The sequence below is a fragment of the Deinococcus sp. LM3 genome (genome assembly GCF_002017875.1).
Taxonomy (GTDB): Bacteria; Deinococcota; Deinococci; order Deinococcales; family Deinococcaceae; genus Deinococcus.
The window spans coordinates 2,879,145-2,993,035 of the sequence record NZ_MUFV01000001.1 but is presented as its reverse complement, the minus strand read 5'-3'; the positions used below and the strand labels follow the sequence as shown (position 1 = coordinate 2,993,035).

General features: G+C 69.9%; 103 protein-coding genes, 1 tRNA gene and 1 pseudogene (2 of these 105 cut by a window edge). 56 read left to right on the top strand and 49 right to left on the bottom strand.

The annotated features are described in order from the left end of the window. From BXU09_RS14090 to BXU09_RS14080, 3 genes are all read right to left on the bottom strand, one after another. Nucleotides 1-400, bottom strand: partial view of a hypothetical protein gene (locus BXU09_RS14090; protein ID WP_240501262.1) — the 5' portion only. Its footprint begins 146 nt before the window's first position; only the first 400 of its 546 coding nucleotides appear in the window; it begins with the start codon at nucleotides 398-400; the stop codon falls past the left edge of the window. A 34-nt stretch (nucleotides 401-434) separates the two neighbouring features. After that, nucleotides 435-1,379 (bottom strand): prohibitin family protein, encoded by a 945-nt coding sequence (locus BXU09_RS14085; RefSeq protein ID WP_078304387.1) that lies wholly within the window; start codon nucleotides 1,377-1,379, stop codon nucleotides 435-437. Between the two features lie 88 nt (nucleotides 1,380-1,467). Further along, nucleotides 1,468-1,869, bottom strand: a complete 402-nt coding sequence (locus tag BXU09_RS14080; protein WP_078304385.1) for a YchJ family metal-binding protein — start codon at nucleotides 1,867-1,869, stop codon at nucleotides 1,468-1,470. Between the two features lie 46 nt (nucleotides 1,870-1,915). Between BXU09_RS14080 and BXU09_RS14075 the strand changes: the two genes are divergently transcribed. The 7 genes from BXU09_RS14075 (at nucleotide 1,916) to BXU09_RS20330 (ending at nucleotide 6,994) form a co-directional block, all read left to right on the top strand. Beyond that, nucleotides 1,916-2,728, top strand: a complete 813-nt coding sequence (locus BXU09_RS14075; protein ID WP_078304383.1) for an RNA methyltransferase — start codon at nucleotides 1,916-1,918, stop codon at nucleotides 2,726-2,728. Further along, on the top strand, nucleotides 2,725-3,882 hold the full coding sequence (locus BXU09_RS14070) for a hypothetical protein (RefSeq protein WP_240501260.1): 1,158 nt from the start codon (nucleotides 2,725-2,727) through the stop codon (nucleotides 3,880-3,882). Before BXU09_RS14075 ends, BXU09_RS14070 begins: the two co-directional genes overlap by 4 nt. Nucleotides 3,883-4,109: 227 nt before the next feature. Beyond that, nucleotides 4,110-4,283, top strand: a complete 174-nt coding sequence (locus BXU09_RS20970) for a hypothetical protein (protein WP_168174598.1) — start codon at nucleotides 4,110-4,112, stop codon at nucleotides 4,281-4,283. After that, nucleotides 4,280-5,197, top strand: a complete 918-nt coding sequence (locus BXU09_RS14065; protein ID WP_078304379.1) for an MBL fold metallo-hydrolase — start codon at nucleotides 4,280-4,282, stop codon at nucleotides 5,195-5,197. Before BXU09_RS20970 ends, BXU09_RS14065 begins: the two co-directional genes overlap by 4 nt. After that, on the top strand, nucleotides 5,197-6,444 hold the full coding sequence (gene purD / locus BXU09_RS14060) for a phosphoribosylamine--glycine ligase (protein ID WP_078304377.1): 1,248 nt from the start codon (nucleotides 5,197-5,199) through the stop codon (nucleotides 6,442-6,444). Before BXU09_RS14065 ends, purD begins: the two co-directional genes overlap by 1 nt. A 46-nt stretch (nucleotides 6,445-6,490) precedes the next feature. Beyond that, nucleotides 6,491-6,572 (top strand) — tRNA-Leu (locus BXU09_RS14055). A gap of 233 nt (nucleotides 6,573-6,805) precedes the next feature. Further along, nucleotides 6,806-6,994: a hypothetical protein gene (locus tag BXU09_RS20330; protein ID WP_144012130.1), complete on the top strand. Its 189-nt coding sequence runs from the start codon at nucleotides 6,806-6,808 to the stop codon at nucleotides 6,992-6,994. Between the two features lie 233 nt (nucleotides 6,995-7,227). Here the strand turns inward: BXU09_RS20330 and BXU09_RS14050 are convergent, their stop codons facing one another. Continuing rightward, on the bottom strand, nucleotides 7,228-7,749 hold the full coding sequence (locus tag BXU09_RS14050) for a hypothetical protein (protein ID WP_144012129.1): 522 nt from the start codon (nucleotides 7,747-7,749) through the stop codon (nucleotides 7,228-7,230). 202 nt (nucleotides 7,750-7,951) lie between these two features. Next, nucleotides 7,952-8,353 (bottom strand): Hsp20/alpha crystallin family protein, encoded by a 402-nt coding sequence (locus tag BXU09_RS14045; RefSeq protein WP_055362605.1) that lies wholly within the window; start codon nucleotides 8,351-8,353, stop codon nucleotides 7,952-7,954. Between the two features lie 80 nt (nucleotides 8,354-8,433). Between BXU09_RS14045 and miaA the strand changes: the two genes are divergently transcribed. The 3 genes from miaA (at nucleotide 8,434) to BXU09_RS14030 (ending at nucleotide 12,892) form a co-directional block, all read left to right on the top strand. Continuing rightward, a complete protein-coding gene (miaA, locus tag BXU09_RS14040) occupies nucleotides 8,434-9,336 on the top strand; it encodes a tRNA (adenosine(37)-N6)-dimethylallyltransferase MiaA (protein WP_078304373.1) in 903 nt (300 codons plus the stop codon). Between the two features lie 184 nt (nucleotides 9,337-9,520). Further along, nucleotides 9,521-10,762 (top strand): glucose-1-phosphate adenylyltransferase, encoded by a 1,242-nt coding sequence (gene glgC, locus BXU09_RS14035; RefSeq protein ID WP_055362606.1) that lies wholly within the window; start codon nucleotides 9,521-9,523, stop codon nucleotides 10,760-10,762. A 330-nt stretch (nucleotides 10,763-11,092) separates the two neighbouring features. Further along, a complete protein-coding gene (locus BXU09_RS14030) occupies nucleotides 11,093-12,892 on the top strand; it encodes a hypothetical protein (protein ID WP_144012128.1) in 1,800 nt (599 codons plus the stop codon). 139 nt (nucleotides 12,893-13,031) lie between these two features. Here the strand turns inward: BXU09_RS14030 and BXU09_RS14025 are convergent, their stop codons facing one another. Further along, on the bottom strand, nucleotides 13,032-14,678 hold the full coding sequence (locus tag BXU09_RS14025) for a methylmalonyl-CoA mutase family protein (protein WP_078304368.1): 1,647 nt from the start codon (nucleotides 14,676-14,678) through the stop codon (nucleotides 13,032-13,034). Nucleotides 14,679-14,967: 289 nt separating this feature from the next. On the opposite strand from BXU09_RS14025, the gene BXU09_RS14020 reads away from it, so the two are divergent. Further along, nucleotides 14,968-15,921: a hypothetical protein gene (locus BXU09_RS14020; protein WP_205684147.1), complete on the top strand. Its 954-nt coding sequence runs from the start codon at nucleotides 14,968-14,970 to the stop codon at nucleotides 15,919-15,921. A gap of 215 nt (nucleotides 15,922-16,136) precedes the next feature. Further along, a complete protein-coding gene (typA, locus tag BXU09_RS14015; protein WP_078304364.1) occupies nucleotides 16,137-17,918 on the top strand; it encodes a translational GTPase TypA in 1,782 nt (593 codons plus the stop codon). Between the two features lie 77 nt (nucleotides 17,919-17,995). Here typA and BXU09_RS14010 read toward each other — a convergent pair whose 3' ends face one another. Further along, entirely contained in the window at nucleotides 17,996-18,754 is a 759-nt protein-coding gene (locus BXU09_RS14010) for a class I SAM-dependent methyltransferase (RefSeq protein ID WP_078304360.1), read from the bottom strand. Nucleotides 18,755-18,857: 103 nt separating this feature from the next. Here BXU09_RS14010 and BXU09_RS14005 point away from each other — a divergent pair, with 103 nt between their 5' ends. The 3 genes from BXU09_RS14005 (at nucleotide 18,858) to recQ (ending at nucleotide 22,633) form a co-directional block, all read left to right on the top strand. Beyond that, a complete protein-coding gene (locus BXU09_RS14005; protein WP_078304356.1) occupies nucleotides 18,858-19,403 on the top strand; it encodes a GNAT family N-acetyltransferase in 546 nt (181 codons plus the stop codon). A gap of 32 nt (nucleotides 19,404-19,435) precedes the next feature. Continuing rightward, nucleotides 19,436-20,329 carry a hypothetical protein gene (locus BXU09_RS14000; RefSeq protein WP_078304352.1) on the top strand — a complete coding sequence of 298 codons (894 nt, stop codon included), beginning with the start codon at nucleotides 19,436-19,438 and terminating at the stop codon, nucleotides 20,327-20,329. A gap of 63 nt (nucleotides 20,330-20,392) precedes the next feature. Beyond that, nucleotides 20,393-22,633, top strand: a complete 2,241-nt coding sequence (gene recQ / locus BXU09_RS13995) for a DNA helicase RecQ (RefSeq protein WP_078304346.1) — start codon at nucleotides 20,393-20,395, stop codon at nucleotides 22,631-22,633. Here recQ and BXU09_RS21535 read toward each other — a convergent pair. From BXU09_RS21535 to asnS, 4 genes and pseudogenes are all read right to left on the bottom strand, one after another. Continuing rightward, a pseudogene (locus BXU09_RS21535) lies at nucleotides 22,620-22,790 on the bottom strand (DUF1622 domain-containing protein); the annotation flags it as partial. The gene recQ and the pseudogene BXU09_RS21535 overlap by 14 nt on opposite strands. Nucleotides 22,791-22,928: 138 nt before the next feature. Further along, nucleotides 22,929-23,723, bottom strand: coding sequence for a Cof-type HAD-IIB family hydrolase (locus tag BXU09_RS13985; RefSeq protein WP_078304339.1), 795 nt, complete (start codon nucleotides 23,721-23,723; stop codon nucleotides 22,929-22,931). A 76-nt stretch (nucleotides 23,724-23,799) separates the two neighbouring features. Beyond that, a complete protein-coding gene (locus BXU09_RS13980) occupies nucleotides 23,800-24,702 on the bottom strand; it encodes a PhzF family phenazine biosynthesis isomerase (protein ID WP_078304336.1) in 903 nt (300 codons plus the stop codon). Between the two features lie 239 nt (nucleotides 24,703-24,941). Beyond that, a complete protein-coding gene (gene asnS / locus BXU09_RS13975; protein WP_078304334.1) occupies nucleotides 24,942-26,282 on the bottom strand; it encodes an asparagine--tRNA ligase in 1,341 nt (446 codons plus the stop codon). Between the two features lie 38 nt (nucleotides 26,283-26,320). On the opposite strand from asnS, the gene BXU09_RS13970 reads away from it, so the two are divergent. The 3 genes from BXU09_RS13970 (at nucleotide 26,321) to BXU09_RS13960 (ending at nucleotide 30,432) form a co-directional block, all read left to right on the top strand. Then, nucleotides 26,321-27,319: a LacI family DNA-binding transcriptional regulator gene (locus BXU09_RS13970; protein WP_168174597.1), complete on the top strand. Its 999-nt coding sequence runs from the start codon at nucleotides 26,321-26,323 to the stop codon at nucleotides 27,317-27,319. 245 nt (nucleotides 27,320-27,564) lie between these two features. Beyond that, complete coding sequence (locus BXU09_RS13965) at nucleotides 27,565-29,034, top strand: FGGY-family carbohydrate kinase (protein WP_078304329.1); 1,470 nt, start codon at nucleotides 27,565-27,567, stop codon at nucleotides 29,032-29,034. 15 nt (nucleotides 29,035-29,049) lie between these two features. Next, nucleotides 29,050-30,432 (top strand): GntP family permease, encoded by a 1,383-nt coding sequence (locus tag BXU09_RS13960; protein WP_078304325.1) that lies wholly within the window; start codon nucleotides 29,050-29,052, stop codon nucleotides 30,430-30,432. Between the two features lie 133 nt (nucleotides 30,433-30,565). Here BXU09_RS13960 and tpiA read toward each other — a convergent pair whose 3' ends face one another. From tpiA to BXU09_RS13940, 4 genes are all read right to left on the bottom strand, one after another. Beyond that, entirely contained in the window at nucleotides 30,566-31,297 is a 732-nt protein-coding gene (gene tpiA / locus BXU09_RS13955; protein WP_078304322.1) for a triose-phosphate isomerase, read from the bottom strand. Next, the gene (locus BXU09_RS13950; RefSeq protein ID WP_078304320.1) at nucleotides 31,294-32,466 is read right to left on the bottom strand and encodes a phosphoglycerate kinase; all 1,173 of its coding nucleotides are present in this window, start codon (nucleotides 32,464-32,466) and stop codon (nucleotides 31,294-31,296) included. The genes tpiA and BXU09_RS13950 overlap by 4 nt, the downstream gene beginning before the upstream one ends. Before the next feature lie 102 nt (nucleotides 32,467-32,568). Next, entirely contained in the window at nucleotides 32,569-33,561 is a 993-nt protein-coding gene (gene gap, locus BXU09_RS13945; RefSeq protein ID WP_078304317.1) for a type I glyceraldehyde-3-phosphate dehydrogenase, read from the bottom strand. A 199-nt stretch (nucleotides 33,562-33,760) separates the two neighbouring features. Next, nucleotides 33,761-34,315 carry a YceI family protein gene (locus BXU09_RS13940; protein ID WP_240501258.1) on the bottom strand — a complete coding sequence of 185 codons (555 nt, stop codon included), beginning with the start codon at nucleotides 34,313-34,315 and terminating at the stop codon, nucleotides 33,761-33,763. A gap of 123 nt (nucleotides 34,316-34,438) precedes the next feature. Here BXU09_RS13940 and BXU09_RS13935 point away from each other — a divergent pair, with 123 nt between their 5' ends. From BXU09_RS13935 to BXU09_RS13925, 3 genes are all read left to right on the top strand, one after another. Continuing rightward, nucleotides 34,439-35,845, top strand: coding sequence for an aspartate kinase (locus tag BXU09_RS13935; protein WP_078304303.1), 1,407 nt, complete (start codon nucleotides 34,439-34,441; stop codon nucleotides 35,843-35,845). Nucleotides 35,846-36,087: 242 nt separating this feature from the next. Continuing rightward, nucleotides 36,088-36,843 carry an alpha/beta fold hydrolase gene (locus tag BXU09_RS13930; RefSeq protein WP_078304299.1) on the top strand — a complete coding sequence of 252 codons (756 nt, stop codon included), beginning with the start codon at nucleotides 36,088-36,090 and terminating at the stop codon, nucleotides 36,841-36,843. Then, nucleotides 36,836-37,585, top strand: a complete 750-nt coding sequence (locus tag BXU09_RS13925) for an alpha/beta hydrolase (protein WP_078304293.1) — start codon at nucleotides 36,836-36,838, stop codon at nucleotides 37,583-37,585. The genes BXU09_RS13930 and BXU09_RS13925 overlap by 8 nt, the downstream gene beginning before the upstream one ends. 285 nt (nucleotides 37,586-37,870) lie before the next feature. On the opposite strand, the gene aspS is transcribed toward BXU09_RS13925, so the two are convergent. The 3 genes from aspS to BXU09_RS13910 all read right to left on the bottom strand — a co-directional run bounded on the left by aspS (nucleotide 37,871) and on the right by BXU09_RS13910 (nucleotide 41,386). Beyond that, complete coding sequence (gene aspS, locus BXU09_RS13920; RefSeq protein ID WP_078304289.1) at nucleotides 37,871-39,625, bottom strand: aspartate--tRNA ligase; 1,755 nt, start codon at nucleotides 39,623-39,625, stop codon at nucleotides 37,871-37,873. After that, nucleotides 39,622-40,944 (bottom strand): histidine--tRNA ligase, encoded by a 1,323-nt coding sequence (hisS, locus tag BXU09_RS13915; RefSeq protein ID WP_078304286.1) that lies wholly within the window; start codon nucleotides 40,942-40,944, stop codon nucleotides 39,622-39,624. Before hisS ends, aspS begins: the two co-directional genes overlap by 4 nt. A gap of 154 nt (nucleotides 40,945-41,098) precedes the next feature. Next, nucleotides 41,099-41,386, bottom strand: a complete 288-nt coding sequence (locus BXU09_RS13910) for an IPT/TIG domain-containing protein (protein ID WP_342446841.1) — start codon at nucleotides 41,384-41,386, stop codon at nucleotides 41,099-41,101. 120 nt (nucleotides 41,387-41,506) lie between these two features. Here BXU09_RS13910 and BXU09_RS13905 point away from each other — a divergent pair, with 120 nt between their 5' ends. Next, nucleotides 41,507-42,475 (top strand): diacylglycerol kinase family protein, encoded by a 969-nt coding sequence (locus tag BXU09_RS13905; protein ID WP_099750073.1) that lies wholly within the window; start codon nucleotides 41,507-41,509, stop codon nucleotides 42,473-42,475. 160 nt (nucleotides 42,476-42,635) lie between these two features. Here the strand turns inward: BXU09_RS13905 and BXU09_RS13900 are convergent, their stop codons facing one another. Together BXU09_RS13900 and lnt are read right to left on the bottom strand one after the other, a co-directional pair. Then, complete coding sequence (locus tag BXU09_RS13900) at nucleotides 42,636-43,613, bottom strand: tyrosine-type recombinase/integrase (RefSeq protein ID WP_078304275.1); 978 nt, start codon at nucleotides 43,611-43,613, stop codon at nucleotides 42,636-42,638. 81 nt (nucleotides 43,614-43,694) lie between these two features. Further along, complete coding sequence (gene lnt / locus BXU09_RS13895; protein ID WP_346417580.1) at nucleotides 43,695-45,212, bottom strand: apolipoprotein N-acyltransferase; 1,518 nt, start codon at nucleotides 45,210-45,212, stop codon at nucleotides 43,695-43,697. Nucleotides 45,213-45,286: 74 nt separating this feature from the next. Between lnt and BXU09_RS13890 the strand changes: the two genes are divergently transcribed. Next, the gene (locus BXU09_RS13890; protein WP_078304270.1) at nucleotides 45,287-45,991 is read left to right on the top strand and encodes a metallophosphoesterase family protein; all 705 of its coding nucleotides are present in this window, start codon (nucleotides 45,287-45,289) and stop codon (nucleotides 45,989-45,991) included. A gap of 81 nt (nucleotides 45,992-46,072) precedes the next feature. Here BXU09_RS13890 and BXU09_RS13885 read toward each other — a convergent pair whose 3' ends face one another. Continuing rightward, nucleotides 46,073-47,221, bottom strand: coding sequence for an alanine--glyoxylate aminotransferase family protein (locus tag BXU09_RS13885; RefSeq protein ID WP_078304268.1), 1,149 nt, complete (start codon nucleotides 47,219-47,221; stop codon nucleotides 46,073-46,075). A 238-nt stretch (nucleotides 47,222-47,459) separates the two neighbouring features. Between BXU09_RS13885 and BXU09_RS13880 the strand changes: the two genes are divergently transcribed. From BXU09_RS13880 to BXU09_RS13855, 6 genes are all read left to right on the top strand, one after another. Then, nucleotides 47,460-48,167, top strand: coding sequence for an HAD family phosphatase (locus tag BXU09_RS13880; protein ID WP_078304265.1), 708 nt, complete (start codon nucleotides 47,460-47,462; stop codon nucleotides 48,165-48,167). After that, nucleotides 48,164-49,174 carry a membrane dipeptidase gene (locus tag BXU09_RS13875; protein ID WP_078304261.1) on the top strand — a complete coding sequence of 337 codons (1,011 nt, stop codon included), beginning with the start codon at nucleotides 48,164-48,166 and terminating at the stop codon, nucleotides 49,172-49,174. The genes BXU09_RS13880 and BXU09_RS13875 overlap by 4 nt, the downstream gene beginning before the upstream one ends. A gap of 42 nt (nucleotides 49,175-49,216) precedes the next feature. Next, nucleotides 49,217-49,906, top strand: a complete 690-nt coding sequence (locus BXU09_RS13870; RefSeq protein ID WP_078304257.1) for a histidine phosphatase family protein — start codon at nucleotides 49,217-49,219, stop codon at nucleotides 49,904-49,906. Nucleotides 49,907-49,978: 72 nt separating this feature from the next. Continuing rightward, nucleotides 49,979-50,866 carry an SH3 domain-containing C40 family peptidase gene (locus BXU09_RS13865; RefSeq protein ID WP_346417579.1) on the top strand — a complete coding sequence of 296 codons (888 nt, stop codon included), beginning with the start codon at nucleotides 49,979-49,981 and terminating at the stop codon, nucleotides 50,864-50,866. After that, nucleotides 50,863-51,900: a dipeptide epimerase gene (locus tag BXU09_RS13860; RefSeq protein WP_078305044.1), complete on the top strand. Its 1,038-nt coding sequence runs from the start codon at nucleotides 50,863-50,865 to the stop codon at nucleotides 51,898-51,900. The genes BXU09_RS13865 and BXU09_RS13860 overlap by 4 nt, the downstream gene beginning before the upstream one ends. Beyond that, a complete protein-coding gene (locus BXU09_RS13855) occupies nucleotides 51,897-53,105 on the top strand; it encodes a Gfo/Idh/MocA family oxidoreductase (protein WP_078305045.1) in 1,209 nt (402 codons plus the stop codon). The genes BXU09_RS13860 and BXU09_RS13855 overlap by 4 nt, the downstream gene beginning before the upstream one ends. A gap of 121 nt (nucleotides 53,106-53,226) precedes the next feature. Here BXU09_RS13855 and BXU09_RS13850 read toward each other — a convergent pair whose 3' ends face one another. From BXU09_RS13850 to BXU09_RS13840, 3 genes are all read right to left on the bottom strand, one after another. Continuing rightward, the gene (locus BXU09_RS13850; RefSeq protein ID WP_078304254.1) at nucleotides 53,227-53,847 is read right to left on the bottom strand and encodes a histidine phosphatase family protein; all 621 of its coding nucleotides are present in this window, start codon (nucleotides 53,845-53,847) and stop codon (nucleotides 53,227-53,229) included. A gap of 43 nt (nucleotides 53,848-53,890) precedes the next feature. After that, nucleotides 53,891-54,763, bottom strand: coding sequence for an SDR family oxidoreductase (locus BXU09_RS13845; RefSeq protein WP_078304249.1), 873 nt, complete (start codon nucleotides 54,761-54,763; stop codon nucleotides 53,891-53,893). Between the two features lie 99 nt (nucleotides 54,764-54,862). Further along, nucleotides 54,863-55,276: an Rrf2 family transcriptional regulator gene (locus BXU09_RS13840; RefSeq protein WP_078304243.1), complete on the bottom strand. Its 414-nt coding sequence runs from the start codon at nucleotides 55,274-55,276 to the stop codon at nucleotides 54,863-54,865. Nucleotides 55,277-55,399: 123 nt separating this feature from the next. Here BXU09_RS13840 and uvrC point away from each other — a divergent pair, with 123 nt between their 5' ends. Beyond that, nucleotides 55,400-57,253 (top strand): excinuclease ABC subunit UvrC, encoded by a 1,854-nt coding sequence (gene uvrC / locus BXU09_RS13835; protein WP_078304238.1) that lies wholly within the window; start codon nucleotides 55,400-55,402, stop codon nucleotides 57,251-57,253. A gap of 209 nt (nucleotides 57,254-57,462) precedes the next feature. On the opposite strand, the gene BXU09_RS13830 is transcribed toward uvrC, so the two are convergent. Beyond that, nucleotides 57,463-57,648: a hypothetical protein gene (locus BXU09_RS13830; protein ID WP_078304235.1), complete on the bottom strand. Its 186-nt coding sequence runs from the start codon at nucleotides 57,646-57,648 to the stop codon at nucleotides 57,463-57,465. A gap of 233 nt (nucleotides 57,649-57,881) precedes the next feature. Here BXU09_RS13830 and BXU09_RS13825 point away from each other — a divergent pair, with 233 nt between their 5' ends. Continuing rightward, entirely contained in the window at nucleotides 57,882-58,577 is a 696-nt protein-coding gene (locus BXU09_RS13825) for a phosphatase PAP2 family protein (RefSeq protein WP_078304232.1), read from the top strand. A gap of 359 nt (nucleotides 58,578-58,936) precedes the next feature. Here the strand turns inward: BXU09_RS13825 and pdxT are convergent, their stop codons facing one another. The 5 genes from pdxT to rho all read right to left on the bottom strand — a co-directional run bounded on the left by pdxT (nucleotide 58,937) and on the right by rho (nucleotide 63,585). Further along, complete coding sequence (gene pdxT, locus BXU09_RS13820) at nucleotides 58,937-59,542, bottom strand: pyridoxal 5'-phosphate synthase glutaminase subunit PdxT (protein WP_078304229.1); 606 nt, start codon at nucleotides 59,540-59,542, stop codon at nucleotides 58,937-58,939. 3 nt (nucleotides 59,543-59,545) lie between these two features. Continuing rightward, entirely contained in the window at nucleotides 59,546-60,436 is an 891-nt protein-coding gene (gene pdxS / locus BXU09_RS13815; RefSeq protein WP_078304226.1) for a pyridoxal 5'-phosphate synthase lyase subunit PdxS, read from the bottom strand. A 95-nt stretch (nucleotides 60,437-60,531) separates the two neighbouring features. Then, nucleotides 60,532-60,933: a response regulator gene (locus tag BXU09_RS13810; protein ID WP_078304223.1), complete on the bottom strand. Its 402-nt coding sequence runs from the start codon at nucleotides 60,931-60,933 to the stop codon at nucleotides 60,532-60,534. Further along, nucleotides 60,930-62,276 (bottom strand): M23 family metallopeptidase, encoded by a 1,347-nt coding sequence (locus BXU09_RS13805; RefSeq protein ID WP_078304220.1) that lies wholly within the window; start codon nucleotides 62,274-62,276, stop codon nucleotides 60,930-60,932. Before BXU09_RS13805 ends, BXU09_RS13810 begins: the two co-directional genes overlap by 4 nt. Before the next feature lie 31 nt (nucleotides 62,277-62,307). Next, entirely contained in the window at nucleotides 62,308-63,585 is a 1,278-nt protein-coding gene (rho, locus tag BXU09_RS13800) for a transcription termination factor Rho (RefSeq protein WP_055363062.1), read from the bottom strand. A gap of 612 nt (nucleotides 63,586-64,197) precedes the next feature. Here rho and BXU09_RS13795 point away from each other — a divergent pair. Both BXU09_RS13795 and ileS read left to right on the top strand, forming a co-directional pair. Then, nucleotides 64,198-64,527, top strand: a complete 330-nt coding sequence (locus BXU09_RS13795; RefSeq protein WP_078304218.1) for a DHCW motif cupin fold protein — start codon at nucleotides 64,198-64,200, stop codon at nucleotides 64,525-64,527. 252 nt (nucleotides 64,528-64,779) lie between these two features. Continuing rightward, nucleotides 64,780-67,968, top strand: coding sequence for an isoleucine--tRNA ligase (gene ileS / locus BXU09_RS13790; RefSeq protein ID WP_078304215.1), 3,189 nt, complete (start codon nucleotides 64,780-64,782; stop codon nucleotides 67,966-67,968). 191 nt (nucleotides 67,969-68,159) lie between these two features. Here ileS and BXU09_RS13785 read toward each other — a convergent pair whose 3' ends face one another. Continuing rightward, nucleotides 68,160-69,005, bottom strand: coding sequence for a DegV family protein (locus BXU09_RS13785; protein ID WP_078304213.1), 846 nt, complete (start codon nucleotides 69,003-69,005; stop codon nucleotides 68,160-68,162). 214 nt (nucleotides 69,006-69,219) lie between these two features. Between BXU09_RS13785 and bshA the strand changes: the two genes are divergently transcribed. After that, complete coding sequence (gene bshA, locus BXU09_RS13780) at nucleotides 69,220-70,350, top strand: N-acetyl-alpha-D-glucosaminyl L-malate synthase BshA (RefSeq protein WP_078305043.1); 1,131 nt, start codon at nucleotides 69,220-69,222, stop codon at nucleotides 70,348-70,350. Nucleotides 70,351-70,645: 295 nt separating this feature from the next. On the opposite strand, the gene BXU09_RS13775 is transcribed toward bshA, so the two are convergent. The 3 genes from BXU09_RS13775 to sucC all read right to left on the bottom strand — a co-directional run bounded on the left by BXU09_RS13775 (nucleotide 70,646) and on the right by sucC (nucleotide 73,408). Next, a complete protein-coding gene (locus BXU09_RS13775) occupies nucleotides 70,646-71,218 on the bottom strand; it encodes a hypothetical protein (RefSeq protein ID WP_078304210.1) in 573 nt (190 codons plus the stop codon). Between the two features lie 124 nt (nucleotides 71,219-71,342). Next, nucleotides 71,343-72,248, bottom strand: coding sequence for a succinate--CoA ligase subunit alpha (gene sucD / locus BXU09_RS13770; RefSeq protein WP_078304207.1), 906 nt, complete (start codon nucleotides 72,246-72,248; stop codon nucleotides 71,343-71,345). Beyond that, entirely contained in the window at nucleotides 72,248-73,408 is a 1,161-nt protein-coding gene (gene sucC / locus BXU09_RS13765) for an ADP-forming succinate--CoA ligase subunit beta (RefSeq protein WP_078304203.1), read from the bottom strand. Before sucC ends, sucD begins: the two co-directional genes overlap by 1 nt. Nucleotides 73,409-73,658: 250 nt before the next feature. Between sucC and BXU09_RS13760 the strand changes: the two genes are divergently transcribed. From BXU09_RS13760 to ftsZ, 15 genes are all read left to right on the top strand, one after another. After that, on the top strand, nucleotides 73,659-74,708 hold the full coding sequence (locus BXU09_RS13760) for a Xaa-Pro peptidase family protein (protein WP_078304200.1): 1,050 nt from the start codon (nucleotides 73,659-73,661) through the stop codon (nucleotides 74,706-74,708). Nucleotides 74,709-74,743: 35 nt separating this feature from the next. Beyond that, complete coding sequence (locus BXU09_RS13755) at nucleotides 74,744-75,280, top strand: RlpA-like double-psi beta-barrel domain-containing protein (RefSeq protein WP_078304199.1); 537 nt, start codon at nucleotides 74,744-74,746, stop codon at nucleotides 75,278-75,280. A 96-nt stretch (nucleotides 75,281-75,376) separates the two neighbouring features. Beyond that, a complete protein-coding gene (locus BXU09_RS13750; RefSeq protein ID WP_055363090.1) occupies nucleotides 75,377-75,844 on the top strand; it encodes a YbjN domain-containing protein in 468 nt (155 codons plus the stop codon). A gap of 209 nt (nucleotides 75,845-76,053) precedes the next feature. After that, on the top strand, nucleotides 76,054-77,145 hold the full coding sequence (locus tag BXU09_RS13745; protein ID WP_078304196.1) for a HAMP domain-containing sensor histidine kinase: 1,092 nt from the start codon (nucleotides 76,054-76,056) through the stop codon (nucleotides 77,143-77,145). Beyond that, entirely contained in the window at nucleotides 77,142-77,726 is a 585-nt protein-coding gene (locus BXU09_RS13740) for a response regulator transcription factor (protein WP_078304194.1), read from the top strand. Before BXU09_RS13745 ends, BXU09_RS13740 begins: the two co-directional genes overlap by 4 nt. A gap of 98 nt (nucleotides 77,727-77,824) precedes the next feature. Beyond that, a complete protein-coding gene (locus tag BXU09_RS13735) occupies nucleotides 77,825-78,364 on the top strand; it encodes a hypothetical protein (protein ID WP_144012126.1) in 540 nt (179 codons plus the stop codon). A gap of 44 nt (nucleotides 78,365-78,408) precedes the next feature. Continuing rightward, complete coding sequence (locus BXU09_RS13730) at nucleotides 78,409-79,572, top strand: pyridoxal phosphate-dependent aminotransferase (RefSeq protein ID WP_078305042.1); 1,164 nt, start codon at nucleotides 78,409-78,411, stop codon at nucleotides 79,570-79,572. Between the two features lie 141 nt (nucleotides 79,573-79,713). Continuing rightward, on the top strand, nucleotides 79,714-81,948 hold the full coding sequence (locus tag BXU09_RS13725; protein ID WP_078304190.1) for an excinuclease ABC subunit UvrA: 2,235 nt from the start codon (nucleotides 79,714-79,716) through the stop codon (nucleotides 81,946-81,948). Nucleotides 81,949-82,088: 140 nt separating this feature from the next. Further along, complete coding sequence (locus tag BXU09_RS13720) at nucleotides 82,089-82,847, top strand: AIM24 family protein (protein ID WP_078304186.1); 759 nt, start codon at nucleotides 82,089-82,091, stop codon at nucleotides 82,845-82,847. A 132-nt stretch (nucleotides 82,848-82,979) separates the two neighbouring features. Continuing rightward, entirely contained in the window at nucleotides 82,980-84,122 is a 1,143-nt protein-coding gene (murG, locus tag BXU09_RS13715; protein ID WP_078304184.1) for an undecaprenyldiphospho-muramoylpentapeptide beta-N-acetylglucosaminyltransferase, read from the top strand. A 143-nt stretch (nucleotides 84,123-84,265) separates the two neighbouring features. Further along, nucleotides 84,266-85,615, top strand: coding sequence for a UDP-N-acetylmuramate--L-alanine ligase (gene murC, locus BXU09_RS13710; protein ID WP_240501354.1), 1,350 nt, complete (start codon nucleotides 84,266-84,268; stop codon nucleotides 85,613-85,615). Next, nucleotides 85,612-86,538, top strand: a complete 927-nt coding sequence (locus tag BXU09_RS13705) for a UDP-N-acetylmuramate dehydrogenase (RefSeq protein WP_078304179.1) — start codon at nucleotides 85,612-85,614, stop codon at nucleotides 86,536-86,538. Before murC ends, BXU09_RS13705 begins: the two co-directional genes overlap by 4 nt. Beyond that, a complete protein-coding gene (locus tag BXU09_RS13700; protein ID WP_240501256.1) occupies nucleotides 86,535-87,464 on the top strand; it encodes an FtsQ-type POTRA domain-containing protein in 930 nt (309 codons plus the stop codon). The genes BXU09_RS13705 and BXU09_RS13700 overlap by 4 nt, the downstream gene beginning before the upstream one ends. Beyond that, a complete protein-coding gene (ftsA, locus tag BXU09_RS13695; protein ID WP_078304176.1) occupies nucleotides 87,461-88,792 on the top strand; it encodes a cell division protein FtsA in 1,332 nt (443 codons plus the stop codon). Before BXU09_RS13700 ends, ftsA begins: the two co-directional genes overlap by 4 nt. Nucleotides 88,793-88,979: 187 nt before the next feature. After that, nucleotides 88,980-90,038 carry a cell division protein FtsZ gene (ftsZ, locus tag BXU09_RS13690; protein WP_055362691.1) on the top strand — a complete coding sequence of 353 codons (1,059 nt, stop codon included), beginning with the start codon at nucleotides 88,980-88,982 and terminating at the stop codon, nucleotides 90,036-90,038. Between the two features lie 294 nt (nucleotides 90,039-90,332). Here ftsZ and BXU09_RS13685 read toward each other — a convergent pair whose 3' ends face one another. Then, complete coding sequence (locus BXU09_RS13685; RefSeq protein WP_078304173.1) at nucleotides 90,333-90,749, bottom strand: hypothetical protein; 417 nt, start codon at nucleotides 90,747-90,749, stop codon at nucleotides 90,333-90,335. An 86-nt stretch (nucleotides 90,750-90,835) separates the two neighbouring features. Here BXU09_RS13685 and BXU09_RS13680 point away from each other — a divergent pair, with 86 nt between their 5' ends. Further along, nucleotides 90,836-92,050, top strand: coding sequence for a lipid-A-disaccharide synthase-related protein (locus BXU09_RS13680; RefSeq protein ID WP_240501254.1), 1,215 nt, complete (start codon nucleotides 90,836-90,838; stop codon nucleotides 92,048-92,050). 62 nt (nucleotides 92,051-92,112) lie between these two features. Here the strand turns inward: BXU09_RS13680 and BXU09_RS13675 are convergent, their stop codons facing one another. From BXU09_RS13675 to BXU09_RS13650, 6 genes are all read right to left on the bottom strand, one after another. Then, entirely contained in the window at nucleotides 92,113-92,355 is a 243-nt protein-coding gene (locus tag BXU09_RS13675) for an M-like protein (RefSeq protein WP_078304168.1), read from the bottom strand. Between the two features lie 93 nt (nucleotides 92,356-92,448). Then, nucleotides 92,449-93,582: a DUF58 domain-containing protein gene (locus tag BXU09_RS13670; RefSeq protein ID WP_240501252.1), complete on the bottom strand. Its 1,134-nt coding sequence runs from the start codon at nucleotides 93,580-93,582 to the stop codon at nucleotides 92,449-92,451. Continuing rightward, complete coding sequence (locus BXU09_RS13665) at nucleotides 93,579-94,571, bottom strand: MoxR family ATPase (RefSeq protein ID WP_078304167.1); 993 nt, start codon at nucleotides 94,569-94,571, stop codon at nucleotides 93,579-93,581. The genes BXU09_RS13670 and BXU09_RS13665 overlap by 4 nt, the downstream gene beginning before the upstream one ends. Then, nucleotides 94,568-96,040 (bottom strand): DUF4129 domain-containing protein, encoded by a 1,473-nt coding sequence (locus tag BXU09_RS13660; protein WP_078304163.1) that lies wholly within the window; start codon nucleotides 96,038-96,040, stop codon nucleotides 94,568-94,570. The genes BXU09_RS13665 and BXU09_RS13660 overlap by 4 nt, the downstream gene beginning before the upstream one ends. Before the next feature lie 199 nt (nucleotides 96,041-96,239). After that, nucleotides 96,240-97,976: an RNA polymerase sigma factor RpoD gene (rpoD, locus tag BXU09_RS13655; protein ID WP_078304160.1), complete on the bottom strand. Its 1,737-nt coding sequence runs from the start codon at nucleotides 97,974-97,976 to the stop codon at nucleotides 96,240-96,242. Nucleotides 97,977-98,251: 275 nt separating this feature from the next. Next, nucleotides 98,252-99,466: a class I SAM-dependent methyltransferase gene (locus tag BXU09_RS13650; protein WP_078304156.1), complete on the bottom strand. Its 1,215-nt coding sequence runs from the start codon at nucleotides 99,464-99,466 to the stop codon at nucleotides 98,252-98,254. Between the two features lie 126 nt (nucleotides 99,467-99,592). Between BXU09_RS13650 and BXU09_RS13645 the strand changes: the two genes are divergently transcribed. After that, complete coding sequence (locus tag BXU09_RS13645; RefSeq protein WP_078304152.1) at nucleotides 99,593-100,261, top strand: ribonuclease HII; 669 nt, start codon at nucleotides 99,593-99,595, stop codon at nucleotides 100,259-100,261. Nucleotides 100,262-100,267: 6 nt separating this feature from the next. Here the strand turns inward: BXU09_RS13645 and BXU09_RS13640 are convergent, their stop codons facing one another. The 3 genes from BXU09_RS13640 to BXU09_RS13630 form a co-directional block, all read right to left on the bottom strand. Further along, the gene (locus tag BXU09_RS13640; RefSeq protein ID WP_078304149.1) at nucleotides 100,268-101,071 is read right to left on the bottom strand and encodes a GNAT family N-acetyltransferase; all 804 of its coding nucleotides are present in this window, start codon (nucleotides 101,069-101,071) and stop codon (nucleotides 100,268-100,270) included. 287 nt (nucleotides 101,072-101,358) lie between these two features. Next, entirely contained in the window at nucleotides 101,359-102,030 is a 672-nt protein-coding gene (locus BXU09_RS13635) for a hypothetical protein (protein ID WP_078304145.1), read from the bottom strand. A gap of 55 nt (nucleotides 102,031-102,085) precedes the next feature. Then, nucleotides 102,086-103,435 (bottom strand): M28 family metallopeptidase, encoded by a 1,350-nt coding sequence (locus tag BXU09_RS13630; protein ID WP_168174596.1) that lies wholly within the window; start codon nucleotides 103,433-103,435, stop codon nucleotides 102,086-102,088. A gap of 141 nt (nucleotides 103,436-103,576) precedes the next feature. On the opposite strand from BXU09_RS13630, the gene lepA reads away from it, so the two are divergent. The 3 genes from lepA (at nucleotide 103,577) to BXU09_RS13615 (ending at nucleotide 107,594) form a co-directional block, all read left to right on the top strand. Next, complete coding sequence (gene lepA / locus BXU09_RS13625; RefSeq protein ID WP_078304139.1) at nucleotides 103,577-105,382, top strand: translation elongation factor 4; 1,806 nt, start codon at nucleotides 103,577-103,579, stop codon at nucleotides 105,380-105,382. Between the two features lie 188 nt (nucleotides 105,383-105,570). After that, nucleotides 105,571-107,265, top strand: a complete 1,695-nt coding sequence (locus tag BXU09_RS13620) for an alkaline phosphatase PhoX (protein ID WP_078304137.1) — start codon at nucleotides 105,571-105,573, stop codon at nucleotides 107,263-107,265. Beyond that, on the top strand, nucleotides 107,262-107,594 hold the full coding sequence (locus tag BXU09_RS13615; RefSeq protein ID WP_230272363.1) for a hypothetical protein: 333 nt from the start codon (nucleotides 107,262-107,264) through the stop codon (nucleotides 107,592-107,594). The genes BXU09_RS13620 and BXU09_RS13615 overlap by 4 nt, the downstream gene beginning before the upstream one ends. A gap of 72 nt (nucleotides 107,595-107,666) precedes the next feature. Here the strand turns inward: BXU09_RS13615 and BXU09_RS13610 are convergent, their stop codons facing one another. The 4 genes from BXU09_RS13610 to BXU09_RS13595 form a co-directional block, all read right to left on the bottom strand. Then, nucleotides 107,667-108,764: a spermidine/putrescine ABC transporter substrate-binding protein gene (locus BXU09_RS13610; RefSeq protein ID WP_078304134.1), complete on the bottom strand. Its 1,098-nt coding sequence runs from the start codon at nucleotides 108,762-108,764 to the stop codon at nucleotides 107,667-107,669. Further along, complete coding sequence (locus tag BXU09_RS13605) at nucleotides 108,761-109,570, bottom strand: ABC transporter permease (RefSeq protein ID WP_078304131.1); 810 nt, start codon at nucleotides 109,568-109,570, stop codon at nucleotides 108,761-108,763. The genes BXU09_RS13610 and BXU09_RS13605 overlap by 4 nt, the downstream gene beginning before the upstream one ends. Before the next feature lie 88 nt (nucleotides 109,571-109,658). Then, nucleotides 109,659-110,486: an ABC transporter permease gene (locus BXU09_RS13600; protein WP_144012125.1), complete on the bottom strand. Its 828-nt coding sequence runs from the start codon at nucleotides 110,484-110,486 to the stop codon at nucleotides 109,659-109,661. An 88-nt stretch (nucleotides 110,487-110,574) separates the two neighbouring features. Beyond that, nucleotides 110,575-111,648: an ABC transporter ATP-binding protein gene (locus BXU09_RS13595; RefSeq protein ID WP_240501250.1), complete on the bottom strand. Its 1,074-nt coding sequence runs from the start codon at nucleotides 111,646-111,648 to the stop codon at nucleotides 110,575-110,577. A gap of 253 nt (nucleotides 111,649-111,901) precedes the next feature. On the opposite strand from BXU09_RS13595, the gene BXU09_RS13590 reads away from it, so the two are divergent. Together BXU09_RS13590 and BXU09_RS13585 are read left to right on the top strand one after the other, a co-directional pair. Then, the gene (locus BXU09_RS13590) at nucleotides 111,902-112,465 is read left to right on the top strand and encodes a hypothetical protein (protein ID WP_205684146.1); all 564 of its coding nucleotides are present in this window, start codon (nucleotides 111,902-111,904) and stop codon (nucleotides 112,463-112,465) included. An 80-nt stretch (nucleotides 112,466-112,545) separates the two neighbouring features. After that, complete coding sequence (locus tag BXU09_RS13585) at nucleotides 112,546-113,439, top strand: alpha/beta hydrolase (RefSeq protein WP_078304126.1); 894 nt, start codon at nucleotides 112,546-112,548, stop codon at nucleotides 113,437-113,439. A 36-nt stretch (nucleotides 113,440-113,475) separates the two neighbouring features. On the opposite strand, the gene BXU09_RS13580 is transcribed toward BXU09_RS13585, so the two are convergent. Next, nucleotides 113,476-113,891 carry the 3' portion of a pentapeptide repeat-containing protein gene (locus tag BXU09_RS13580; protein WP_078304123.1) on the bottom strand. Its footprint extends 253 nt past the window's final position, so the window shows 416 of its 669 coding nt (coding positions 254-669); its start codon lies beyond the right edge, outside the window; it ends in the stop codon at nucleotides 113,476-113,478.

Sequence of the window (113,891 nt, the reverse complement as noted above, 5' to 3'; positions counted from 1 at the left end):
CCGGTGGTTGTCCCTGACGTTCGAGGGTCAGACGCGCGCCGGGCGTCAGGGTCGCGTAGGCGCGCAGGGTGTCCGGCAGGTAGGTGTCGCGCGTCTGGGACAGCAGGAACGCCGTGCGCGTGTCGCTGGGCCCGGCATTCAGGGCGTCCATCACGCGGCCCAGCAGCGCCCACGCCCGCGTGCGCGCCGGTTCCGGCAGCGACAGCAGCAGCGGCAGGCTCAGCTCCTGACTGGTCGGGGGGGCCGTCAGGGGCCGGCTGTCCGCCAGGGGGTCCGGCAGGGCGTCCGGACGCGCCGCGCCCTTCAGCGCCCGCCGCCCGGCGCGGGTGGTGTTGTCCACGTACACGATCGCCGTGACGCCCGCGAAGATCACCAGCAGAATCAGAATGGCCGCCATCATGCGTGCATGATCCCACGCCCGCCGTGCCGGGCGCTCACGGTTTCGGCGCGGCCTTCGCAGGCTGCGTGAGCGTGCCCACGTCCAGCAGGAAATTCCCCGTGCTGGGCAGCATGACCGTCTGAATGCCCGGCGAGAGCTTCTCGGCGACCGTCAGCTGGATCAGCTGCGGATTCTCCCGCAGCGCCCGTCCGCGCAGCGAGAGCGCCTCGGCCTCCCCGCGCGCCCGGGCGACCGCCGCTTTCGCGGCCCCCTCGGCCTCGACCACGGCGCGCTGCGCCCCGATGGTCGACTGTTGCAGGCGGTTGCGTTCCACCGCCACCTGCTGCTCGGCCGCCTGCTTCTGCTCGATGGCCTTGGCGATGCTGTCCGGAATGCGCAGCTCACGCAGCAGCACGCTGTCGAGCACCAGGTTGTTCCGCTCGAAGATGCGCCGCAGTTCCGTGGTGATGCTCGCCTCGACCTCCTGCCGCTTGGAGGAGATGATGTCCGCCGCCCCGAACTGACCGATGGAGTCCCGGACCTTGCTGCGCACCTGCGGGCGGATCACGGTCCGCACGTAGTCCCGCCCGAGTTCCTTGTGCAGCGTCGCGGCCTTGGCGCGGTCCACCCGGAACTGCACGGTCACGTCCGCCGTGATGTCCAGCCCCTCCTTGCTGCGCGCCCGGATCGCACCCTCGTCGCCGTCCTGCACGGTGTGGGCCAGCGTGACCTCCTGCAGGCGGGCGTCGTACAGGTTCACGCGGTCCACGAACGGCACCAGAAAATGAATGCCTTCCTGAAGCGGCTGCGCCTTGACCCCCGTGAACGAACTGAACACCACCCCCACGTACCCGGCCGGAATGACCTTCACGCTCTGGCTGACCAGCACGCCCGCAGCGAGCAGGGCGCCGATCAGCAGAGCGGCGCGCGGGCCCGGCGGGCGCAGGGTGGGGGCCGTGCGGTCGCGGGCAGCCGCTGCGTTCACTCTGGGTTCAGTCATGTCTCACGGTACGCGCTCCGCCGCCCGGACGTTCCCACCCGCAGAGGTTCGCCGCGCCGCAACAGACCAGTCTCCAGGCGTACCGGGGTCAGGCCGGTTCGGTGTCAGCGCCGGCCGGCGTGCGGCCATCCAGGTACAGCCAGCGACCGTCCCGCTGCACGAACTCGCTGTCCTCCCGCAGGGTGTACCGCTCGCCGTCCGGCAGGCGCAACTGCGCGGCGAACTCCACGCGACTGCCCGCCGCGCGCCGCACCCGCAACCCCAGGTAGCGCGTGCCGTCCCGCAGGTCCACCGAGGCGGGCCGCGTGTCCGGATGCCAGGTGTCCAGCACGTACGCCGCGTTGCCCAGCGCGTACGCCGCGTACCGCGACCGCATCAGCGCCTCGGGGGTGGAGGCGGGCGCGCCGGCATGCAGCGGCCCGCAGCAGTGCCCGTAACTGCGCCCGGAACCGCAGGGACAGGATTTGAACGGAGGGTACGCCAGCGCCATGCCCACAGCGTAGCGCGCCGGCCCGCGCGCGGCATAATGACCGGCGATGACCACGCCCGCCCCGATCACCTCCCTCCAGAACAGCCACGTGAAACGGCTCGTGAGACTCCGTACCCGCCGCGAACGCGAACAGGAAGGCGTCATCCTGATCGAGGGAGCCCGTGAACTGCACCGCGCCGCCGCGTCCGGCGTGAACCTGGACATCCTGTACACCTGCCCGGCCCTGTTCAGCCCCGAAGCGCAGGCGCTGGCCCCCGAACTGACCCACCCGCAACTGACCGTCCTGGAACTGTCCCGCGCCGCCTTCGAGAAGGTCAGCGGCCGCGAGAACCCCGACGGTCTGCTCGGCCTGGCCCCCACCCCCCGCGCCGCGCTGCCCGAACCCGGCCCGGACGCCGTGACCGTCGTGCTGCACGGCCTGGAGAAACCCGGCAACGTCGGCGCGATCCTGCGCACCGCCGACGCCGCTGGCGCGGACGCCGTGATCGTCCTCGGGCGCGGCGCCGACCCCTACGGCCCGAACGTGATCCGCGCCTCGCAGGGCAGCGTGTTCACCCTGCCGGTCGCCGTCATGGACGAACAGGACGCCCAGGACTGGCTGGCCGCCCGCGCCTTCACCACCGTCGCCTGCACCCCCGACGCGCCCCGCACCTACTGGGACGCCCCCCTGACCGGCCGGGTCGCGCTGCTGCTCGGCACCGAACACGAGGGCCTGCCCGCCCACTGGCGGGACACCGACCACTCGGTCAGCATTCCCATGAACGCCGCGCGCGGCGCCGACAGCCTGAATGTCGCCACCGCCGCCGCCCTGGTACTGTTCGAATGCGCCCGCCAGCGCCGCGCCGGGAGCCGCGCGTGACCCCGGTCTCCGCCGACCCCTACCGCGACTGGCTGCGCCAGCGCCTGAGCGCCGAACTGGGCGTGCGCGAGGCCGACCTGGCCGTGCAGGGCGCCGTACAGCGCCGCGGCTGGACCGCCGTGCGCGCCCTCGGCCCGCGCGACGTGATCGCCGTGCTGCAGGACGTGTACTCGCAGATGCGCGAGAACTTCGGGGACGCCCGCGCCGACAAGTGGCTCGAGGGCACCACCCTGGACCTCGCCAAGTTCGCCGAGTCCGTCCCGGTCCCCGCCCAGTCCACCGCGCCCGGCCCGATCGCCCCGGCCCCGTCGCCGGTCAAGTGGGGGCGCCGCGCGCACGACCTGCCGCTGCTGCTGGCCCGCTCGCACGCCGAGATCGCCAGCCGCAGCCTGGGCGCCATCCGCACCAACCCGGACCTGCTGAGCCTGGAACGCGCCGCCGAATGGGACGTGCAGGCCACGCAGGCCGAGGTCCGGCGCTGGGAGACCGAGGAGATGCTCAGCAAACTCCGCGCCGACCACGCCCGCATCGAGGTGGCCGATCAGGTCGCGGCGGCCGTCGCGCAGGGCGAGCTGCTGCGCCTGACCGTCCAGGAACTCGAGGATGCCAGCCGCAGCGGGCAGGTCGTCAGCCCCCAGCTGGCGCACTCCCGCCTGATGGTCACGCAGACCCGCGCGTTCCTGGAAGCGTTCACGCCCCTGATCGACCTCGAGGACGCCGACACGCCCCTGACCATGCTGGAACTCGACCTGAGCAACGTCCGCTTCTCGCTGGGCGTGCCCCTGCACCCCAACGTGCTGCGCGCCCGCCACGCCCTGAACTACGCGCAGTGGCAGGCCGGCGAGGCCGGAGAGGCCAGCCCGCAGGTCATGCAGGCCCACCACAACCTGCACCTCGCGCAGGCCGAGGCGCAGGCGCAACTCGACGCCACCCTGAACGCCGCGCGCACCCACCAGGCCACCCTGCGGCAACTCGCCGCGCAGGTCGAGACCCTGGAGCGCCGCGCCCTGCAACTCACGCAGGTGGGCGGCGACCCCCTGAGCCTCGCCCGCGTCCGCCTCGAATGGCGGCAGGTGCGCACCGCCGCCCGCGTGCAGGCCCACCGCCTGGAGGAAGCCGTGCGTCTCCTCGAAGCCCTGGTCAGCGAGAACTGAGCCGGACTGCCGTCTGTTTCGCTGACAACCCGGAACATCACATCGCCGGGTTGCCAGCTCCACGCCCGGCAGCCCGTTTCTCTCCTTCTCTGCGGGGCAGCTCTACGAGTCGCATCCGCTCGGACCCGGCGGCTTTGCAAGCCATTCAATCGGAGTCCGTCTGACCCGGACCCGCTGCCCAGCCCACGGCCGCCCGGCCCCCGGGGGCAGCGGGTATTCTGCGGCGCATGGCACTCTGGCTTCTGTTTGGCGTGATTCTGCTCAGCGCCACCGGCATTCTCGCCCTGACCTTCGGCCCCCTGCGCGCGGCCACGAACGTGCGGACCATCCGCATCATCGCGGGCGTCCAGTATCTCTGCGCGCTGCTGCTGCTCGGCGCGCGCCTCAGCGGGAAGGCATGACCGACCCGCGCGTTCACACCCTGGACCTGAACTTTCAGGACACGCCGGGCGTCATTGCCGCGTTCGTGTTCGACACCGGCGACGGCCTCGCGGTCGTGGATACCGGCCCGACCAGCACCCTCGGCGCGCTCCGTGACGGCCTGACCGGCCTCGGCGCGACCCTCTCGGACGTGCGGCACGTCCTGCTGACCCACATTCACTTCGATCACGCCGGGGCGGCCGGCACCGTCCTGAACCTCGTGCCGCAGGCCCGCGCGTACGTGCACGCACGCGGCGCCGCCCACCTGTCCCGCCCGGAACGGCTGGTGGCCAGCGCCACCCAGATCTACGGCGACCAGATGGAACGCCTGTGGGGCGAGATGCAACCCATCGACCCCGCACGCCTGACCGTACTGGAAGGCGGCGAGAGCCTGCGCCTGGGCAGCCTGGACGTGCAGGCCCTCGACACGCCCGGTCACGCCGTCCACCACCTGAGCTTCCACGCGGGTGAACACCTGTTCGTCGGGGACGTGGGCGGCATCCGCCTCGACGCCGCGCAGACACCCCGCGCGCCCACCCCGCCACCAGATATCAATCTCGAAGCGTGGCGGGACTCCGTGCACACCCTGCGCGCCCTGGACGCCCGCACCCTGCACCTCGCGCACTACGGCAGCCACCCGAACACCCCCGCCCACTGGGACGACCTGCTGCGCAACATGGACACCGACGCGCAGCGCGTCGCCGCCGGACTGCAGGCCGGGTACGACCTGGACACCATCACCCGCACCTTTACAGGGGACCTCATGAACGACCTGAGCCGCGAACACCCCGGCCTGCCCGCCCGCTACGACTTCGCCTGCCCCCCCTGGATGAGCGTGCAGGGCCTCGCCCGTTACTGGCAGCGCCGCGCCGCCCGCTCCGGAGGCGACCGCTGATGCGCGTGCTGGTCATCGGCGGCGGCGGCCGTGAACACGCCATCGCGCACGCCTGCGCCCGCCACGGCCACGAGGTCCTGTGCACCCCCGGCAACCCCGGCATCGCCGCGCACGCCCGCCTGATCGACAGCCCCCAGGACGCCCCCACCCTCGCCCAACTCGCGCAGCGTGAGGGCGCCGACCTCGTCATCGTCGGCCCCGAAGCGTACCTGGCCGCCGGCGTGGTCGACGAGTGCGCCGCCCTGGGCATCCCCGCCTTCGGCCCCACCCGCGCCGCCAGCCGCCTGGAAGGCGACAAGGCCTGGAGCAAGGCGTTCATGCAGCGCCACGGCATCCCCACCGCCGCGCACCACGCCTTCAGCGACCTCCAGACCGCGCTGGACCACGCCGCGACCCTCACGCCCCCCATCGTCGTGAAGGACGCCGGACTGAAAGCCGGGAAGGGCGTCACCATCGCCCACACCCCCGAGCAGGCCCAGGAAGCGCTGCGCGACATCTTCACCCAGCCCGGCGCGCAGGCCGTCACCGAGGACTTCATGACCGGCCAGGAAGTCACCATCCTCGCCCTGTGCAGCGGCACCCGGTACGCCCTGACCCCCCCCAGCCAGGACCACAAGACCATTTTCGAGGGCGACACCGGCCCCATGACCGGCGGCATGGGCGTCATCTGCCCCTTCCCGCTCGAACCCGGCCTGCTGGACGTGATCCGCCGCGACATCATCGAACCCACCCTGCGCGGCATGACCGCAGAAGGCCTGCCCTACACCGGCGTCCTGTACGCCGGGCTGATGCTCACCCCCACCGGCCCGAAAGTCGTGGAATTCAACGCCCGCTTCGGCGACCCCGAAGCCGAAACCGTCCTCCCACTCCTCACCAGCGACCTCGCCCAGCACGCCCTCGACGCCACGCGCGGCCAGCTCGACCCCGCGCACGTCACCTTCAGTGAGGACGCCAGCGCCACCATCATCCTCGCCGCGCCCGGCTACCCCGCCGAACCCCAGAAAGACATCCCCATCACCCTCCCCGACCCCGGCCCGCACGGCATCATCCACCACGCCGGCACCCGCACCCAGGGCGGCCAGCTCCTCAGCAGCGGCGGCCGCGTCCTGGCCATCACCGCCACCGCCCCCACCCTGAACGCCGCCCTGGGCCGCGCCTACGCCCTCGCCGACCAGACCAGCTTCCCCGGCGCGCAACTGAGGCGCGACATCGGCCGCCGCATCGGCGCGCACCCCGACCCCACCTGAACCCACGTTGACCACCGCACCCCCACGCGCTACCATTCCCCACGCCGCCGGTGTGGCGGAATGGTAGACGCACTCGACTCAAAATCGAGCGGGAAACCGTAGGGGTTCGAGTCCCCTCACCGGCACCAACCGCAGAAAACCCCGTGTGAAACGGGGTTTTTTCGTTTCGGTGCGGTACTGCAGTACGGTCGAAACAGGCCGCTACTGCAACCTATACCGCAACCAGTCGTTTCTGAGGGATGAACGAGAGGCCCGACAGTCATGGACGGAGTGGGGGACGGAGGGACTACCCCCACTAAGCTCGCCCGTCCTATGAGGTTTCCCACGGCAGGTGCAGGCAGCGTGACGGCAGGATGTGCGCGTGACACTCGATTTCTCTCCTGAGGCCGTGCAGGCGCTGCGGACGGACGCCTACCCGGCGGTGCGGGACGCGCTGATGTCGACGGCGGACCGGCATCTGCGCCTCGCGGTACATCAGCGCGCCCTGGCCCGCATACTCGAGGACGCCAGGAACGCCGCCCGTCACGGGCTGGTGGGACAGGCAGGCTGAGCAGATTGCCTGTAGGCAGCGGCGTCTACAGGTGATCGCGGGGCCGGAGCCTCTCATGCGGAACCCGCTTGACTCCCACTCTGCGGGGCAGCTCTACGAGTCGCATCCGCTCGGACCCAGCGGCTTTGCAAGCCATTCAATCGGAGTATGAAAAAGCAGCGGCCGGAACTGAAAACCGCTGTGACGGCATGAAAAAACCCCGCCGGGCGGCGGGGCAGGTGAAGCGGCGTTGGTTACTTGCAGTTCTTGACGCCGCGCCACGCGTCCTTGAATCCGCGTGTGGAGAAGGTGTAGTCCAGGGCGCTGGCACCCTTGCGCAGGATGCGGAAGGTGATCTTCTGCTGCGCGTTGGTCAGGGCGGTCACCAGAATCTGGGTGCGGGGCACGTCGAAACCCAGGGTAGTGTAGTCGGGTTCGCCGTCCTTGGTCGTCACGGTGGTGGGAATCGTCTTGGCCTGCTGGGCATCCACGCGGTACATGAGGTTCGGGGACCGTTCCATGTCGTAGTCCTCGACGCTCAGGAGGTCGTTCTTGGTGTTCAGGAAGATCTCGGGTTTGCCCTGGCGACACAGGATAGCCAGTGTCGTTTCAGCGGACGTATCGTTGACTTCCGCGATGACCACGTAACTCTCGTTCGCGTCGGTCATGGCGTCCGTCTCATACGAGTAGTAGACGTTCGTGCCGGGAACCCGTTGCAGTTCGGCAGCGGCAGTGGAGATCACAGCGGCGGTCAGCAGTGGAAGGAGTCGCTTCATGGGGTACACGCTACCCAGCGGAGGGCTGCGGCGTTGCCTCACTTGTGGCACCGCAGCCCTGTCTGGATTCCGTAGACGGACGGGGTCTGGGCGTGATGCGGACTCCGTCTGTCTCCCACTCGCTCTTCTGCGCAGCTCTGCGAGTCCGTACGACCGGCGGGAAACGCAAGGGGACCGGGTGTTCTCCCCGCATGGGGCCGCTTCAGTCCTGGTCGTCGGGGGCGTCGCTGGACTGCACGTTGATGGTGGGGTGTTTCTTCTCGAAGCGGACGCACAGGACCCCGCCTGCGAGGCTGGCCTGTCCGGTCTGCGGCAGGACGTCTTCGGGGAAGGTGAGGGTGCGGCGGAACGTGCCGGCGGGGCGTTCGCCGCGCAGCAGTCGGTGTGTTTCGTCGCGCTGACCGGCGACCGTGACGGTGTCGTCCTCCTCGAGCAGTTCGAGGGTGTCGGGGTTCACGCCGGGCACGTCGAGGTACAGGATCAGGTGCGTGTCGGCGTCTGCCCAGTCGGCGCTGGGAATCCAGGGTCCGGTTCCGGTCAGGGTTTCGACCTCCTCGCGGAGGGTCATGAGGTGTTGCAGTCGCGCCAGCACGGGCTCGTTCATGCTCTTACGCTACCACTGCCCGGCTGCTGCGGACAGCGGGGTCGCCGCAGGCCCGGCTGGAGTCCCGTATCATCCCTCGCGTGCAGAGTTCCATTCCGATCCTGACGGCGCCCACGGCGGCCGGTAAGTCTGCCCTGGCGTTGGAACTGGCCCGTGAGTACCCGCTGGAGATCGTGTCGGCCGATGCGTTCACGGTGTACCGGGGGCTGGATATCGGCACGGCCAAGCCCGGCGTGCAGGACCGGGAGGCCGCGCCGCACCACCTGCTGGACGTGGCGGACGTGACCGAGCCGTTCGACGTGGCGCGCTTCGTGGAGCTGGCCGGGGAGGCCATCGCCGGGATTCTCGCGCGGGGACGGGTGCCGCTGGTGGTGGGCGGAACCGGGTTTTACCTCGCGGCCCTGACGCGCGGCCTGCCGCTCACGCCGCCCAGTGACGCGGCGCTGCGGGCCGAGGTGGAAGCCGAACTGGCAGCGCGGGGCCTGGACGCCCTGCTGGCCGACATGCAGGCGCTGAATCCGGCCGAGGCGGCGCGGATGGAACGCAATCCGCGCCGGGTCGTGCGGGCCGTGGAGGTGTACCGGCAGACCGGGCGGTTTCCGGGCGAGTTCGGCCGCAGCGAACCGCGGTTCACGTTCGACGTGACGGCGTTCACGCGTGATCCGGCGGAGCTGGAGGGCCGGATGGCCGGGCGGGTGCAGGCCATGTTCCGTGCCGGGTGGGCGGACGAGGCGGCGTGGCTGGCGGCGCAGGTGTCACCGGACGCCGGGCCGCGTCCGACCGTCTGGCAGGCGCTCGGGTACCGGGAGGCGCTGGGCGTGGCGCGCGGTTCGCTGGGCGTGGCGGAGGCGGCGGCGCAGGTGACGCTCGCCACCCGGCAGTACGCGCGGCGGCAGCTCACGTTCACGCGGACGCAGCTGCGCGCGCCGGTATTAAGTCCTGGTGAAGCGCGGCGGCACTTGCGGGCGCGGCTGTCCCGCTAAGGTAGGCGCGGTCTGAACGTCCGGTGGTGGCGTCCGGCCCTGAGCAGAAGGGTCCGGCGGTCGGCGCACCATTTCGCGTTACAGTGTCGGCACAGCATCAAGGACTCACGGTTCACCGGTTCGATTCACGGTTCAGCGGTCACAATGGTCCATCTGACCACCGGTTCTTTGAAGGGGGTATCGCATGAAACCACGGGTTCTCGGCATGATTCTCGCGGGCGGACAGGGTTCCCGCCTCGCGCCACTGACTCAGAAGCGCAGCAAGCCCGCCGTTCCCTTCGGCAGCAAGTACCGCATCATCGATTTCGCCATCAACAACTTCATCAACTCGGGCGTGTTCTCGGTGTACGTGCTCACGCAGTACAAGGCGCAGAGCCTCACCGAGCACATCCAGCGCGGCTGGCGGTTCGGGACGTTCCTCAGCGATTACTTCATCACGCTGGTGCCCGCGCAGATGTACCGCATCGAGGAACTCGGCCCGGTGTGGTACCGCGGCACCGCCGACGCCGTGTACCAGAACATGCACCTGATCGACAACTACGAGGCGGACTACGTCGCGATCTTCAGCGGTGATCACATCTACAAGATGAACGTGGAACACATGCTGCAAAAGCACATCGAGACGCGCGCCGACGTGAGCATCGCCGCGTACCCCATGCCGCAGGAACAGGCGCACCAGTTCGGGATCATGCACATCGACGCGAACTGGCGCGTCACGGACTTCCTGGAGAAACCCAAGGATCCGCCCAGCATTCCCGGCCAGCCCGGCATCAGCCTGACCAGCATGGGCAACTACATCTTCTCGCGCCGCGCGCTGGAAGAACTGCTCGAGACGAACATGGGCGGCGGCGAGAGCGGCTTCGACTTCGGCGGTGACGTGATCCCCCGCGCCCTGAGCGACGGTTACAACGTCATGGCGTACGACTTCCACCGCAACCCCATCCCCGGTCAGGCCGGCCCAAACACCTACTGGCGCGACGTGGGTACGCTGGACGCCTACTACGAGGCGAACATGGACCTCGTGAGCATCAACCCGGAGTTCGACATCTACAACCCGGAATGGACCCTGCGCACCAGCAGCGAATTCTCCCCGCCCGCCAAGTTCGTGCATGAAAGCGACGGCCGCAAGGGGCAGGCGTTCAACACCATCATGGCCGGCGGGGCGATCATCAGCGGCGGCACCGTCCGCGACTCCATCCTGGCGCGCAACGTCCGCACGCACTCGTACTCGCTGGTGGAAAGCAGCGTGCTGTTCGAGGACGTCGAGGTGGGGCGGCACGCGCACCTGCGCCGCTGCATCGTGGACAAGAACGTCACCATTCCGCCCGGCACCAAGATCGGCCTGGATCTCGAAGAGGACCGCGCGCGCGGCTTCACGGTCACCGACAACGGCGTCGTGGTCGTCCCGAAAGGCTACACCTTCTGATCTCAGGGCCCTGCTGACAGCAGGGCGAGGCGCCACCTGATGCGGACTCCGATTGAATGGGCTTTGCAGCCCATTCATTCCGAGCGAAGCGAGTGGGAGCAACACGGGTTCCGGACGTGGAGCCGGCAATCCGGTGAAGTCCCGGATTGTCGGCGAAACAAACGGCAGTCCGTATGACGGGCCGCGTCCGGCGGGCCACCTGGATCTTCTCCCGGTGGCCCGTCTGCCGTCATGCCCGGCCGGCCCCCACACGGCCGCCCCACACGAGGCCGCCCCCCACACCGATGTGGGATGACCTGACGTTCAGGCCGCTGCTCTACACTGTCGGGCGTGACTTTCCGCCTGGGTACTCCGATCCGACCCGCCGCTCTCCTCCCGGCGTTGCTGCCGGCCCTGCTGGGCACCGCTGCCGGACTGGGAATCGGACCCGGCAGCGGCCTGAACCTGTCCGGCCCGTCCGGCGTGACCGAGGCCCGCCTCACCCCGGACGAGGGGATCGTCGCGTGCCTCGCAGAGCGGCTGCTGGTCCTCACCCCGTCCGGGTCACTTCTGCGCGCCGTTCCCACCGGAACTCCCTGCGCCGGCCTGAGCGTCAGCGCGGACGGCCGCTCGGCCCTCACGCGGGACGACGCTGCCGGAACCGTGACCGTGTGGCGACTCGCGGACGGGACGGCCACCGCGCGCCTGACCGCGCCGCAGGCCACCGGAGCGGGCTTTGCCGCCGACGGCGCGGTCCTGATCGGCAGTCCGCGCGGCCTGGAACGCGTGGACCCCGCCAGTGCCCAGCGCCGCACGCTCGACAGCGCCCCCGTCACAGCGCTCGTGACCTCCCCGGACGGCACGCACGCCGTCGTGGGACGCGCCAGCCGCGTGCAGCTCATCGCGACCGGAGACGCCGCCGTGCGTTCCGGACACGCCTGCGACGACTCCTGCCCGGTCGGCACGGTCGGGTTCAGCGCCGACAGCCGGAGCGCCGCCGTGCAGGCCGGCTCGCAACTCGTCGCGCTCCGCGCCGGGTTCCCCAGCACCGTCGTCGTCCGCGAGGGCCGCACCCTGGCTGGTCTGCCCCAGCGGGACGGGTCGGTCCTGACCCTCGAAGGTGACACCCGCACCGGCGAGGTCGTCCGGCGCGACCTGCTCACGGGCCGCCGCGAACGCACCCTGATCGTCCCCGGCGGCCCCCTGCGGCCCATTCAGAGCAGTGCGACCGGCGACATGCTCGGGATCGGCGCGGCTGGACTGGCGGTCGGGCCGGCCGGCTGGGCGACCGCACGCCGCCTGCCCCTCCCCACCCTGACCGCCGGGGGCGGCACCGATCCCGCCACCGGCCAGCCCGCCGCCCTGCTGCCCGGCGGCACCCTCACCCTGGCCGGAGCGCCCCTGACCACTCCCCCCGTCACGGCCCTGCAGACCATGAACCGCGCCACCTGGTTGCTCGTGACCGGCAGCGGCGGCCTGAACCTCGCGCAGCTGGACGCCGGCAAGGTCCGCACCGTCACCCCGGCCGGCAACGCCACGCACCTGAGCGTGAACCACTGGGGCAACGCCGCCGCCATCTGGAACGACGACCGCCTCAGCGTCGTCTCGCAGAAGACCGGGAAGGTCACGGCGACCCTCAGCGCCCCCGGCCAGCTCGGCGCGGCCCGCGTCACCCTGTCCCCCGACGCCACCCGCGCGTTCATCCTCCCGGCGCAGGGCGAGGGCTTCGTGGCGCTCCTCGCCAACGGCAAACGCTTCGGGCTGCCCACCGCGCCCGGCCGCCGCGCTGCCGACGTGCAGATCAGCGGCAAGGGCGTCCTGGCCTTCACCGCCCCCGACGGCACCACCGACCTGTACCAGCCCGGCAACCGCGTTCCCTACGCCACCGTCCGCGCCGCGCCGCCCATCCGGACGCTCAGCCCCGCGCGGTTCAGCCCGGACAGCACCCTGCTCGCCGTGCCCGCCCGCGACGAACGCGGCTGGCGCGTGGACCTCGTGAACACCGCCACCGGCCGCGTGGACGCCCGCACGCCCGCGCTGGCCGACCCGCCCAGCTTCATCACCTGGGCCGCCGACAGCCGCGCCCTGACCGTCGGCGCCAGCCGCCTCGAACGCCTGGACAGCGTCACCGTGTTCCCGCTGACCGACTGACCAACGGACTGCGGTGGCGTGGCCTGCAAAGCCGTTCCATCCGGGCGGCGTGGGCCGGAGCGAGCCGGAGTTGAGAGTGACGCCCACGGGAGATGACTCCTGTGGGCTTCACGAGCGGTGTGATTGTCCTGCGGCCGCGTTACACGACGGCGGGTTCGACGTACTCGCCGTACACGGTTTTCAGGATGTCCATCTGTTCGCCCAGCGTGACGTAGGCGTGCGCGCATTCCAGGAAGGCGGGCATGGAGTTCGCGCCGGTGACGGCGGTGTCGCGCAGGGCTTCGATGGCGGCTTTCACGCGCGCAGGGTCGCGTTCGCGGCGCACCTGCGCCAGCCGGGCTTCCTGTACCCGCTCGACCTGCGGGTCGATCAGCTGGATGGGCACCTCGACGGCATCCTGCACGAAGTCGTTAACGCCGACCACGATGCGGTTTTTCGTCTCGACCTCACGCTGGTAGCGGTACGCAGCCTCGGCCATTTCCAGCTGGAAGAACCCGCTGTCGATGCCGGCCTCCACGCCGCCCATCGCGCGGATCTGCTCGATGTACCCCATGGCGGCGGCCTCGATGTCGTTCGTGAGTTTCTCGACGTAGTAACTGCCGGCCAGGGGGTCCACGACGCCCGCCACGCCGGTCTCGTACGCGATGATCTGCTGGGTGCGCAGGGCGATGGTGGCGGCTTCCTCGGTCGGGAGGGCCAGCGCCTCGTCGAAGGCGTCGGTGTGGAGGCTCTGCGTGCCGCCCAGCACGGCGGCCAGCGCCTGAATGGCGACCCGCGCGATGTTGTTCAGGGGTTGCTGGGCGGGCAGGCTGACTCCGGCGGTCTGCGAGTGGGTGCGGAGCATCCAGCTTTTCGGGTTCTTCGCGCCGTAGTGGTGGCGCATCTGCCGCGCCCAGATGCGCCGCGCGGCGCGCAGCTTGGCGATCTCCTCGAAGAAGTCGTTGTGGATGTCCCAGAAGAAGCTGATGCGCGGCGCGAACTCGTCGATGTCCAGGCCACGTTCCAGGGCTTTTTCCACGTAGTGGAAGCCGTCGGCGAGGGTGAAGGCGAGTTCCTGCACGCCGGTCGCGCCCGCCTCGCGGATGTGGTACCCGGACACGCTGATGAAGTTCCATTTCGGGACGATCCGGGGGCCCCACTCGAAGGTATCGATGACCAGTTTCACGCTGGGGGCGGGTGGGTAGATGAATTCCTTCTGGGCGATGAATTCTTTCAGGATGTCGTTCTGGATGGTGCCGCCCACCTGCCCGAGGTCCTTGCCCTGTTTCTGCGCGTTGGCGATGTACATGGCCCAGACGGCGTTCGCGGGGCTGTTGATGGTCATGGACGTCGTGACCTGCGTGGGGTCGATGCCCTGGAACAGGATTTCCATGTCCGCGAGGCTGCTGACCGCCACGCCGCACTTGCCGACCTCGCCCTTGCTGAAGGGGTGGTCGCTGTCGTAGCCCATCAGGGTGGGCAGGTCGAAGGCGGTACTCAGGCCGGTCTGCCCGGCGCGCAGCAGCGCGTGGAAGCGTTCGTTGGTCTGTTCGGCGCTGCCGAAGCCCGCGAACATGCGCATGGTCCAGAGTTTGCCCCGGTACACGCTGGGCTGCACGCCGCGCGTGTACGGGTACTCACCGGGGTAGCCCAGGTCCCGTTCGGCGTCCCAGTCCTTCAGGTCGTCGGCCGTGTAGATGGGTTCGGGCTCCATGTCCGAGAGGTTCTTGAAGTTGTACTTGCGTTCCGGGAATTTCTGCGTGGCGGGGGCGTAGACGCTCTGCATCCACTCGTTCTTGCTTTTCATGTGGGGACCTCCGGGGGGCGGGGGAGAGGCTGGAACAAACGCTCGTTAGGTTGTCTTCAGGATAGCAGGCGTTCACCCGCCCGACCTGCACGCGGCCGCCCGACCCATACGGATTCCGTTTGTTTCGCCGACAATCCGGAAGTTCACCGGATTGCCAGCTCCACGTCCGGAGGGGCGTTTCTCTCCTGCTCGCATCCGCTCGGATTGAACGGGCTTTGCAGCCCATTCAATCGGAGTCCGTATCACATGAGGCAGCGCGGACATCCGCCCGGCGCTACCGTGTCCGGCAGTGACGAATCATTCCCCCCTGCCCAGCGCCGCCCAACTGCCCAGCGCCGCCGAACTGGCCGCCTTCACCCTCGCCGCGCAGCACCCGGTCACGCACGGCTGGACCGACCCGGCCACCCGCCTGCGCCACCTGACCGAAGACCACGAGTTCGACCTGCAACTCGCCACCGACCTGGACCTCGCCGCGCAGCGCGCCGAATTCCTGAACGCAGGGCCGCCCGCCCCCGCGTACCTGAACGTCTGGCAGGCGGTCGGGCCTGACCTGCACGCCCTGCTCAGCATCCGCTTCGAGGGTCTGGACGTCACGAAACCCTTCGTGGACGTCAGTGTCACCAGCCGCCCCGTCACCCGCGCCGACCTGCCGGCACTGGCCGGAGCGGCCCGTGTGTACGCCGCGTTCCACCCGCCGCGCCTGCGCTTCTGGAGTGCCGCCCCCATGACCGACTGGACGGACCTCGAACCGGACCGGCGCGTGCTGGCCGCGCCCATCAACACCCTGCGCGGCCACCCGGCTCCCGACGGGCTGACCCTGATCCCCACCACAACCACCGAACGCTACGCCGACGCGCAGGCCGCGTACGACGCCGTGGACGCCGACCACCCCCACCACCCCGAACAGGCCCGCCTGCTCAACGCCGAGGACCTGCAGGAGTGCATCGACGCTGGCACCATGTTCGACGTGCACTGGCGCGGCGCGTGGGCCGGATACGCCGGAACCCTCGCCCACCCGCAACTGGGCCTGGACACGCAGGTCGTGCAGGAACTCCTGCTGAACCCGCAGGCACGCGGACAGGGCCTGGGCGCGGCCCTGAGTACCCTGCTCGCCCGCCACCTGCCCGACCCGGCCCAGGTCCTGAGCGGCACCATTCACGGCTGCAACCGGGGCGCCCTAAGTGCCGCCACCCGCGCCGGACGGCAGGACGTGGGCGGCTGGTGGTGGGCGCCGCTGCGCTGAACGCGGCCCCGCCCGGCCCCGGTCCGGGCTGACATGAGAACAACACCCGCCAGTTATGGTAAAATCCTGTTTTGGGTGTCCCGCCCACGGCGACAGTGCGGCGGGCGTTTTAAGCACCACAGTTCATGCAGCAAGATGCAGGGACGCTGCCGCCCCTCGCGCCCAGGCCCGCACAGGCCGGACGGCGTGGCCGGGCGGAAAAAGGACGGACAGTTATGGAATACAGAAACATCGCGATCATTGCACACGTCGACCACGGTAAAACCACCCTCGTGGACGCCCTGCTGCGCCAGACCCTGAAGCTCGGCCACGGCGAAGAGATCACCGAACGCGCCATGGACAGCAACGACCTTGAAAAAGAGCGCGGCATCACCATCCTCGCGAAGAACACGGCCGTCGAGTACAACGGCATCAAGATCAACATCGTCGACACCCCCGGCCACGCCGACTTCGGCGGGGAAGTCGAACGCGTCCTCGGCATGGTCGACGGCGCCCTGGTCCTCGTGGACGCCGCCGAAGGCCCCATGCCCCAGACCCGCTTCGTGCTGCGCAAGGCCATCGAACTGGGCCTCAAGCCCATCGTGGTCGTCAACAAGATCGACCGCAACGACGCCCGCCCGGAAGAAGTCGTCAACCTGACCTTCGACCTGATGGCCGAACTCGGCGCGAACGACGACCAGCTGGACTTCCCGATCCTGTACGCCGTTGCCCGCGACGGCAAGGCCTACAAGGAACTCGACAAGCCCCAGGACGACATGCACGAACTGTTCGACATGGTTCTCGAGCACATCCCCGCCCCCAGCGTGGACATCGACGCGCCCTTCCAGATGCTCGTCACGAACCTCGACTACAACGAGTACCTGGGCCGCATCGTGCTGGGCCGCGTCAAGCGCGGAACCGTCAAGAAAGGCGAGTTCGTCCAGCTGATGCACAAAGACGGCACCATGACCAAGAGCCGCGTCGTGCAGCCCTTCACGCACATGGGTCTGCGCCGCATCGAAGTCGACTCCGTCAGCGCCGGTGACATCGTCGCCCTGGCCGGCATCGAGGACGCGCAGATCGGCGAGACCGTCGCCGACCTCGCCGACCCCGAAGCGCTGCCCATCATCACCGTCGACGAACCCACCGTCAGCATGATCTTCCAGCCGAACACCAGCCCCTTCGCGGGCCGCGACGGCAAGTACGTCACCAGCCGTCACCTGAACGACCGCCTGAAGAAAGAAGTCATGACCAACGTGTCCCTGAAAGTCGAGGAAATCCGCCCCGACGAATTCAAGGTCAGCGGCCGCGGCGAACTGCACCTGAGCATCCTGCTCGAAACCATGCGCCGCGAAGGCTACGAAGTGCAGGTCGGCGCGCCCCAGGTGATCATCCGCGAGATCGACGGCGAGAAGCACGAGCCCATCGAGCACCTCGTCCTCGACATGCCCGAGAGCCTCTCCAGCGCCGTCATCGGCGTGCTGGGCAGCCGCAAGGGCCAGATGGTCAACATGGAACCCATGGGCAGCCGCGTCCGCGTGGAATTCAAGATCCCCAGCCGCGCGCTGTTCGGCTTCCGTAACCAGTTCCTGAGCATGACCCAGGGCGAAGGCATCATGAGCCACATCTTCGACGGCTACGCCCCCTGGGCCGGCGAGATCAAGAGCCGCCAGAACGGCAGCCTCGTCTCCATGGAAGACGGCCCCGCCTTCGCGTACTCCATCTGGAAACTCCAGGACCGCGGCTCCTTCTTCATCGAGGCCGGCGCGGAAGTGTACATCGGCATGATCGTCGGCGAGAACGCCCGCGAGCAGGACATGAACGTGAACGTCTGCAAGAACAAGAAGCTCACGAACGTCCGCTCCAGCGGCGCCGACGACGCCCTGACCCTGACGCCCATCCGCCGCATGAGCCTCGAGGACGCCCTCGAGTACATCAGCGAGGACGAACTGGTGGAACTCACCCCCAACAACATCCGCCTGCGCAAGAAAGTCCTGAACCCCAGCCTCCGCAAGTAAGACTGGTAACCGGCAGACCGCGCCCCTTCCTTTCACGGAGGGGGCGCGGTTCGTGTTTTCATCCGGCACGCGCCGGTCTACTCCGGCACGAGGACCGCCTGAAACGTCATGCACGACGCCCAGTCCGCCTGCGGGTGCCACGTTCCGGTGCCGGTGTCGAACATCCCGCCCGGCTCGGCCCGCGCCAGACGCAGCCCCGTGCCTGCCAGCAGTCGGCGCAGGTCGTCGGGGGAGTAGCAGCGCAGCGACTGGCTGTGCCGCTGCCCGCCCGGCTCCAGGTACGTATCGGTCATACGGCCGGAGGCGCGGTCGAAGCCGTATACCTGCGTGTAGGTGTCGGTGTGGCGGGTGTACCCGGCGTGACTGGCCCAGTACCAGGGGGTGTAGATGTCCAGCAGCGCGTGCCCCTGGGGTGCCAGCCAGCCGGCCATGCGGGTCAGTAGCCGGTGCTGGTCGTCGTCGCTGCCGACACCGAACCCGTCCCAGTACACGATCAGATCGAAGGGACCGCCCGGATCGGCCGCATAGAAATCCCCCTGAACGGCACTCAGGGTCACGCCCTGCTCGCGTGCCAGCTGCAGCGTGTGCTCCACGCCCGCAGCCCGTAACTCCAGTGCCGTGACCGCGAACCCCTGGGCGGCGGCGCTGACGGCGAACTGACCGCCCCCGGCGCCGAGTTCCAGCAGCCGATTCGCCTGCGGGTATTGCCCGCGCAGGCGCCGGGCCGCCTCGACATGCGCCGGGTGCAGCGGCGCGGAGTAACAACCGATCAGACGGTCCTGAAGGTCATAGAAGGGAGCGACCCACCTGGCAGTGGGCGGCGGTGGAATGGACATGGCAGGCCTCCTGAAACGACCTGCATTCTGACCGGCGGTCGTCGGGCCGGTGATGCGCCGTCTGGCCTAGGCGGGCGGTCCGTGCGGGCGGTAGGGTCAGTGCATGCCCGACCTGCTCACCCCTGGCCTGCCCACTGTCCGCCCTGCCACCCGCGCAGACGTTCCGGCCATCCTGGAGATCTACAATCACGCGGTGCTGCACACGACGGCCAGTTACGACCTGGAGCCGGTCAGTCTGGAGTCGCGGCTGGCGTGGTTCGATCACAAGGTGCAGGGCGGCTGGCCGGTCCTGGTGACGGACCGTGACGGCGTGGTGACGGGCTGGGCGACGTTCGGGCCGTTCCGGGAGAAGCCGGGGTATCGGTTCACGGCCGAGCATTCCGTGTACGTGCGTCATGACTGCCGGGGCGCTGGTTTGGGCCGGGCGCTGCTGCTGGCGCTGATCGCGCAGGCGCGTGGGCGGGGGCTGCACTCGCTGATCGGCGGGGTGGACGCCGGGAACGCCGGGAGCCTCGCGTTTCATGAGGGGCTGGGGTTCCGGCAGGTGGCGCACTTCCGGCAGGTGGGGTTCAAGTTCGGGCGCTGGCTGGATCTGGTGTTCCTGCAACTGCCGCTGACCGGGTCTGGTGCGGGCGCGGGTGTACCCTGAGTCATGCTGGAAGTCATGGAGGCGAGCGTGTGATGGACCTGGGTGACCTGCTGGGGCCGCTGGGCTGGATGGTGCAGGTGGCGGCGGCGTTCGCCATCGCCTTCTTCGCGCAGACGGTGTTCTCGCGTCAGGGCGAGACGTTCGCGGGGGTGGCGCGCGCCTCGGCCGTGATTGCGCTGCTGGCGGTGCTGGGCGCGGCGTGGGTGGTTCACCCGGCGGCCGGGATGCTGCTGGGCTTCTTCGGCTCGCGGGCGTTCGGGAACTGGCGGGCGGCGCAGCCGGGGTTGCTGGCGGGTCTGCTGGCGGCGGCCGTGTTCATGGCGCTGGGGGCGGGCTGGTTGATCTACCCGCTGTTCTTCATGGGGATGGCGTGGCTGGCGTCCTCACCGTTCCGGGAGCCGGCGCCGGAGCGCGCGGTGCCTGTCGCGCCGGTGCCGTTGCCGCAGCAGGCAGGCGGCGTGATCCTGACCAAATCCCCCGCAGGAGCGCAGGACGCCGGGCTGGGCGGGTACGTGCGCGACGAGCGGCTCCCGGCGGACGCCCGCGCGCAGCTGGCGGCGCTGAACCTGCGTTCGCAGGAGGCGCTGGACCTGTTGCGGGCGCAGGGGCAGGCGGGCAGCGAGGCGGAGTACGTGGCGCGCGCCATCCGTGAGGAGTACGCTCCGAACGCCGTCGAGGCGTACCTGAAGCTGCCGCGCACCCTGGCGGACAGCGCGCCGTTGCAGGACGGCAAGACCGGCCGCGCCCTGCTGGTCGAGCAGCTGGAGTTGCTGCTGGACGGCGTGCAGGACGTCCTGAATTCGGCGTTGCAGTCGGGCGGGCAGGAGTTGCTGACGCACGGGCGGTTCCTGCGGGACCGGTTCGCGAAGCCCACGCTGGACCTAGGGGCGGACCTGCGGGTGCCGGTCGAGGTCAAGCCACGCTGAGCTGCCGCGCGGGTCGGCGGGGCGGGGTTACGCACAGGGCGTAACGCGCTATGCTGGGGGGGAATGTCTGCTCCTGCCGCGCCCACCACCCACGACACCGCCGCCCTGAACATCCTGAAAAAGGTGTGGGGGTACGACGCCTTCCGCGGCGTGCAGGCCGACATCGTGCGGACCGTCGCGGGCGGCGGCAACGCCCTGGTCCTGATGCCCACCGGCGGCGGCAAGAGTCTGTGCTATCAGGTGCCCAGCCTGCTACGCCCCGGCGTGGGCGTGATCGTCTCGCCGCTGATCGCGCTGATGAAGGATCAGGTGGACACCCTGCGGGCGCTCGGCGTGCGGGCCGCGTTCCTGAACTCCACCCTGTCCCTGGACGGCATGCGCGAGGTTGAATCGGCCCTGCTGTCCGGCGAGCTGGACCTGCTGTACGTCGCGCCGGAACGCCTGCTGCTGCCGCGCACGCTGGACCTGCTCGACCGCGCGCCCGTCGCGCTGTTCGCGGTGGACGAGGCGCACTGCGTCTCGCAGTGGGGTCACGATTTCCGGCCCGAGTACCAGGGCCTGAATGTGCTGCCCGACCGCTACCCGCACATTCCGCGCCTCGCGCTGACCGCCACCGCCGACGACCGCACCCGCGCCGACATCCTGAATGTCCTGCAACTGGGCGGCGCGCCGCAGTTCATCAGTTCCTTCGACCGCCCGAACATCCAGTACCGCGTGGCGAACAAGGAAGGCCCCAAGACGCAACTGCTGGACTTCATCAACGCCGAGCACCGGGGCGACGCCGGCATCGTGTACTGCCTGTCGCGCAAGAGCGTCGAGGAGACCGCCCGCTGGCTCCAGACGCAGGGCGTGGACGCCGTCGCGTACCACGCGGGCCTGCCGCCACGCGAACGCAACAGCGCCCAGGAACGCTTCCTGAACGAGGAAGGGCTGGTCGTGGTCGCCACCGTCGCCTTCGGCATGGGCATCGACAAACCCAACGTGCGGTTCGTGGCCCACCTGGACCTGCCCAAGAGCATGGAAGGCTACTACCAGGAAACCGGCCGCGCCGGACGCGACGGCCTGCCCAGCACCGCCTGGATGGTGTACGGCCTCGCGGACGTGGTGAACGTGCGCCGCATGCTGGCCTCCAGCGACGCGCCCGAGGAGGTCAAGCGCGTGGAGTCCGCGAAACTCGACGCGCTGCTCACGTACTGCGAGGCCGCCAGCTGCCGTCGACAGGTGCTGCTGTCGTACTTCGGCGAGGAACTGCCCGCCCCATGTGGGAACTGCGACACCTGCCTGAACCCCCCGCGCGTGCGCGACGCCACCCGCGAGGCGCAGATGGCGCTGTCCGCCGTGATCCGCACCGGCAACCGCTTCGGCGCCGCGCACCTGACGGACGTGCTGATGGGCCACGCCACTGAACGCGTCGTGAGCCTCGGGCACCACCAGCTGCCCACCTTCGCGGTCGGCGCCGCGCACGACGAGAAGTACTGGCGCGGCCTGCTGCGGCAACTCGTGAGCCTCGGCTACCTCGCCGCCGGGGAACACCACGGCCTGAGCGCCACCGGCAAGGCCCGCGCCATCCTGAAAGGCGAGCAGACCCTCGCCCTGCGCGAGGACACCCTGGCCCCCCGCCCCAGCAAACGCGACCGGGACCGTGCCAAAAGCGGGCCGGGCCGCGCACCCGTCGCCCCCGCCGACCAGCCGCTGTTCGAGGCCCTGCGCGCCTGGAGGCTGGAACGCGCCCGCGCGCAGGGCGTCCCCCCGTACGTGGTGTTCACGGACGCCACCCTGAAAGCCGTGTGCGACCTGAAACCCACCAGCCACGCCCTGCTGGGCACCGTCAGCGGCGTCGGGCAGCGCAAACTCGCGGATTACGGCGATGAGGTCGTGCAGATCGTCCGCGATCACCTGACCGGCACGCCCACGCCTGTCCCCACCCCACAGGAGCGCGGCGTGCGCGAGAACAGCGCTGTGCTGGGCGTCCTGCGCGGCGCTGTCCCCAGTACTCCGCGCCCCAGTGGCCCGGTCCCCGGCGCCCCGGCCCTGCTGGATGCCCCGCCCACCGGGTCCGCCACAGCCCGCCCGGACCTCACGGACCGCGTGGCCGACGCCCTGCGCGACCTGCGCCGCGACCTGACCCGCGAGACCGGCCTGAGCGCCTACGTGGTCTTCACGAACGCCACGCTGGACGCCCTGGCCGCCCGCCAGCCGCAGTCGCCAGCAGAACTGACCGATATTCCCGGCCTGGGCCCCAAACGCCTCGAGAATTACGGTGAGCGCATCGTGCAGGCCATCCGCAGCGTCACGGGCGACTGACGCTCTGGTCCGCCGCGCCTGCGTGCCGGGCGCGGTGGCCGTCGATCTCGCGTTGCAGGAAGTAGTTCAGCAGCGTGCGCAGCGTGGCAATCGCGGTCAGCTTCCCGATGTCGTCCCAGCTTGGGGCGATCGCGGTCCGCAGGATGTCGGCGGCCAGCCAGCGCGCCAGCTCCAGCTGCAGGTTCTCCTTCTGCGCGAACATCAGCCACGCCCGCACTGCGTGAGGGGAACAGTGAACAGTTGACGGAATAGCCACCCGTTCTCCATCAACCATCCACTGTCAACCATCAACCCTTTACAGCGTCAGGGCCAGTTCGACCGCTTCACGCAGGCCGCCGTCGTCCACGTGCGCCACACGGTAGCGGCTGGCGGCCACGGCGGGCGGGTCGGCGTTCCCCATGGCGACCGGGTGCCCCACCACACGCATGGCGGTCACGTCGTTCTCGCCGTCCCCGACCATCATCACGCGGTCCATGGGAACGCCGTAGTGCGCGGCGATGCGTTCGATGGCGCTGCCCTTGCTGACGCCCGCGCGGGTCACGCTGATGAACGACACGTCCGGCATGACCGGACTGCCCGCCGGATGCAGGTCCAGGCCCTCATGCGGCTCGTTCACAACCGCGTGCTCCTCGGTGCGCGGCACGACCCACTGCACGCGCACGACCGTCCCCTCCAGCGCCTCGGGCGGGCGGGCGTCGTACGGAACGCCCAGCAGCGCCGCGTGCCGCTCGGCGTACTCGCCGGGGTGTGTGATCGCGAACTCCAGGTCCGTGTACACCTCCAACAGCCGTCCCGTCCCGTGCGCCCGCCCGATCAATCCTGGCAGGGCCTGCGCCGGGAACGGCTCGCTGAGGCTCTCGCCGCTGCTGACCTTCACGATGCTCGCGCCGTTCTGGAACACGTGCCAGCCGTCCGGGTCCAGCCGCTCCGCGTACGCGCGGGCGTTCCCGATGGCGGGCCGTCCCGAGCACAGCGCGATGTGCACGCCCTTCTCGCGCGCGTCGGCCAGCGCGGCCCACACGTCGTCCCGAATCACGTTCCCGGTGCCGACCAGGGTGCCGTCTACATCCACACAGATCAATCCAAGCATCCGGGCACTATAGGCCCGGACCGTCAGCGGAAGGCCCGGTGGGGTGGACAGGTGGGCGGTCCGGCCGGAGGGAAGCTCAGCTGCGCACGCTGGGCTGACGGGGCGCCCACTGCCCCTCGCGTTCCAGCGTGGCCTGCCCGCCCACGTGCACGGCCGTGACCCGCTCGCCCGTGAGTTCCAGTTCGACCTCGATCTCGCCGGGCGTGCCGAGCGCGTGCCCCTGGTAGATCATGCCGCACGCCCGCTCCTGCCGCACCGGCAGGCGGCCCTGGCTGGCCAGCAGCGCCATGAGTGCGCCGCCGCTGCTGCCGGTCACGGGGTCTTCCGGGATGCCCAGCGCGGGCGCGAAATCCCGCGCGGCGAAGCGGTTGACGCCCATGGGCGCGTAGGCGTAGATGCTGCCTACGCCCAGCGCCTCGGTCAGCGCGTGGATGCGTGGGAAGTCCGGTTCCAGGCCGTCCAGGATCAGGGCGTCCAGCAGCGGCACGAACACGCTCCACAGGCCGGTACTGGCGGCCGCCAGGGGCAGGCCCCGGTGGATCATGCGGGCGTCGATGCCCAGCGAGTCGGCCAGTTCGCCGCGCAGTGTGGCGGGTACCGGGCGGTACTGCGGCGTGGGTTGCTGCATCCACACGCGCCAGGGCACGCCTGCGCGGCATTCCAGCCGCAGCGGGATGCGCCCGGCCAGTGTGTCCAGCGCCAGCGCCTCGCCGCGCCACAGGCCTGCCTGCGCCAGCGTGAGGCCCAGCGCGACGGTCGCGTGCCCGCAGAAGTCGACTTCCTGTGTGGGCGTGAAGTAGCGCACGCGGGCCAGTCCGTCGGCGTGCCCCAGCACGAACACGGTTTCCGGGGCGTCCAGCATGGCGGCCAGTGCCTGCATGTCCTGCCGGGTCAGGTGGCCAGCGTCCAGCACCACGCCCGCACGGTTGCCGTGTCCGGGTGTGTCGGTGAAGGCACTCACCTCGCAATACGCGATCATGGGGGCAGTCTACCGCATCCCCCCGCGCCGTCCGGATGCTCGCCCGGGGCCGGAGTGGCGGGGCTGGCTTCCGGGTGAACCTAGAGAAGATGGATCATAAAGTCAACAATTATTTCACGATCCGGATCTATCGTGAATAGATTCACTTACTCTACTCCTGTTCTCCGCCACCACACACCATCAGCAGAGAGGGGCGAGGTGAGCCGGAGACGGCCTGCCTCGCCCCTCTCGACCGGTCTTCAGGGACGCATACGGGTCAGCATGCGCGGGAACGGAATCGCCTCCCGGATGTGGTCGATGCCGGTGATCCACGCGATCACGCGCTCTAGGCCCATCCCGTACCCGGCGTGCGGCATGCTGCCCGTGCGGCGCAGGTCCAGGTACCACTCGAAGGCTTCCAGGGGCAGGCCCTCGTGCTCGATGCGGGACTTGAGCAGGTCGTAGTCGTGAATGCGTTCGCTGCCGCCGATGATCTCGCCGTAGCCGTCCGGGGCGATCATGTCGTCGCACAGTGCCACGCGGGGGTCCTCGGGGTCCGGCTGCATGTAGAACGCCTTGATGGCCGCCGGGTACCGCTCGATGATCACGGGCCGGTCGAAGTGATGCCCCAGGATCGTCTCGTGCGGCGCGCCCAGGTCGTCACCCCACTCGACAGGCTGCACGTCCTCCTGCACGTTCGGGGGCAGGTCGCGGTCCTCGATGTGCTTGCGCACGATCTCCAGCGCCTCGGTGTACGTGATGCGCGGATAGTTGCCTTCCGCCGCGCCCGCCAGTTTGCTCACGTCGCGGCCCAGCAGGTCCAGTTCCGCGCGGCACTCGTCCAGCACGCGCCGCACGATGAAGCTCACCATGCGTTCCTGCAGGTTCATGTTCTCGGCGTGGTTGCTGGGCACCACCTCGGGTTCGATCATCCAGAATTCCAGCAGGTGGCGCCGGGTCTTGCTCTTCTCGGCGCGGAAGGTCGGGCCGAAGGTGTACACCTTCCCGAATGCGAACGCGCCCGCCTCAGCGTGCAGCTGCCCAGTCTGGCTCAGGTACGCCTTGTCCTCGCCGAACAGGTCAATCTCGAACAGTTCCGTGGTGCCCTCGGCGGCGTTCGGCGTGAAGAACGGCGCGTCGAAACGGATGAAACCCTCACCGTGGAAGAAATCCACGATGGCGCGCTGCACGCTGTCCCGGACCCGCATGATCGCCCACGGGCGGCGGTGACGCAGCCACACGTGCCGGTGATCCATCAGGAACTCGATGCCGTGCTCCTTGGGCGTGATGGGGTACTCGCCGTGGTTCTCGCTGATGGGGGAGAGGTCCCGCACGCTGAGTTCCACGCCGCCCGGCGCGCGGTCGTCCGCGCGGACCTCGCCGGTCACGGTGACCGCCTGCTCCTGCGTGAGGCGCTTGGCGAGTTCGAACACGTCCTCGGGCACGTCGGTCTTGAACACGGTCGCCTGCACGAAGCCGCTGCCGTCCCGGAGTTTCAGGAACTGGATCTTGCCCTTGCCGCTCTTGTCCGTCAGCCACGCGTGCAGCGTGACCGGCTCGCCCACGTGGGCTTTCAGGTTCTGGATACTGGTTGAAGCCATGAGCGGAATTATACGGGCCGCGCGCTATGCTCCGGCGCATGAAGGGAACCGGGAAAGGCGTGACGCTGGCCGACGTGGCCCGCGAGGCCGGCGTGAGCAGCATGACCGTCAGCCGCGCCCTGAACCGCCCGGACATCGTGACCGCGCCCATCCGGGAGCGCGTGCAGGCCGCCGTGGAGGCCCTGGGGTACATTCCCAACCGCATGGCCGGCACCCTGGCCGGCGGCGGCCCGGTGCGCCTGCTGCCGATGGTCCTGCCGACCCTGCACCACAGCGTGTACGTGCCGTTCCTGGAAGGCGTGCAGCGCGGCCTGACCCAGCCCGGCTGGCAACTGGCGATCGATCTGACCGAGTACGACCCGCAGCGCGAGTGGCGCGCCGCGCAGCAGTTCCTCTCCCTGCGCCCCGACGTGATGGTCCTGGCCGGCACGGACCACGACCCGCGCGTGCTGCCCGCCCTGCGGCGCTTCGGCGTGCGCATCATTGAGGTCATGGACGCCCACCCGGACCCGGCGGACCTGCTGATCGGGTACGACCACGCGCAGGCCGGGACGATGGCGGCCCGGCACCTGATCGAACGCGGGTACCGGCACCTCGCGTACGCCAGTTGCCTGGGCATCGGGGACGCCCGCAACGCCCGGCGCATGCAGGCCTTCCGCGCCGAGGCCGAACGCTGCGGCGTGCCCTGCGCCGCCGAGAACGTCGAGGAACCCTCCTCGATCGAGGTGGGCGTGACCCTGCTGCGCCGCCTGCTGACCCGCGAGCCCGGCGTGGACGCCATCTACTTCTCGAACGACGACGTGGCCGCCGGGGCGCTGTTCGAGTGCCTGCGCCAGGGCCTGAGCGTGCCGGGCCGCGTGGCGATCCTGGGGCACAACGACATGAGCATCTCCGCGCACGTTCACCCGGCCCTGAGCACCGTCTTCACGCCCCGCGAGGAGATCGGCGCGGAGGTCGCCCGCCGCCTGAACGCCCCCACCCTGAAGGCCGGACTGGTCACCTTCCCCTGCGAACTCCGCCCACGCCAGACGACCTGAGCTGAACTCCGTCCGGCTGGCAGAGGTCTGTGCCGATTCCAGGGATGTCCGGCACAGAGGTGCCGTCCTCCTGGCTGCTGGCAGGCGTGTTCCCATCAGGTGAACATGTCGTCCTGGACGTGGTTCATGCCCAACGCCTGTCCGGGACTGAAGTCTGCGTGCTTGACTTCCGGGGCGGCGAGGCCTAACGTTCGTTATCTAAATTGCACCACCCTGTTAGCGCTAACAGAGCGCGTCGGAGATCCATGCCAAAACTCACCCACCCCCCATCGGCCCCGCCGCTGGTGGTCGCCTTCGATCTCGGCACGACCGCCCTGAAAGCCGTGCTGTTCCACGGCCGCACCGAACGCCACCGCCTGCAATTCCCGTACCCACTGCACGCCGAACAGCCCGGACAGGCCACCCAGCGCCTCCCGGACCTGATGCAGGCCTTCACGCTCGCCCTTGGCGGCATGGAAGAGTACCTGACCCGCCACGACCTGACCCCGCAGGCCGCCGGATTCAGCAACGCCATGCACACCCTGACTCTGATTCGCAGCGGCGGTCCGTCCGACGTGTTCACCTTCGCGGACCTGCGCGCGGGCACCGGCGGCCACCCGGTCACGCACCTGCACGCGCAGACCGGCGTGCCCTGGCACCCCATGACGCCCGCCGTGAAACTCGCCGCGCTGAACGCCACCGGTCAACTGCATGACGTGGAGCGCGTCAGCGGCGTGAAGGAAGAACTGCTGCGCCGCTTCTTCGGCGTGTACTGGACCGACCAGAGCACCGCCTCCGCCACCGGCCTCCTGGGACGCGGCGGCACCTACGACCCGCAGGCCCTCGCGCAGGCCGGCGTCACGGCCGCGCAACTGCCCAGCATTCACCCCATCGAGACGCCCCTGCCGCCCCTGCAACCCACCTACCGCGCCCGCTACCCGCGCCTCGCCGCCGCCCACTGGGCCATCGGCGCCAGCGACGGCGTGACCGCCACCGAGGGCCTCGGCATCACCCGACCCGACCAGGCGGCCCTGTCCGTCGGGACCAGCAGCGCCATCCGCACCTTCACGCCCCGCCCCGCCGCCGACCCGCACGCGCACCTGTTCAGTTACCGCGCCGACCACGGCGGCCAGGAACGCTACCTGGTGGGCGGCCCCAGCAACAACGCAGGCATCGTCCTGAACTGGCTGCGCGACCACCTGAACATCCCACAGGACCTCGACGACCTGCTGCACGCCACCACGCCCGGCGCACGCGAGCTGCTGTTCCTGCCTGCCCTGAGCGGCGAACGCGCCCCGCTGTGGGACCCGCACGTCAGCGGCAGCCTGCTGGGCCTGGGCCTGCACCACGGCCCGCACGACATCGCCCGCGCCGGCATGGAAGGCGTCGCCCTGCACCTCGCGTGGCTGTCCGACCTGCTCGCCAGCGGCACGCAACCCCTTCGCGAGTACCGCGTGACCGGCGGCCTGACCCGCTCCCGCGCGTGGCTGCGCGTCCTCGCGAACGCCCTGAACGCCCCCGTCCTCGTCCCCGACGGCGCCGACCTGTTCGAGGGCAGTGCCTTCGGCGCGGCCCTGATCGCCGCCCGCAGCGCCGGACTGGACCTCCCCCACACCCTGACCTTCGACGCGGTCGAACCCGACGCCGACGCCCCCCTGTACGCCACCCTCGGCCGGAAGTACCGGCACGCCGCCCTCGCCCTCCAGACCCTCACGCACGACCTGCGCGCCCTGTAACGCGCCCGGAGCCTCATGGAAACCTTCGTCCAGACCCTGTCCGCCCCCACGCTGCTCGGCATTGCCGCCGCCGCCGTGGCCGCCCTGCTGTTCCTGATCATGGCGCTGCGCCTGCACGCCTTCGTTGCCCTGATCCTGATCAGCCTGATCACCGCCTTCGCCACCGGCCTGCCCACCGGCGAGATCGTGAAAGTCCTGACCGACGGCTTCGGCAGTACCCTCGGCAGCGTCGCCCTGCTCGTCGGTCTGGGCGCCATGCTGGGCCGCCTCGTGGAAACCAGCGGCGGCGCGAAAGTCCTGGCGGACACGCTGGTCACCCGCTTCGGCGAGCACCGCGCCCCGCTTGCGCTGGGTGTGGCCTCACTGCTGTTCGGCTTCCCGATCTTCTTCGACGCCGGCCTGATCGTCATGCTGCCCGTCGTGTTCGCCGTCGCCCGCCGCCTGAACCAGCCGGTCCTGCGCTTCGGCCTGCCCGCTGCCGGGGCGTTCTCGGTCATGCACGTCTTCGTCCCGCCACACCCCGGCGCGGTCGCCGCCGCCGACCTGCTGAAGGCCGACATGGGCACCCTGATCGGCGTGGGCCTGATCGTCGCGCTGCCCACCTGGTACCTCGCCGCGTACCTGTTCGGCCTGTGGGCCGGAAAACGCTACCCGAACCCCGTCCCGGAACTCCTCAGCGGCGGTCCCCTCAGCGTCGAGGCTCCCAGCAACCCGCCCCGTGCCGGGACTGTCATCGCCATGCTGCTGCTGCCGCTGATCCTGATCTTCGGGAACACCGGCCTGAACGCCCTCGCCACCGCCGGCAGCATCGACGCCGCCAACCCGGCCGTCGTTCTGATCCGCCTGTTCGGGAACACGCCCGTCGCCCTGCTGATCTCCGTCCTGGTCGCCGCCGTCGTCCTCGGCGCCCGCCGGGGCCGTGACCCCGTCACCATCGAGAAACTCCTCGACTCCTCGCTGGGGCCCATCGCGTCCGTCGTGCTGATCACCGGGGCGGGCGGCATGTTCGGCGCGGTCCTGCGCGCCAGCGGCATCGGGGACGCCGTGTCCGGCAGTCTCGCCGACCTGGGCGTGCCCGTCATCGCCGCCGCGTTCCTGATCGCCGCCATCCTCCGCATCGCGCAGGGCAGCGCCACCGTCGCCCTGCTGACCGCCGCCGGACTCATCCAGCCTGCCGTGGCCGCCGCCGGGTACGCGGGCACCGACGTGGCTGCCGTCGTCGTGGCTGCCGCTGCCGGTTCCGTCGTCGTGTCGCACGTCAACGACTCCGGCTTCTGGCTGGTGGGCCGCCTCCTGAACCTCGACATCCCCACCACCTTCAAGACCTGGACTGTGATGGAAACCCTGATCGGCGTGATCGGTTTCGCCTTCGCCGTCCTGATCTTCACCGTGCTGTAAGCGGGCCGTAGGCCGGGGTTGACGCGGGCGCAGATGCCGCGTACACGCTGTTGACCATCCGCCATCCGCCATCCGCCATCAACAGGAGCAGCGGCCAGTTTCCCGGCCGCTGCTCCTGTCTGCCTTGCCCCCCTTACTTCAGGGCGTCGTTCATGCCGATCACGTCGGCGACCTTGAGGCTCGCGCCGCCGACCAGCGCGCCGTTCACGTTGGGTTTGGCGCAGATGCTGGCGATGTTGTCGGGTTTGACGCTGCCGCCGTACAGCACCTGGATGCGGTCGGCGTCGCTGCCGTAGCGGACGGTGAGGGCCTCGCGGATGGCGAGGGCGAGTTCCTCGGCGTCGTCGGCGGTGGCGGTCTTGCCGGTGCCGATGGCCCACACGGGTTCGTATGCGATGACCACGTCCGGGCCGACGCCTTCGAGGCTGCCTTCCAGTTGCGCCAGGGTGTAGGGCACGTGCTCGCCCTTCTCGCGCACGTCCAGGCCCTCGCCGACGCACACGATGGGCGTCAGGCCGTTCGCCTGCGCCTGCCGGGCCTTCGCGGCGACGGTGGCGTCCGTCTCGCCGTGGTACTCGCGGCGTTCGCTGTGGCCCACGACGGCGTAGCGGGCGCCCACGTCGGCCAGCATCGCGGCGCTGATCTCGCCGGTGTACGCGCCGGATTCGTGCGCGGACACGTCCTGCCCGCCGAAGGCCACGCCGGCCGGGAGGTTCGCGGCCAGGGCGGGCAGCATGATGGCGGGGGCCATGACGGCCAGTTGCGCCTCGCCGGGGGTCAGGCCCGCCGCGAGTTCCTTGGCCCAGGCCTGCGCTTCGCTGGGCGTCTTGTTCATCTTCCAGTTGAGTGCCAGCAGGTTCTTCATTTCATGGCCTCCACGCCGGGCAGCGCCTTGCCTTCGAGCAGTTCCAGGCTGGCGCCGCCGCCCGTGCTGATGTGCGACACGCGGTCCGCCTGTCCGCTCTTGTTGATGGCGCTGACGCTGTCGCCGCCGCCGATCACGCTGTACGTGCCTTCACCGAGGTCCGCGACGGCCTGGGCGATGGCGTTCGTGCCGCCCGCGAACTTCTCGAACTCGAACACGCCCATCGGGCCGTTCCAGAACACGGTCTTCGCGCCCGCCAGCGCCTGGGTGAACGCCTCGCGGCTGTCCGGGCCGATGTCCAGGCCTTCCCAGTCGTCAGGAATCTCGGCGGTGGGGACCACGCGGGTGTTAGCCTCGGCGCTGAAGGCGTCGGCGACCAGGGTGTCGGTGGGCAGCACGATCTTCTCGCCGTACTTCGCGAGCAGTTCGCGGGCCTTGTCCAGGAAGTCGTCCTCGTGGATGCTCTTGCCGATCTTCCCGCCCTGCGCCTTGACGAAGGTGTAGGCCATGCCGCCGCCGATCAGCATGCGGTCCACGGTGGGCAGCAGGTTCTCGATGACCAGCAGCTTGTCGCTGACTTTCGCGCCGCCGATGATCACCACGTACGGGTGTTCGGGGTTGTTCAGCAGTTTCCCGAGGGCCGTCACCTCGGCTTCCAGCAGCAGGCCGCCGGCGTGCGGCAGCAGGCCCGCCACGCCGCTCACTGACGAGTGCGCGCGGTGCGCGCTGCCGAAGGCGTCCAGCACGAACGCGTCACCCAGGCGCGCGAGGCGGCCGTTCAGGTCCGCGTCGTTCTTCTCCTCGCCGGCGCTGAACCGCACGTTCTCCAGCAGCGCCACGGCGCCCTCCGGCAGGGCCTGCACGGCGGCCAGGGTCTCATCGCTGTCGGCGGTGCCCGCGATGAACGTCACGGGCTGCCCCAGCACGCCTTCCAGCACGGGCGCGACGGGTTTCAGCGAGTACTTCTCTTCGGGGCCGTTTTTCGGGCGGCCGAAGTGGCTCATCAGGATCACGTTGCGGGCGCCGGCTTCCAGCAGCGCGCGGATGGTCGGCAGGCTGGCCGTGACGCGCGTGTCGTCCTGCACCACGCCGCCGCTGATCGGCACGTTGTAATCCACGCGCACCAGCACGCGCTGTCCACTCACATTCAATGATTTCAGGTTCTGCATGATTCCTCCGGGGCAAAGGCAGGTGAAAAAGACAGGCAAAAGGTGATGGTTGATGGTCGACAGTCGGGAAACCATCAACCATCAACCATCACCGGGCGGTGTTCAGCCCTTGTCTTGCACGAGCTGGGTCAGGTCCGCGATGCGGTTGCTGTAGCCCCACTCGTTGTCGTACCAGCTGAAGAACTTCACGAGGCTGCCCATGGCCATGGTCAGGCCGCCGTCGATGATCGCGCTGTGCGGGTCGCCGACGATGTCCTGCAGCACGATGGGATCTTCGGTGTAGCTGATGATGCCCTTGTGGCTGCCTTCAGCGGCCTTGCGGAACACGTCGTTGACTTCCTCGACCGTGACTTCGCGGCCCAGGATGACGACCACGTCGCTGATGCTGCCGACCGGGGTGGGCACGCGCAGGCTGGTGCCGTCGAACTTGCCTTTCAGGGCGGGGTACACCTGCGAGACGGCCTTGGCGGCGCCGGTGCTGGTGGGGATGATGTTCACGGCGGCGGCGCGGGCGCGGCGCAGGTCGCTGTGCGGCAGGTCCAGAACGCGCTGGTCGTTCGTGTAGCTGTGCACGGTGGTCATGATGGCCTTCTCGATGCCGAAGGCCTCGTCGAGCAGTTTCATGGGCGCGCCGAGGCTGTTGGTGGTGCAGCTGGCGTTGCTGATGATGTGGTGCTTGGCGGGATCGTAGTCCTGCTCGTTGACGCCCAGGACGATGCTGATGTCCTCGTTCTTGGCGGGGGCGGTGATGATGACCTTCTTCGCGCCGCCTTCGATGTGCTTGCCGGCGCCTTCACGGGTGGTGAAGATGCCGGTGGATTCGATGACGATGTCGACGCCCATTTCGCCCCACTTGATGGCGGCGGGGTCGCGTTCGGCGAGTGCGTGGATCTTCTTGCCGTTCACGGTGAGGCTGTTGTCGTCGAATTCGACGGTGCCGTTGAAGCGTCCGGCGGTGCTGTCGTACTTCAGGAGGGTGGCGAGCGTCTTGTTGTCGGTGAGGTCGTTGATGGCGACCACTTCAACGCCGCGAGCTTCCAGAACACGGAACACCAGACGACCGATGCGGCCGAAGCCGTTAATCCCTACTTTCATGCTGTGCCTCCAGTCTTGAGGGCCGTCCCCCACAGTGGGGGGGGGCACCTCGCATGTCGCAGTGTAACCCGTCCTGTCAACACCTGACTTCGTGTCCTCTGCACACCAACGGCTCGGTGGACCGGGTTCAAAAAAACAGGGGCGGGAGCAGGGCCGTCCCAGCGCCCGTTTCCCGCCCGTCTGTTCTGCTGGCCGCCGGTCAGTTGGCGGCCAGGACGAAGGTCACGTCGACGGTGACACTGTCCGCGCCGCCCTGGTAGCGCACGTTGAAGTCGTACGGGTTGAACTTGAACTGCGTGCTCACGTTCACCTTGCCGCCACTCAGGGTCGCCTTGATGGGCGCGGTGATGGTCTTCGTGGTGCCCTTGACGGTCAGTTTGCCGGTGGCGGTGGTCGCCACGGTCTGCCCCTCGGTCAGCTTCCCGCCGGTCAGGGAGGTCAGTTCGAAGGTGGCGTTCGGGAACTGCGCCGTGCCCAGCGCCCCGGCCCCCTTGGCGTGGTTGTCGCGCAGCGTGATCCCGGTCTTCAGCGTCGAGACCGGCACGGTGACGGTGCCCTTCGTCGCGGCGAGGTCCTGCGGGTCCAGCGTGACGTTCGCCGTGACGCCCGTCATGGTGCCGGTCACGGGGACCACCGTGACCCGGTAGTTGAAGGTGGCCGTGCCGTCTGCCGCGCGGTACGTGGCAGCCTGCGCCGCTCCGGACAGGGTGGTGGCGAGCACGAGTGCTGGGAGCGGAAGCAGGTACTTGTTCACACAAGTAGTGTGTCCCACCGCTGTGAAGAACTGGTGAATGCCACCCCCGGCGTCCTCCGAACGTTCACGCCCTGCTCAGACGCCTGCGGGCGGCCTGCGCGGCGGCGCGGCATACTTGCAGGCATGAACGAGTCGCTTCTGGTCATGAAATACGGCGGGACGAACATGCAGGACGCCCGCGCCGTCCGCCACAGCGCGTCCCTGGCCGCCCGCAGCATCCGCGAGGGCGTGAAGGTCGTGGTGGTCGTGTCGGCCATGGCGGGCGTCACCAACCAGCTCCTGAAACTCGCGGACGCCGCGCAGTCCGGCGACATCGCCAGCGCCAACGACGAGATCGCCGCCATGCGCACCCGGCACTTCACGGCCGCGCAGGAACTCGGCGCGGCCCCCGATAGCGACACCGTCCGCGAGATCCGCGAGATGCACGAGACGCTCCGGCAGGCGGTGTACGGCGTGTACCTGCTGCGCGAACTGACGCCCCGCAGCCGCGACCTGATCGTCGCGTTCGGCGAGCGCCTCTCCGCGCCCCTGATGAAACTGGCCCTCGAACAGGACGGCCTGCGCGCCCATCACCTGTCCGGCGGCGAGGCGGGCATCGTGACCGACACGCACTTCGGGAACGCGCGCCCGCTGCCCGGCACGTACGAGCGCATCAAGGACCGCCTCAGCGGCCTGCTGAGCGCCGGGGTCACGCCGGTCGTGGCCGGCTTCATGGGCGAGACCGAGAAGGGAGCCATCACGACCCTCGGGCGCGGCGGCACGGACTTCAGCGCCACCATCATCGGCAAGGCCCTGAGCGCCACGGAAGTCTGGGGCTGGAAGGACGTGGACGGCGTCATGAGCGCCGACCCGCGCGTCGTCGCGGACGCCCGCAACGTGGACGTCCTGAGCTACGGCGAGGTCATGGAACTCGCATACTTCGGCGCGAAGGTCCTGCACCCCCTGGCCGTCACGCCCCTCCAGGACAGCGGCATTCCGCTGCGCCTGAAGAACTCCGCCGACCCGGACTTCGCCGGGACGCTGGTGCAGGCCGAGCCGCGCGACGAGGCCGGGCACCCCGTCAAGGCCGTGACCGCCATCCGCAACGTCAGCATCATCAACGTGAGCGGCGCGGGCGTGCTGGGCATCCCGGAAGTGATCGCCAGCGTGTTCGACGCCATCGCCCGCGAGAACGTCACGCTGCTGATGGTCTCGCAGAGTTCCAGCATGAGCAACGTGTCGCTGGCCGTGCAGACCACCGACGCGGAACGCACCCTGAACGCCCTGCGCGCCGGCGTGAGTCTGGAACTGAAAGTCGAGCAGCAGGACCACGTGGCGGTGCTGGCGATCGTGGGCAGCGGCATGCGCGGGCAGAAGGGCGTGTCGGCCCGCCTGTTCACGGCCCTGGCCGCCGCCGACGTAAACATCCTGATGATCTCGCAGGGCAGCAGCGAACTGAACGTCAGCGTGGCCGTGGAGGCCGAGCATGTGGACGAGGCGACCCGCGCCGTGCACGCCGCCTTCAACCTGGGCAAGACCGTGACCGCCTGAGCGACGGCACCGGACGGGCCGGAACGTCACGCGACTGACGTTCCGGCCCGTTTCTGTCGGTCGCGCCGGAGCCGACAAAGGCCGACGGGAAGAACACCAGAGAAGAGTTCAATCAGACAAATCATTCACGACTCGGAAGAATCGTGAATGATTTCACTTACACCCAGCCTTTACACCTCCCTACTGACGAACCGTAAGGTCATCGCAACACCCGGCCAGCCTGACTCGCCTATGCTGCCCTCGTGAGTTCAAGCACCTTCAAGCAGGACGGCCGTTCCCTGCATGTCACGGCGAGCGGGAAGGGACCGCCCACCGTCCTGATCCACGGTCTGAGCGGCTCGCGCGGCTGGTGGCGCTACAACCTCCCCGCGCTGCGGGCGCAGTCGCGGGTGTACTCGCTGGAACTCAGCGGGTACGGGCACGCCCGACGCCAGCGGTCCCTGAGTGTGCGGGACATGGCGGCGCTGGTGGCTGCCTGGATGGACGCCGAGGACCTGCGGAACGTCACGCTGGTCGGGCATTCCATGGGCGGGCACATCAGCATGCATGTGGCGGCCCTCGCTCCGGACCGCGTGCGGAATCTGGTGCTGGTGTGCGCCAGCGGCCTGCTGCGTTCGCAGGCGTACCGGACGGCGCTGCACCTGCCCCGCGCGGCCCTGATCGGCCGCAAGCGGTTCCTGACGCGGGTGCTGACGGACGCCGTGCGCGCCGGCCCCCTCAACCTGTGGCGCAACGCCGTGGACCTGCTGAACGACTCGGTGCAGGACAGCCTCCCGCTGATCCGGGCGCGCACGCTGATCATCTGGGGAGAACGGGACGTGCTGGTGCCGCTGACGGTCGGGGAACTGCTGCACGGCGCGATCGCGGGTTCCCGCCTGGAGGTGGTCGAGCGGGCGGGACACATCGTGATGGTGGACGCCCCGCAGCGCTTCAATGGCCTGCTGCTGGACTTCATGAACGAGCGGCCGGACGCGCAGGCCGGGTCCCGACATGAGTAACGGACAAGCGCTGATCGTGCCGGTGAACGGCCTGAACACCCACGCCTGGGTGCGCGGGCAGGGAAGACCGCTGGTGATCGTGCCGGGCCTGGGCTGCGCGTCCTGGATGTACGTGCGGCTGGCACGGGAACTGGCGCGGGAACGCCGGGTGTTCGTGTACGACCCGCCGGGGCACGGGGCCAGCGAGGGCCGCCCGGATTACCCGGTGTGCATCTCGCACCTGACCGATCACCTCGCGGCGTGGCTGGAGGTCATGGACCTGGGAGCCGTGCCGTTACTGGGGCATTCGCTGGGGGGAGAGGTGGTCATCGACGTGGCGGCGCGGTACCCGGCGCTGGTGTCGGGCCTGATCGCGTGTGCGCCCACCGGCATTCCGGAGAACCCCAGCGTGCGGATGCAACTGCTGCGGCTGATGCGGGACCTGCCGCGCGAACGGCCGGGCCTGCTGGGGCCGGGCCTGCGTGCCTACACGCGCAGCGGAGCGCGGCGAATGCTGAGACTGGCCCGTGATCAGGAGGTCCACATGACCGGCCCGCTGCTGGGGCGGGTGCGGGTGCCGACACTGCTGCTGGACGGTCGTTCAGACCCGGTAATCCGGTCGTGGACGGTGCGCCGGATTCAGCAGGACCTGCCGGACGCGGTGGTCTGCCAGATTCCGGGCGCGCCGCACGCGCTGACGGACACGCACCCCAGGGCCGTGGCGGGCTTTACGCTGGAGTTCCTGCGGGAACAGGGGCTGTGAGTCCACTCACAGGCAGGGGGCTATCGTTTTCACGAATTAAATTAATCGTGAATAGTTTCACTTGCTGACCGATCCCTCCGTGTTTCCCCTTATCCAGGGGGAGGTGGTGCGTACAGTGTCACGCCCCGCCTCCCCCTGATACGGGTTCCGTTTGTTTCGCTGACAATCCGGAACTTCACCGGATTGCCAGCTCCACGTCCGGAACCCGCCCTACTCCCACGCGCATCCGCTCGGATTGAAGGGTCTTTGCAGCCCCGTCAATCGGAGTCCGTATGACCTGAGCGCTTACCCGGCGGCCGGAGCTTCAACGGAGGGCAGCGCGACTTCCAGGCCCACCTCGGCCAGTTGCGCCGCGTCGATGGGGGAGGGGGCCTGGGCCATCAGGTCCACGCCGCGGTTGTTTTTCGGGAAGGCGATGACCTCGCGGATGCTGCTCGCGCCGCTCATGACCATGATCAGACGGTCGAAGCCCCACGCGATGCCGCCGTGCGGGGGCGTGCCGTACTCGAGGGCGTCGAGGAAGAAGCCGAACTTGTCGCGGGCCTGCTCCTCGGTGAAGCCGATCGCGGCGAACATCTTGGCCTGCACGGCCGGATCGTGGATACGGACGCTGCCGCCGCCGATCTCGAAGCCGTTCAGGACGAGGTCGTAGGCCTGCGCGCGGATCTCGCCCTGACGGTCCGTGCCGAAGAGGGCCAGGTCGTCCGGGTGGGGCGCGGTGAAGGGGTGGTGCATGTACGTCCAGGTGCCGCTGTCCTCGTCGAATTCCAGTTGCGGGAAGTCCGTGACCCACGAGATGTGGAACTGCGGGCCGCCGGCGGCCAGGTCGAACAGGTCGCGCAGGGCGAGGCGCACAGCACCCAGGGCCGTTACGGCTTTCTTCCAGTCGCCGGCCGCGAACAGCAGCGTGCCGCCCTGGCCGACGCCGGTGCGGGACAGCAGTTCGGGCGCCTGCGCGGTCACGAACTTGCTGACGCCGCCCGTGAAGCCGTCACCGTCGCGTTTGAGCCACGCGAGGCCGCGCGCGCCGTTCTGCTTCGCGATCCGTTCGAGTTCGTCGATCTGCTTGCGGGTCAGTTCCGGCGCGGCGATGACCTTGACCGTCTGGGCGTCTGCGAAGGCCTTGAACTCGCCGCCCTGGAACAGGTCGGTGACATCCACGAACCTATGGTCGAAGCGCAGGTCGGGTTTGTCGCTGCCGTAGTCGTTCATGGCGTCGAAGTACGGCAGGCGCGGGAACGGCACGGGCAGTTCGACGCCCAGCGTCTCGCGGAACACGTGGGCCATCAGGCCCTCCTGAATGGCGAGGACGTCGTCCTGCTCGACGAAGCTCATTTCCATGTCGAGCTGCGTGAAGTCCGGCTGGCGGTCGGCGCGCAGGTCCTCGTCGCGGAAGCAGCGGGCCAGCTGGTAGTAACGGTCGTACCCGGCGATCATCAGCATCTGCTTGAACAGCTGCGGGCTCTGCGGCAGCGCGTAGAACTCGCCGGGATTCTGGCGGCTGGGCACCAGGAAGTCGCGCGCGCCCTCCGGGGTGGACTTGGTGAGCATGGGCGTCTCGACCTGCACGAACCCCTCGCGGTCCAGGTACGCGGTGACGGCCGCGACGGCGCGGCTGCGGAGCATCAGGTTGCGCTGCATCTCGGGGCGGCGCAGGTCCAGGTAGCGGTAACGCATCCGGATGTCCTCGGCGACGCTGTCCCCCTTGTCCAGTTCGAAGGGCGGGGTCTTGGCGGTGTTCAGCACGCGCACGCGGGTGGCGATGACCTCGAAGTCGGCCGCGCCACCCTTGCGCTGCCCTTCCGGGCGGGGCTGGTAGGTGCCCTCGATCTCCGCGACGTACTCGGCGCGCAGACGGTCGGCTTCCGCGAAGGCGGGGGAGTCAGGTTCGACCTGCACCTGCACGAGTCCGCTGCGGTCCCGCAGTTCCAGGAAGATCAGGCCGCCCAGGTCGCGGCGGCGGTTCACCCAGCCCTGCAGCGTGACGGTCTGGTGGGCGTGCGTGTCGTTCAGGTGGCCGATCAGGGCGGTGCGTTTCATGCGTTCTCCAGAGGGGTCAGGTGCGCCCGCTCCTGCTCGTGCAGGAAGGCGGGCAGGTCGGACAGCAGGACCGTGAACTGCTCGGCGCTGCGGAGGTTCTTCAGTTGCACGGACCGGGCGGCGGCCTCGTCGGACCCGATCAGACCCGCGAACAGCGCGCCGCGCCGCTCGGCGTCCCGGAAGGCGTTCCCGGGTTTCAGGGCGCGGTACGCGAACTCGGCCCGCACCGTTTCCCGCGCGGCCAGAGCGGCGGCCGCCGCCGCGGGCACCAGGCTGTCCTCGAGCGCCGCGATGTACACGACCGGTCCCGCCTGTGCGGGCAGGGCGCGTCCCTCGGCTTCCAGTGCGATCAGCAGCCGCTCCACGCCGAACGCCCAGCCGATGCCCGGCACGGCCTGAGCGCCGATCTGCTCGGCCAGTCCGTCGTAGCGGCCCCCGCCGCCCAGCGCGGATTTCGCGCCGACGCCCTCGTGGTGCAACTCCCAGGCGGTGCGGCGGTAGTAGTCCAGGCCGCGCACGATGCTGGGGTCCACGTCGAACTCCACGCCCCAGTCCCGCAGGTAGCCCTGCACCGCGTCGAAGTTCGCGCGGGCGTCCTCGCCCAGGAAGTCCAGCATGGGTTTCACGTTCAGCTCGGCAATCAGGGTCTGGTCGTCCTCGCTCTTGCTGTCCAGGATCCGCATGGGGTTGCGGGTCAGGCGGTCGCGGGAATCGTCGCTCAGGCGCTCCAGGTGCGGTGTGAAGAGGTCGCGCAGGTACGTGTTGTACGCCTCGCGGTCCTCGGGGTCACCGATGCTGCCCAGTTTCACACGCACACCCGTCAGGCCCAGTTCGCGGACCACGCCCACCATCAGCGCGATCGCCTCGGCGTCCACCAGGGCGTCCGAGCCGCCCAGCACCTCGTAATCCACCTGATGGAACTGCCGCAGCCGCCCGCGCTGCTGCCGCTCGGCGCGGAACATCGGGCCGTGCGTCCACAGTTTCAGCGGGGACGGCAGCTGCTTGAGGCCGTTCTGCAGGAACGCCCGCACGATGCTGGCGGTGCCCTCGGGCCGCAGAATGTACCCGCCATGATCCCCGAAGTAATACACCGTGAACATCTCCTTGCGCACGATGTCGGTACTGCCGCCCACGCCCCGCTTGACGAGGTCCGCCTCCTCGAACAGCGGCGTGTCGATCCGCTGCGCGCCCGCGCGTTCCAGCACGCGCCGCGCGGTCTCCACCACCCAGCCGTGCGCCTGCGCCGAAACGTCCAGCGTGAGTTTCGGACTGCCGGCCGGCAGGTGGTCTTCTGTGCCCTTGGGGCGCTTAATCGCCATAACCAAAGGAGTTTACAGCATTCCCCCCGACCGCCCCCGCCGCGCCCCACGGCGAAAATCGCCCGTCAGGACAGTACACCCCAGCTGGCCGGAGCGGGAACAGGGGAGAGGGCGGCCCGCCGGAACGGACCGCCCCCACCAACCGGACCCGCCGTTACTGACGGACGCTGTACTGCAGGCCGGTGGACTGACGTCCCGCGACCTCCACGAACAGCCAGCTACCCCCAACCGGCGCGTCGGCCGGGATGGTCAGCACGATCTCGCTGTCCGTCCAGGACTTCACGGCCGACGCCGGGAACAGGAAGCCGCCCTGACCGCGTTCATCGGCGCCCAGACGGACCCGGCCCGTCGACGGTCCACCCAGGTAACGGCCCTGAATGGTGACGGTCCCGCCGCGCGCGGCCGACTCCGACACCTTGATCAACACGGGGGTGACCGTCACCATCCGCTCGGAACCCTGCTGGGCAGGCGCGCAGGACGCCAGGACCCCTGAAAACAGTAAAGAAGCAACCAAGAAACGACGCATAGCCAAAGCCTCCGTGAGGGCAGTCTAATGCATTTGATGACCGCCGACCCACGCACCCCCACCGCCGACCCGCAAGTTCCCTCCAGCCTGCGCGGCAAACGCATTCTGGTGATCTTCAACCCCAAGAGCGGCAGCGGCGACAGCGAACTGCCCGAGTTCATCCAGCTGCTGCGCGGCGCGGGGGCCGAGGTGACGGAACGCGAACTGCAGAAAGACACCCCCATGGCCGATTACGTCGGTGACATCGAGTCCTTCACATACCTCGTCGGGGCCGGCGGTGACGGCACTGTCAGCAGCCTCGCCTACGCCACCCGCTACCGCAACGTGCCCATGCTGGCCTTCCCGGCGGGCACCGCCAACCTGATCGCGCAGAACCTAGACCTGCCCACCGACGCCGCCGGACTGCTGCAGATCATGGAAGGAGCCCACAGCCTGCGCCTGGACATGGGCGAGGTCGAGGTGAAAGGCGAAACCAGCGGCTTCTGCATGCTGGCCGGCGCCGGCGCGGACGCCACCATGATCAAGGACAGCGAGGAACTCAAGGGCCGCTTCGGCGCGATGGCGTACGTCATGAGCGCCATGAAACAGATCAACCCGAAGAAAACCACCTTCCACCTGACCATCGACGGCGAGAAACGCGAATTCGAGGGCATCGGCGTGATGATCGCCAACTTCGGCATGGCCAACTACCGCCTGCCCATCACCAGCGACATCAGCCCCAGCGACGGCCGGTTCACGGTGATCCTGATGAAAGCCGGGAACCTGGTGCGCTTCCTCCCGAACCTGATCGACTCGGTCCGCGCCAAGTTGAACCTGGGCGACCCGATGTTCAGCGGCAACCTCGAGACGCTGGAAGCGCGGCGCGTCACCGTCGACGCCGTCGATCCGTTCCCACTCCAGTACGACGGCGAACTGCACGTCGAGACGACGCCCTTCGAGGCGCGCATCCTGCCGGGAGCCGTGCGTTTCCTGACCGCCGCGAAAAAAGACGACGTCGAAACCTGAACCCACCGCCCCTCCGCGACCGCCAGCGCACCTGCCCTGGCGGTCATTTATTGCAGTCAGAAAAACAGCGTCCAGCACGCACAAAATCACACAGGCTCACAGGAAGGCCAGGAAGGGGCCAGCAACGCGCGCCGAGGGTAAACCCCTGCCCTGGAATGCCCTAGCGGAATCCCTCAACCACATCATCCAGATCATCCTCCGGCAACTCCACGTACCGCCGGGTCGTGTCCACCTGCTCATGCCCCAGGAACCCCGCCACCCGCGTGAAATCCTTGACCGCCGCGTACAGCTGCGTCCCCGCGTACTTGCGACCCGCATGGAACCCCCGGAACTCCTGCACCATCCCGCAACGCTGCGCCAGCCGCTGCAACCGCTCGTACGCCGTCGAGTACGCCCGGAACGACAGCACCCGGCCCCCCGACCCCGGCGCGGCCACCCGCCCGGCCTGCAACGCCCCCAATGCCTCGCGCAGCCGCGCGCTGAGCGGCACAATCCGCGCCTTGTCGCCCTTGCCGTGCGCCACCAGCAGCCGCCGCCGCCCCAGGTCCACGTGCTCCCACTCGACCGCCAGCGCCTCCGCGATCCGCAGCCCCGCGTGTGTCAGCAGCAGCAGCAGCACCTGCTCCTGCACGTCCGCCTCCGCCAGCATCGCCTGCACGAAATCCGCCCGGTACGGCGGGTTCTTCACCACGCCCTTCGTCCGGTCCTTCGGGCGCTTCACGTCCGCGAACGGATCGGCGTCCGTCGCGCCCGCCCAGCGCAACGCCCGGTACAGCGCGCCCGCCGCCGCCACCCGCGCCTGCACCGTCGCCGGCTTCAGGCCCGACGCGGTCAGGGACGCCACGAACAGAGACGGTTCGCGCCGCCCCGGATGCAGCAGATTCCAGGCGTTCGCGTCCGCGTGCTCGACCAGAACCTCCACGCCCTTGCGGTAGGCGCGCAGGGTGTGCGGACTGAGCTTCACACCGGCGCTGGTATCGCTGCTGAGGTACGCGAGCGTGAGCGCCCACAGGTCCTCGAAGGCCTTGTCACGCGCGGCGGTAATGGCCCGGACGCGCAGGGCCTCGTCGGTGAGGCCGGCGAGGGCGCGGGCCTGCGCGAGGCGGTCGCCGGTGTACGCCTGGATGCTCTGGGTCATGTGCGCCGATGATAACATGCATTATCAACGGATGCTGGCCTGAGGGTCGAAGTCGCAGTTGCGGCCACTCCGACCGGTTTTTCAACTCGGGCGGCTGCTCCGGCGGCGGTCCTGCCGGACGCCGTAGGCGACCATCAGCAGCGCCAGCATCAGCGCGGGCCAGTCGCCGAGGCGCATGTAGGTGGTCGTGCCGTTCAGGAGTTTCGGGCGAACGTCGAGTGCCTGGATTTCCTGGCCGCTGGCCACGGTCTGCACGGGTTGCCCGAGGTCGTTCACGGTTCCGGCAACGCCATTGTTGACGCTGCGGACGACCCAGCGGCGCGTTTCGATGGCCCGGACGCGGCCCATATTGAAGTGTTGCTGGACGCCCCAGCCCTGGTACCAGCCGTCGTTGCTGGGGTTCACCAGCACCTGCGCGCCCCCGTTGGCGAGGACACGGGCGACCCAGGGGAACACGCTGTCGTAGCAGATGTACGCGCCGTACAGCACGCCGTTCAGCGTGAGTGGTGTGGGGTTGGGGTTGGGGGTCATGCTGGCCAGCGTGAAGCCCAGCGAGGTTTCGATGACGCGGTAAACGGGACCGAGGATGGGCCGGAACGGGAATTCCTCGCCGAACGGGACGAGGCGGGCCTTAGCACTCAGGCTCTGGATGGTGCCGCCCGCGTCGAGGCTGGCGACCGTGTTGAATTGCCGGTACGTGGCAGGTTGCCGGATGGGGTCAGGGCCGGGCGGGGTGAGGGGCTCGTCTCCGCCGATGCCGCTGATGCCAGGGCCGGGGAACGCGGGGATGGTCTGACCGGGTGCGGGTCGCGTGCCGGGTGAGCTGATGGCGCCTTCGCTCCAGACGATGACGCTGCCGGGTGGGCGGTTCAGGCTGGCGGCGGTCTGGACGCTGAACTGTTCCTGCGCGGTCAGGCCTCCGCTGGCGCGGCCGAACGCGTCGAAGGTGGTGCGCAGGACGCGCATGGGTTGTTCGGGACCGTCGCCGGGCGTGCGGGTGGCGCCGTAGCCGAGCGCGGCGGCCCAGGCGAGGGCGGCCAGGACGGTGGGGATGAGGGGGCGTCTCCCCTGCTGCTGGCGTCCGGTCCAGGCGTGAGCGAGACTGGCGGCGGTGAACGCGACCAGCACGCTGCCGAGCAACACCCCGCCCAGGTCGGCGATCTGGATGGCGGGCGTGGGCAGCAGCGTGTACCCCAGGGTGGGCCACGGGAACGCGAGCGGCCCCAGGAAACGCAACCATTCCAGGATGACCCACCCGCCCGCGAGTGCCCAGACGCGGCCGGTGGGCGTGCGGGTCAGCGTCACGGCGACGGCGGCCATGACGGCCAGGAACGCGGCTTCCAGCGCGAACAGCACGACCACCAGCGGCGCCGCTCCGAGGAGCTGGTGCAGGAAGGCACCCAGCCACCACAGGTGCAGCGCGAAGTACCCGAACCCCGCCCAGAACAGGCGGGTTGTGACGCCCCGGCGGGTGGGTGCGGCGGCGGCGTACCCGAGCAGGGCGGCCAGGGGCAGGGCGGTCAGGAAACTCCACGGGAGCGGCAGGCCGCACGCGGCGAGCGTCAGTCCGAGCAGGGCGGCGAGGGCAGGTGCGGGCATCCGGCCCATGATAGGGGGGTTGGGGGCAAGGATGTCGGGCAGGGCGCGGCGTTTTGCTCTAGGATGGAAGGACCTTGCGACTGGCCTTCATCAGCGATCTTCATGGGAACATTCACGCCTTGACTGCGGTCAAGCGTTTTCTGTCGGAACATATCGTCAATCAGGTGATTGTGGTGGGCGACCTCGTCGGGTACGGCGCGAGTCCGGGTCCGGTCATCGACTTCGTGAAACGCGAGGGGTGGGTGACGGGCCTGGGGTCCAGTGACATGCGCGTGGCGATGGAACTGGGGGACCGCGCGGACCGCAAGGGCGTGGCGGATCAGGTGCTGGGCTGGACGAAGAAGATGCTGGCGCCCGAGCAGGTGGATTTCCTGCGTCGCCTGCCGCCGGGCGGGCGGATCACCACGCCGATCGGGCGGGTCCGGTACTTTCACGGCAGTCCGCACGATCCGGAGGCGCGTCTGGACCTGATGGCGCAGGAGCGGGAGCTGGAGGCGCTGGCCGAGACGCTGGGCGCTCGGGTGGTCGTGGTGGGCGGGTCGCACGTGCCGTTCGTGCGGGTGATCGGCGAGACGACGTTCGTGGATCCCGGCAGTGTGGGCCTGACCCTGAATCACGAGCCGGGTGCGGACGTGGCGATCGTGGATTGCGTGGGCCGTAAGCCGAAGGTGTCGCTGCACAAGGTCACGTACGATTTCGCGTCGAGTGCGTTCGACATCATGGCGTGGAACCTGCCGCCCGTGATCGCGGACGTGATCCGCACCGGCCGCATGGGCTGAAGCGGGCGTCCGGATGGACGGAAGGCGGGGAACCTCGTATGGGGTTCCCCGCCTTCTCGGTGGTCGGTGTGGTGCGTGCGCTCAGGCGGGAACGGGTTCCAGCGCCTCGTTGAAGCGTTCGGTGAGGCCCTGCACGCCCAGCAGGTCTTCCAGGGCGTCCATCAGGGCGCGGTACGGGGCGGGGCGGGCCGTTTCGCCCATCAGGCCCAGTCGCCAGATCAGGCCGGCGGTGGCGCCCAGGCCGCCCGTGACGCTGATCTGCCGTTCCCGCAGGGCGCGGCGGACGCCCGCGTCGTCGAAACCGTCCGGGAGGCGCAGCGCGAGGACGGTGGGCAGACGGTCTTCGGGGCGCTGCACGTAGGGCGTGAAGCCCAGCGGGGCCAGCGCCGTCTGGATGGCCTGCCCGACGTGCTGCACGCGGGCCTTGCGGTTCAGCATGCCCTCGTCGAGCGCGGCGCGCAGGGCGGCGTGCAGGGCGTAGTGCAGGTTGACGGGGACGGTGTGGTGGTAGGTGTGGCGTTCCCAGTAGTCGCGCAGGCCCTCGAAATCGCAGTACCACAGCGGGGTGGGCGTGCGGCGGGCGTGGTAGCGGGCCATGGCGCGGTCGCTGATGGCGACGGGTGCCAGTCCGGGGGGGGCGCTGAGGCACTTCTGCGCGCCGGTGTAGGCGTAGTCCACGCCCCACTCGGCCATGTGGAAGGGTTCCATGCCGGCGGTCGTGACGGCGTCCACGGTCAGGAGGGCGCCGTGCTGCCGGGCGATCTGCGCGATCTGCGGGACGGGGTTCAGGACGCCGGTGCTGGTCTCGCCGTGCACGACGGCGACCATCTGCACGCCGTTCATCTGCGCGGCCACGTCGTCGGGGTTGATGGCCTCGCCGAGGGGGGCGGTGACGAGGCGGACGTTCGCGCCGTAGCGGGCGGCCATGTCGGCCATGCGCCGTCCGAACGAGCCGTTGGCGCAGACCAGGACCTCGTCGCCGCTCTCGACGAGGTTGGCGAAGCCGGCCTCCATGCCGAGGCTGCCGGTCCCGGCGAGCAGGGCGGTGAAGGTGGTGTCGGTCGTGCCGTACATGGCGCGCAGGTCCGCCTGGATTTCGGTGTTCAGCGCGAAGATTTCGGGGTCCATGTGGCCGAGCATGGGTCGCATGAGGGCCTGCTGGGCGCGGGGGTGGATGGGGGTGGGGCCGGGCGTCAGCAGGACGTGCTCGGTGTAGGGGTCCTCGAACATGTGGCCAGCCTAGCGCGGCGGCGTCCATTTAGCAATCCTGTTGCGCCCATCTTCCCTCAGGAATGTTATACAGGTGAATTATTGCTGAAAATCTGGATATTCGCAGCGATATTGCGTGGAATCTCCCCGAGCATTGATTTCTGTTCAGCTTCTGCCGGCCCGGCAGCAAGGCCGCGCCCGCGCGCCCGCGCCGCAGGCCGTCACGTTCTGCCAGCGGGCAGCGACTAGCATGTCCGGCATGACCAGTCAGCCCCCCCTGCGCGCCGTGCTGTTCGACCGCGACGACACCATCGCCTACACCGACCCCGGCGTGTACCGCGAGGCCGCCCTGTGGGCCGCGCAGACCTTCGGCCTCGACCCGCGCGAGGTCGGGGCGGGCATGCAGGCGCAGTGGCAGGAGCGCGCGTTCTCATGGTGGCACCTGCGCACCCAGGCGCAGGAAGACGCCTTCTGGGACGAGTACAGCCTTGAACTGGCCGGGCGGCTGAACCTCACGCCCACGCAGGCGGCGCAACTCTCGGCGCGTTACCCGTACGAGGCGTTCATGAAGCCCGTCCCGGACGCCCGCACCGTCCTGGAAGGCCTGCGCGCCCGTGGCCTGCGCCTGGGCGTCCTGAGCAACACGCTGCCCAGCATCGATCGCACCCTGGCCTTCCTGGGACTGGGCGACCTGATCGACGTGGCCGTCGCCACCTGCGCGGTCGGCATTCACAAACCCGACCCCGGCGCGTACCGGCACGCCCTGCACGCCCTGGGCCTGGACGCCCCCGAGGTGCTGTTCATCGACGACAAGGCGGAGAATGTGGACGCCGCCCGCGCCCTGGGCCTGCACGCCGCCCTGATCGACCTGAAAGGCGAAACGCCGGACGCCCTGCACAGCCTCGGCGAGGTGGCCGGGCTGGTGGACCGCATCGGCGTCGCCTCCCCCACCGCCGCCGCCCGATGACCGACACGCACCTGCCCGGCACCCACCTGATCGACGGGCACCTGGATCTCGCCATGAACCTGCTGGACGGCCGGGACCTGACCCTCCCGCTGGACGCCCTGCGCGCCGCTGACCCCGTGCCGGGGCAGACAGCGACCGTGACCCTCCCGGAACTGAGGGACGCGCAGGTCCGCGTGTGCTTCGGCACGCTGTTCGCCCTGCCACGCAGCGCCGACACGCCCGGCGGCTACACCGACCACGCCGGAGCACGCGCGCAGGCCCTGGCGCAACTGGACGCCTACCACCGCCTGCAGGACGCCGGGCACCTGACCCTCCTCACCTCGGCCACCGCGGTGACAGCACACCTGAATACGCTGGACGCCCCGCTCGGCGTGGTCCTGCTGATGGAAGGCGCCGACCCCATCCGGGACGCCGCCGACCTGCCCTTCTGGGTCGAGCGGGGCGTGCGCGTCATCGGGCCTGCCTGGGGCCGCACCCGTCACGCCGGCGGCACCGACGCCCCCGGACCGCTCACGCCCGCCGGGATGGACCTCGTGACTGCCATGCGGGACCTGAACGTCACGCTGGACGCCTCGCACCTCGACGATCACGCCTTCTGGGACGCCGCGCAGATCGGGCCACGCCTGATCGCCACGCACGCCAACAGCCGCGCCCTGGTGCCCGGCAACCGCCACCTGACCGACGACATGGCCCGCGCCATCGCCGCAGCGGACGGCGTGATCGGACTGGTCCTCCTGAACCGCTTCATCCGCCCGCTCCCGGAAGGCAGCCTGGACCGCGTGCCCCTGGCCGCGCTGGCCGACCACGCCCGCCACTACGCCGACCTGATCGGCTGGGACCGCGTGGCCCTCGGGACCGACCTGGACGGAGGCTTCGGCGCCGAGAAGACCCCCGCCGGTATCGACCGCTACGCTCACGTGCCCCGCCTGCTGGACGAACTGCCCGCGCACGCCCGCGCTGGGGTGGCCGCCGGGAACTGGGCACGCTGGCTCACCACCCACCTGTAATACGGACTCCGATACGGACGCCCCTGCTCTACACTCGGCCGCGTGCATCTCGTGCTGATCCGTCACGCCCAGTCCCTCAACAACCGGCTGTACGCACAGACGGGCGGTAAGGAGGGGCGGCATCCGGACCCGCCCCTGAGCGACCTGGGCTTCGAGCAGGCGCGGTTGCTCGGCGAGGCCGCCAACCGCATTCCGCACCTCGGGTCGCTGACGCACCTGTACAGCAGCCTCACCACGCGCGCCGTCCAGACGGTGGCCCCGCTGGCGACGGCCCTCTCGTTGCCTGTTCAGGGAGCGGACACGCTGCACGAGATCGGCGGGTTGTACCTGGGTCAGATGACCGGCCCGCGCACGCCCACCGCCGGGCAGACCCGGCAGACGCTGCAACGGATCTGCCCTGAGCTGCGCTGGCCCGCCCATCTGGACGGCCGGGCTGCCTGGGACGGCGGCTTCGAGGAGAACGACGCGCAGGTCTACGCAGACCGCGCCCGGACGGTCCTGAACGACCTGCGGGCCCGCCACGCCGTGACGGATCGCGTGGGCCTAGTCACGCACCAGAACTTCGCGCAGTTCCTGCTGGCCGCGCTACTGGGCAGTCCTCTGAGCCGACTGCCTGCCAAACTGGTGCTGGATAACACCGCCACCTGCGAGCTGGAACTCGGGCCGCGCAGCACCCGGCTGCTGTTCCTGAACCGGCATGATCACCTGCCCGGGCACCTCGTGACGAACTGAACGACGTTCAGGGGGCACTGGCCTGCACCACCTGCGCCCCGTTGCGCCTGTTGGGGCCGTAGGCTGTGGGGCGTGAGTCCCACTGATGTCGTTCTGGATGCGCGTGTGCACGCGTTCGATCCGGCCATGCGCATGGCCGAGGAGGCCCTGCGGGGCCAGCTGGAGGGGGCCGGGTGGCGGTTCGTGCAGCCGATGGCGGCCGTGACGGGCCGCTCGCGCCTGAGCCTGCGCGCGGCCCCAGACGCCGATTCGGCGCAGGTCAGCGAGGCCCTGCCGGGTGAGCCGCTGGAGTTGCTGTGGGAGGACGGGACCGGCTGGGCGCGCGTGCGGACCGTGCATGACGGCTACCTGGGCTGGGCGCGGGCGGACGGGTTGCTGCCGCGCGGGCCGTCCGGGAACGGCGAGGTGACGGTCACGGCGCTGCGGGCACATGCCTTCGCGGGGCCGCGCATCAGCCGCCCGGTCCTGACGGAACTGGCGCTGGGTGCGCGTCTAACACGGGCGTTCGGGGAGGTCGTCGAGGAGCAGCACCGCCGCTGGGTGCCGGTCATCCTGCCGGACGGTGCGGACGCCTGGGTGCAGGAGGTGGCCCTGACCGCCCGGCTGGACGTGGACATGGCGGAACTGGCGCTGCGGTTCGTGGAGACGCCGTACCTGTGGGGTGGTCGCAGCGCGTGGGGGCTGGACTGCTCGGGCCTGACGCAGCTCGTGTACGGCGCGTTTGGGCGGGCGTTGCCGCGTGACGCGGACCAGCAGCAGGCGGCCCTGATGCCCGTGCAGACGGCGCGGCGCGGTGATCTGGTGTTCTTCCCCGGTCACGTGGGTGTCATGCTGGACGACCGTACCCTGGTCCACGCGAACGCCACGCACATGCGCGTGAGTGTCGAGACGCTCGGCGAGGGCGAGTACGGCGCGCGGCTCCAGGCGGACCTGAGCGGGTTCGGGCGGTGGACGCAGTGACCGCCGCGACCTCCCCCGCACTGAGCTGGGAGACGCTGGACCTGCACACGGCGCAACCGTTCGGGATTGCCCGCTGGACGCACAGCACGTACCCGCGCACCTTCGTCACCCTGACGCACGCGGGCCTGACCGGGCAGGGCGAGGCCGCCCCGAACGCCTTCTACGGCGAGACACGCGGCACCGTCGAGGCGGTCCTGCCGCTCCTGGCGGACGCCCTGAGCGACCCCTGGGACTGGGACGGCCTGCACGCCCGCCTTTCGGCCCGGATGCCTCACGACCATCCCAGCGTGAAGTGCGCGCTGGAGATGGCGGCCGTCGAGTGGTGCGCGCAGGCGGCGGGCGTCCCGGTCTGGCGGTTGCTGGGCCTGAGCCCCGCGCCGCTGCCCGAGAGCAGTTACACGGTCAGCATCGCGGATACCGCCGCCATGCGCACCCAGGCGCGGGACGCGGTCGCGCGTGGGCACGGTGTCCTGAAGGTCAAGCTCGGCACGGACCGCGACGAGGCGATCCTCGAGGCGCTGCGCGAGGAAGCGCCGCACGCCGCGCTGCGCGTGGACGCGAACGCCGCCTGGACGCGCACGCAGGCCCGCCGGATGCTGGGCGTGCTGGACGCCGCCCGCGTGGAATTCGTCGAGCAACCCCTGGCGGCCGGCGACCTTGACGGGCACGCGGCGCTGCGGGCCGTGTCCACCGTGCCCATCGTCGCGGACGAGAGCCTGCACCACGTCTCGGACGTGATCGCGCTGGCCTGCGCCTTCGACGGCGTGAACCTGAAACTCGCGAAGCTGGGCGGTCCCCTCCAGGCCCTCGCGGCCATGAGGCTGGCGCGCGCGCACGGCCTGCAGGTCATGATGGGCTGCATGATCGAGAGCAGCCTCGGCATCGCCGCCGCCGCGCACCTCGCCGGAGCGTGCGACTGGGCCGACCTGGACGGCGCGCTCCTGCTGGCCGACGATCCGTTCACCGGACTGGAATGGCAGGCCGGGCACCTGACCCGCCCGACCGGCACCGGCTGGGGCGTACGCCGCGCATGAAGCCCGTGCGCGTGGCGATCATCGGCTGCGGCAACCGGGGCGCGGACGTGTACGCCCGGCACCTGTCCGCGCAGGGGGCGGTGATCACGCATGTCGTCGAGCCGCGCCCCGCCCGCCTCGCGGAGGTCGCCGCGCGCCACGACATCCCCCCGCAGGCGCAGTTCACGTACTGGGACGCCTTCCTCGCACAGGGCCGCGTGGCCGACGCCGTCGTGATCGCCACGCCCGACCATGACCACGTGCGCCCCTGCCTGCAGGCCCTCGCCCTCGGGTACGACGTGCTGCTGGAAAAACCCATCTGCCTGCACCCCCACGAACTTGACCTGCTCCTGACCGCCGAGACCGCCTCGACCGGTACCGTCACCGTCTGCCACGTCCTGCGCACCACCGCCTTCTTCACCGCCGTGCAGCAGGTCGCCGCGTCTGGCCGCCTCGGCACCCTGATCGGCATTGTGCACGCCGAGAACGTCGCCCACTGGCACTACGCGCACTCGTACGTGCGCGGCAACTGGCGCTCCAGCCCGCCCGCCGCGCCGTTCCTGCTCGCCAAGGCCTGCCACGACCTCGACCTGCTCCGCGCGCTGGCCGGCAGCGCCCCCCGGCGCGTCAGCAGCGAGGGCGGCCTGCACCACTTCCGGCCCGAACACGCCCCGCCCGGCGCGACCGACCGCTGCGTCACCTGCCCCGTCCAGGACTGCCCGTCCGACGCGCGACGCATCTACCGCACCCGCGACCCGCACGCATGGCCCGTCACCGTCCTCACCGCCGGAGGACAGACCCTAGAAGAAGCACTGCAAGACGGCCCGTACGGCGAGTGCGTCTACCTGGGCCGCAACGACGTTGCCGATCATCAGGCCGTCACCGTTCACTTCCGGAACACCGTGACCGCGCAACTCACGGTCAGCGCCTTCACTCACAACAACACCCGCACCCTGAAACTCCTCGGCACGCACGGCGAACTGCGCGCCCACATGGAACGCGGCGAACTCGAACTCCACGACTTCCGCACCGGCCACAGCGAACGCTGGACGGTCGACACCACCGGTAACCACGGCGGCGGCGACCAGGGCCTCGTCCGGGCTTGGCTGGCGTTCCTGCGCGGACAGGCTCCCCCACCCACCCCGCTCGCCGAGTCGCTGGATTCTCACCTGATGGCCTTCGCGGCCGAGGAATCTCGATTGACGGGCCAGACCGTGGCTTTCTGAGTGGGCGGATTGGATAGATCCCTAAGTGAATAGTTTCACGATTTAAGCTACTCGTGAAAGGATTGTTCTCTCTGCTAGAAAGAAAAGTCCCCGGTACCTGCTGGCACGTGGATTCTTCCGCTCAGTCCTCGACCGTCACGGCGAGCCGCTCGGCCTGCCAGCCTTCAGCGGTCCGTTCCAGCACGGTGTAATCGGTGTTTCCGTGCACCAGCTGCCCGTTTGCCCAGACATCCTCGATATTCAGGCCCAGCAGCGCCGCCAGTCCAATCCGGATGATGCCCCCGTGCGAGACCAGCGCGGCGTCCGTGCCGTCCGGCAGGGCGTTCACGTCCGAGACGAAACGGGCGGCGATCTCGTCGAAAGTCTCCCCTCCGGCAAATCCGAGGCGGCCACCGGGCAGACGCAATTTTTCCGGGTGGGTGTTCAGGGCCGAGTACGGCTGCCCGGCCCAGTCGCCGCAGTCCACCTCGTGCACGCCGTTCAGGATCTGCACCGGCACGCCCAGCGCCTCGGCCAGGGGGGCGGCCGTCTGCTGTGCGCGCCGGTAACGGCTGGCGTACACCGACTGCGGGCGCTGCGGCTGGCGCAGCAGATGCGTGGCCAGCGCGCGGGCCTGGGCGTGCCCGGTGTCGTTCAGTTCATCGTTCGCGCTGACCGGGCCGCGCAGCAGTCCCGCCTCGTTCCCGGCGGTCTGGCCATGCCGGATGATCCATACTCTCGCGCCGCGCTTCGTGCCTGTCATGCCCGGCAGTGTAGCGACCCCGATCACGGTCCTCCGCCTGAATTCAGCTGTTCAGGGCCTCGGCGACCGAGGTGCGCACGGGCGTGGTTGGCCGGGCGATCAGGCTGGTCAGGTCGCGGCTGGCGCTGGACAGTTCGCCGCGCGCGATGCCGGCGTCCACGTCGGCCAGGGTGTGCGCGAAGCCTTCGGGAACGCCGAAGCTCTGGAGGGTCGCGGTGTACTCTGCCCGCGGCAGGTCGCGGTACTCGACGGGCTGGCCGCTCTGGCGGGCGTACTCGGCGGCCAGGTCACGCATGGTGAGGCTCTCGTCTCCGGCGAGTTCGTAGGCGCGGCCGCTCTGCCCGGCCGGGATGTGCCCGTCGGTGGCGAGGACGGCGGCGGCCGCCTCGGCGTAGTCGCGGCGCGTGGCGAGGTTCAGTTTCCCCGTTCCGGCCGCCCCGAGGAGCGCGCCATTCTGCACGGCCTGCGCGGCGCTGCCGGTGTAGTTCTCGGTGTACCAGCCGTTCCGCAGGAAGATGAACGGCAGGCCGGAGTCCCGCAGGATCTGTTCGGTGGCCTGATGGTCGGCGGCCAGTCCGAAGGTGGCGGTGTCGGCGTTCAGGATGCTCGTGTACGCGACCAGTTGCACGCCGGCCTCGCGGGCGGCGTTGATCACGTTGCGGTGCTGGCCGACCCGGTCGTCGAAGTCGCTACTGGAGATCAGCAGGAGCTTCTCGACGCCCTGGAGCGCGGCCCTCAGGGTGTCGGGCTGGTGGTAGTCGGCGTGGCGGACCTGCACGCCCTGAACGGCGAGTGCGGCGGCCTTCTCGGGGGTGCGGACGAGCGCGACGAGCTGCGTGGCGGGCACGCCCCGGTCGAGAAGGGCCTGGACGACGAGCTGGCCGAGCTGGCCGGTGGCGGCGGTGATTCCGATCATGGTGGGTCTCCTTTGGGGAATGAGGGTGTGGGCAGGCCTACCCTGGGCAGGCTCACCTGTCGCTGTTTCGCTGACATGTTGGGCAAAAAAAACAGGCCGCTACCCGGCCCGGCACGCGAGGTCCGCCGTCACGTCCGCGAGGGTCGAGCGGGCCAGTTCAGCCTCCAGCGCCGCCTGCGCGCGCCCGAACCGGTCTTCCAGGGTCGCCTGGATGTTCGCGCCGACCGGACAGCTGGGGTGCGGCCGCTCGTGCAGGCGGAACACGCTGTCCTCGCCGTTCACGGCGCGGTACACGTCCAGCAGGGTGATCTGGCGGGCGGGACGGGTCAGGACAGCGCCGGCCACGCCCTGGCGGGTGCTGATCAGTCCGGCGCGGCGCAGCTGCCCAGCCACGGTACGGATCACGACCGGGTTGGTGCCCACGCTGAGGGCCATGTCGGCCGAGCTGCTGTGCTCCGGGAAGCGGTCGATCAGGGACAGGATATGGACGGCCACGGCGTACTGGCTGTTCACGTGTCCTCCCCGCTGCTCAACATGTCATCAATGTAGTGACAGGCTGGTCGGCTGTCAAGTTCCGTGACCACGACCGCGCCCAGGGTCACGGAAACGGGCGGGCCTCTCCCCTATTCTGGGCGGGTGCATCCAGACGACCTGCCCGTGCTGCCCACCACGCCCGGCGTGTACATCTTCCGCAAGGGGGGCACGCCCATCTACATCGGGAAGGCCAAGAACCTGCGCTCGCGGGTCGGGCAGCACTTCAAGGCCGGCGGCAAGAGCGGCAAGTTCACGGCGCTGGCCGACACGCTGGAATTCATCACGGCCCGCAACGAGGTCGAGGCGCTGGTTCTCGAAGCGAACCTGATCAAACAGCACCGCCCGCACTACAACGTCACCCTGAAAGACGACAAGCACTACCCGTTCCTGAAACTCACGAACGAGGCGTACCCCATGCTGGTCGTCACGCGGCGCGTCATCAAGGACGGCGGGCGCTACTACGGGCCGTACCCGGACTCGTCAGCCGTGCGGCGCGTGAAGAACCTGATCGACACCATGTTCCCCCTGCGTAAGAACAGCGGCCTGCCCATGCAGAAGAAAGCGCGGCCCTGCCTGAACTTCCACATGGGCCGCTGCCTGGGCCCCTGCGTGGACCGCGCCGACCCCGGCGAGTACGCCCGCACGGTCGAGGACGTGACCAGTCTGCTGGAGGGCCGCGCCGCGCCCGTCATCGCCCGGCTGAAGGGAGACATGAAAGTCGCCGCGCAGGGCCAGGACTTCGAGCAGGCGGCCCGCGTGCGCGACCGCGTCCAGGCCGTCGAGAAGCTGTTCGGCACCGAACAGCACGCCTTCGTCAGCGACGAGACCGACCTGGACTTCCTGGGCGCCGCGCAGGCCGGCGAGTACGCCATGGTGCAACTGTTCCGCCTGCGCGGCGGGCGCGTCGTGGGCCGCGACAAGCGCTTCCTGACCGGCACCGAGGACGCCCCACTCGGCGAGATCGTCGCCGCGTTCGTGCAGGACTACTACACGCAGGCCACGCACGTCCCGCCGCTGATCCTGCTGCCCGCCGACTTCGAGGACGCTCCCATATGGAGTGAGTTCCTGTCGGAGAAGGCCGCGCGGCGCATCGAGATGCGCACCCCCAAACGCGGCGACAAGGTCGACCTGATCGACATGGCGCAGCGCAACGCGCAGAACGGCCTGGACTCCGAGATGGCGCTGCTGGAACGGCGCGGCGACCACCCGGGCCTGGACGCCCTGCGGGAAGTGCTGGCCCTCGGTGACCGCCCGTGGCGCATCGAGGGCTACGACAACAGCAACCTGTTCGGCACGAACATCGTGTCCGGCATGGTCGTGTTCGAGGGTGGCCGCGCCCGCCGGGGCGAGCACCGCCGCTTCAAGGTCAAGGGCCTGGATCACCCGGACGACTACACCAGCATGAAACAGACCATCGTGCGGCGCTTCACCGGCAGCCTCTCGGACAAGTTGCCGCTGCCGGACCTGCTGCTGATCGACGGGGGGCGCGGGCAGGTGAACGCCGCCCTGGACGCCCTGAAGGAGGCGGACGTGCGCGTGCCGGTCGTGGGCCTCGCCAAGCGTGAGGAACGCCTGATCCTGCCCGGCCGGTACGGCGCGCAGTGGTGGCTGGACACCGGCACCGAGGTCGGCGTGGACCGCGAACTGCTGCTGCCGCACACCCACCCGGCCCTGCGGATGCTGATCGGCGTGCGCGACGAGGTGCACAACTACGCCGTCACGTACCACCGCAAACTGCGCGGCCAGGACATGCTGCGCAGCGTGTTCGACGACCTGCCGGGGATCGGGCAGAAACGCCGGGACGCGCTGCTGGAACACTTCACCAGCCTCGAGGACCTGGGCAGCGCCCCCATCGAGCAGATCGCCGCCGTGCCCGGCATGACCACCCGCGCCGCTCAGAGCGTCAAGGACTTCCTCGCGCAGCGCGAGGCGAACAGCCAGCCCATCACCGGTTGATACGGGCTCCGATTGAATGGCTTGCAAAGCCGTTCAATCCGAGCGGATGCGAGTGGGAGAGAAACGGGTTCCGGACGTGGAGCTGGCAATCCGGTGAAGTTCCGGATTGCCAGCGAAACAAACGGAATCCAGCTGAGGCCACCCAACGCAAACGCCGCTCCCGGTTCAGGGGGCGGCGCTGTGCGGTGCGGCGGGCGGGAAGCCAGGGCTCACGCGAGGTGCAGGCGGCGGCGCAGGGCAACCAGGAAGAAGGTCAGGCGGTGGGAGCGCGTGGGTTGCCGGTCAGCCTGGGCGCGTGCGGCCGCCTGGGCGAGCCGGGCCTGGCGGGCCTGCTGCGCCTCGTTCAGGAGGGCCTGGGCGCGGGCTGCGCCGGGATGGGTGAGAACGTGTTGCATGCGTGTCTCCGGGCAGGTGCGCCGCCGCCCCGCTGGCAGCCCGTACTGGCGCGTTCCCTGACGCCCTCATGGTGCGCCGCACACCCCCCGGCGCACATGCGGCGACTGGCGCAGCGCCGGGTGCGCCATTGCGCCTAGCCGGCCCCTCACCGCGCCTGATCCGGGCCGAGCGTTAAGCAAGCGGCAAGTGCCCCGCCTGACGCGGGGGCGGCACCTCAGGCTGTAATGTCGGGATGTTCCCTCATTCCCGGCGTGAATTCCTGCCGTTCCTGCGCAGCCACTGGCGATCCCTGCTGCTGGTGCTGCTGGGCGTGCTGATTCCCTTCGGGCTGTTCGCGCACCTGACGTCCGAAGTGTTCCGTGAAGGGGGGTTCTCGTGGGATCAGGGAGTGCTCGACTGGTACGCGCAGCGGCGCACCCCGGCCCTGACCTGGGCGGCCGAGACGCTCGCGACGCTGGGCGGCGTGACGGTCCTGCCGTTCGTGACCTTGCTGCTGGCATGGCTGCTGGCCGGCCGGGGTGGCCGGGCGCACGGCTGGTTCCTGGTGTCGGGCGTGGTGGGCGCGACCCTGCTGAATGTCACGGCCAAGGTGGTGTTCCAGCGCCCCCGCCCGGACGAACTGCTGGCCCTCCTGAACGAACCGGGCTTCAGTTTCCCCAGCGGGCACGCCATGTCGAATGCGGCGTTCGGGTTCGCCCTGACACTGGTGTTCTGGCGGTCGCGGGCCGGGTGGCCGGTCGCGGTGCTGGGGCTGCTGTGGGCGCTGGCCGTCGGAGCCAGTCGCAATTACCTCGGCGTGCATTACCCGTCGGACGTACTGGCGGGCTTCACGGCCAGTGTCGCGTGGGTGGCGGGGCTGTACACGGTGATGGCGCGGCGCTGGCCGCAGCTGCGGGGTTCACCGGCCGGGCCGCGCGATACCCGCTGAACGGGTGGGGCTGGCCGGGTGTCGTGCATAGAAGATAGATGGTAATAAGTGAAATCATTCACGATTTTACCGGATCGTGAAATTATTGCCTGCCAGGAAAATCCGTCCGGAAAGACACGAGTGGCGCACTGCGCAGGCAGAGGGAGGCGATGCCCCGCAGGACTCGAGCTCCCTCTGCTGTGCCGTTCACCGTCGCCCGGCTTATACGGACTCCGATTGAAGGGGCTGCAAAGTCCCTTCAATCCGAGCGGATGCGACTCGTAGAGCTGCTTCGCAGAGGAGGAGAAAAGCGGGTTCCGGGCGTGGAGCTGGCAACCCGGCGATGTTCCGGGTTGTCAGCGAAACAGACGGAATCCGTATCAGGTCAGGGCGACCGGCGCGGCACATTCCCGGACGAACAGCTCGTGCAGACGCCCGTCCGGGGTCAGTTCCGGGTGGAAGGCGCTGGCAGTCACACGGTCCGCGCCGACCATCACAGCCTGCCCGCCATACGAGGCCAGCACGTCCACGCCGTCACCGACGCGGGTGAAGGCCGGCGCACGGATGAACACGGCCGCGAACTCTCCGTCCAGACCCCGCACCGGCAGGTCGGTGGTGAACGAGTCGATCTGACGACCGAAGGCGTTGCGCTGCACGGTCACGTCCAGCAGGTTCAGGCTGTCCTGCCGCCCGAACTGCGGGGGCGCGCCCAGCACGTCGCGGGACAGCAGGATCGCGCCCGCACAGGTGCCCCACAGGTGACCGCCCGCCGCGTGGAAGGCCCGCACGGGCTCCCACAGGGCGTACTCGGTCATCAGGCGGGCCATGGTGGTGCTCTCCCCTCCCGGCAGGATCAGACCGGACAGGCCGCGCAGGTCGCTGCCCAGGCGGACTTCCGTGACCGCCACGCCCAGACCTTCCAGGCGCTGGCGGTGCTCACGGAACGCGCCCTGCAGGGCCAGAACACCGATGCGGGGCGCCGTCACGGCTTACCAGCCCCGGCTGGCGAGACGCTCGGCCGGAATCAGGTCGTCGATGTTGATGCCGGTCATGGGCGCGCCCAGGTCCTCGCTGATCTCGGCCAGCACGTCCGGGTTCTGGTAGTGCGTGACGGCCTTCACGATGGCCTGCGCGCGGCGCTCCGGGTTGTCGCTCTTGAAGATGCCGCTGCCGACGAACACGCCGTCCAGGCCCAGGTGCATCATCAGGGCGGCGTCGGCGGGCGTGGCGACCCCACCGGCAGCGAAGTTCACGACCGGCAGCTTGCCGTGCTCGTGCACGTACCGCACCAGTTCGTAGGGAGCCTGGAGGTCGCGGGCGACGGTCATGAGTTCCTCGGTGGGGCGAACCTGGATGGCGCGGATCTCGCCCAGCACGGTGCGGGCGTGACGGACAGCCTCGATGACGTTGCCGGTGCCGGCCTCGCCCTTGGTGCGGATCATGCTCGCACCCTCGCCCACGCGGCGCAGGGCCTCGCCCAGGTTCTTGGCGCCGCACACGAAGGGAACCTTGAAGTCGGTTTTCAGGATGTGGTACTGGTCGTCGGCGGGGGTCAGGACCTCGGACTCGTCGATGAAGTCCACGCCGAGCGCCTGGAGGATCTGCGCTTCCACGATGTGCCCGATACGGACCTTGGCCATGACGGGAATGCTGACCGCGCCGATGATCTCCTTGATCATCTTGGGGTCGCTCATGCGGGCCACGCCGCCGTCCTTGCGGATGTCGGCCGGGACGCGCTCGAGGGCCATGACGGCCGTGGCGCCGGCCGCCTCGGCGATGCGGGCCTGCTCGGCGGTGACGACGTCCATGATGACGCCGCCCTTGAACATCTCGGCGAAGCCCTGTTTCAGGGCGGGGGTTCCGGTCGTGACTTCACTCATGGCCGCACCATAGAAGAAATCTGACCCCAGAAAAAGGGTCAGATTCAGAGACTGCGTGGGGTCAGATTCGGGCCCGATCCGTCCAGTCGATCTGCTCAGGTGACCCGCTGCTGCCAGCGCAGGTGGGCCCGCTCGATCACCTCGACCAGCTGCGACGGACGGAACGGCTTGACCACGTACTCGGTGATCACCCCGTCCCCCAGTTCCGGCATGACGGCCGGTCGCGCCAGACCGGACAGGAATACCACGGGCGGCAGCGCCCCCCCCTGCAGGTCGAACATGCGGCGGACCGTGTCGAAGCCGTCCCAGGGGGTCATCAGCACGTCCATGACGATCACGTCCACCGACTGCCGGGCCAGTTGATCCAGCGCGGCCGGGCCGTTCGCGGCCGGGTACACCTGGAATCCCTGCATGGTCAGGGTCAGGTCGAGCAACTCGAGAATCTGCTCCTCGTCGTCCACGACAAGCAGATTCAGGCGCGTTCCCGGGTACGTCAAGGGAGCAGTCCCAGTGGATTGATGGTTTCCCCGCCGATCCGGACCTCAAAGTGCAGGTGCGGGCCGGTGCAGACGCCGGTGCAGCCCACGTACCCCAGCAGTTGCCCCTGCTCGACCCGCTGACCAGCCGACACGGCCGCGCGGCTCATGTGGCCGTAGATCAGCGTGGAGTCCCCGCCGGTCGTCCAGACGTTCAGGCCGAACGCGCCGTAGCCGCTCTGCGTGACCGTCCCGGCCGCCGCCGCGTAGATCGGCGTGCCGTACGGGGCGGCCAGGTCGATGCCGCCGTGGAAGAACTGCCGGTGGAAGGCGATATCCCGTTCCCCGTAGCGGCTGGTCAGTCGGTAGGACCGCATGGGCCAGGCCAGCCCGGAACGGACGCTGCCGGAACTGGCGGCCGAGACGGCCGTGCGCTGCGGCGTCTGGGCCACCTGACGCTCTCTGGCGGCGGCCTGCGCCGCCTCGTACTGCGCCTGGCGTTCGTAGGCTTCCATCTGCGCGCGGCGTTCCGGGCTGTTCTTCCAGGCGAGGTACTTCTCGTAGCGGGCCTGCGCGGCGTATTTCTCTTCCAGGCGGTCGCGTTCCTTCTGCTTCTTCCAGGCGAGGTAACGCTCGTACTTCAGCTGCCGCTCCCGCGCCATCTGGGCCTGACGCTCGGCCTCGCGTTTCTCCGCGAGGGTCTGCGCGAAGCTCTCGGCGCGGATGCCCGGCAGCAGCAGTTCGTCCCCCACCTCCAGTTCGGTGGGCAGCACGTCGTTCACGCGGGCGGTCGCCACGAGATCCGCGCCGTACCCGGCAATCAGGGACAGCGCCGACTGACCGGGCTTGATCTTGACCAGCAGGCCTGGCTGACCGGTCGGGATGTTCAGGGCCGAACCGACCGGCAGGTCGTCCAGGCTGGTGCGGTCGAGGTTGGCGCTCAGCAGGTCCACCAGGGTCAGGCCGAAGCGGCTGGCGACGCGGCCCATGGTGTCCCCGGCCCGCACGACGTACGTGCGGACGGACGACGGACGCTGCGGCTGCCGGGCGATCTCACGCGGCGGCAACTGCACCCGGAACAGGCGCAGGCCGTCACGGCGGTCCAGGAGGCGGACCGCGCCGGGCGTGACGCCGTAGCGGCGCGCGAGGCTCCCGGCGGCGGTGCGGCCGTCCGTGACGACCTCCAGGTTCCGGTCTGGCACGCGGTCCAGCACGAGGTCCGCCGGGGCCTGCAGGTTCGGTTGCAGCGGCGCGGTGAGCTGTTCGAGGGGCGTGGCCTGCTGCGCGCCGGCCTGGGGGGCCAGCAGCAGCGCGGCGGTCACGGCGGCCCGGAAGGTCAGGTCGCGGGAAAAGGGAAAAGGCAAGTAGGGACTCCAGAATCGAGAATAGACAACGTCACCCGCCGGCGAGGCCCTGCAGGAATTCGACGTTGTTCCGGGTTTTACCCATGCGGGACAGCAGCATTTCCATGGCGTCCGCCGGGTCCATGTCGCTGATGACCTTACGCAGCAGCCACATTTTCTTCAGCACTTCGGGTTGCAGCAGCAGTTCCTCGCGGCGCGTGCCGGACTTCAGGATGTCCAGCGCCGGGAAGATACGGCGTTCCTCCAGGCGGCGCGACAGCACGAGTTCCGCGTTGCCGGTGCCCTTGAATTCCTCGAAGATCACGTCGTCCATGCGGCTGCCGGTCTCGACGAGCGCGGTGGCCAGGATGGTCAGGCTGCCGCCCTCGCGGATGTTGCGGGCCGCGCCCAGAAAGCGTTTGGGCCAGTGCAGGGCGTTGCTGTCCAGACCGCCGGACAGGGTGCGTCCGGTGGGTGGGGTCACGAGGTTGTTCGCGCGGGCCAGTCGCGTGATCGAGTCCAGCAGGATCACCACGTGACCGCCTTCCTCGACGATGCGGCGGGCGCGTTCGTGCACGAACTCCGCGACGCGCACGTGATGCTGCGGCGGCTCGTCGAAGGTGCTGGCGATGACCTGCGCGCCCTGCACGCTCTCGCGGAAGTCCGTGACTTCTTCCGGGCGCTCGTCGACCAGCAGGACCATGACGGTCACGTCCGGGTAGTTCTTGACGATGGAGTTCGCGATCTTCTTCAGCAGGCTGGTCTTACCGGCCTTGGGCGGCGCGACGATCAGCGCGCGCTGCCCCCGCCCGATGGGCACGAGCAGGTCCACGACGCGCAGGCTCAGGCCGTCGTCCATGGTGGGGTCTTCCAGCACCAGTTGCGCGTCCGGGAAGGTGGGGGTCAGGTCGTCGAAGCGCGGGCGGCGGCGGGCCGTTTCGGGATCCAGGCCGTTCACGGCTTCCACCTGCACGAGCGAGCCGAAGCGTTCGTTCTCACGGGGTTTGCGCGCCCGGCCGATGATCTCGTCGCCGGTCCGCAGGTAGAACTGCTTGATCAGCCCGGCCGTGATCAGCACCGTGCGGCTGTTCGGGTCGAGCAGGTCGGCCTGCAGGAAGCCGTAGCCGTCGGCGCTGATTTCCAGGAAGCCGCGCGCCAGCAGTTGCCCCTCGGCGTCGGCCTGGTGCTCCATGATGGCCAGCGCCAGGGCATCTTTTTTCAGTTTGCGGTAGTTCTCGATGCCGTAGCCGGCCGCGATCAGGTGCAGTTCGGGCAGGATCTTCTGCTGCAGTTCATGGTACGGCAGGCTGTTCAGGGTGGGGTCCGTCACAGCTGGACCTCGCGCCCGGCAGCCGGAAACGGCGCGCGTGGCCGGTGATTAAGGTTGTGGATACAGAGTTTCATTAAGGTTCTCCCTGGCAGTCATTGTAAACACCTGCAGGCTCGCGGGGGGACGTGCGGGCCGCTTCGAGAGGGGGGCATGGCGGGTGCGGAGCGGACCTCAGCATACTCCGGGCAGGTGAGCGCGGTCCGCACACGTTGACCGACGTAGCCTGCCGTCCTACCATGAGCGCAGCCCCCAAGCGGGGTGAGACAACCACGAAGCGAACGTGAGGACAGTAGGCCACGCAGGGCAGCTGGAGCGAGTCAGGGACGGTGAGAGCCTGACGCCAGCCGCGAGTGCCGAACATCACCTCCCGCGCTGACGGAAGAAAAGCCCCCAGGCGGGGGCCGAGTAGAACCGTCCGGACACCCCCCGGCAGAGGGACTGGCAACGAAGGCCGCCCCCTCCACGCGGGCGGTGAAGTTGGGTGGTACCACGCTCTCCCCCCCGGAATTCCGGGCGGCGCGTCCCAGCACACGAGGCAGCGTTCTGCCCCGTTTCCGCTGAGTGAACCGCCGCCCCCCCTTGCTGTTCCCTGCCCTTCCGGAGGCCCGAGCCATGCACCTGACCGACATTCCCTTCGGCGTCACCACCTGGGCCGACGTGCCTGCCACCCGGCATCCGGGCGAGCGGGGCGAGGCCGTGTGGAGAGAGCGGCAATTCGGAGCGGTGCGCGTGCGGATGGTCGAGTACTCCCCCGGCTACCTCGCGGATCACTGGTGCGAGAAGGGGCATATCCTGCTGGTCCTGGCCGGGCAACTGGACACGGAACTGGCCGACGGACGCACCTTCACGCTGCGGCCCGGCGAGTCGTATCAGGTGGCCGATCACGCCGAACCGCACCGTTCGGGGACGCAGCAGGGAGCCACGCTGTTCATCGTGGACTAGTGCCACAGTCGACCGGTTCCACGGTTGACTGGCCACACGGCCAACTGGCTCCACGGCCGACTGGCCCCGCCTCTGATCAGACCCGCACCCCCCGGAGGTGACCATGCCGCGACCGTTCCGCCCCGTCCCCTGCCCCGTCCCGCCCGGACGGCCGATTCGGACGCGGGTGACCCCCGCCCCCGACATCAATCCCGACATCAATCCTTCCACGCCCGCTCTGTCCAAGCCCCCTGTGTCCCATCTGGAGATCCCATGACCACCGAACAGAAACCCCTCTTCAAGCCCGTGCAGGGCAACCCGAATTTCCCCGCGCTGGAGCAGGACATCCTGACCTTCTGGAAACAGGCGCGCGTGTTCGAGCGTTCGCTCGAGCAGACGAAGGAGGGGCCGACCTTCACGTTCTTCGAGGGGCCGCCCACCGCGAACGGGCAGCCCGGCGTGCACCACGTGCAGGCCCGCTCCTTCAAGGACCTGTTCCCGCGTTTCCGGACCATGCAGGGCTTCCACGTGCCGCGCAAGGCCGGCTGGGACACGCACGGCCTGCCGGTCGAGCTGGGCGTCGAGAAGAAGCTCGGCCTGAACAGCAAACGCGAGGTCGAGGCGTACGGCATCGATAAATTCAACGCGGAGTGCCGCGCCAGCGTGTTCGAGTACGAGGCCGAGTGGCGCCGGTTCACCGAGCGCATGGGCTACTGGGTGGACCTGGACGACGCGTACATGACGCTGCACCGGGACTACATCGAGAGCATCTGGTGGAGCGTCAAGAACCTGAACGAGAAGGGGCTGCTGTACAAGGGCTTCCGCGTGGCGCCGTACTGCCCCAAAGACGGCACGACCCTGAGCAACGCCGAGGTCAGCGAGGGCTACAAGGACATCCAGGACCCCAGCGTGTACGTGCCGTTCCGCCTGACCGACCCGGCCAGCCTGGGCCTGGAGGACGGCGCGGCGTTCCTGGTGTGGACGACCACCCCCTGGACGCTGCCGTACAACGTGGGCGTCGCCATCCACCCGGACTTCGAGTACGTGGCCGCGCGGGACAAGGACGGCGCGGTGCTGATCCTGGCCGCCAGCCTGCGAGGCGAGGTGCTGGGCGAGGACGCCGAGGTCATGAAGACCTTCAGGGGCAGCGAACTGGAGCGCGTGGCGTACCAGCCGCTGTTCACGGAGGCCTACGACGCCGAGGGCGAGGGCAAGACCGTGTGGATGTCGGGCCTGGACACCTACGTGTCCGACAGCGACGGCACCGGCATCGTGCACACCGCGCCCGCCTTCGGTGAGGACGACATGCGTCTGGCCCGCAATTACGGCTTCCCGGTGATCGTGGGCGTGGACGGCGAGGGCAAGCACCGCTTCGGCCCGTGGAAGGGGGTGTTCTTCCGCGACGCGAACACCGAGATCGTCCGCGACCTGCGCGCGCGCGGCCTGATGTGGAAAGAAAAGAACTTCCTGCACGCGTACCCGCACTGCTGGCGCTGCGGCACGCCGCTGATGTACTACGCGACCGAGAGCTGGTACCTGAACAACACCCGCCTGAAAGAACGCCTGATCGAACTGAACCAGACCATCGACTGGCACCCGCCGCACATCCGCAACGGCCGGTACGGCGGGTGGCTGGAGAACCTGATCGACTGGAACCTGTCGCGCAGCCGCTACTGGGGCACCCCGCTGCCCGTGTGGGAGGCCGAGGATGGCGAGTACCGCGTGATCGGCAGCTACGCCGAGCTGGCCGAACTGAGTGGCCGCCCCGAACTGACGGGACCCGACTTCGACCCGCACCGGCCGTTCGTGGACGACATCACCTTCGAGGCAGATGGCAAGACCTTCCGGCGCGTGCCGTACGTGATGGACGTCTGGTACGACAGCGGCTCCATGCCGTTCGCGCAGCACCACTACCCCTTCGAGAACACGGAGAAATTCGAGAACGGGGGCTTCCCGGCCGACTTCATCGCGGAGGCCATCGACCAGACGCGCGGGTGGTTCAACTCGCTGCACCAGATCGGCACGATGGTGTTCGACTCCGTGGCGTACAAGAGCGTCATCTGCTCCGGGCACATCCTGGACGAGAAGGGCGCGAAGATGAGCAAGAGCAAGGGGAACGTCGTGAACCCCTGGGAGGTCTTCGACCAGTACGGCGCCGACGCCGCCCGCTGGTACATGTACGTCAGCGCGCCGCCCGAACTGAGCCGACGCTTCGGCATGAACCTCGTGGGCGAGGCGTTCCGCTCGTACTTCCTGACGCTGTGGAACACGTACTCGTTCTTCGTGCTGTACGCGAACCTCGACCAGCCGGACCTGACGGCCGCCGCGCCCGCCGATCAGCGCCCCGAGGTGGACCGCTGGCTGCTCGCCAAGGTGCAGGCCCTGACCGCCACCGTCACGGCCGCGCTGGAGAACTACGACCCGACCGGGGCCAGCCGCGCCCTGCAGGACTTCGTGACCGAGGACCTGAGCAACTGGTACGTCCGGCGCAACCGCCGCCGCTTCTGGGCGGGCGACGACGGCGCCGACCACAACGCCTACGCCACGCTGCACACCGCGCTCGTCACGGTCACGAAACTGACCGCGCCGTTCACGCCGTTCCTGGCCGAGACGCTGTACCAGAACCTCGTGCGGCCCCTGGACCCGCAGGCCCCCGACAGCGTTCACCTGACCTCCTGGCCGACCGTGGACGAGGCCAGCGCCGCGCCCGTCCTGGTCGCCGAGATGGACGCCGTGCTGCGCGTCGTCAGCCTGGGCCGCGCCGTGCGAGGGCAGACCGGGATGCGCCAGCGTCAGCCGCTCCCGAAGGTCATGGTGCGCGCCCGCACCGCCGAGCAGACCCAGGCACTGGGCCGCTTCGCCGAGCAGATCAAGGAGGAACTGAACGTCAAGGAGGTCGAACTGATCGACCAGTTCACGGAACTCGTCAGTTACGTGCTGCGCCCCAACCTCCCGGTCCTGGGCAAGAAGTTCGGGAAGGCCGTCCCGCAGGTCCGCGCCGCTCTGGCCGCCGCCGACGCCAGCGAGATCGCCCGCGCTGTGCGCGACGGCAAGCAGTTCGAGGTCGTGGCACCCACTGGTGAACGCTTCGAACTCGGGCCGGACGAGGTCCTCGTGGACGCCCAGTCCCCCGAAGGCTTCGCCGCGCAGGAGGAAGCCGGGTACCTCGTCGCGTTCGACACCACCCTGACCCGCGAACTGGAACTCGAGGGACTGGCCCGCGACCTCGTGCGCGGCGTGCAGGACGCCCGCAAGAAGGCCGGGTTCGAGGTGCAGGACCGCATCGCCCTGCACCTGGACCTGAGCGGCGACGCCCGCGAGGCCGCCGAAGCGTGGCAGGAGTACCTGAGCAGCGAGACGCTGGCCGAGACGCTGGTGTTCGGTGCGGGCGGCGGCTTCGAGGCGGACGTGGAAGGCGGGAAGGCCTACCTGGAACGCCTGGAGACCGTCAGTCACAACTGATCCGGACCCGGATTGAGGGCAGAGCCGCGTCCAGTTGCGACGCGGCTCTGCCTTCTGCCTTCTGCCTTCTGCCTTCTGCCTTCTGCCTTCTGCCTTCTGCCTTCTGCCTTCTGCCTTCTGCCTTCTGCCTTCTGCCTTCTGCCTTCTGCCTTCTGCCTTCTGCCTTCTGCCTTCTGCCTTCTGCCTGGGGTTCAGCCGTCGAGGGGCAGGGCGCTGAAGCCGTAGGTGCCGGGGCCGACGTGCGCGCCGATGACCGGGCCCATGAGCTGCACGCGGCCTTTCTGGACGTTCAGGCCGCTGGCGGTCATGGCTTCGCGCAGGGCGTTGATGCGGGTCGTGTCGCGGCCGGCGTGCATGATGGTGACGCTCAGGGGCCGGGTGCCGAAGCGTTCGCGCAGGTTGCCGAGCATGTCGCCGGCCGCCTGATCGACGCGGGCGCGGCGCACGGCTTTCAGCTGCCCGGCCTCGAAGTTCAGGATGGGGCGCACGCCGAGGACACTGCCCAGGAACGCCTGGGCGCGGCCAATGCGGCCGCTGCGGCGAAGGTAGTCGAGGGTGGCGACACTGAGTTCCGAGTGGATGCGGTTGCGGGTCGCGTGGACGGCCTGCGCGGCGGCCTGAAGGTCCGCGCCGGCCTGGACGGCGTCGCGGGCGGCCATGACCACCTCGGCCAGCGGGCCGCAGGCCAGTTCGCTGTCCACCACGTGAATGCGGCTGCTCTCGCCGGTGCTCTCGGCGGCCTGCCGGGCGTGACGGACGGTCTCGGAGAGCTTGCCGGACAGGTGAATGCTGATCACCTGATCATGCGTGGCGAGCAGTTCGCGGTAGCGGGCGGCGAAGGTGTCGGCCGGGACGGGCGAGGTCGTGACGGTGCCGCCGGCACGCAGATGGTCGTACACGGCGTCCGGGTCCACTTCCTGCCAGTCCAGGAGGGTGCGGTCGCGCATGTGCACCTGCAGGGGAACGACGTGAATGCCGAGTTGCCGGGCACTGTCGGGGTGCAGGTCGCAGGTCGAGTCGGTGACAACGGCAATCATATGAGTGTGTTCTAAGCGTTTCTCGAAGCGCTCACTGTGATTTTTTCGGCTTGACGGGGGAAGCCCACCTTCATACATGGAATTGTCAGGGTTACGCAAGGTTGCCGGGCAGGGTGCCGAATGGCACCGGGAGCGACTTTTTCCCTGACGCCGGGCCTCTATACTCCGCAGTCATGAACCAGGATGACAGCAGTGGGATTCGCGGGTGGCGGGCATGAAGGTCGCGGTGCTGTGTCACGCCAGCGCGGGCGGATCGGGTGTGGTGGCGACCGAACTGGGCCTGCAGGTGGCCCGCGCCGGTCATGAGGTTCACTTTGTGGGGTCGGCGCAGCCGTTCCGTCTGGGCGGGCACGGCGGGATGCGCGGGCCGTACTTTCATCAGGTGAGCGCCTACGCGTACGCGCTGTTCGATCAGCCGTACCCGGAACTGGCGGCGGCGAACACCCTGACCGAGGTGATCCTCGAGCATGGGGTGGAACTGTCTCACGCGCACTACGCCATTCCGCACGCCACGGCCGCCATTCACGCGCGGGCCATCACCGGCCGCTCGCGGGTGATGACCACCCTGCACGGCACGGACGTCACGCTGGTCGGGCTGGAACCCGCGTTCCGGCACACGACCCGGCACGCCATCGAGAAGAGTGACCACGTGACGGCCGTGTCCAGTTACCTCGCGCAGCACACGCAGGAGGTGTTCGGAGTGGAGCGGGAGATCGAGGTGATTCACAACTTCGTGGACAGCGAACGCTTCGTGCGCGTAACGGACCCGGCGGTGCGGGCGCGGTTCGCGCATCCGGACGAGGCGCTGCTGGTGCACGTCAGCAACTTCCGGCCCGTGAAACGCCCGGAGGACGTGGTGCAGGTGTTCGCGCGCGTGGCCAGCGAGATTCCGGCGCGGCTGCTGATGATCGGGGACGGCCCGGAGCGCCCGCGCGTGTTCGAGCTGGCGCAGCAGCTCGGCGTGATCGGGCGCACGCACTTCCTGGGGTCGTTCCCGGACGTGGAGACGGTGCTGGGCATCAGCGACCTGTTCCTGCTGCCCAGCCGGCAGGAGAGTTTCGGTCTGGCGGCCCTGGAAGCCATGAGTTGCGAGGTGCCGGTCGTCTCGTCGAACGCGGGCGGCATTCCGGAGGTCGTGGAGCAGGGCGTGACGGGCTTCATGGCGGACGTGGGCGACGTGGACACCATGGCGGACGCTGCGCTACGCATCCTGCGCAACCGGGAGCTGTACCTGCAGATGGGCGCGGCGGGCCGGGCGGCGGCCGTGGGACGCTTTCATCCCAGCCTGATCGTGCCGCAGTACATCCGCGCCTACGAACGCACGGCCCTCGGCGTGACGTCCTGAGCGGGTGCGGGGAGAACGGCGGCTATGACCGTTCTCCCCGCTTGGATGTGGAGAGGTGCGAAGCACGGCGCGGACGCTCTGCGGGCCCTGTGCGCCTCTGACCCCTCTTCTGCAAGGGGGGTAGGGATCGGGTATCTACATAAGTGAATAGTTTCACGATAAGTCCAGACCGTGAATGATTTGTTTGATCCCTATCCAGGCCTCCATCCGGCTGACGGCATCGGGGCACCGAGACAGGCCGCGCCCCTACCCAGAGTCAGGCAGAGGCGCAGCGACGGTGCCAATGGTGGTGATCTCAGCGGGCCAGTCGCACCGTGACCACCGTGGAGTCTGCGAACGGCTGCACCCGCACGGCGCGGCCCACGTCCACGATCAGGGCGTTCCAGCCGCGTTTCAGGGTGGCCTCGTAGCCCCGGCTGGCCTTGACGGTCACGTCGGTGTTCACCCACGCCACGAACAGCGTGGCCCGCTCCACGTTCGGCATCACGTCGCGCAGCGCCTCGGCGTCGTCGCGGCGGCCGTTGCGGTTCAGGTCGCGGTACACGAAGAACTTCATCTCGGCCACCCGCGCCTGCGTGGAGACCGACACCGGATCGATCACGCCGGGCCAGGTGACGTTCTGCGGCGTCAGGTCCACCTGCGCCCGCGCGGTCGGGGCGGTCATGGGCAGTTCCAGCACGAAGCGGCCCCCTTCGACCGGAACGCTGCTGATCTCCTCGGTCACCTGCCCGAACGGCGACACGGCGAAGCCCGCCACGCGCAGGTCATCCCCTCCGCCGCCCTCCACGGTGCCGCGGATGGTCAGACCGTACGCCGGCCCGGCGCACAGCAGGGCAGTGGTGGTGGTCAGGATGCGTCGCAGCTTCATGCCCTCAGTCTACGCGCGAGGCTGACGCAGGTGTGACCACAGGTCAGCGCGGCGTTCATGTGACCCACATCGCACGAAACGGCCCGGCCCACCGCTGGGGTGAGCCGGGCCGCAGGAGAAGAATTTACTTGTTGAGGGCGGCCTTGACCATGTCGATGATCTCGGGCATGGTGTCGGCGACCGGGACGTTCGCAGCGGCGAACGCAGCCAGTTTGCTTTCCGGGGTGCCCACGTCGCCCATGATGATCGCGCCGGCGTGACCCATGCGCTTGCCCTTGGGCGCGCTGCGGCCACTGATGAAGGCCACGACGGGCTTCTTCATGTGCTGGGCGATGTACTCGGCGGCCGCTTCCTCGTCCGCGCCGCCGATCTCGCCGATCACGACGATGGCGTCGGTGTCAGGGTCGGCCTCGAACAGGGGCAGCACGTCCGCGAAGGTCGTGCCGATCACGGGGTCGCCGCCGATACCGACGGTGGTGCTGGTGCCCATGCCCGCGTCGTTCAGCAGCTTGGCGGCCTCGTAGGTCAGCGTGCCGGAGCGGCTGATCAGGCCGATGCGGCCGGGGTTGGTGTAGATCTTGTTGGGCATGATGCCGACCTTCGCCTGGCCGTTGGTGACCAGACCGGGGCAGTTGCCGCCGATCAGGCGGATGCCCTGGCCACCTTCGGCGCGGCTCTGCGCGTCGAGCGCCTTGACTTCCTGCACGGCCTTCATCATGTCGACGGTGGGCACGCCCTCGGTGATCAGGACGATCAGGGGCATGCCGGCGTGCGCGGCTTCCAGCACGGCGTCAGCGGCGCCGGCCGGGGGCACGAAGATGATGCTGACGTTGGCGTCGTGCGCGGCTTTCGCCTCGGCGACGCTGTTGTACACGGGCCAGCCTTCGAAGTCGGTGCCGCCCTTGCCGGGCGTGACGCCCGCGACGACCTGCGTGCCGAAGTCCTTCATGGCGCGGCTGTGGCTCGCGCCCTCGCGGCCGGTCATGCCCTGCACGATCACGCGGCTGTTGTTGTCAACGAGAATGCCCATTACTTGCCCTCCGCGGCGTTGGCGTCCTTGGCGGCCTCGTCGGCGGCCTCGAACATGGTGGCGTACATCTGGATCAGGGGGCTGCCCACCTCGGCGAGCAGCGCCTTGGCTTCGTCCTCGGCCGTGCCGGCGATGCGCATGCGCACGGGCTTGGTCAGGATGCCGTCGTTCAGGGCCTGGATGACGCCCTTGGCGACCTCGTCGGCGCGGGTGATGCCGCCGAAGATGTTGATGAAGATGGCCTTGACGTCGGTGTCCTTGCTGACCAGTTTGACCGCGTTGTACACGATCTCGGCCTTGGCGCCGCCGCCGATGTCGAGGAAGTTGGCGGGTTTGGCGCCGGCGCGGTTGACCACGTCGAGGGAGGTCATCACGATGCCCGCGCCGTTGCCCAGCACGCCGACGTTGCCGTCGTCGAGTTTCACGTAGGCGAAGCCGTACTTGCTGGCCTCGATTTCGAGGGGGTGCTCGGCTTCCAGTTCGCGCCAGTCGGCGAGGTCCTGGTGGCGGTACATGGCGTTGTCGTCGATCTCGAACTTGGTGTCGAGGGCGAGCGGGATGCCGTCGGGGCCGACGAACAGCGGGTTGATCTCGACGAGCACGGCGTCACGCTTCAGCGCGGCCTCGCTCATCTTGACCATCATGTCGGCGATCTTGTTCAGGTTGCCCTTGAAGCCGGCCTTGATGGCCACTTCGCGCGCCTCGTAGGGGCGCAGGCCCGTGACGGGATCGACGCGGTGCTTGATGATCTTCTCGGGGGTGGCGGCGGCCACTTCCTCGATTTCCATGCCACCCTCGGCGCTGGCCATCAGGGTGAAGCTCTGCACGTTGCGGTCGACGATCATGCCGACGTAGTACTCGACGCCCGCGTCGATGTCGACGGCCTTGGTGACCAGGACCTTGTTGACGGTCAGGCCCTTGATGTCCATGCCGAGGATCTTCTCGCCGTTCTCGAAGGCCTTGTCTTCGGTGGGGCTGAATTTCACGCCGCCGGCCTTGCCGCGTCCGCCCACGTGCACCTGGGCCTTGACGACGACGGGCTGTCCGTACTCACGGGCGATCTGACGCACCTCGTCGGGGGTGCGGGCGACCTTGCCGTCCTGAACGTTGACGCCGAACTGGCGCAGAATTTCCTTACCCTGATACTCGTGAAGTTTCACGGTGATCCCTCCTTGGGGGTGTTACCAGACCTGAAAAAGGCCGTGTCGATTGTCCCGATAAACGAGTATAAGCGCATGACAGGTAATCCCGTTCACACTGTCTCCGGTGCGGGGACAGGCGAGGCGGGTCTGCAGGCGGGATTGCGCGTACTGTACAGCATTCCGGCGGCCCGACCTGCCCGGCGCGGGCACCGGGGGCAGCCGCCGGGCGGGCAGACGGGCCGGGGGGACGCGTGTTACTTTGCCGTTCATGAGTCAACTGGAGCAGTTGCGCGCCGCCATGGGCCGCGCCGGAGTGGACGCCCTGTGGATCAGCGACGCGGCGAACGTGCGGTACCTGAGCGGGTTCACGAGCGGCAAGGACGGCAAGGTGCTGGTCACGCCGCAGGGCGAGACGCTGTACACCGACGCGCGGTACACGGTGCAGGCGGCGCAGGAGTCACGCCTGCCGCAGTTCATAGCGAGGCCGCCCGCCACGCTGGAGCACGCCGCGCCGGGCCTCGCGGACCTGCGCGTGGGCTTCGAGGCCGAGAGCCTGACCGTGGCCGAACTGGAGCAGTTGCGGGCGTACTGGCCGCAGGCGACGCTGGTGGGTACCGCCGGGCTGCTCTCAGACCTGCGGATGGTCAAGTCGCCGGACGAGGTGCAGGCCGTGCGGGACGCGCAGGCACTGGCCGACCGGGTGTTCGCGCAGGTGCGCCCCATGATCCGTGCGGGCGTACGCGAGCTGGACGTGGCGCTGGAGATCGAGTCGCTGCTGCGCCGCGCCGGGGCCGAGAGTGCCTTCGAGATCATCGTGGCGAGCGGGCCGCGCGGGGCGATGCCGCACGGCGTGGCGTCGGACCGCGTGATCGAAGACGGTGAGCTGGTCACGGTGGACATGGGCGCGCGCCTGAACGGGTACAACAGCGACATGACCCGCACGGTCGCGGTGGGCACGCCCAGCCCCGAGATGGCCCGCGTGTACCGCGCGGTGCTGGAAGCCGAGGAGGCGGCGGTGCAGGCGGTGCAGCCCGGCGTAAGCGGCGCGGACCTGGACGCCCTGGCGCGCGGCATCCTGACCGGGCACGGGCTGGGCGAGGCGTTCGCGCACTCGCTGGGGCACGGGGTGGGCCTGATGGTCCACGAGGGCCCCAGCCTGCGCGGCAGCAGCGAGGACGTGCTGCGACCCGGCATGATCGTGACCGTCGAGCCCGGCGCGTACCTGCCGGACGTGGGCGGCGTGCGGATCGAGGATCTGGTGCTGGTCACCGAGGACGGCCACGAGGTCCTGAGCCGCAGCGAGAAGGAAGTCCTGTGATACGGCTTCCCTCCATCTCCAGAACATTCAGGGCCGTGCTGGCGACCACCGCGCTGGCGGCGGCGCTGGGGTCGGCGCAGGCCGGCTCTTACCGCGTGCAGGCCGGCGATACCCTGTGGGAGATCGCGCGGGCGCACAGCGTGAGCGTGCAGGCGCTGCTGGACCTGAACCGTGGGCAGGGCGCGGCGATCCGGCCGGGTGACGTGCTGAACGTGCCGGACGGCCGCGCGGCCCAGGTGCCGGCGCCGCGGACGGGGCAGGTGGCGACCGTGCGGGCCACCGGGGTGGGCGCGGCCGACGCGGTGTTCCAGCAGGGGCAGGCGGTGTACTACGGGGGCCGCCGGGACGCACGGACCGTCATGACGGCCGCGCACCTGACGCTGCCGTTCGGGACGTGGGTGCGGGTGACGCACGCGCGGACGGGCCGCAGCGTGGACGTGCTGATCAACGACCGGGGGCCGTTCGGGGTGGCGTCGCGGGTGATCGACGTGTCCCGTGAGGCGGCGGCGGCGCTGGGCATCCTGAGCGAGGGGGTCGCGCCCGTGACCCTGAGTGTCCTGAGCCGACCCTGAAGCGCGCGGCTGTCGCCGGGGGTGTTAGAATCGGCCGGGTTTCAACCACAGACAGATTTCACTGATGTGCTTCACCCACCGAGGAGGATGGTTTCAATGACGATGGAAACGGCTCTGCTGACCCTGGATACCCTTGCGAAGTATCTCAAGGAAAAAGAAGTTCAGCTGGACATGGAAGAGAACAACGGTCAGCGGTTCATCCGCATGGGCTGGCGCTTCGAGATGGGCGACGCGGCCGTGCTGGTCAGCGTGAACGACGGCCCGAACAACACCAGCCGTCTGGAAGTGACCTGCGTGACCCAGAAGCAGTACAACGACCGCCGCAACGAGGTCGTGAACATGCTGAACGACCGCAATCGCGAGCGGGCCTTCGCGCGTTCCATCGACGCCGACGGCAACGTGTGGCTGGAGTACGTGGGCTTCTACCCCACCCTGGCCGAGATGCCCCAGGAGACCTTCGACACGCTGTTCGGCGGCGTGCTGATGCACTTCCAGGATGACTACGCGACCCTGGAAGGCTACGTGGCCCAGAACGGCCCGCAGCTGCAGCAGCCTCAGGCCTGAACGGACGGGGGGTGGGGTGACTCACCCCCTTTCTTGTTGCATATATAGTGAAAGTATTCACGATTTTTCTGGATCGTGAAAGATTCCTTCTCTCTTTGCCGTCTGTCTTCCTGGCGGGGGAAGCTGACGGGGGTGGGGGGTTGACAGACCCGCGCGCCCACCGGCGGGCGTGAGTTTTCTGTCAGAAGACAATCCGTACCCTGAGATCCATGAGCCGCGCCTCAACTGCCCCGACCGCCCCCGCCACCCGGCGCGGGGCGCTGGGCCGCAGCACCCTGCGCGCACAGTTCACGCTGGTGATCTTCATGCTGGCGTTCCTGCCGAACGTGGTCCTGACCGTCACCGCCCGCCCCAGCGTCCCGACCAGCACCCTGCTCGCCTGGATGCTGGTCGTGGGCAGCCTGTGCGCGCTGGTCGGCTACGTCCTGAGCGGCACGCTGCTGCGCTCGGTCAGCCGCCTACAGAACGAGGTCGAACGCGGCGACTTCACGCAGCCGCACCCAGACGACCCCAGCGAGATCCTCGCGCTGCGCGGCGCGTTCAGCGGCCTGCTGGACCGCCTCGGCACCGAACAGGGCCGCCGCAACGCCTTCATGGCCACGCTGGTCCACGACCTGAAGACGCCGCTGATCGCCACCGGCCACCTCACCCGCGCCCTGACCACCCTGCCGCTGCCCGAGGAAGAACGCCGCGCCGTCGGCGACCAGATCCAGGCAGAGACGACGCGGCTGCTGGCGCTGGTGCAGCAGATGGCCGACGCGCACCGCTTCGAGCAGGAAGACGTGACCGTGCAGCTCGTGCCCACCGACCTGCGCGCCGTTCTGGACGACGTGGCGGCCCGGCTGGCCCCGCAGACGACCGGCCGGACCCTGACCGTCAGCGGGCACGGCTACGCCGGCGCGGACCCCACCGTCCTCGACCGGGCCGTCACGAACCTCGCCGTGAACGCCCTGCGCTACGCCCACACGCACGTCGAACTGAAGGTCACGCCGCGCGGCATCGAGGTCACCGACGACGGCCCCGGCCTGCCCGCCCCGCTCGACACGCTCGCGCAGCCGTTCAACGCCCAGCCCACAACCATCGCCGGGCAGCAGTACACCGCCGGGACCGCCGGACTGGGACTGTTCATCGTGCGCCGCATCGCCGAGGCGCACGGAGGGGCCCTCCACTACGACCGCGCTCCACCGGGCGTCCCTCCCGACCCCGAACCACGTAGCCCCGACCAGAACAGCCCTGACCTGCCCGCTCCGCCCGCCGCCCTGACCCGCTTCACCCTCGAACTTCCGGAGGTAACACCATGAGACTCGTGATCGCCGACGACCACCCCCTGTTCCGCATGGGCCTGAAATACGCACTCATTCACCAGGGATTCGACGTGGTGGCCGAGGCGAGCGACGGACTGGCCGCCCTGGAAGCCTGCCGCGCCCTGCAACCCGACGCCGCGCTGCTGGACGTCAAGATGCCCGGCATGACTGGCATCGAGGTCTGCGAACGCCTGCGCCAGAGCAACCCCCGGCTGGTCAGCGTCCTGATCACCACCTTCGCCGAGCCGGCCATCGTGCAGGCCGCCCGAGCCGCCGGAGCGCGCGGGTACGTCAGCAAGGAAACCGACCCGGAAAGTCTGGCGCGGCAACTGCGGGACATCGTGGCGAACCCCGACGTGGACCGCCTGCCGCACGTGGACGTGCCCCGCCTGACACCCCGCGAATCCGAGGTGCTGCCCCTGCTGGCCCAGGGCTACAGCAACAAGGAAATCGCCAAGAACCTGGGCGTCAGCCCCGACACCGTCAAGGACCACCTGGCGCGCCTGTACGCCAAGCTGGACGCCGGGGACCGCACCGAGGCCGTCAGCCGCGCCCGCTCCATCGGCCTGCTGCACTGAACGCCCCTCCGGGCGCGGCGGGAGTCACGGCAGCGTGGCTCCCGCCGTCTCATGTGCGGCAGTGCCTGTAGTCGCGCGCTGTTACGATAACCAGCAGCATGAGAACCCTGAAGATGTCTTTACTGAAAACCACCCTGGCGACCCTGCTGCCCCTGACCGGCAGCCTCGCGGCGGCGCAGACCATGGCCGCCGACACCCGTGAGCGACCCACCGTCTGGGCGGGGCTGGGCCTGGAAACCATCGTGCCATTCGGCAGTTTGGCCGTGTCTGCCCCGGTGGGCCGTGTCGGGGCGCTCACAGTTGCGCCGCGCCTGGGCGTGGACGGTCTGGTGCTGCTGGGTCCGGTCGTGTCGGCCGACCTGCTGCTCAGCCGCGCCGACACGGGCTGGTACGGCGGGCCGTCCGCCGGACTGATCCTGGCGGGCAAGGGTGGCTGGCGCGCCGGCGTGGTCGGCGGGTACCGGAGCCGCACGCGCCCCGATCTGGGCTTCTTCGTGGAGGGTGGGATGCGGTACACGGTGTTCCGGGAGGCCGTCACCAACTACAGGGCACCCGCACCGGGTCAGCCGCCCGAGCCGCCACGTGACCTGACGCTGACCTCCCCCAGTCTGCGTCTGGGCCTGACGTACCGCTTCTAAACCTCTCGCGCCTGTCCGTGCAGGCCACCTGTACCCTGCGGGGCATGAGTGGCCCCTTCCAGCTGTCTGACCGTGCCCTGAGCCTCAAGCCGTCCTCGACGGTCGCCGTGACCAGCCGCGCGCTGGAACTGCGGCGTCAGGGCGTGGACGTGATCAGCATGAGCGTGGGCGAACCGGATTTCGACACGCCCGCGCATGTGAAGGCGGCGGCCATTGCAGCCATTGAATCTGGCAAGACGAAGTACACGGCCGTGAACGGCATTCCGGAGCTGCGCGAGGCGATCAGCGCGAAGTTTTCCCGAGAGAACGGTCTGAGCTACGCGCCGGACTGCGTGACGGTCACGAGTGGCGGGAAGCAGGCGCTGTTCAACGCATTCATGGCGCTGCTGAATCCGGGTGACGAGGTGCTGATTCCCGCGCCGTACTGGGTGAGTTACCCGGAGATGGTGGCCCTGACGGGCGCGGTGCCGGTGGCCGTGCCGACCACGCCGGAGTCGGGGTTCCTGCTCGATCCCGACGAGCTGGAGGCGCGCGTGACGCCCCGGACGCGGATGATCGTGCTGAACAGCCCCGGCAACCCCACGGGCGCGGTGTTCACGCCGGAGGTGCTGGAGGCGGTGGCGGGCGTGGCGCAGCGGCATGGCCTGATCATCGTGACCGACGAGATGTACGAGCATCTGGTGTACGACGCCCGGCAGGTCAGCATTGGCCTGTACGCGCCGGAGCACACGCTGACCATCAACGGGGCCAGCAAGGCGTACGCCATGACCGGCTGGCGTATCGGGTACGCGGGCGGACCGAAGGGCGTGATCGCCGCCATGAACGCCCTGCAATCCCAGAGCACCAGCAACGCCAGCAGCGTCTCGCAGTACGCGGCGCTGGCCGCCCTGGAGGGGCACGAGGCGACGGCGCGCTTTATCGACATGGCGCGCGGGGCGTACCGCGAGCGGCGCGACGTGATCGTCGACGGCCTGAACGCCCTGGGACTGCCCACCCCCACCCCGCAGGGCGCGTTCTACGTGATGGCGAACACGGACCGCATCCACACCGACGAACTGGAAGTCGCGCGCCGCATCCTGGACGACGCGCGCGTGGCGGTCGTGCCGGGCACGGATTTCGGCGCGCCGGGACAGGTGCGCCTGAGTTACGCGACCGACCTGAATACCATCCAGGAGGTGCTGCGCCGCATCGGCACCCTGTTGACATGATGGGCCTAACCTGACAGGGCTGGATTGACCGGCTGAACGCCCTCCCGAACAGCCCCTTCGGTGAAGCTTCCATGAAGCTCTCCCGTGGGGGATTTTCACATGATGCTCAGAGACGCTGGAGAGGCACAGGGAGGCACAGACATGACAGACCGGGCATTCATAGAGGTGCGGGGCGCACGGGAACACAACCTGAAGAACGTCTCGCTGGACATTCCCAAGCGGCAACTGACGGTCTTTACCGGCGTGTCGGGTTCCGGCAAGTCGTCTCTGGTGTTCGACACGCTGGCCGCCGAGGCGCAGCGGCAGCTGAACGAGACCTTCACGGCGTTCGTGCAGGGCTTCCTGCCGCACTACGGACAGCCGGATGTGGACAGCGTGAGCCACCTGAACGCTCCGGTGGTCATCAACCAGAAGCGGGTGGGGGGCGGGGCGCGCTCGACGGTGGGCACGTACACGGACATCGCCGCGCCGCTGCGGGTGCTGTTCTCCCGCGTGGGGCAGCCGTCGGCGGGTCCGGCGTTCGCGTACTCGTTCAACACGCCGCAGGGCATGTGCCCGGAGTGCGAGGGCATCGGGCGCACCACGCAGCTTGACCTTGATCGCCTGCTGGACCGGAGCCTGTCCCTGAACGGCGGGGCGATCCAGCACCCGGATTTCAGGCCCGGTAAGTGGCTGTGGAAGACCTACGCGCTGAGTGGCCTGTTCGACCTGGACCGGCCCGTGCAGGACTACTCCGAGCACGACCTGCACCTGCTGCTGCACGGCCGGGACCTGAAGGTGTCGCTGGGCGAGATCAACATGACGTACGAGGGACTGGTGGACCGTTTCGGGCGGATGTACCTGAAGAAGGACGCGGCGGCCATGTCCGACCGGAGCCGCGCGGTGTTCGAGCAGTTCGTGACGGGCGGCACCTGCCCGGTCTGCGGTGGGGCGCGCCTGAACGCAGCGGCGCTGGAGTCGCGGATCGAGGGGCGGAACATCGCGGAACTCTCGGATCTGGAGGCCACCGAACTGCTGGCGTTCCTGCGGGGTCTGAGCGACCCGGCGGCGGCGCGCGTGGCGGGGCACCTCGCTCAGCGGCTGTCTCACCTCGTGGAGATCGGGCTGGGGTATCTGAGCCTGAGCCGCGAGACGGCCAGCCTGTCCGGCGGCGAGGGCCAGCGCCTGAAACTCGTGCGGCACCTGGGCAACAGCCTGACCGACATGCTGTACATCCTGGACGAGCCCAGCGTGGGCCTGCACGCGCGGGACGTGTCGCGCCTGACCGGGCTGCTGGGCGCGCTGCGCGACAAGGGCAACACGGTGCTGGTCGTGGAGCACGATCCGGACGTGATCCTGGCCGCCGATCACGTGGTGGACATCGGACCCGGGCCGGGCGTGCGTGGGGGCGAGGTGACGTTCCAGGGACCGGTCGCGGCGCTGCTGCAGGCCCCCACCCTGACCGGACGGCACCTGGGTCGCCCGCTGCCGCTGAAGGAGCAGGTGCGCGCCCCGACCGGGTGGCTGCGCGTGCAGGGCGCGCGGCGGCACAACCTGCGGGACGTGAGCGTGGACATTCCCACGGGCGTGCTGACGGTCGTGACGGGCGTGGCCGGATCAGGCAAGAGCACCCTGATTCACGACGTGTTCCTGCCGCTGCACCCGGACGCGGTCGTGGTGGACCAGTCACGCGTGACCACCAACAGCCGCTCGGCGCCCGCCACGTACACCGGCATCATGGACCCCATCCGCCGGGCGTTCGCGAAGGCCAGCGGCCAGAGCCCCGCGCTGTTCAGCTTCAACTCGGAAGGCAGCTGCCCGAACTGCGCCGGGCTGGGGGTCGTGTACACGGACCTCGCGTTCATGGAGGGCCTCTCGACGACCTGCGAGGTCTGCGAGGGCCAGCGCTTCCGCCCGGACGTGCTGCGCTGGCAGCTGCGGGGGCAGTCCATCAGCGACGTGCTAAACATGACCGCCGAGACGGCGCTGGCGTTCTTCACCGAGAAACCCGTCCGGGCGGTCCTGCAGGCCATGAACGACGTGGGGCTGGGGTACCTGACGCTGGGGCAACCGCTGAGCACCGTGTCGGGCGGCGAGGCGCAACGCCTGAAACTCGCCACCGAACTGCACAAGCGCGGCAGCGTGTACGTCATGGACGAACCCACCACGGGCCTGCACCTGAGCGATATCGGGCTGCTGCTGGGCATCATCGACCGGCTGGTGGACGGCGGCAACAGCGTCATCCTGATCGAGCATCAGCTGGACGTGATCCGGCAGGCCGACTGGCTGATCGACCTCGGCCCGGAAGGCGGACGCGCGGGCGGCGAGGTGCTGTACAGCGGTCCCCCGGCCGGACTGCGCGGCGTGGAGCGGTCCGTCACGGCGCGTTACCTCTGATGGATTCCGTCTGTTCCTACTCTGTGGGGCAGCTCTACGAGTCGCATCCGCCGGGCTTGAACGGCTCTGCAAGCCATCCAATCGGAGTCCGTATGAGCACCCGGAACCCAGGCACGCGCCGCGTCGTACTGTGAACAGGTATGACAGACATGAACCCCGGCAGTGACGGCACGTACAGCCTCCGCGACTTCCTGGCGCAGACCGCCGAGCGGGACAATCCCGGCGACGTGTTCGAGCTGGAAAGCAGCAAGATGCTGGAAGTGAAGGTGAACGGGCGCATCTGGAGCAAGCTGGGCGCCATGGTCGCCTACAAGGGCAACCTGACCTTCAAGCGCGAGGGCACCCTGGAAGGCGGCCTGATGAAGGCCCTAAAGCGGGCCGTGTCGCAGGAGATGAGTCCGCTGGCGAAGATCGAGGGGCGCGGCGTGGCGTACCTGGCGGACCAGGGCAAGGAAGTGCAGATCCTGCGGCTGGCGGGCGACAGCCTGAACGTGAACGGCAACGACCTGCTGGCCTTCGAGGACAGCGTGCAGTATGACATCACCATGCAGCGCCGCATTGCGGGCATGGCGGCCGGGGGGCTGTTCAGCGTGAAGGTGCAGGGGCAGGGACTGGTCGCCATCCTGAGCCACGGCAAGCCGCTGACGCTGCGGGTCACGCCGAACGAACCGATCTTCACGGACCCGAACGCCACCATTGCCTGGAGCGGGAACCTGCAACCGCAGCTGCGGATGGATTCCAGCCTGCGTTCCATGATCGGCCGGGGCGGCGGCGAGACGTACCAGATGGTCTTCCAGGGAGACGGCTTCGTGGTCGTGCAGCCGTACGAGGAGTTCGAGCACGGCATGGGCGGCGACAGCAGCAGCGGCGGCAAGAGCCTGGGCGACCTGTTCGACTGAGCGGGCGGGTGGCCGGGAGCGGGTTGCAGGAACGGATTCAGGGCGGGGGCGGCGGCTCCCGCCCCATGCTGTTGCCCTTCACGCTGCCCGCCGCCTGCATCCCCTATCCCTCACGGGCTACACTCGCCCGCAATGAGTCTGGTTGTGATGGCGACAGGTGGCACGGGTGGGCACATCTACCCGGCGGTGGCGACGGCGCGTGAGTTGATGGCGCGCGGGCACGAGACGCTGCTGCTGGGGCAGCGGGGCGGCATGGAGGAGCGCGTGGCGGCCGAGCAGGGCCTCGCGTTTCACGGGGTGGACGCCGGGAAACTGGCGCGCAGCGGGCAGGGCCGCCCGGACCCGCGTGAGCTGCTGCGGGCCGGGCAGGGCGTGGCGCAGGCGCGGTCGTTCCTGGCGCGCACGCGGCCCGGCGCGGTCGTCGGGTACGGGGGCTTCGCGAGCCTGCCGGGCGTGCTGGCCGCGCAGAGCCTGGGCCTGCCGACGGTGCTGCACGAGCAGAACGCGCGACTGGGCCTGACGCAGCGGCTGGCGGTGCGGGGCGCGCGGGCCGTCGGCACAGCGTACGAGCGGGTGATCGGACTGGACCCGAAGCGGGCGTCCCTGGTGGGCATGCCCGTCCGCGAGACGCGGATGCCGCGTGCCGAGGCGCTGGAACGCCTGGGATTGCAGGACGGCCCGCTGACGATCTTCGTGATGGGCGGGTCGCAGGGGTCGCTGTTCCTGAACAACGCCGTGCCGGACACGCTGCGGCACCTGCTGGGCGGCGAGGGGCTGCTGTCCGCGCCGGCCAGTGCCGGTGGCCTGAGCGTGGACCTGGATTTCACGGGATCGCGGGCGGGCGGGGGCGTGCAGGTGCTGCACTCGACCGGGCCGCGCTGGCTGGCGGACGTGGCGCGCGGCGTGAAGGACCTCGAGTGGTACGAGGCCGTGGGCTTCGTGGACGCGGTCGCGGCGTGGTCGGTGGCGGACCTGGCGATCACGCGGGCCGGGACGAGCACCCTGGCGGAGGCGGCGTTCCACGGGGTGCCGCTGATCATGGTGCCGCTGCCCGAATCGGCCGAGAACCACCAGTTCCACAATGCCGTGGCGGTGCAGCAGGCCGGGGCGGGGCGCGTGGTGGAGCAGAAGGACGTTCCCGGAACGCTGGGGCAGGCGGTGTTAGAGTGTGCGGCAGCGGGTCCGCGCGCCTCGATGCGTGAGGCGGCCCTCGGGCGCTCCCAGGTGGGCGCGGCGGGGCGGTTCGCGGATCTGATCGAACGGCACCTGCGTTAGTGGGCCACCCCTGACCTCCCATGACTGATCTATCCCCCCAGCTGACACCGCCCGGCGAGTCCGTGGCGTCCCAATCCGTTTCTTCCTCCGCGCCGGGTCGCGCGGGGGCCACCCAGCCGTCCGCTCCGCTGCACTACCACCTGATGGGCGTGGGCGGCATCGGCATGAGCGCCTTCGCGCGGCTGCTGTCGGCGGCCGGGCACCGCGTGAGCGGCTGCGACGAGTCCGTGACCGAGCTGACGGCGCAGCTTCAGGCCGAGGGGATTCCCGTGGCGACCGGGCACGCGGCGGCGCACGTGCTGGACGCGCCGTTCGGGCCGGTGGACGTGCTGGTGGCGTCGGAAGCGGTTCCGAAAGATCATCCGGAACTCGTGGCGGCGCACGCCTCGGGCACGCTGGTGCGGCCGCGCATGGCGCTGCTGGGCGACCTGCTGCGCGCCGGCCCCAGCGTGGGCGTGATCGGCACGCACGGCAAGACGACCACGACCAGCATGATCGCCGTGGCGATGCAGGGCGCGGGGCTGGACCCGTCCGCGTTCGTGGGCGGGATCGTCCCGGAGTTCGGTAGTAACGCCCGCGTGGGTGCCGGGCCGTTCGTGGCCGAGGTGGACGAGTCCGACCGGGCCTTCGCGGAACTGGGCTGCGGGACGGCCGTGTTCACGAACGCCGAGGACGATCACGTGGGCGGCAATCAGGCCACGTACTGGGAGACGGTCGAGGAGCAGCACGCGGGCTTCGCGCGGTTCGTGGCGCAGTCCGGACGGGTGCTGCTGTGTGCCGACTGGCCGGGGCTGGATGAACTGGTGACAGGCGCGCCCGAACGCCTCAGTTACGGGCAGGCCGGGGGCGCCGACTACCGAGCCGTGAACCTGCGCCCGGACGAGGACGGCACGTCATTCACGGTGTCGTTCCGGGGCGAGGTGCTGGGCGAGGCGCGCGTGGGACTGCCCGGCACGCACAACGTGCTGAATGCCCTGGCGGCGCTGGCGGTCACGCACCTGCACGGCGGGGATTTTGCGCGGGCGGCCCTGGCGCTGGGGGCGTTCCGGGGGCCGGGGCGGCGCTGGCAGCGGATCGGGGAACTGAACGGCGCGCTGATCGTGGACGATTACGCGCACAACGCCACGAAGGTCGCGGCGGCCGTGCAGGCGGCCCGGCAGACCGGGCGGCGCGTGCGGATCGTGTTCCAGCCGCACCGTTTCCTGCGGACGCAGCAGTCCTGGCCCCGGCTGGCCGACGCGCTGATGGACGCCGACGAGGTGCTGCTGATGGACATCGCGGCGGCCAGTGAGGCGCCCATCGAGGGCATCCACGCGACCCTGATCTCGGGGCGCATGCTGGACAACGGCCACGCGGGCGTCACGTACCTGCCGGACCGCCACGAGATTCTGCGGGTACTGCGGGCCTCGGCCGCGCCGGGGGACATCATCGTGACCATGGGTGCCGGGGACGTGTGGAAACTGTCGCGTGAACTGGCCGGGGGGACGGCGTGAGCGCCGCGCCGGTCAGCCGCACGGGCGCGCGCGTGGAGCGGTTGCCGCTGGCGCGCTTCACGACGCTGGGCGTGGGCGGCGAATCCGAGGTGTGGTTCGTGTCCGACCACGCACAACTGGCCGAGGCGATGGAACAGCCGTACCGCATCCTGGGCGGCGGCAGCAACCTCGTGATCGCCGATGAGGGCGTACCGGAGCGCGTGATCCGCCTGAGTGGCCCGCTGGCCGAACGGGACCTGGAGCCGGACCCGCACCTGAGCAGCGCCGAGGAGATCGTGACCGGCTGGGTGGGCGGCGGCGTGCCCCTGCCTGGCCTGATCCGGCAGCTTCAGAAGCTGGGCCTGAGTGGCCTGGAAGGCACGGTCGGGATTCCCGCGCAGGTGGGCGGAGCGGTGTGGATGAACGCCGGCACCCGCTACGGCGAGATGTTCGACGGCCTGCACACCATCGAGATCGTGACGCCGCAGGGCACGCGGCAGGTCACGCCGGACGACCTGAACTGGGGTTACCGGGACAGCGGCATTCCGCGTAACCACGTGGTGTCGCGCGTGCGGCTGCGGCTGCGGCGCAGTACCCCGGAAGCGGTGCTGGAGAAGATGGACTTCGCGGACAACGCCCGCAAGGGCCAGCCGAAGATGAAGACGCCGGGCTGCGCGTTCAAGAATCCGGGCGGCGTGAGTGCCGGGCGGCTGATCGACGAGGCCGGTCTGAAGGGCACGCGGGTCGGGAACGCCCTGATCGCGCCGGAGCACGCGAACTTCATCGTGAACCTGGGCGGCGCGACGGCGGCCGACGTGCACGCGCTGCTCAGCGTGATCCGCGAGCGGGTGCCGGTGCCGATGGAACTCGAGTACGAACTCTGGCCCGAGCAGCTGCCCGAGCCGAACCGGTCCGCCGCGCCCCAGGACGGCACGGCGCTGTGACGGACGGTTCAGGAGGCGCGGGTCGCCGCAACCGGCGGGTCACCCCGGACGCCGCCCCGACCGGCGCGCCGCAGGCCCCTCCGGTCAACCTGACCTTCGATCCGCCCGGCCAGGACGCGCCGCCGACCGAGGCCGCGCCGCGCGCCCGCCGGGGACTGCAGCTGCCCCGGCGCCGCGCCGCCCCGACCGTCGCGGACGCACCGGACGGCACGGTTCCGCCCGCCCCGCTGACCGTTCAGCCTCCCGCTGCGGTTGTCCCGGACCCGGGCGGCGAGGTCACGCCGGAGGGTCCGGCGCGGCGTGGGCGACTCCGGGCGTGGCGGGGATGGCGTCCGCTGCTGGCGGCCGCGCTGGTCGCCGGGGCCGGGGTGGGCGCGTGGTTCGCGTTGCCGGTCCGGACGGTGCAGGTCGGGGGCAACGCGCGGCTGTCGGAGGCGCGGGTGCAGGAACTCGCGGGGCTTCGGGAGGGGTTCGGGTGGCTGTACTACGGGGCGTGGCGGGCGCGTGGGCTGCTGGACAGTCCGTGGGTGGCGTCGGCCCGCGTGGTGCGGGTGTTCCCGGACACGGTGCGGGTCGAGGTGACCGAGCGGATGCCGCGCGTGCGTCTGGCACGGCCCGACGGGTCGGTGGTGGTCGCGGCGGCGGACGGGACGGTGCTGCCCGGCGCGGCCCTCTCCGGGTCGCTGCCGCTGGTCAGCGGGTGGGGGCCGGACCGCCTGCCGGATGTGCTGCGCGTGCTGGGCGCGCTGTCCGGCTACAATGTGCAGTCGGTCGTGTTCACGCCGACCGGCCTGAGCGTGAAATTGCCTTCCGGGTCGGTCTGGAGTGGCGACTTGCAGGCCCTACTGAAGTATGCTGGGAGCATCAGCATGTATCCGAATAGCGACATTTCCATCTACCCCTGGGGGGTGAGCGTCCAGGAATGAAAGACAACACCATTATTGTGGGCCTGGACATCGGCACCACGAAAATCACGACCGTCATCGGCGAGGTCGCCGAGGGCGGCACCGTCGACATCATCGGCGAGGGCACGGTCCACAGCGAGGGCATGAAACGCGGCAGCGTCGTGAACCTCGAACGGGCCACCCAGGCCATCCGTCAGTCCATCCAGACCGCCGAACGCGTCAGCGGCGTGAAGGTCGAGAGCGTGTTCGTCAGCGTCGCCGGCAACCACGCCAAGGCCATCACCAGCCACGGTCTGGCCGCCATCCGCCGCAACCAGGAGATCGTGCAGAGCGACGTGAACCGCGCCATCGAGAACGCGCGCGCCGTGCCGCTCGACCCGAACCTGGAAATCATCCACACCCTCCCGCAGGAATACGTCGTGGACGGCCAGGAAGGCATCAAGAACCCGGTCGGCATGCACGGCGTCCGCCTGGAAGTCGACGTGCACATCGTCGCCGGGACCGCCGGACCGCTGCTGAACCTGCGCCGCTGCGTGCAGGAGGCCGGACTGCACGTCGAGGGCTTCGCGCTGCACGCCCTGGCCAGCGGCCTCGCCACCCTGGAAGCCGCCGAGCAGGGCCAGACGGTCGTCGTGGTCGACATGGGCGGCGGCACCACCGACGTGGCCGTGTTCAAACGCGGCAACCTCGCGCACTCCGCCTGCATTCCCATCGGCGGCGAGCACGTCACGGCCGACCTCGCGCAGATCCTCAAGATTCCCATGGAGGAAGCCGAGAACGTCAAGCGGCGCTACGGCGCGGCCCTGCCGGAACTCGCGGATCAGGACCTGACGCTGGAGATCACCACGTCGTCCGGCAGCACGCACGCCATCACGGCCTTCGAACTGTCGCGCATCATCAAGCCGCGCATGTCCGAGATCTTCGGCATGATCCGCGACGAGATCGACCAGACGCTCGGCCCGGTCGAACTGGTCGCGCAGGGCGTGATCCTGACCGGCGGCGCGGCCCTGCTGCGCGGCACGCCGGAACTCGCCCGCGACCGCTTCCGCCTGCCGGTGCGGGTGGGCCGCCCGCGCGGCATCGGCGGCCTGACCGACATCGTCGCCGCGCCCGGCTTCGCCGCCGGGGTGGGGCTGGTGCTGTACGGCATCGGCGAGGACGGCCGCGTTCCGGCGTCCATCTACACCTCGCACGACGAGCCGCGCCCGGCCCAGCCCGTCGCGGAGACGCCCGCAGCGGCCGACCTGCCGGCGCCCGCGCCCGCCGTGCCGACCGCCGCGAAACCCGAAACGAAACCCGCGCAGGGACTGGGCGACCGGATTCGCGGGTGGTTCAAAGACTGGATGTAACGACCGACCCCCCTGCGGGCGGGAGCCACGGCGCAATCAAGCCCGTCTCCCGCCCGCAGGGCCGAGGACGTACGCGGAAGCCCGCACGGGCCTGCGCGCGTCCTCTGATATCGTGCGCTAAACTGCACCGCAGTAGAACGGTCGGCCCCGCCCGCGGGGCGCCGGACCGTGTCGTAAGGAGAGCATGATGCAAGCGGCCAGAATTCGCGTGATTGGCTTGGGCGGGGCGGGCAACAACGCCGTCAACCGCATGATTGAATCCGGACTCGAAGGTGTCGAGTTCATCGCCGGAAATACGGACGCCCAGGTGCTGGCCAAGAGCCACGCCGAGATCCGCATTCAACTCGGAGACCGCCTCACCCGCGGTCTGGGTGCCGGGGCAGACCCCGAGGTCGGCGAGAAGGCCGCCCTCGAGGACCGCGAACGCATCAAGGAGTACCTCGAAGGCACCGACATGCTGTTCATCACGGCCGGCATGGGCGGCGGCACCGGCACCGGCAGCGCGCCGGTCGTCGCCGAGATCGCCCGCGAGATGGGCATCCTGACGGTCGCCATCGTCACGCGGCCCTTCAAGTTCGAGGGCCCCAAACGCCTGCGCGTGGCCGAGGAAGGCATCAGCAAACTCGCGGCCCGCGTGGACGGCATGATCGTCGTGAACAACGAGAAACTGCTGACCGCCGTGGACAAGAAAGTCTCGTTCCGCGAGGCGTTCCTGATCGCCGACCGCGTGCTGTACTACGGCGTCAAGGGCATCAGCGACGTCATCAACGTCGAGGGCATGATCAACCTCGACTTCGCGGACGTCCGCAACCTGCTGGCCGGCAGCGGCACCGTCCTGATGGGCATCGGCGCGGGCCGCGGCGAGAAGGTCGCCGAGGAAGCCGCCATGAGCGCCATCCACTCGCCGCTGCTGGAGCGCGGTATCGAGGGCGCGCGGCGCATCCTCGTGAACGTCACCGGCAGCTACGACCTGTCCATGACCGACGCGAACGAGATCGTCGAGAAGATCCGCGAGGCCACCGGCTTCGACGAACCCGACATCCTGTTCGGCATCACCCCCGACGAGGCCGCCGGCGACGAGGTGCGCGTCACCGTGATCGCCACCGGCTTCAACGAGGTGCCGGGCGCCGTGGCCGGCAGCCTGCGCGCCAGCGTGATCGACACCATGGTCAAACCCGTGCGCGGCAGCAACTACGACCCCAAGGACTACGACATTCCCGCCTTCCTGCGGAACGTCGACCTGTAAACCCCCGCTGTCAGCACCGTCCCCTGGCGGCCCCGCCCACCCCGACCTGCCGGGGTCCGGCGGGGCCGCGACCATGGCGGGCGCTGCTGCCCGGCCGCCGGCAGGAGCGGTTTCATCCTGCTCCCCCTCGCTCTGCTGCGCCGGTCTGCCGGAGTGTGTGTCCTACGGATTCCGTTTGTTTCGCTGACAGATCGGAACACCACCGATCTGTCAGCTCCACGTCCGGAACCCGTTTTTCTCCTACTCGCTCCGCTCGGACTGAAGGGTCTTTGCAGCCCCTTCAATCGGAGTGTGTCAGTTCAGGTGTGGGGCGGTGGTCGTCACGCCGCCGTACACGCCGGTCACGTGCCGCAGCAGGGTGCGGGCCAGGGCCAGCAGGTCGTCCTCGGTGGTGCTGTCCAGGCGGAAGGTGCCGCCGGAGCCGTACTCGCCGACGAACGCGCCGTCGCTGCGGCGTACGCGGACCAGGACCTCGCACAGGCCCAGGCGCAGCCACGCGGCGTGGGCACTGCCGGTCGGGGCGGGCCGCAGGCGCAGGTCCGGGTCGGGCCTGAATTCCAGCGTGACGTTGTTCAGCGGCAACCCCGGCCCGCTCGCGGTGCGCAGGGCGTGGTACAGGGCGTTCAGGAACGCCTCGCAGGCGCGCTGCTCGGCCTGCCGGGCGTCGGCGTGCCGGCGGATGACGGCCTGAAGTTCGTCGAACTCGCTCATGTGGGCGGCCGGGCGGGAGGGGCGGCTGGGTGGACGGTCATTCCCTCATTCGTACCATGAGTCGCCGCGCGGCTATTCTGGCCTGCGTGACGATTGCGCAGAACGACCGCTCTTCTCCCCCGCCCGGCGTGCTGTTCATCTCGAACGGCACGGCCGAGGACCTGATCGGGGCGGCGCTGGCGGCCCGGCTGCGGGGCCGGGTCGGCGTGGGGTACGCGCCGCTGGTGGGTGAGGGGCAGGCGTACGCGCGGGCCGGGGCGGTCAAGGTGGGGCGCACGCTGCGGCTGCCCAGCGGGGGGTTCCCGTTCGGGAGCGCCGCGAACCTGCGCGCGGACCTGCGGGCCGGACTGATCAGCGAGTCGCTGGGGCAGTGGGCGGACGCCTGCCGGGGAGCGCGGGCGGCGCGGGTGGTTGTGGTGGTCGGGGACGCCTACGCGCTGATGGTCGGGACGCTGGCGGCGCGGCGGGCGGGCGCGCGGCTGGTGCATGTGCAGCCGCTGCTGAGCGCGCAGTACCTGGAGGGGCTGGGCGTGCGGGGCGCGCTGGCGGAACTGAACGCGCTGGGCGCGAACCGCCCGATGGAGTACGAGCTGGTCCTGGCCCGCCGCGCGGACGCCGTGTTCGTCCGGGACGCCGCAACGGCGCGGTACTACGCGGCGCGGGGTGTGCGGGCCACCTTCGCCGGAAGTTTCGCCATGGACGTGCTGAGCGCCCCGGAACGCCCGCTACCGCTGGATGGGCGGCCCGTGCTGGCGCTGCTGCCAGGATCGCGGGAGGATCACCGCGAGAGCCTGCCGCTGATGCTGCGCGCCGCCGCGCGGTTGCCCGGCTGGCAGGCGCTGGTGGCGTGGCCGCACGACTGGGACGCCCTGACCCTCCCGGACGGGTGGACGCTGGCGGTCCAGGGACCCGAGCAGGCAGAAGTCACGGACGGGCAGACGCGCGTGACGGTCCTGCGGCGGGTCTTCGGAGCGGTGGCGCACGCGGCGACTGTGGCCGTAGGAACGTCCGGTACGGCGAACGAGCAACTGGCGGGACTGGGCGTGCCGGTCGTGGCGTTCCCGACGGACGGGCCGCAGTTCACGGCCGGATTCGCGCGGCGGCAGGCACGGCTGCTGGGACGCGCCCTGATGATCGTGGCGCCGGACCCTGAGGCCGTGGCGCAGGCGGTCACGCGGGCCGCGCAGCCGCCCGTGCAGGCCCGCGCCGCGCTGGACGGCCTGACCCGCATCGGCCCAGCGGGGGCGCTGCCGCGCGTGGCAGCCCGCATCCTGGAACTGAGCGGAGTGGATCAGTCCTGAACGCAGCGGCCCCCGCTTCCTGGGAGGGACAGCGGGGGCCGGGTGGTGCGGTGAGACTGGGTTCAGTCTTCGTCGCCCATGTTGGTGCTGGGGGGGTCGCTGGCGTCCATGCTCTGGGCAGAGGCGACGTCCTGCTTGTCCATGCCGCGTTCCTGGTATTCGCCGGGGGCGCGGCTTTCGGCTTCCACGGCCGCTTCGAGTTCTTTCTGCTCGTCGGGTTTGCCCATGAACTGCAGGTCGACGTTACGGATCTCGCCGCTGTCGGGCTGGGCGTCGGTGGCGTCGGGGCGTCTGTCGTCGGTCATGGCTTACGCTACCGCGCGCGGCGGGGGGCCGCCTGAAAGCGTTCTTCATGTCGGCTGCATGCTGGCTCCCGCAGCTTGGCTGGCCCTCGCAGGTTAGCCGAGGGTCAGGACGCTCTGGTTGCCGCGCAGTACCACGACCTGAATGCCGGCCCCGGCCAGCGCGGCGGCGCGCCGTTCGAGGTCGCGCACCGTGTCGGGCAGGCCAGTCCACTGGCGGCGGGGTGTCTCGCCGGGTTCCAGGTAGAAGCCTTCGGGCAGCGCGACGATGGTGACGCGGGCGGCCGTGGCGCGGGCGTGCAGGGCCTGGGTGAGCAGGTCCGGGCCGGGGCTGGCGGTCAGGAGGATCAGGTTCCCGCCGCTGCGGGTGGGGGGCAGGCGGGGCGGGGCGGCGTCCGGGGCGAGGCGGGCCAGGAGGCGCAGGGCGGCCTGCATGGACAGCGGGTCGCGGCCGCTGGGGCTCAGGGTGTCGCGGGTGGCGGCGGCGACGGGCAGGCCCAGGCTGGCGGCCTCACGGACGAGGCTGGCGGCGAGGCGGGCGGCGCTGTCCACGAAGACCTCGCCCCCGCTACTGGTGTCCACGAACACGGTCAGGCTGCTCGCGGCGGTGCGTTCGGGTTCGCGGACGGTCAGGGTGCCGGTGCGGGCGCTGAGGCGCCAGTGAACGCGGCCGGGCGGGTCTCCGGACACGTAGTCGCGCACGCCGCGCAGGCTCAGCGGGTCGTCCAGGCCCACGCGGCGGGTCAGGGTGCCTTCCGAGAGCAGGGGGCGCAGCAGGTCCGGCAGGATCAATCCGTGCGTGCCGGGAAACACGTCCAGGGTGGTGGGCGGGGCGGGCAGCGGCGCGGAGTGCCAGAACAACCCGAGCGGGTCGGCCCAGCGCAGCGTGCCGCCGGGCCAGGTGTGCGCGCCGCGCCGGTTGAGGGTCAGGGTGGTGGTCAGGTCGTGTTCCGCGTGGCCCAGCAGGCGCACGCTGAGTTCGGGCGTCACGGCCGGAACGACGCCGCGCGGCGTGGGGTCGTCCAGCAGGACGCGCAGGGGGCGGCGGCTGCGCAGCGTGACGCGCACGGTCAGCGGGACGCGGGTGCCCTCGAACCCCGTGGCGGACACGGCGCGTTCCACGCTGACGCCGGGCGGTCGGCGCGAGCCCCACCACAGGGCGGCCAGGACCGCGCCGATCAGCAGCAACCAGGGCAGGGCGGTGGTCAGGACAACGGACAGGGTGTTCACCGGGCGGGCGGCGCGCCGAGTTCGGCGGGCACGGGTTCGGCCTTCAGCAGCTCGGTGACGATGGCGTGGTCGGGCACGCCCTGGAGGCGCGCCTCGATGCGCAGGCTCAGGCGGTGGGCGAGGACGCCGGGCGCGGCCGCCTGCACGTCGTCCGGGGTGACGAAGGACCGCCCGGCCAGCCACGCGAGGGCCTGCGCGACCCCCTGGAGGGCGAGGCTGGCGCGCGGCCCGGCGCCCAGGGTGACGCTGGGGTGCGTGCGGGTGCGGGCGCTCAGGCGCGCGAGGTACGCCTGCACCTCGGGCGCGACGAACACGGCGCGGACCTGCGCCTGCGCGTCCAGCAGCGCGGCGGGCGTGGTGACGGCCCCCAGCGTGGCGATCGGGTGCTGCGTCTGGAGGCGGGCGAGCATCCGCACTTCCTCCTCGTGGGTGGGGTACCCGACCGACAGGCGCAGCAGGAACCGGTCCAGCTGCGCTTCCGGCAGGCGGTAGGTGCCCTCGTTCTCGATGGGGTTCTGCGTGGCGATCACCACGAACGGCGCCGGGAGGGGGCGGGTCACGCCGGATTCCGTGACCTGCCCCTCCCCCATCGCCTCAAGGAGCGCGGACTGCGTGCGGGGCGTGGCGCGGTTGATCTCGTCGGCCAGCAGCACCCCGGTGAAGACCGGGCCGGGCACGAACTCGAAGGTGCCGCTCTGCGGGCGGAACACGCTGACGCCGGTCACGTCGCCCGGCAGCAGGTCCGGCGTGAACTGCACCCGCTGGAAATCCAGGCCCAGGCTGACGGCCAGGGCGCGGGCCAGCATGGTCTTGCCGGTGCCCGGCGCGTCCTCCAGCAGGACGTGCCCGCCCGCCAGGACGCCGGCCAGCGCGAGGCGGGTCACGGCCTCCTTGCCGACCAGGACGCGGGCGACGTTCTCCAGGACCGCGCGGGCAAAGTCCGGTGTGGGGGCGGGGGCGGAAGTGGTGGGGGTCAGGGTCTGGGTCATGGGGTGTCCTCGGTGGGGGCGGGGGGCAGGGTGGGGAGCGTGCGGGTCAGGAGGTCGGCGGCCTGTTCGGCCTGCGCGGCGTCCTCGTCGGTCAGGCGGCCGCCGTAGCGCACCGGTTCGTACGCGGCAGTCAGGGTGGCGAGCGGCGCGGCCAGTGGGGCGTGCAGCGCGCCCAGGCGGGCGGCGTACGCGGCAGGTGTCTCGGCAGCCGCGCGCGGCCACCCGGCGGCGCTCAGGGCGGTCTGCGCGGCGCGGTACGCCTCCCGGACCCGGTGCGTGGCGGCGGCCTGGGTGCCGGGCGCGTCGGCGGGCCCTTCTGTTGGGGATGTGGGCAGGGCCGGGTCCGGGGTGCCCTGGCGCCGCAGCCACAGCAGCGCCCCGGCCAGCGCGAGCGTCAACGCCAGCGTGGACCAGATCAGCGTGGGCAGCAGCCAGGACAGGTCGATCACGCGCGCCGCGTCCCCGCTGGCGGGACTCCCTCCGGCTCCCGGCCGTCCCTGCGTTTCGCGGGCGGCCGGCAGGAGCGCCGCCGAACCGCCCGACTCGCCCAGGTACAGCAGGACGGCCGCCACCACCCACAGCAGACCCGTCAGCAGCAGGCCCGCGACGATCAGCCACTCGGCCGGGTGGGGGGGCTGCCCACGCGAGCGCCGCAGCGCCGGCACGCCCAGAGCCGCGCCCGCCAGCAGCAGGCCGCCCAGCAGCATGAGTTCCACCGGCAGGCCCGCCTGACCCAGGTTCAGGGTCACGGGCGGCTGGAAGGGTTGCAGCAGCGGCGCTCCGGCCGGCCGGCCACCGGATGACGGGGCGACGTCGGGGGTGGGCGTCCCTGAAACCGTCTCACTGACGGGTGGGGGACCAGCCACGTCCCGGCCACCCGGTCCGGCCGGGGATGTGGGTAGCAGCAGCGCCAGCAGCAGCAGCAGCGCGGCTCCCAGCGCCAGCAATCCCCACCAGCGGCGGGCCGGTTCCGGGGCGGTCAGCGGGGCGCGGCGGGCGTCCGGGCCGGGGCGGGCCAGCGCGCCGCCCAGCAGGGCCAGGGGCACGCCCACCTGCGGGGCCAGCAGCCCCAGGGCCAGCGGGACCAGCAGGGCGCGGCGGCGGCCGTCCTCCAGGGCGTGCGCGGCGGCGCTCAGGGCAAAACCGCCCAGACTGGCCAGCAGGTACAGCCCGGCCAGCCGTACCAGCGCCGCCCCGTCGCCCAGACTGCCGGGCAGCCCGGACAGCAGGCCCAGACCGATCAGCAGTTGCGTGCCCAGCACGCGCGCCTGCGCCCAGGCGGGCCAGCGCACGCCCAGCGCGAACAGAGCGCACAGCGCCGCCACCGACCAGAACGGCAGCAGCCCGGCCAGACACAATGGCAGCAGCGCCAGCCCGAAGGCCGTCCAGGGCGGGACCATGACGCCCAGGGGCGCGGCGTTCAACACGCGGCGCCCCACGTGCGGCGACACCGGCAACAGTCGGGCCACCGGCCCGCCACAGAAACAGGAAAGATCATGACTGACCGAGGATACGCGCCCACCCGCGCCCCGGTTCCCGCAGGTGTGCGCGCCCGTCCGGAACGCGTGGCGGTCACGGCCCACAACAGCAGACCGCCCCGGCCTGGGCAGGCGCGGGGCGGTCGGGGTGGGAAGGTCGGGGTGGCGGGTCTTCAGTGCAGACTGGTCTTCAGTCCAGGAAGTCGCGGAGTTTGCGGGTGCGGCTCTCGTGGTACTTCAGCTTGCGCAGCGCCTTGTTCTCGATCTGGCGGATGCGTTCGCGGGTCACGCTGAAGCGCTGGCCGACCTCTTCCAGGGTGTGCTCGCGGCCGTCCACGAGGCCCTTGCGGAACTTCAGGACCATCGCCTCGCGCTCGGTGAGTTTGCTCAGGGCCTTCTCCAGCTCCTCGCTCAGGAGGGTCTTGGCGGCGTTCTCGACCGGGCTGTCGAGGTTCTCGTCCGGGATGAAGTCGCCGTAGAAGGAGTCCTTCTCGTCACCGATGGGGGTTTCCAGGGACACGGGTTCCTGGCTGACCTTCTGCACTTCCTCGACCTTGTTGGCGTCCCAGCCGGGGCCCATCGCCTCGGCGATCTCCTCGTACGTCGCCTCGCGCGACAGTTCCTGCTGCAGCTGCCGGGCGGTGCGGGTCAGTTTGTTGATCGTCTCGACCATGTGCACCGGAATGCGGATGGTGCGCGCCTGATCGGCGATGGCGCGGTTGATGGCCTGACGGATCCACCACGTGGCGTACGTGCTGAACTTGTAGCGGCGGCGGTACTCGAACTTCTCGACCGCGCGGATCAGGCCCTGGTTGCCTTCCTGGATCAGGTCCAGGAAGCCCAGGCCGCGTCCGGTGTACTTCTTGGCGATGGACACCACGAGACGCAGGTTCGCCTCGATCAGGCCCTGGCGGGCGGCGGCGCCGTCCTCCATCTGACGCATCAGGCGGCGGCGGCCCCGGTCGTCGAGTTCCAGGTCCTCGTCGAGAATCTTGCGGGCTTCCTCGCCCTCCTCGATGCGGCGGGCCAGCGCGATCTCCTCTTCCAGGGTCAGCAGGGGCACGCGGCCGATCTCGTGCAGGTACTGCCGCACGGGGTCGTTGCTGACCGCGCGGGGCATGTCGTCGAAGTACTTCTCCTCGTCGTCTTCCTGCTGGCGCGAGGCGGACGCGGCCGCGACGGGGCTGTCGTCGGTATCGTCGTCGGCGTCGGTGTCCTCGTCCTCGTCGAGGTCCTGCACCTCGATGTTGATGGACGCCAGGAACAGCTGCATGTCCTCGAAGGCGTCGGGGCTTTCGGGGTCCAGGCCGTTGGCCTCGAGGGCGGCGGCGAGCGCCGTGGCGATGTCCTCACTGGCCAGCACCCCGGCCGCGCGGCCCGCTTTCAGGAGTTCCTGAATGCTGCCGTGCGCGTAGTAGGGTTTCTCGGCGACGCCGCCCTTGGCGGGCGCGGCCGCTTTCGGCGCGGGTTTCGCGGCGCGGGACGTGACCTTGCCGGGCGTGCGGGCCGGAGCGGCGGGCGCGTCGGCGGCCTTCTTGGGCTTGGCGGCCTTGGGTTCGGCCGCCTTGCGGGCCGGCTTCTTGGGCGCGGCCTCGTCGGTGGTGTCCGTGTCGGCCTTGGCGGGCTTGGCGGCTTTCGGGGCCGCTTTCTTCGCGGGGGCCTTGGGCGCCCCGGTCACGGCCGGCTGGTCCGCTGCGGGCTGGGCGGGCGCGGTCTCGGCGGCGGGCGCGGCCGGTTTCGCGGCGGGTTTGGCGGCCGGTTTGACAGCGGCCTTCGGCGCGGCCGTGGGGGCGCTGGTATCGCTGCCGTCCTCGCGGGGGGCCGCCACGCGTGCGCGCGCCCGGACCGCCGGTTTGGGGGTGGGGGCAGCGGCGTCGGTGGGCGCCTCGACTTTCTTGCGGGTGCGGACGGTGGGGGAATCTGCCATGCGGCCTCCTGGGGCTCGGTTGGAACGTGATGAAGAAACTTGGCGGACAACGGTGGAACCGGCAAAACGGTGAAGTGGGTGGGACGGAAGCCCTGCGGAGTCGGCCGGAGCCGGTCACCGGAACGCGTCAGTCTAGCAAACGCGCAAAACAGCGGGCAGGGCGCGGCAGGTCGCCGCCGCAGGGCGGCGCGTGCGGGTGGGGTGAACGCAGGGGCGGGCCATCAAGCGGAATACGCGGCCCGCCCCGCAAAGGTTCCCGGTGGGGGGTGGGCGGTTCAGGCGCGCGTGACCGAGAGGACCTTGAAGCCGCCTTCACGCAGCGTCTCGCGGACCGGGCCGATCCGGGACAGGTCCGCCTCGTACGGGAGCGGTTCGTTCGCGACGAGGTGCACGGTGCCGCCCGGACGCAGGCGGCGCGCGGCGGCCGCGATGAACTCGCGGGCCACGTCCAGCACCACGCCCCGGCCCACGTGGAAGGGCGGGTTGGTGAGGATCACGTCGAAGGTGCGGTCGCCCAGCGCGGCGTCCACGTCCGAGTGGATGGCCTCGCCGGTCAGGCCGGACGCGGCCAGGGTCGCCTGCGCGCTGCGGACGCTGGGCAGGTCGCCGTCGACCAGCGTGACGTTCGCGCCGCGCCGCGCGGCCCACGCGCCGATGATGCCGGTTCCGCAGCCCAGGTCCAGCACGTCCAGGCCATCCAGGTCCAGGCTGTCCAGCGCGCCCAGCATCAGGGTGGTGGCCTTGTCGGGCTTCCCGGCGCTGAACACGCCGGGCAGGCCCACGACGCTCACGCCGAACGCCTCGAAGGCCTCGGGGTCGGGCTGGGGGGGCGTGGGGCCGGGGCGGCGCACCAGTTTCGCCACGCGCATCCCGCCGTCGCGGGCGATGGTCTCGCCGGACCCGAAGGCCTTCCCGGCGGCGCGCACGTAGCGGTCGAAGCCCTTGTCGCGGTCCCCGGCGATGTACAGCGTCCCGCCGGGCGGGGTGCAGGCGTGCGCCCAGGCGACCTGCGCCTCGGCGTAGGCGTTGCCACGGTCGCCGGCCAGCACGACGCACACGGTGCGGGCGCGCTCGGGCCAGCGGTCCGTCAGAGGATCACCGGGAATGGCGGCGTGGGCGTCCAGTCCGGCGGCCTGCAGGACCTTCAGGGCGGCGGCGCTGCCTTCCACGGCGCGCAGCTGCACGCCGGCCAGCGTGCCGATCAGGCCGCCCATGGCGCTCAGGTCCAGCACGTCGCCGCGCACCCGGTCGCGGCGCATGGTGAGGGCCAGCAGCGCCTGCGCGGCGTCCACGTCGGGGAAGCCTCGCACGCCGGGTTTGGTCAGCACGGTCAGCCGGTCGAGTTTCTCGGGCAGCCGGGCGGGCCGCACGTCCGTGTACGGCGCGGCCGGGGCGGGCGGCGCGGCATTCCTGATGCCGCTGCTGGCGGGAGAGGCGGCGGCCCCGGAGGGTCGGTTGAGTCTGATCTTCTGCTTGGGCCTGCTCGTCACGCCCTCCAGAGTCGCACATTCCGCGCGCCGCGACTGTTCACGGGCGCGAGGTCACGCGGCAGGGTCGTTCAGCGCGGTCGTTCGGCAGGGTCGCGGGCCGGGGCGCGATGCGCTACCGTTCCGGGCATGACGGTCCCCCCCAGCGTGACCCCCGACTGGTCCTTCGAGCGTGAACACTGGCGGCGCGGGCATTTCCGCGTGGCGGGCGTGGACGAGGCCGGGCGCGGCGCGTGGGCCGGGCCGGTCACGGTCGCGGCCGTGATCCTGCCCGGCTCGGCCGCCGAGTACCCGTTCCGGGACAGCAAGCAGCTGAGCGCCGCGCAACGCGAGCAGTACGCGCAGGTGGTGCGTGAGGTCGCGCTCGCCTGGGCGGTCGAGCACGCCTGGCCGGACGAGATCGACCGCCTGAACATCCTGGGCGCCACGCACGCCGCCGCGCACCGCGCCCTGGCGCGGCTGGACCCGGCCCCGCAGGCGCTGGTCACGGACTACCTGAAACTGCGCGTGACCGTGCCGCTGTCTGCGCCGCCCAGAGCCGACGCCCTGAGCTACTCGGTCGCGGCGGCCAGCCTGCTCGCCAAGACCGAACGGGACCGGGTGATGCTGGAACTCGACGCGCAGTACCCCGGTTACGGGTTCGCCGGGCACAAGGGGTACGGCGCGCCCGCCCACCGCGCCGCGCTGCACGAACGCGGCGTGACCGACGCGCACCGCCGCAGTTTCGCGCCGATCCGGGCGCTGCTGAATGAACCGGCGTCCCTGTTCGGCGACTCCCTGTTCGGCGACCTGACCTGAAAGCCTTCAGGCGTCTGGGGGGCGTTTCTGGAAGGACAGCTGCGTCTCGGTGGGGCAAAAGCCCAGGCGTTCGTACAGCGCCTGCGCGTGGTAGTCGGGGTCGGCCACGATGACCAGCGTGCGCGTACCCAGCCGCTCGTGCGCCCACTGCGCGGCCGCGTGGACCAGCGCGCCGGCCAGTCCGCGCGAGCGGTGCTGCGGGTGCGTCTCGACCGTCTGGTAGCGGGCGACGCCCTCGCCCACGTCGAACAGGCCCAGGGTGCTCAGGGCCGCGCCGTGCGCGTCGAAGGCGGCGAATACCGCGCCCTGCCCGCGCTCCTGCACGGCGCGGGCGCCCGCCAGTTTGCGCGTCACGAACTCCAGGTACCCGGCCGCCTCGTGCGGGTGGGGGCCGGCGGCGTTCACGGCCATCCGGAGGCGCGCGGCGGCCTCCCAGTCGGCGTCCGAATGCAGGGGCCGCAGGTCCAGGGTCGGCGTGCGGCGCGGCGGGACGGTCTGCGCGGCCGTCAGGACCGTGTCGCGCAGGACCTCGTACCCGGCGGCCTCCCACTCGCCGCTGTCCACGCCGCCGTCCGGGGTGTCCACGCCGAAGGTGCGGTGCTCGGCGTCCGGGAAGGCCCGGCGGAACAGCGCCTCCCAGCGGGGCCGGTCGCCGGGCTGCGGCGCGGCAGGCATCAGCAGGAAATTCCCCCACCAGAACATGGGATTTCCGGGCGAGCGGATGACGGTGTGATCGGCGTTCCGCTCGGTCACACCTCCCTCCGCGACCCGCAGCGCGACATCGGTGAAGAAGGCGAGCGACCTGGGCATACCCCGAGTTTACCTGCCCCGGCGGGGCCGATCCGGGGTGGGCACGGACAGCCCGTCAGACGGATTCCGTTTGTTTCACTGACAGATCGGAACACCACCAATCTGCCAGCTCCACGTCCGGAACCCGTTTTTCTCCTTCTCGCTTCGCTCGGATTGAACGGGCTTTGCAGCCCATTCAATCGGAGTATCAGACGGAACCCACCCTGCTCCACCTCTGCGGGGCAGCTCTACGAGTCGCATCCGCTCGGATTGAAGGGTCATTGCAGCCCCTTCAACCGGAGTCCGTGTCAGAGGGGCAGGTACAGCCAGTCGACGGTCGCGTCGGTCCCGGCGTCGGTCACGTCGAAGGTCAGGCGGTCCGGGCCGAGTTCCAGGCGGGTTTCCAGGACGTTCCAGCCGCGCCGCAGCGAGGGCCGCACGCGCAGGGTGCCGGCCAGGGTCTGCCCGGCCAGCGTGAAGGTGCAGGTCTGGTCGCTGCCCAGGGTGGCGGCGCGGTCGCTGAACACGAACTGCCGGATTATTACCTGGACCTGCTGCGTGCCGATGGCCTGCGGGGCGGGCCGCAGCGTCCCGGTGACCTGCGCGCCGATCAGGTAGCGCCCGCCGCTCAGGACGAGCAGGCGGGCGGCGAGCGGGTCGGTGGTCAGGGCGCCCTGGCAGGCGGCCAGGGTCCCTCCCGGCAGGGCCGGGCCGAGCAGGTCCAGCAGGGTCGGCGCGGTGTCCGGCAGGGTCGGGTCGGGCGGCAGGGTCAGCCCATACCGGCCACTGGCAGTGACGGCGGCCTGCACGACGTCCGTTCCGGCCGGGCCGGTCTGGGCGCTGAACACGGCGGTCCCGGCGGCCGGCGGGAAGATGACCGTACCGCCGCCCTGCGTGCCCGGCGGCCCGGACCGCGACCCGCACGACACGCCGGCCAGCAGGGTCAGGCCGGCCAGGAGTGGAAGCAGCGAGGCGTTCACTGCGAGGAATCTAACAGTTTTACGGGGTGGGTGCGGGCCATGACTGAACGGGCGGTCAGCGGCAGTCGCGGCCCGTGATGCCGCAGGGTTCCCTGGGAGTCCAGGGGGCGTCCAGCGCGGCCAGCGCGACCTGCACGGCCAGGGTGGCGGCGTCCTCGGCCAGCGCGGGGTTCAGGGTGGTGTCGGTGGGGCGGTGGTAGTGGCGGTCCTCGCCCCGGTGCAGGAAGGCGGTGCGCACTCCCACCAGCTTGAACGGCAGGTTGTCGCTGCGGCCCGTGACCGGCGAGGACCGCCCGAAGGTCTCGCGGGTGGTGGCCGGCGCGTCCCGGAAGGTGCGCAGGTCCGGGCGGAACGAACGGGCCAGCGAGAGCAGTTCCGGGTGCGCATCGACGCCCAGGGATTCGGCATTCACGCCGACCATGTCGAAGTTCAGCATGGCGCGCGTGCCTCGCAGCGGCAACGGGTGGGCGCGCACGAAGGCGCGGCTGCCCAGCAGGCCCTGTTCCTCGGCGCCGAACAGCACGAACCACGCGCGATCCGCCAGGGGCGTGCCGGCCGCCTGCCGGGCCGCGTGCAGCACGGCCAGGATGCCGCTGGCGTTGTCGTTCGCGCCGGGACTGCCGGGCACGCTGTCCAGGTGCGCGCCGAACAGCACGTCCGGCGTGGCCTCCACGCGCGCCGCGATCAGGTTCCAGGCGGGGGCGTCGCTGGTGCGGACGGTGGTGGTGAAGGTGACCTCGCGGCCCACCCCGGCCAGCAGCGCGCGGCCCACCCCGGGCGTGACGCTCAGGACCGGCAGGGCCACGTTCCCCAGCGGGCTGTACGCGGGCGGGTACGGGCAGTCGTTCACGATGACCAGCCCCAGAATCCCCGCGTTCAGGGCGCGGTCGGTCAGGTCCCGCCACGGGCCGTCCGGGCAGGTCGTGACGGCCAGTTTGCCCAGCAGGCCCTCCAGTTGCGCGTCGGTCACGCCGGGCGGCAGGCGCACCAGCGTGCCGGTCTGCTCGGCCGTCTGCACGCCCAGCAGGGCCTCGCCGGTCAGGGTCTGCGGGTCGCCGGGGCCGCCGAGGGTCACGGTTCCCTCCCGCTGCGCGGGCATGGGCACCCGCTCCGGGAGGGCCTGCCGGGTCACGCGGTACCCGAGCGCCTCGAACTGCGCCTGCGCCCAGTCCAGGCTGCGGGCGTTCCCGGCACTCCCGGTCTCGCGCGGGCCGAGGGTGCGCAGGGTCTGCCAGTCCTGCGCGGCGCTGATTCGCTGCGCGCCGGGCTGCGCGGGCGGGTTGACCGGGCGGGCCGCCGCCTGCCACGCGCCCCAGCCCACGCCCCCGGCGACCAGCAAGGGCAGCAGCACCTTCCAGGCGGGAACAGGGGGCCGGGTGGGCAGCGGGCGCAGCGGTCTGGGCATGGTCACTGTCACCATACGCAGCGGCCCGGCAGAAGGTTGCCGCAGGTGCGCGCCGGGCAGACGCGGCCGCCCTGGCCCGGCGCGGAATTTCCGCAGCGCTGCGCCCGGTCTGGAAGCCTCAAATGCACTAGACTGCTCTGTGTGAACGTCAGGAACTTCTCCATTATCGCCCATGTGGACCACGGGAAATCGACCCTCGCGGACCGCATCATGGAGCGTCTGGGCGCGATGACCGAGCGCGACAAGCGCGACCAGACCCTCGATACGCTCGAACTCGAACGCGAGCGCGGCATCACCATCAAATCCACGCCCGTCCGCCTCCAGTACACCCGTCCCGCGCAGGAAGACGGCTCGGGCGGCGAGACGTACACTTTCAACCTGATCGACACGCCCGGCCACGTGGACTTCAATTACGAGGTCTCCCGGTCCCTGGCGGCGTGCGAGGGCGTGCTGCTGCTCGTGGACGCCTCGCAGGGCGTCGAGGCGCAGACCATCGTGAACGCGTACCTGGCCATCGACAACAACCTGGAGATCGTGCCGGTCATCAACAAGATCGACCTGCCGGCCGCCGACCCGGAAGGCGCGGCGCAGGAACTGGAGGAAGTGATCGGCATTCCCGCCGAGGACGCCGTGTTCGCGTCCGGCAAGTCGGGAATCGGCATCACCGAGATCCTGGAAGCCATCGTGGACCGCATTCCCTCGCCCAGCGGCGACCCCGAGGCCCCGCTGAAGGCGCTGATCTTCGACTCGTTCTTCGACGCGTACCAGGGCGTGATCCTGTTCGTACGCGTGCTGGAAGGCACCCTGACGCCCAAGGATCAGATCCGCCTGATGAACGCCGGCAAGAACTTCGAGGTGGACAAGGTCGGCACCTTCAGCCCCGGACTGGTCGTCGGGGATTCCCTTCCGGCCGGTTCGGTCGGCTGGGTCGCCGCCGGCATCAAGGACATCCAGGACGCGCAGGTCGGCGACACCCTGACCGGCCGCGAGCGGCAGACACCCGAGGCGTTCCCCGGCTTCAAGCCCGCGCAGCCCGTGGTGTTCTCCGGCCTGTACCCCACCGACACCGAGGATTACCGCAAACTGCGGGACGCGCTGGAGAAACTGAAACTGAACGACGCGGCGTTCTCCTTCGAGCCGGAAACCAGCGAGGCGCTGGGCTTCGGCTTCCGCTGCGGGTTCCTGGGCCTGCTGCACGCCGAGATCATCCAGGAACGCCTGGAACGCGAGTACGACCTGGACCTGATCGCCACCGCGCCTGCCGTGGTGTACCGCGTGACCCTCACGAACGGCGACGTGTTCGAGACGCAGAACCCGGCCGAGTTCCCCACCCGCGACCGCATCGAACTGGTCGAGGAACCGTACATCAAGCTCAGCATCATGCTGCCCGAGGAGCACGTCGGGCCGGTCATGCAGCTGCTACAGGAACGCCGTGGGTCCATGATCACCATGAACTACGTCGGCAAGCGCGTGGAGCTGCTGTACGAGGTGCCGTTCGCGGAGATCCTGTACGACTTCCACGACCGCCTCAAGAGCATCAGCCGTGGGTACGCCAGCATGGACTACGAGCAGCTCGGCTACCGCGAGGGAGACCTGCGCAAGGTCGACATCATGGTGAACAACGAGGTCATCGACGCGCTGGCCGTGATCGTGCACGAAACCAAGACGTACAGCCTGGGCCGCAAGATCGTGGACAAGATGGCGGAAGTCATCCCCCGCCAGATGTTCCCGGTGCCCGTGCAGGCCGTGATCGGCGCGAAGATCATCGCGCGCGCCACCGTGAAGGCCTTCCGCAAGGACGTGCTCGCCAAGTGCTACGGCGGGGATATCAGCCGCAAGAAGAAACTGCTGAACAAGCAGAAGAAAGGCCGCGCCCGCATGAAGCAGTTCGGGACGGTCGAGGTGCCGCAGGAAGCGTTCCTGGCGGTCCTCAGCACCGACGAGTAATACCCCGCGCACCCGGCACCCCGCCCTGCGTCCAGACGGACGTGCGGCGGGGTGCTTCTGTTCTCTGACCTGCAACGTACAGTCCGGCGTCCGTTGTCGATCTGACCCCGGTTCAACTGCGACCCGCATGACACTCGGCTGACCGGACGCTGAAGGTCCGCTGACCCGACGCACCCAGACTGTTCATCATGACCTCACAGGACAAGGTTGAAGCCAGCTTCTGGCACCGTCTGCTCGACACCCGCCTGACCCGCCGCACGGCGATCGGGAGCGCCGCCGCGACGGCCGCCGCCATCACCCTGCCTCTGAACATCGCCGAGGCGCAGACGAACAACGGCGGCCCCTCCACGGTGGACGCGAAGAAGATCAAGCCTCAGACGGTCGCGCCGTTCAAGCCGGTGCCCGTGACGGGCGCGGACGCCCTGACGCTGCCGGCCGGGTACCGCTATCAGGTGCTGGCCCCGTGGGGTGAGAAGTTCACGAACGACGGGCGTGAGATCGGCTTCAACCACGATTACGTGGGGTACTTCCCGATCGACATGCTGCAGGGCGGGCAGAGCAGCACCGAGGCGCTGCTGACCATCAACCACGAGTACGCCAACGCGCTGTTCGTGGGCGGCAACACCAAGGAGCGCACGCCCGCGCAGGTGAAGGCCGAGATGGAGGCCGTGGGCGTGAGCGTGGTGCGGGTCCGCCGGGAGGGCAGCGAGTGGAAGGTCGTGCCGGACGCCCGGAACCGCCGCATCGACGCGCTGACCGACATCGAGCTGACCGGCCCGGTGCGCGGCACGGCGCCCGTGAAGGGTGCCACGATGGTCAAGGGCAGCGTCGGTAACTGCTCGGGCGGGCAGACGCCGTGGGGCACGCTGCTGACCTGCGAGGAGAACGTGGACGGCTACGCCAAGGCCTGGGCGGGCAGCGGCTACGAGGCCATGCACCAGGGCTGGGTGACCGAGATCGACCCCTTCGATCCCGCCTGGACGCCCAAGAAGCGCACGGGCATGGGCCGCTTCCGGCATGAGAACGTGGCGATCACGGTCGCGGCGGACGGCCGCGTGGTCGGATACATGGGTGACGACATGCAGGACGCCTGCGTGTACAAGTTCGTGTCGCGCGGCCGGTACAACCCGGCGGACCGCGCCGCGAACCTGAAGCTGCTCGAAGACGGCGACCTGTACGTGGCGAACTTCGGGAACGGCAGCTGGGTGCTGCTGGACTACGACCGCAACCCGAAACTCAAGGACGCCAAGGGCGCGGACGGCAAGGCGCTGTTCGGCAGTCAGGCCGACGTGCTGGCCGACGCCCGCGCCAGCGCCCTGGCGGTCGGCGGGACGCCCGTGGACCGGCCCGAGGACATCGAGATTCACCCCCGCACCGGCGAGGTGTACGTCGCCCTGACGAACAACTCCAAGCACGGCAACTACTTCGGGCAGATCATCAAGTTCCGTGAGGCCAAGGACGACTGGACCGCCACGACGTTCCTGTGGGAAGTGTTCGCGGTGGGCGGCCCGCAGAGCGGCTTCGCCAGCCCCGACAACCTGGTGTTCGACCCGTACGGGAACCTGTGGATGGTCACGGACAACAGCGACCTGAGCAGCAACCCCATCAAGGAGTTCCACGGGAACAACGCCATGTTCTTCTTCGCGACCGAAGGCCCGGACGCCGGGAAGGCGCAGCGCTTCGCGATCGGCCCGGTGGACGCCGAGATGACCGGCCCCGTCTGGAGCCCCGACGGCAAGACGCTGTTCCTGGCCATCCAGCACCCCGGCGAGGACAGCGAGAGCCTGGACAAGCTGCGCTCGAACTTCGCGGCGAAAGCCGGCACGAACATCCCGCGCCCCACGCTGGTCGCCATCGAGGGCTTCCCGGGCTGGAAAGCGTGAGCGCCGTGAGCCTGCCGCCGCTGAAAGCCCCGTGGATCGTGGGCCGCACGCCGCTGCTGGAGCACGCCGCCGACGAGTTCCTGAACGAGGTGACCCGCCAGCGCCCCTGGACGCGCGCCCGCGCCGAGGAATTGCTGGAAGCCCTGGACAACTTCCTGGGCCGCCCGGCGCCGCTGCGGGCCTTCACCCGCGCGACCGGTGAGGCGTGGCTGCGCGCCCTGCACGAATCCGAACGCGACGAGGCCCGCGAACTGATCGGCGAGTTCCGCGCGTACCTGCGTGACTGGGGCTGGCTGGACGCCCTGCACCCCGTGAACCAGCCGGACTGAACCACAGACCAAGAGCAGGGCGCCCCCACGTTCAGCGGGGGCGCCTTGCTTCTTGGCTTCTGGACTGCGGGCTCAGCGGCTCTTGAGTTCCGTCCAGATGCGGTCGTACAGGCGTTGCGGGCGGCCGGTGGGCAGCTCGCCGATGAAGTCCAGGCGGCCGTCCGTGAGCCACGCGGCGGGCGGGTTCAGGGCGGGAATGTCCTTCAGGAAGTCGTCGAGGAGGGGTTGCGCGGCGGCGTTCGGGGTGGCGTAGTAGGTGTAGTTGCTGAGCTGCGCGCCGTTGTCGGCGTCGAGCAGGTAGTCGATGAAGCGGTGCGCGAGGTCCGGGTTGGGGCTGCGCCTGAGAACGACCAGGGTGTCCATGCTGATGGTGGTGCCCTGGCGGGGCAGCAGGACCTGCACGTTCTCGTCTTCCTCGGTGGCGATCAGCAGGTCGCCCACGTAGATCTGCCCGAGGTCGATCTGCCGGGCCAGGAGTTTGTTGCGGGTGCCGGGGCCGCCGTCGAAGCCCTGGAAGCCCTTCTTGGCGACCACGCCGCGCAGCAGGTCGCGTGCCTGGCGCAGCTGGGCGACGTCGGTGGTATTGGCGCTGAAGCCCAGGTACTTGAGGGCCGCGCCGATCACCTCGCGCGGATCGTCGAGCAGGACGAAGGTGCGGGTGTCATCCGGGCCGAAGATCTCGGCCCAGGTGTCCTGCGGCACGTAGCGTTCCCGGTTGTAGGCCAGTCCGGTCGCGGCGTACTGGTACGGCACGGAGTAGCGGTTGCCGGGGTCGTAAGGGGCGTTCAGGAAGCCGGGCGCGATGTTCTTCAGGTTCGGCAGTCGGGACTTCTCCAGCGGTTGCAGCAGTCCGGCCCGGACCATGGTCTGCACCACGTAGTTGCTGGGCACGGCGATGTCGTACTGCGCGCCGCCGCCCTGCAACTTGGCGAGCATGGCCTCGTTGCTCTCGAAGGTGTCCAGCACGACGCGCACGCCGTTTTCTTTCTCGAAGGCGGTCACGAGGTCCGGGTCGATGTACTCGGACCAGATGAACACCCGCAGGGTCCTGCCGTCGCCGCGCGTGATGGGCGCGGTCACCGGGCCGGAGGTCGCGGCGGGCTTCTCGACGCGGTAGCAGCCGCTCAGCAGGACCGGCACGAGCAGGGCGCTCAGGGCGGCGCGTTTCATGGCTGCCTCCGGGGGCGCAGCAGGGCGTTCGCGGCGACGATGGCGACCACCGTGACGAGGACCAGCAGGGCGCTCAGGGCGTTGATGTCCGGCGTGACGCCCCGCTTGACGTTCGTGTAGATCAGGACCGGCAGGGTGTTGAAGCCCGACCCGCTCGTGAAGTACGTGACCACGAAGTCGTCCAGGGACAGCGTGAACGCCAGCAGCGCGCCCGCCAGCACGCCCGGCAGCGCCAGCGGCAGGACCACGTGCGTGAATGACCGCAGGCCGGTGGCGCCCAGGTCCCGCGCGGCTTCCTCCAGTTCCGGGCCGTACCCGGCGAGCCGCGAGCGGACGGTCAGGGCCACGTAACTGATCTGGAAGGTCACGTGCGCCAGCAGCACCGTCCAGAAGCCGTTGTCGAAGGTCCAGCCCAGGCGCTCCAGGCCCGAGCGCACGAACGCGTAGAACATCAGCAGGCTCACGCCCATCACCACGTCCGGAATGACGATCGGCAGGACCAGCAGTCCGGTCAGGGCCGTGCGGAAGCGCAGCGTGTACCGCCACAGGCCCAGGCCCACCAGGGTGCCCAGCACCGTGCTGATCAGCGTGCTGACCACCGCCACGGTCAGGGTGTTCGTGAGGGCCTCGCGCACGTCCGTGCGGGCGAACAGCACCCCGTACCACTTGGTGGTGAAGCCCGCCCAGGTCGCCCCGAAGCGCGAATCGTTGAACGAGAACACGACCAGCACGATGATCGGCAGGTACAGGAACGCGTACACCAGCCACGCCCACACGCTCAGGGCCGGATGCGTCCGCCGGATCATGGGGCCCTCCGGGCGGTTGACAGGTGATGGTTGATGGTTGAAAGAGGGTTCCATCGACCATCAACTATCAGCCGTGCGCGTAGCGCACTCATACGAGTTCCTCCAGGCCTTTCTGTCCGGCGCGGCGGGCGTAGCCCCACAGGCCCAGCAGCACCATGCCCATGAGCAGGAAACTCAGGGCGCTGCCGTACGGCCAGTCGCCCGCCTGCCCGAACTGGTTCTGGATGAGGTTCCCGACGAGCGCGGTCTTCGCGCCGCCCAGGATGTCGCTGACCACGAAGGTGCCCAGTGCCGGGATGAAGGTCAGCAGGATGCCCGCCACGAGGCCCGGCAGGGTCTGCGGGAACACGGCGGTCATGAAGGCCCGCAGGGGGGGCGCGCCGAGGTCCTGCGCGGCCTCCAGCAGGCGCCAGTCGATCTTCTCGACGCTGGAGTACACGGGCAGCACGAAGAACGGCACGAACGCGTACACCATGCCCAGCAGGGTCGCCGTGAGGCTGGGCACCAGATCGAAGGGCCGCAGGATCAGGATCCAGGCGTACACGCGGATCAGGAAGTTCGTCCAGAACGGGATGATCAGCAGCAGCAGCAGCAGGTTCTTGCGCCGCGCGTCCTGGCGGGCGATGTAGAACGCCAGCGGGTAGCCCATCAGCACGCACAGCGCTGTGCTGAGGCCCGCCACCCACACGCTGCGCCACAGCACGCGCGCGTTGTCGGCCGTCCACTCCTGGAACAGCGCGTCGTACCCGAACACCCGCCCCCAGTTCTCCAGCGTCCACGGGCCGCCCACCTGCGCGAGGTCCGTGCGCGTCAGGAACGAGTACCCCAGCATCACCAGCGCCGGAACGATCAGGAACGCCGCCAGCCACAGCGTGCCCGGCCCCAGCGTGGCGAAGAACCGCCGGACCGTCAGCACGGAGCACCTTCGGTGCGGTGATGGTTGAAGGTTGATGGTTGATAGAGGGGTGTTCCATCAACCATCAACCTTCGACTATCAACCCCCGTCATGCTTCTTCCAGCACGACGAGGTTGTCGGGCGGCAGGTACAGGGTGACCTGTTCCTCGTAGTCGAAGTCCTCGTCGGCGCCGATGTCGGCGTTCAGCTGGAACACCACGAGCTGCTGGCCGCTGGCGCGCAGCAGGTACTGGTTCTCGGCGCCGGTGTACACGATGTCGTCCACGGTCGCGCGGATCTCGTTACCTTCGGTCTCGTCGTCGCGTTCCATTCTCAGTTTCTCGGGCCGCACGGACAGCGTGACGTTCTGGCCGGGGCGCAGGCCCTCGCCGTGCGTGGTGCGCAGCGGGCCGTGCACGGTCTGCACGGTGGCGCCTTTGCCGTCCACGCTCAGGACGGTGCCCTCGATCAGATTGCTGCTGCCCAGGAAGTTCGCCACGAACGCCGTCCTTGGCCGCTCGTACAGTTCCTCGGCGCGGCCCAGCTGTTCCACGCGGCCCCGGTTCATGACAGCGATGCGGTCACTCATGACCAGCGCTTCCTCCTGGTCGTGCGTGACGAACACGAAGGTCATGCCCAGGCTCTCCTGCAGGTTGGCGAGTTCCACCTGCAGCTCCTTGCGCAGTTTCAGGTCCAGCGCCGAGAGCGGCTCGTCGAGCAGCAGCACCTGCGGTTCGTTCACGATGGCGCGGGCCAGCGCCACACGCTGCCGCTGCCCGCCCGACAGCTGATCCGGGCGGCGAGAGGCGAAGTCCGCGATGCGCACGCGCTCCAGGGCCTGCATGACGCGGGTGCGGGCCTGCGCGGCGGGCACGCCCTTCATCTTCAGGCCGAACGCGACGTTGTCCTGCACGCTCAGGTGCGGGAACAGCGCGTAACTCTGGAAGACGGTGTTCACGTTGCGCAGGTGCGGCGGCACGCCCGTCATGTCCTGCCCGCCGATGATGACCTGCCCGGCGTCCGGCTGCTCGAAGCCCGCCAGGATGCGCAGCAGGGTCGTCTTGCCGCACCCGCTGGGACCCAGCAGGCTGAAGAACTCGCCCCGGCGGATATCGAGGTCGATGTCGTCCAGCACGCGCGTCTCGCCGCCCGACGTCGACCTGAAGCTCTTGAACACGTCCACGACACTGACGGCCGCGTCGGCGGACAGTTCACGCGCGCGTTTTCCCTTGAACGCGACGCCGGTTATGGACGGAACCTCTGAATCTGACTCATGCCAGGGATTTTACTGGCCTGGGCGGGCCGCCACCCCCACTCCGCCTTAAGGGTGACGCGGCGTACGCGCAGGCGGGGGTAGGCTGACCGTGTTCCGCTGCCACCACGCCCTGTCGCGAGTGCCCTGTGCCGAGTGCCCTGTCCCGAGTCGAGGTTTCCCTGTGGAAGACATTCTGGTTCCCCTGTTCTTTTTCGCGTCGGTGTTCGGTTTTCCGCTGGCGCGGCGCGCCATGATTCACCGGCACAACCTGGAGTTGCTGCGCGCCCGGTCCGGCCCGGCTGAGGGTGCGGCCGCGCCGGGCACCCCGCCGGACGACGCGCCCGCGCTGGCGCTGCGACTGCCCGAACCGCACCGCCTGTACGCCCTGGCGCTGCTGTGCCGCCTTCAGGACGCGCCCGCCACGCTGGAGCCGCACACGCGGGCGACGCTGGGCCAGATCCGCCGGGAGTACCTGCCGGACACGCTGCGCAGTTACCTGAACCTGACGCCCGCCGCCCGCGAGCAGCTGCGCGCCGGGGGCCGCGATCCGGAAGGGCTGCTGCGTGAGCAGCTGGAGCACCTGAGCCGGGGTGTGGACGGCGCGCTGCGGCAGGATCACGGCAGCGCCAGCCGCCTGCTCACGCAGGGACACTACCTGCGCGACCGTTTCGAGGCGTCCACGCTGGACACGGCCCGTCTCGATGCGGCGGCCCGCATCCCGGTCGGAACGTCCGTTCAGAAGTGATCCGGCCGGGCCAGACCGAGGTGACGCGCCGGTCAGATGATCTTGACGGCCCGCACCGGCATCAGACAGACTGACCTGGAATGAAAAACTTAACTGTCGGCCTCGCACTGACCGTCCTCCTGGCTGCCTGCACAGGCGTGCAGCAACCGCCCAGCACGGCCTCGCAGGAACAGCCCGTGACCACGCTGGCGCTCAACCCGTTCGAGCGTGGCCCCGCCCCGACCACCGCCAGCCTGGAAGCGACGCGCGGGCCGTACGCCACCACCTCGACCAGCGTGTCCCGCTACCGGGTCAGCGGATTCGGGGGCGGCACCATCTACTACCCCACGACCACCACCGACGGCACCTTCGGCGCGGTGGCCATGTCGCCCGGCTACACCGCCACGCAGAGCAGCCTGTCGTGGCTGGGGCCGCGCCTCGCCTCGCAGGGGTTCGTGGTGTTCATCATCGACACGAACAGCATCTACGACCAGCCGTCCTCGCGCGGCACGCAACTCCTGGCGGCGCTGCGGTACCTGACCGGCAGCAGCGACGTGCGCAGCCGCATCGACCCGAACCGGCTGGCCGTGATGGGCCACAGCATGGGCGGCGGCGGCAGCCTGGAAGCCGCCAAGACCAACCCCGCCCTGAAGGCCGCCGTGGCCCTGACTCCCTGGAACACCGACAAGACCTGGCCGGAACTGCGCACGCCCACCCTGATCATCGGCGCGCAGTCCGACACGGTCGCGCCGGTCGCCTCTCACTCGGTGCCGTTCTACACCAGCCTGGCGGCCACGCTGCCCCGCACGTACCTGGAACTGCGCGGCGCCAGCCACTTCGCGCCGAACACGTCGAACACGCCCATCGCGCGGGCCAGCGTGGCGTGGCTCAAACGCTTCGTGGACAACGACCTGCGCTACAGCCCGTTCCTGTGCCCGGCCCCGGCGGTCGGCACCACCTACTCGGACGTGCGCAGCAGTTGCCCGTTCAACTGACCGTCGCGGTAGTCCGGCACTGACGCGAACCGGTGTTCAGGGAAGGGCATCCGGGTCCGGGAGGCTCTCCCCCACCCGGACGCCCAGCAGGTGGGCGAGGTCCGGCAGTTGCGCGGCGTCCACGGTCACGCCCTCCAGTTCGCGGGGCGTGACGCGCAGGCCACGCAGGTCGCTGGAACGCAGGTCGGCCCCAGCCAGCCGCGCGCCGCGCAGGTCCGTGCGGGGCAGGCGGCACGCCCGGAGGATCAGGCCGGGCAGGTCGGCGTCCATGAATGCGGCCTCGGTCAGGTCGCAGCTGTCCAGGCGCAGGTGGGCCGCGTCGGCCTTCACCCACACGCTCAGGGGGGCGACCACGCGGGTCAGGAGCACGTGCCGCAGGCGAGCGTGGGCGGCCTGCACGCCCAGCAGGCGGCAGTCCGTGAACTGCACGCGTTCCAGCGCCGCGTCTTCCA

Coding starts and splice junctions, on each gene's coding strand:
- BXU09_RS13905 (WP_099750073.1), top strand. CDS start 41,507: ATGACCGCCGACCCACGCACCCCCACCGCCGACCCGCAAGTTCCCTCC.
- BXU09_RS14010 (WP_078304360.1), bottom strand. CDS start 18,754: ATGTCCATTCCACCGCCGCCCACTGCCAGGTGGGTCGCTCCCTTCTAT.
- BXU09_RS13855 (WP_078305045.1), top strand. CDS start 51,897: ATGAAGCCCGTGCGCGTGGCGATCATCGGCTGCGGCAACCGGGGCGCG.
- BXU09_RS13960 (WP_078304325.1), top strand. CDS start 29,050: ATGGAAACCTTCGTCCAGACCCTGTCCGCCCCCACGCTGCTCGGCATT.
- ftsA (WP_078304176.1), top strand. CDS start 87,461: ATGAAAGACAACACCATTATTGTGGGCCTGGACATCGGCACCACGAAA.
- BXU09_RS13685 (WP_078304173.1), bottom strand. CDS start 90,749: ATGAGCGAGTTCGACGAACTTCAGGCCGTCATCCGCCGGCACGCCGAC.
- BXU09_RS13980 (WP_078304336.1), bottom strand. CDS start 24,702: ATGATCGCGTATTGCGAGGTGAGTGCCTTCACCGACACACCCGGACAC.
- lnt (WP_346417580.1), bottom strand. CDS start 45,212: ATGCCCGCACCTGCCCTCGCCGCCCTGCTCGGACTGACGCTCGCCGCG.
- BXU09_RS14065 (WP_078304379.1), top strand. CDS start 4,280: ATGACCGACCCGCGCGTTCACACCCTGGACCTGAACTTTCAGGACACG.
- BXU09_RS13735 (WP_144012126.1), top strand. CDS start 77,825: ATGAGAACCCTGAAGATGTCTTTACTGAAAACCACCCTGGCGACCCTG.
- BXU09_RS14000 (WP_078304352.1), top strand. CDS start 19,436: ATGGACCTGGGTGACCTGCTGGGGCCGCTGGGCTGGATGGTGCAGGTG.
- BXU09_RS13730 (WP_078305042.1), top strand. CDS start 78,409: ATGAGTGGCCCCTTCCAGCTGTCTGACCGTGCCCTGAGCCTCAAGCCG.
- sucD (WP_078304207.1), bottom strand. CDS start 72,248: ATGGGCATTCTCGTTGACAACAACAGCCGCGTGATCGTGCAGGGCATG.
- aspS (WP_078304289.1), bottom strand. CDS start 39,625: ATGAAACGCACCGCCCTGATCGGCCACCTGAACGACACGCACGCCCAC.
- BXU09_RS13740 (WP_078304194.1), top strand. CDS start 77,142: ATGAGACTCGTGATCGCCGACGACCACCCCCTGTTCCGCATGGGCCTG.
- BXU09_RS13850 (WP_078304254.1), bottom strand. CDS start 53,847: ATGACAGGCACGAAGCGCGGCGCGAGAGTATGGATCATCCGGCATGGC.
- typA (WP_078304364.1), top strand. CDS start 16,137: ATGGAATACAGAAACATCGCGATCATTGCACACGTCGACCACGGTAAA.
- BXU09_RS14085 (WP_078304387.1), bottom strand. CDS start 1,379: ATGACTGAACCCAGAGTGAACGCAGCGGCTGCCCGCGACCGCACGGCC.
- BXU09_RS13880 (WP_078304265.1), top strand. CDS start 47,460: ATGACCAGTCAGCCCCCCCTGCGCGCCGTGCTGTTCGACCGCGACGAC.
- BXU09_RS13675 (WP_078304168.1), bottom strand. CDS start 92,355: ATGACCGACGACAGACGCCCCGACGCCACCGACGCCCAGCCCGACAGC.
- BXU09_RS14050 (WP_144012129.1), bottom strand. CDS start 7,749: ATGAAGCGACTCCTTCCACTGCTGACCGCCGCTGTGATCTCCACTGCC.
- BXU09_RS13970 (WP_168174597.1), top strand. CDS start 26,321: ATGAAGGGAACCGGGAAAGGCGTGACGCTGGCCGACGTGGCCCGCGAG.
- BXU09_RS13585 (WP_078304126.1), top strand. CDS start 112,546: ATGAAAAACTTAACTGTCGGCCTCGCACTGACCGTCCTCCTGGCTGCC.
- BXU09_RS13950 (WP_078304320.1), bottom strand. CDS start 32,466: ATGCAGAACCTGAAATCATTGAATGTGAGTGGACAGCGCGTGCTGGTG.
- BXU09_RS13935 (WP_078304303.1), top strand. CDS start 34,439: ATGAACGAGTCGCTTCTGGTCATGAAATACGGCGGGACGAACATGCAG.
- bshA (WP_078305043.1), top strand. CDS start 69,220: ATGAAGGTCGCGGTGCTGTGTCACGCCAGCGCGGGCGGATCGGGTGTG.
- purD (WP_078304377.1), top strand. CDS start 5,197: ATGCGCGTGCTGGTCATCGGCGGCGGCGGCCGTGAACACGCCATCGCG.
- pdxS (WP_078304226.1), bottom strand. CDS start 60,436: ATGAGTGAAGTCACGACCGGAACCCCCGCCCTGAAACAGGGCTTCGCC.
- BXU09_RS13985 (WP_078304339.1), bottom strand. CDS start 23,723: ATGCTTGGATTGATCTGTGTGGATGTAGACGGCACCCTGGTCGGCACC.
- BXU09_RS13640 (WP_078304149.1), bottom strand. CDS start 101,071: ATGCCCAGGTCGCTCGCCTTCTTCACCGATGTCGCGCTGCGGGTCGCG.
- recQ (WP_078304346.1), top strand. CDS start 20,393: ATGTCTGCTCCTGCCGCGCCCACCACCCACGACACCGCCGCCCTGAAC.
- murG (WP_078304184.1), top strand. CDS start 82,980: ATGAGTCTGGTTGTGATGGCGACAGGTGGCACGGGTGGGCACATCTAC.
- asnS (WP_078304334.1), bottom strand. CDS start 26,282: ATGGCTTCAACCAGTATCCAGAACCTGAAAGCCCACGTGGGCGAGCCG.
- BXU09_RS14080 (WP_078304385.1), bottom strand. CDS start 1,869: ATGGCGCTGGCGTACCCTCCGTTCAAATCCTGTCCCTGCGGTTCCGGG.
- BXU09_RS14005 (WP_078304356.1), top strand. CDS start 18,858: ATGCCCGACCTGCTCACCCCTGGCCTGCCCACTGTCCGCCCTGCCACC.
- ileS (WP_078304215.1), top strand. CDS start 64,780: ATGACCACCGAACAGAAACCCCTCTTCAAGCCCGTGCAGGGCAACCCG.
- BXU09_RS13745 (WP_078304196.1), top strand. CDS start 76,054: ATGAGCCGCGCCTCAACTGCCCCGACCGCCCCCGCCACCCGGCGCGGG.
- glgC (WP_055362606.1), top strand. CDS start 9,521: ATGAAACCACGGGTTCTCGGCATGATTCTCGCGGGCGGACAGGGTTCC.
- BXU09_RS14045 (WP_055362605.1), bottom strand. CDS start 8,353: ATGAACGAGCCCGTGCTGGCGCGACTGCAACACCTCATGACCCTCCGC.
- BXU09_RS13925 (WP_078304293.1), top strand. CDS start 36,836: ATGAGTAACGGACAAGCGCTGATCGTGCCGGTGAACGGCCTGAACACC.
- BXU09_RS13785 (WP_078304213.1), bottom strand. CDS start 69,005: ATGATTGCCGTTGTCACCGACTCGACCTGCGACCTGCACCCCGACAGT.
- BXU09_RS13875 (WP_078304261.1), top strand. CDS start 48,164: ATGACCGACACGCACCTGCCCGGCACCCACCTGATCGACGGGCACCTG.
- BXU09_RS13845 (WP_078304249.1), bottom strand. CDS start 54,763: ATGATCGGAATCACCGCCGCCACCGGCCAGCTCGGCCAGCTCGTCGTC.
- BXU09_RS20970 (WP_168174598.1), top strand. CDS start 4,110: ATGGCACTCTGGCTTCTGTTTGGCGTGATTCTGCTCAGCGCCACCGGC.
- BXU09_RS13965 (WP_078304329.1), top strand. CDS start 27,565: ATGCCAAAACTCACCCACCCCCCATCGGCCCCGCCGCTGGTGGTCGCC.
- gap (WP_078304317.1), bottom strand. CDS start 33,561: ATGAAAGTAGGGATTAACGGCTTCGGCCGCATCGGTCGTCTGGTGTTC.
- BXU09_RS13825 (WP_078304232.1), top strand. CDS start 57,882: ATGTTCCCTCATTCCCGGCGTGAATTCCTGCCGTTCCTGCGCAGCCAC.
- BXU09_RS13665 (WP_078304167.1), bottom strand. CDS start 94,571: ATGACCCAGACCCTGACCCCCACCACTTCCGCCCCCGCCCCCACACCG.
- ftsZ (WP_055362691.1), top strand. CDS start 88,980: ATGCAAGCGGCCAGAATTCGCGTGATTGGCTTGGGCGGGGCGGGCAAC.
- BXU09_RS13885 (WP_078304268.1), bottom strand. CDS start 47,221: ATGTTCGAGGACCCCTACACCGAGCACGTCCTGCTGACGCCCGGCCCC.
- BXU09_RS13605 (WP_078304131.1), bottom strand. CDS start 109,570: ATGATCCGGCGGACGCATCCGGCCCTGAGCGTGTGGGCGTGGCTGGTG.
- BXU09_RS14025 (WP_078304368.1), bottom strand. CDS start 14,678: ATGAAAAGCAAGAACGAGTGGATGCAGAGCGTCTACGCCCCCGCCACG.
- BXU09_RS13900 (WP_078304275.1), bottom strand. CDS start 43,613: ATGACCCAGAGCATCCAGGCGTACACCGGCGACCGCCTCGCGCAGGCC.
- BXU09_RS13620 (WP_078304137.1), top strand. CDS start 105,571: ATGACCTCACAGGACAAGGTTGAAGCCAGCTTCTGGCACCGTCTGCTC.
- BXU09_RS13610 (WP_078304134.1), bottom strand. CDS start 108,764: ATGAAACGCGCCGCCCTGAGCGCCCTGCTCGTGCCGGTCCTGCTGAGC.
- murC (WP_240501354.1), top strand. CDS start 84,266: ATGGGCGTGGGCGGCATCGGCATGAGCGCCTTCGCGCGGCTGCTGTCG.
- BXU09_RS13750 (WP_055363090.1), top strand. CDS start 75,377: ATGACGATGGAAACGGCTCTGCTGACCCTGGATACCCTTGCGAAGTAT.
- BXU09_RS13760 (WP_078304200.1), top strand. CDS start 73,659: ATGAGTCAACTGGAGCAGTTGCGCGCCGCCATGGGCCGCGCCGGAGTG.
- BXU09_RS13645 (WP_078304152.1), top strand. CDS start 99,593: ATGACGGTCCCCCCCAGCGTGACCCCCGACTGGTCCTTCGAGCGTGAA.
- BXU09_RS13630 (WP_168174596.1), bottom strand. CDS start 103,435: ATGCCCAGACCGCTGCGCCCGCTGCCCACCCGGCCCCCTGTTCCCGCC.
- BXU09_RS13795 (WP_078304218.1), top strand. CDS start 64,198: ATGCACCTGACCGACATTCCCTTCGGCGTCACCACCTGGGCCGACGTG.
- BXU09_RS13830 (WP_078304235.1), bottom strand. CDS start 57,648: ATGCAACACGTTCTCACCCATCCCGGCGCAGCCCGCGCCCAGGCCCTC.
- BXU09_RS13775 (WP_078304210.1), bottom strand. CDS start 71,218: ATGAAGCTGCGACGCATCCTGACCACCACCACTGCCCTGCTGTGCGCC.
- hisS (WP_078304286.1), bottom strand. CDS start 40,944: ATGGCGATTAAGCGCCCCAAGGGCACAGAAGACCACCTGCCGGCCGGC.
- tpiA (WP_078304322.1), bottom strand. CDS start 31,297: ATGAAGAACCTGCTGGCACTCAACTGGAAGATGAACAAGACGCCCAGC.
- BXU09_RS13720 (WP_078304186.1), top strand. CDS start 82,089: ATGACAGACATGAACCCCGGCAGTGACGGCACGTACAGCCTCCGCGAC.
- rpoD (WP_078304160.1), bottom strand. CDS start 97,976: ATGGCAGATTCCCCCACCGTCCGCACCCGCAAGAAAGTCGAGGCGCCC.
- BXU09_RS14075 (WP_078304383.1), top strand. CDS start 1,916: ATGACCACGCCCGCCCCGATCACCTCCCTCCAGAACAGCCACGTGAAA.
- BXU09_RS13725 (WP_078304190.1), top strand. CDS start 79,714: ATGACAGACCGGGCATTCATAGAGGTGCGGGGCGCACGGGAACACAAC.